Below are 111364 nucleotides of genomic sequence, written 5' to 3' on the forward strand. Positions count from 1 at the left end.
AAGGGGGCAGAAGCCAGCAGGTTGATAAGTCCAGCGACATCTTTGAGTGCCGGCACCATTTCAATGGCCGCTTTCTCACCGAACAGCCCTTCAGCCGACAAGACGTTGTTCAGTGCCATGAGCAAACCGCCGCCGACCAGAATCGGGATGAGCGGCACGAAGATATCCGCGAGCACCTTGACGGCGCGGGAGAACCAGTTGCCGGAATTAGCGGCAATGTCTTTGAGCTCTTCGGTGGAAACGGCAACGTCCTTGTGGATCATGCCGTTCAATTCCCTATAAACAACGTTGACGTCACCTGGACCAACGATGACCTGGAACATTCCACCGGCTTCAAAGATTCCCTTGAGGTCAGGGTCAGCCTCTAAGGCCTTGGTATCGACCTTCTTCGTATCCTTCAGCACCATGCGCAGGCGCGTTGCGCAGTGCGCCAAGCCGATGATGTTTTTCTTCGCCGCCAAGTGCACGCAGGGTCCGTGCAGCAACTTCCTTGTGGTCCATAGGCAAAGCTCCCTTTCCTTTTCACGAGCTAATCAACCTAGAACCATTAGATACAGCTTCCAGACAAAAAGCCAAGAGCTCGGACATATTTGAGGGAAAATTCACCAAGTTTTACTGTTTGAACGGTCACTTAGTTCTTAACCCAGCCGCTCCATCGCGCTTCGCCTTCGCCAAATACGCTTGCCGACGCCGCGATTCGCCCACCGCCAGCAAAAATTTCCACGGCGCAGCCATCGGCAATGGCCATGACCTCGCCCTCTGGGCAGGCAATCACGCGCTCGTCATCGCCCACACTCACGCGCAGCAGCCCTTCGCCTGCGCTAAAGCGCAGGTGTTCCCTACCTTCAACATCAACCAGGCTATAGCTGCCGCCACGCGAAGAGCTCAGACTCACCGTGCTGCCGAAGCCCTCCCTACCAGCAGCATCGGGAATCGTCTCCCACACCGGCCATTGATAAAGCACGCCGTCTTCCAGCCATACCCGGCGCGGCAAGGTCAGGGTGTGCACCCAGCCCTCCTCCACGGTGGGCTTGTCATCTTGAGCAGGAAGGCCCATCCAGCCGAGCAGCAGCGCTTGGCCATCGCTCATGCCAACCAGCTGCGGGGCATAGAACTCGTGTCCATAGTCCAGCTCGCTGAAACCACGCTCGACGTGGAAGGTGGTGCCGTCCAGCTTGCCCACCAGGTAGCCGCACTGGTCGGAAGACGCGTAGTGCGTTTGCCCATCCACTTTGACGGGTTCAAGCCCCTGCGGGCAAAAGACCAGGACGTCCTTAGACTCACCGGTTGCCTTATCAGTCAAGGCCACAAGGTTTGGGCACTCCCACATATATCCGCCCGGTAGGAGATCGGGGCTAAGCCCCAGCGCGGCGTCGTCAAGCGCGAAATCCAGTGCTCCCTCAAAGTCCCAGTTCTTAAGGTCCTGCGAGCGGTAGAGCACCACCGCAGCGTTCTCGTCCTCACGTTGCGCACCGATGACCATGCGCCAGCCTTGCTCATCCCGGGAAATCTGCGGATCGCGGAAGTGCCCGGTAAAGCCTTCCTCACTATCGGGAATCAGCGGGTTCGCGGCGTCGCGGTAATAAATGCCACCCTCAGGGCCAGAAGGATCGAGAACGCGCACGCGGTTCTGGGAAGGAATGCGCTTGCCATCCACCTTGAGGTTGCCCGTATAAAACAGCCACACGTCGGTGCCATCGACCACGGCACCGCCGGAGTAACAGCCGTCCTTGTCATAGGGCAGGTCAGGCGAAAGCACGTCCGGATGATGCCGCCAGGGGCCTGCCACTGAGTACTTCGCCGAGGCATGCGCCCACCCCGTTCGCTTCGGCGCGTGCGGGAAGCAGGGGTCGTGTTGGTAATAGACGTGCATGGTGTCGCCATCTAGAAAGACACCATTTGGATCGTTGAGACGGCCATACGGGGGCGCGATGTGGAAGTTCGGACGGTAGTTCATAGCACCGATACTATGGAATCCATGAGAATCCATGTGTGTGGCGAAGGACTCGTCGACCTTGTCCCCGTCAGCCCAGGTAGCTTGCAAGACCTCACGCCGGCTTTGGGCGGCGGGCCTTTCAATGTGGCCATCGCGGCGGCGCGTCTGGGCGGCGAGGTCAGCTTCCAGTCGCGCCTTTCCACCGACGGTTTCGGTAACGCGCTGGTGGAAAGGCTGGAGCAGGAAGGCGTGGACACGTCTATGGTCCAGCGCGGTCCAGAGCCCACCACTTTGGCCGTGACCAGCATCGGTGATGATGGTTCGGCGTCCTATACCTTCTACACGGAGGGCACGGCAGATAGGTTGGTTGAGCCCACGCTTTCCGACGCCGAGATTGCCTGCTTCGGCACTGTTTCCCTCGCGTTGGAGCCAGGTGCTTCGCGCTATGGCGAACTGCTCAAGCAATTCGCAGCTAAGGGCAGCATCGTGGCGCTCGATCCGAATATCCGCCCGTTCTATACCAACGATGAGCACAAGGCCTTCCTCAACGAGCTACTTGCCCACGTCACCGTGCTGAAGCTTTCTGAGGAAGAAGTGGAATTCCTGGGCAAGCAGGCCCTCAAGCAGGTTCCCGTCGTGGTGGTTACCCGCAGCAGCGAGGGCCTCACGTTGCGCGCTGGCACGACCCGGTTCGATGTGCCTTCCGCCAAGGTCGACGTCGCCGACACCATCGGCGCGGGCGATACCATCATGGGCGCGCTGCTCACAGAGATCGCCCGCCGCAACCTCACGGCCGAAGAGCTCACTCACTTGAGCGAATACGACTGGAAAAAGATTTTGGAATTCGCCGCGGCAGCCGCTGCGATTACCGTCTCTCGCAAGGGCGCACAGCCACCGCACCGCGCAGAAGTGCTTGCCATGCAAGCAGATGTTCAGAAGAAAGAGGCCTAAATGTTTTCTTCCTACCAGGGCCGTAGCGCCATACTTCACACCGTGGCGTTCATCTTCGTGGCGTTGTCTTTCATCTTCCCGGTAGTCCTGGGCACTTCTGCCCTGCTGCCCACGTGGCTATCCGGCATCGTGAGTATCCTCGTTGCGCTCGCCATTCTTGTCGACGCCGCGCACAAAGCCTTCGCCCCACCTGAACGCCCCGCACGTGGCCTGCGCGCACTTTCCGCCCTCGCTGCGTTGACCGCGCTCATCGGCTGGATCTGCTGGCTTATCATCTTCAACAACTTCGACGCCGCCGGCACCACCATGTACAAGGTAGGTACCTTCACCCTGGGCACCAGCGCCGTGCTCAACATCTTCTGCGCCGCCATGGCCTTCCTGGATTGGCGGGCTGGCCGCGTTACTCCGGTCAAGCATTAATCGGCAAAACTGCCTTTGGCTCCCCGAAAGACATCAAGAACTCCTTGTAGTAGCTCTGCGCAGCCACAAGGAGTTCTTGTTATTCAGCAGCTTCGATTTCAAAGCTGGTGCCCAGACGAAGCGGGCCGTTCGGCAAAGAGGCATCATTTTGCCAACCAACTTTGTCAGCAGCGATCGACACTGTCACATGCTTGCCCACCCACGGCTCTGCCTTTTCGCGGCTTTCCTCGTGCGTGCTGTAGTGCGATGCAAGCAAGCCGCTATCGATCCAACGGGTTTCCTTGTAATTTGCCCTGTTCCCGGTGACCTCCCCCGGAGCATCAAATTCGAGGATCCAATAGTCGCCGTTGAGCTCGCTTTCAGGGAATCCGGATTCAGGCTGCGAGCCTAGGGTCTCACGACCTTTCTTCTTTACAACCTTGCCCGTCATCTTCAAGATGCCGTCTTCAATGACCACCGCTGGTTTCTTCGATTCTTCTGACGCCTTGGATTCTTGGGAATCCGCCTCTGCTGAACTTTGTGGCGCCATCGTATTGAACATCTTCTCTGTTTCTTTAGCGGAGTCGTTTTTTCCGGAATTACTGCAGCCAGAAAGCGCTAGGGCTGCAACACAGAGTAAGGAAACATAGCGGCGCATGATTGGACCTCAAAACACATAAGGAAATAGGAGACAGCGTTTTAGCTTAACGCCCTGGGGCGGTGAGGATTGTGGAAATCGGCGAATCTGCCGCGGCGGTCTCCCACACCGTCTACGAAGCGGCGAAGGTCTCCGGTGCCAAGGGGCACCAGACCTTCTTCCGGATCACGCTGCCTTTGCTTACACCGGGTATCGCAGCAGGCTGGATTCTGGCTTTCTTCGCAGGATTCCGTGAACTCGTGATTCTTCGCTGGTGCGCCGGAACAACATCAACCTGCTCGCGTCCTGGATCATGAACCAATTCGATCAAGGCCACCGCGCCGAGGCCATGGCAATGACCCTTATGGGGGTTGGAACTTCAATTATCGTCCTCGTACTCGTCACTTCCTGGCAACAAAAGGAACGCGCATGATCACCATGACTATAAATGGCCCGAAGGAATCATCGCGCACGGGACCGAACCGCACTTCTTCGAAATCGACGGTGTGCAGGCGTGGACCTGCGGCGTGGCCACCGACCCTGACCCACGAGAGATCGAAATCCCCAGCTTCAATGGCCTGGGACTGCTTCACACCTCTGTGCACGGTGAATTCAGCCGTAAGCCTTGCCTGCCGTGCAAGCTAGAGGATCTGCAAGAAAGCGGTGCGACGTGGGTGCTTGGGCACGTGCACAAGCCCATCACGCTAAGCGCAGAACCGTTCATTGGTTGGACGGGAATGCGTGCCGGCGTGCACTACGACCCGACGACTTCCGCGGTGAGCAGGTTTTCTTAAAGACTATTTCAAAGGTTGTCTTTGCGAGCAGAGACCGCTCGGGGGTCGTTAACTCGGATGCGGCGCGAGAGTTGCTGGGATGGTCTGAATTAAAAGCTCTTTGAGGCCGGCTTTCTTTGGAAAATCCCTGCGCTCGGACCAACCTGCGATGCATTCGATGAAGATGCCGATCAGACTGCGGGCACGGGTGCGGTCGATAATGCTGGTGCCCGTCTCAGCTAGGACGCAGTCCACCCACTGGTCCGAGTGCTGCCAGATATGGCCCAGCAACGAAGGATTTTCACGCAACAGAAGGACTCGATCTGCGAGCTGTCCTCCCCACGCATCGGCATCGCTGAAGAGTTCGCGGAGCGCTGCCTCCAAGTTCTTATAATCAGTCATCTGCGCGATGTCCACCAGAACCTTTGTTGCTTCGGGGCTGATGATGACACTGGTGATAACGGCTTCTTTCGTGCCAAAGTGGCGGTAGAAGGTCATCGCTGAGACATCAGCGGCTTCGGTAATTTCAGCCACGGTGACGTCGTCATATCCACGCTCTGCAAAAAGCTCGAGCGCCGCACTTCGGATCGCGCGCCGCGTCATAAGTTTCTTTCGGTCGCGACGATTAAGCCCAAGATTGTCCGAAGACGAAGATTCTAAAGGACGTGACACCATGCCTTAACTCTATAATTTCTGCTGCCTCGTGTGCATGAATAACAACGCAAATCCCGTTAAAACACAAGCAGCGCTACACAGGACAAAGACGCTATCCATCGCATGGATATAGGAGGCGTCGCTAGCCGGCTCGCCTGCCAAGTTAATTACGAGTGAGGCGATGAAAGCAACGCCTAGGAGCGAGCCAAGCTGCCGAATTGTATTAACCAACGAGGCACCACTTCCCCGGCGCTCCGGGTGAACCTGCGCCATCGCCTCCTGCAAAGCCAAGGATTGACCCGCCCCCACACCAAAGCCGGCAAGGCTTAACCCCGCGGCCAAATATCCATATCCGCTGGATGGACTCGTCAACGCACCAACCAGCAGCCCCCCGGCGACGAGGAAAATCGAGCTAGGCAGAAGCCACCGCCCAATCTTGCTTCGCCGCACCAACAGCCCGGCTGCCAAGGCGCCAACGATGGCAGTGCCGGCCAAAGGCATAAGCATCAAGCCACCCCGGGCAGGCGAGTTGCCCAAGATATTCTGCAGGTAGTGCGGAGTGACATAAAGCAGCCCGAAAAGCACCAAGTTGATAAAGAACAGGGTCACAGTATTCACGAGGAAGCGCGGATTGTTCAAAAGCCCCAAGTCCACGAGCGCTTGATCGCTCCTTCCGCCGAAGACCAGGGCCAGTGCCAAAGCAGCCAACCCAATCAGAATTGGTAACCAAACCGCACTAAATGAGACCTTGCCGCCGACGTTAATCATGCCAACCGTGAGAACAAGGAAACCAAAGGCAGAGAGCAAGATCTGTACCCAAGGCAGCACCGGATGGGAAGGAACAGCCCTTGCCTTCGGCAGTCGGCTACAGCCGAAAAAGACAAGGGCGATGACAACGACGTCAAGCCAGAAGATGCCACGCCAGCCTAAAGCATGAATAATCCAGCCACCCAGGAGCGGACCTAAAGGAGCGCCAACACCACCGGCGGCGGTCCACAAACTATTGGCCAGTGCCATGTCGGAAGGCTCTATCACCGTGGGCAAAAGGGCCAGCGACATCGGCGTAAACACCGAGGCCGCAAGTCCCATGCCCGCACGTCCGACAATGAGCCAGATGGCCGACGGAGCAAGCGCGCACACGAGCGCTGATACAAGAAAGACCATGCTTCCTAAGAGGAGTAGACGTTTATGTCCGAGCCTGTCGCCGAAGAGCCCGCACGGCAGCAATACCGCAAGGAAGGCGACATTGTATGCGGAGACAACCCATGCGGCTTCCGCGGGGCTCGCACCTAGTGAGTTCGTCAATGCTGGCAGGGCAACCGCAACCATGGTCGTATTCATATACAACGTCATAATTCCGGCACACAGTGTTAATAGATGCGACCAATGCGTTTTAGCGATAGTCTCTACCATGCGTTACAAACTACCACTTTTAAAGAGATTGGAGACTACGCTAATGGGCCACTACAAACCAGGACAGATTCCCGTCGGCGAAGCAAAAGAACTCTTCGAACTTCTAACTCGTTGCGACAAGGACTTCACTCCCCCGCTCTCGCAGCGCGCGGCCGTTGGACAGACCGACTGGGACAGCCAGGGAGCGAATACGGGAATCAAAGACTATTACGAGTCGTTGATCGAAAAGGCCACCATCATCACGGTCACCCGCAACAACAAGTTGGCAGGGTTCTGCGCTTATTACTATCCCTATCAATGGCAGGGCCAAAGCTACCTATACGTGAGCACCGCGGTCACCGCGCCCGAATGGCGCAAGCACGGACTCACTAACGCGTATGTGCGCCATATCTGCACCGCCGCAATGCGGTTGAAATGCCCCATCCTGGCCAAGACTTGGTCTACCAACAAGCAGAGTATGACGGCACTATCCCGCTATGCCGATAGAGCAGACACGCTTTGCGACGACCGCGGTGTCGGCATCGACACTGTCTACTGGGAGACCACGCTAGATACGTTGCTATACCGGGCAGCGCGACGAACGCTTAAAAAATACGCGCATATGAAAAGCCGGCCGAGCCTTCTTCCTAAAGGAGGAAAAGCTCGGCCGGCTTAAGTGTTGAAAAGCTAGGTTTTACTTAGCCTTCTCAACGACCTCGACGAGACGGAAGTGCTTGTCCTTAGACAGCGGGCGGGTCTCGGCGATCAGAACGCGGTCGCCGACGCCGGCGGTCTCGTTCTCGTCATGTGCCTTAACCTTCTTGTTAGAGCGCATGATCTTGCCGTAAAGCGCGTGCTGCTTGCGATCCTCGAGCTCGACGACGATGGTCTTATCCATCTTGTCGGAAACTACGATACCGATGCGGGTCTTGCGAGCACCGCGCTCCTTCTTTACTTCGTTCACGTTTGCCTCACTCATGATTAAGCCTCAGCTCCCGGAACTACGGACAGGCCCAGCTCGCGCTCGCGAAGAACGGTGTAGATGCGGGCAATGTCGCGCTTAACCGTGCCGATGCGGCGGTTGTTGGTCAGCTGGCCGGTAGCCTTCTGGAAACGAAGGTTGAACAGCTCTTCCTTCGCATCCTGCAGACGCTTTTCCAGCTCAGCGTTGTCGAGCTCACGGAACTCGTGGGCGGGGGTACCGGTTGCCATTAGAACTGGTCCTCCTTCTTGATGATGCGGACCTTGCAAGGAAGCTTCTGGCCTGCGCGGCGCAGTGCCTCAATTGCGGTGGCCTCGTTCGGGTAGGACATCTCGAAGAGGACGCGGCCCGGCTTAACGTTGGCGACCCACTTCTCAACCGGGCCCTTACCGGAACCCATACGAACGCCGAGCGGCTTCTGGGTCAACGGACGGTCCGGGAAGATGTTGATCCACACCTTGCCACCACGCTTGACGTGGCGGTTGATGGCAATACGTGCGGCCTCAATCTGACGGTTGGTGATGTAAGCCGGCTCGAGAGCCTGGATTGCGTAATCACCAAAGTTGATGCGGTTACCGCCCTTGGAAACACCGGTACGGGTAGGACGGTGCTGGCGGCGGTACTTAACGCGCTTAGGAATCAGCATGGATTAGCCCTCCTGCTTCTGCTGTGCGCGCTGACGACGCTGGCCACCACGGCGCGGACGACCGTTACGGTCACCGCGGCCACGGCCCTGCGCCGGAGCGTTCAGTTCGGATTCGCGTACGCCACCGACGACGTCACCCTTGTAGATCCACACCTTGATGCCAATGCGGCCGAAGGTGGTGTGAGCCTCTGCGGTGCCGTAGTCGATCTCGGCGCGAAGAGTGTGCAGCGGAACGCGACCCTCGTGGTAGCGCTCGGTACGGGACATCTCGGCGCCGCCCAGACGACCGTTCAAGAGGATCTTAATACCCTTGACCTGCGGCTGGCGCATAGCGGACTGGATAGCCTTGCGCATTGCACGACGGAATGCAACACGGTTAACCAGCTGCTCGGCGACGGACTGAGCAACGAGGGTTGCGTTTGCGTCGACCTGCTTGACCTCGAGAATGTTGAGGGCGACCATCTTGCCGGTGAGCTTCTCGAGCTCGCGGCGGATGCGGTCTGCCTCAGCACCGCGGCGGCCGATCACGATGCCTGGGCGGGCGGTGTGAATGTCGACGCGTACGCGGTCACGGGTGCGCTCGATAACGACGTCGGCAATGCCGGCGCGGTCGAGGCCCTTCTCGAGGTACTGACGGATCTTGATGTCTTCGGCTACGTAGTTCGCGTAGTCCTTATCGGCGAACCAGTGGGTCTTCCAGTCGGAAGTGATGCCCAAACGTAGGCCGTGAGGATGGATTTTCTGGCCCATTACTTGGCCCCTTCCTTCTGGCTCTCGACCACCACGGTGATGTGGCTGGTGCGCTTACGAATCATGAATGCACGGCCCTGTGCGCGTGGCTGGAAACGACGCATGGTCGGGCCCTCGTTGGCGTATGCCTCGGAGACGACCAGGGTGCGTGGGTCCAGACCGAAGTTGTTCTCAGCGTTAGCAGCTGCAGAAGCAACAACCTTAGCGACTGGCTTAGCAGCGCCCTGCGGAGCGTACTTCAGGATTGCAAGTGCCTCGGCTACGGACTTGCCGCGAACCAGATCGATGACACGGCGTGCCTTCATCGGAGTAACGCGGACGTAGCGGGCCGTTGCGGATGCGGAGGTGATGGTTTCACTCATCGCTTATCGACGTCCCTTCTTATCGTCCTTGATGTGACCCTTGAAGGTCTTGGTTGGTGCGAACTCACCGAGCTTGTGGCCGACCATGGAGTCCTCTACGAACACCGGCACGTGCTTACGGCCGTCATGGACGGCGAAGGTGTGACCGATGAAGTCAGGCAGAATGGTCGAGCGGCGAGACCAGGTCTTGATGACCTGCTTGGTGCCAGCCTCGTTCTGAGCATCCACCTTGTTGAGGAGGTGCTCATCGACGAACGGGCCTTTCTTAAGGCTGCGTGGCATTGTTTACCTCCTCTTAGCGCTTCTTGTTCGGGCGACGACGGCGCACGATCATGTTGTTCGAGTAACGGTTCGGGTTGCGGGTGCGACCCTCCTTCTTGCCCCATGGGGACACAGGGTGGCGACCACCGGAGGTCTTACCCTCACCACCACCGTGTGGGTGGTCAACCGGGTTCATGACGACACCACGGACGGTCGGGCGAACGCCCTTCCAGCGCATACGGCCGGCCTTACCCCAACGGATGTTCATCTGGTCAGCGTTGCCGACCTCACCCACGGTTGCGCGGCAACGGATGTCGACGCGGCGGATCTCGGAGGACGGCATACGCAGGATTGCGTACTTGCCTTCCTTACCCAGCAGCTGGATGGAAGCACCAGCGGAGCGAGCAAGCTTAGCGCCTGCGCCCGGCTTGAGCTCCACAGCGTGGATGGTGGTACCGGTTGGGATGTTGCGCAGCGGCAGGTTGTTACCAACCTTGATGTCGGCGTTAGCGCCGGCCTCAACGATGGTGCCCTGCTTCAGGCCCTTAGGGGCGATGATGTAGCGCTTCTCGCCATCTGCGTAGTGCAGAAGAGCGATGTTTGCGGTGCGGTTCGGGTCGTACTCGATGTGAGCAACCTTTGCCGGGATACCGTCCTTGTCCGTACGACGGAAGTCGATCAGACGGTAACGACGTTTATGGCCACCGCCGATGTGGCGGGTGGTGATGCGGCCGTAGTTGTTACGACCACCAGTCTTGGTCAGCGGGCGCAGCAGGGACTTCTCCGGAGTGGAACGAGTGATCTCCTCGAACTCGGACACGGAGGATGCGCGGCGACCCGGAGTTGTCGGCTTGTACTTACGAATAGCCATAATTCTTCCTTTTCCTTTCGGCTCTCCGGTGGCGCTTAAGCGCCGCCGCCGAAGATGTCGATGGAGTCGCTGCCTTCGCGAAGCGTCACATAAGCGCGCTTGGTGGACTTACGCTGACCGAAACCGGTGCGGGTGCGCTTACGCTTACCTGCACGGTTGACGGTGTTCACGGAGTCAACCTTTACGCCGAAGATCTGCTCGATGGCATCTTTGATCTGGGTCTTGTTGGAGTCCGTGGAGACGTAGAACGTGTAAACGTTCTGCTCCATCAGGCCGTAGGACTTCTCGGAAACAACCGGTGCGATGACAATGTCACGCGGGTTAGCGAGCTTAGCCATTACTTCTCCTCCTTAACTTCCTCGTTCGCACCCTGAGCGCGAGCGACGAAGGTGTGCAGAGCCTCAACGGAGAACACAACGTCGTCAGAGTAAAGGACGTCGTAGGTGTTCAGCTGGCCTGCGTCCAGGATCTGGACGTTAGGCAGGTTGTTGGCGCTGCGGCGAGCGTTGATGTCCTCGCGACCAACAACGAGCAGCACGTTCTTGCGCTCGGTCAGACGCTCGATGAAAGCCTTAGCCGCCTTGGTGGACGGGGTCTGGCCCGGGACGAGCTCTTCGATTACGTGGATACGCTCGTTACGAGCGCGGTCGGACAGTGCACCGAAGAGAGCAGCCTTGATCATCTTCTTAGGGGTGCGCTGTGCGTAGTCGCGCGGAACCGGGCCGTGGGAGATGCCGCCACCTGCGTAGTGCGGTGCGCGGATCGAGCCCTGGCGTGCACGACCGGTGCCCTTCTGGCGGAAAGGCTTACGGCCACCACCGGAAACCTCGCCACGGGTCTTTGCCTTGTGGGTGCCCTGGCGCGCAGCAGCAAGCTGAGCGTTGACAACCTGGTGCATCAAAGCGATGGATGCCTCGGTGTCAAAGATCTCTGCTGGCAGCTCGACAGAGCCGTTGGTCTTACCCTCAGCGGTCTGGACGTCTAGCTTGAGGTTGCTCATGCGTGTGCACCGCCCTTCACTGCGGTCTTAACGGTGACGAGGCCACCGCGTGCACCAGGGATAGCACCCTTGATGAGCAGCAGGTTGGACTCGGCATCGATCTTCTGAATCTTCAGGTTCTGGGTGGTCACACGGTCGTGGCCCATGCGGCCAGCCATGCGGGTGCCCTTGAAGACGCGAGCCGGGGTAGCGCAGGCGCCGATGCCGCCGACGCGGCGGTGAGCAGCCTGGTTACCGTGGGCAGCGCCCTGACCTGCGAAGCCGTGGCGCTTCATGGCGCCAGCGTAGCCGTGACCCTTGGTCGTGCCGGTGACGTCAACGAAGGTGATGCCCTCGAAGATGTCAGCGGTAACTTCCTGGCCAACCTCGTAAGCAGAGGTGTCATCCATGCGGATTTCGGCAACGTGGCGACGTGGGGTTACGCCAGCCTTCTTGAAGTGACCTGCGGCAGGCTTGTTTGCCTTGCGTGGGTCGATTTCGCCAAATGCGATCTGGATGGCGTTGTAGCCATCGGTTTCTGCGGTGCGAATCTGGGTAACAACGCACGGCCCAGCTTCAACGACGGTAACCGGTACTACGCGGTTTTCCTCGTCGAAGATCTGGGTCATGCCGAGCTTCTTGCCCAGAATGCCCTTGATCTCGTTTTCACTCATTGTTAGTTCTCCACCAAATATCTATTCGTCGATCGCTTTACACTACTGAATGTTTACGTCGACGCTGGCCGGAAGGTCGATGCGCATCAAAGCGTCAACGGTCTTCGGGGTCGGGTCGAGAATGTCGATGAGGCGCTTGTGAGTGCGCATCTCGAAGTGCTCGCGAGAGTCCTTGTACTTGTGCGGAGAACGAATAACGGCGTATACGTTCTTCTCGGTTGGGAGCGGCACTGGGCCAACAACACGAGCACCCGTACGGGTAACGGTCTCGACGATCTTCTTTGCAGAAGCGTCGATAGCCTCGTGATCATAGGCCTTCAGCCGAATGCGGATTTTTTGTCCCGCCACGCTTATCCTCTTCCTCGCTACCCCACATTCACATTCCCGGCGTATCCGGGGCGTGAAGCGGTGGGAATTGCTTCTCGATTTCTCTATAACGTTGTCCGGACTCTAGGGCCTGGGCGCAACGCCAGTTGTCTGACTGCCATGACGACCAAAAGTGCGACCTGGCAATAAACCTGGTTGCAGTGCTTTCGACGGGGTACAAGACCCGTAAGTCAAAGTTCTATAGAAAGAGGACGGTTCCTCACGCATTACACGTGGAGGCACAAATCCAATTCATATACTGCCGCTGTTTATTTGCCATGCCCCTTCTCCGGTCCATTCGCTCGGGATGTCTCTACTAAACGCGGACCTAGCCCGATTGAATGACCTTCTCGGCACACACTTAAAAAGTGCCCACCTGCGAAGGTGTCATGTTCGCTTTACCAGCAACTTTGTTGAATATCGGGGGTGTTTCACCCACGATTTCCAAACGCCGTTGTGTTAAAGCAACCCTTGTATTTAAGCATGTAATCGCGCGTTTTCCAAACTTTTTTCCAAACCGTGTGCAAAGTCACGTTTTCCAAAAGATTGCACCTCAGCACCCCACAATGTCCGCATTCAGATATAGGCTCGGAAAGGTAGCTTTCTTGTTAAGGCGAAACTTCCCGCAATCAAGTCCCTATAGATAAGGAATAAGCACAATGACCGCTAATACCCCAGCGAATACTGATCAGAACGCTGCCCAGAACACCGCACAGAACGCAGCAACTTCCACCGAGCAGGCAAACACCGCCGCTGCTGCCCCGGAGGTCAACAAGAACCTGGAAACCGAGTACGGCACCACCACTATCGACGACGCCGTGGTTTCCAAGATCGCTGGCATCGCCGCCCGCGAGGTTTCCGGCGTTGCCGCACTGGGCGGTGGCGGCGCACGCATGATGGGATCCATCCGTGAGTCCTTCGGCGCATCCGAGGATGTACGCCAGGGCGTAACGGTTCAGGTCAACAACGCTGTTGCCACCATCGAAGTTGCCATCATCGCCGAGTACGGTGTTGCTATCCACGAGCTGGCTGAGGCTATCCGCCGCAACATCATGAATGCTGTCGAGCGCATGACCGGCCTGGGCGTTGAGCGCGTTGACGTTGTGGTCCACGACGTCAAACTGCCAAAGGAAGACACTGCCAGCGAGCAGGCCTCCAACAACGCTTTGGCACAGGGCCAGGAATAGGCCTTTCAAAGACTAAGGCAGTTATTTAAATGATGGAGTCCACTCCGGAGCGCTTTGAACTAGATGCCGCTGCTGCACATCGCATCGTCGACTCAGTAGCAGGCATCCAGGGCGTCGCCAAGCTGCATCCCGGTTCTTTCGGCGAAGTTGCGTTGCTTTACCCCGGCAAGCGCATCGGCGGCATAAAGCGCCCGAGTCCGCGCGACGATAGCCATATCGAGGTACACCTTGTAATCGACGTCGCGAAGCGCATTCCGGTTGCCACAATCGCGGACGCCGCCCGCACCGCGGCGCTCGAGGCCTGCCCGGGACTGCAACGCGTTGATGTCGTCGTGGCTGATGCTTTAAGCAGCGCACTGGAAGATTAAGAAGGAAAATTATGAAGAACTACTCCACGCTGGGCATTGTTGCCGGTCTGGTTTTGGCCTTTTTCATCCACCTTGGCCTGTGGCCCACGGTGTTGGCCATCCTGCTTGCCGCCATCGGTGGTGTTGTAGGTGCGCACTTCGACGGCCGTATCGACCTCACCGCCGTGTGGTATGGAATTATCGGCAAGGATAAAGGGCAGGGATAATGCCATCTGCCACGCCACAACAGCGCACTGATGGCACCTTGCGGTTTACGCACAAGGCTCTCGAACACATTGTCACTAGCGCCATCGCTTCCGTCCCCGGGACCAAAGCCATCGACGCCAAGCTCGCCGGCTTAGCTGGGCGCGCATTTCCGCGCCTGCTTATCCAGAGCGATCCTGCTTCCGAGGTGCTAGCGGTGGATGCCTCGATCGCGGTGACCTGGCCGAGTCCTGTCACGGACGTAGCGAAGTCGACCCGCAAAGCCATCGAGGAATGGGTTGCGGCCTACACCGGCTACCGCACCACCCGCGTCAACGTCACCGTTGCCGCAGCAGTACCGGGCGAGCGCGTGTCAGGCCCTGCCGTCGACGCGCGACAAACGCCACGGGCAATCACTCCGCGGTCACTTCCGGAGCGCCAGCTTAAACCGATAACCACCAACCATACGGTGCCAATACGCAATATAGATGCGCCTGCCCCGCAAACGGTGCGCTCTATCGACGCTGACAGCGCTCCGCTTCAGGTCGCGTCCGTACGCGCCCCGGAGCCAACTAGGCTTTTGCAGGTAACGGCGCCCACGCCTAACCACGTCCGCCCTGTCACCGCTCCCAATCCCGTCGCCGTACGCAGCGTGGCCGCTCCTCGGCCGCTGCAGCCGCGTCCGGTAAGTGCTCCCCGCCCGGTTGCGCTGCGCACAGTCCGCGTACCCGAGCCAGCACCTGTCCGCCAGGCCTCACTGCAAGGTACCGCGCCGGTTCGGCATGTTGTAGCGCCCCGTCCACAGCCACTGCGCGAAATCACAATCAACCCTATGTACAGAGGGGGCCAGGATGTCTAAGAAAGATGCTCTCCCGCAGGGCTTTGGCCAAAGGCCGGCGGCATCCCCTGCAGCCCGTAAATGGGCCGTTGTCCTCGGAATCGTTTGCTTGGGCGCCGCAGCTTTTCTCGGAAGGGAAACGTGGGCTGTCAGCACTAAAGCCAATTCCTGGCTGCAGCCTTTCATCGACGTGATGTCACAGGACGCGGTCGAAACCTGGATGCTGATAGGCGGCGGCATCGCTATTGCCATTGGCCTTATCTTGCTCATTGCGGTGTTCAAACCACGCAAAAAGACACATACCAGGCTCTCCTCCGACACCGCCTCGATGTGGCTGCGCTCGGTAGACATCGCGCGCGTAGCCTCAGCCGCTGCGCGCCGCGTGCCCGGCGTCAGTGCTGCCCGTAGCCGCGCAGTAATCAGCAAGAAGAAGATCGGCGTCGATATCACCGTCAACGGCGACACTGAGGACAATCTGTTGGTCAGCCGCGTGGAAGAGGCTGTATCGCAAGCCCTTTCCTCGTTGGAGCGCGCCCCACAGCTAAAAGTAAAGGCAGAAAATCTCCCGGAGGTCGATAATCATGTCTAAGGGCTTGGCAGCATTCGACCGTTTCTTGTTATTCCTCATCGCCGTAGTCCTCATTGCGCTAGGGCTTTGGCCGATCCTCATCCATTTTGAGGTTCCCTTCGCCACTTCCCTGGCACGCTGGGTTGATCACGACGCTTGGGCAGCACTGCCTAGCGCTAATTGGTGGCCGGTAGCGCTGGGTGCAGCCACCATGCTCCTAGCGGTAGCCGGCATCTGGCTCATCGTGGCGAACTTGCGCCACCGGCGCTTCAACAACGTCGCATCCGATTCTTCGAATGATGAAGGCGCCATTTCCACCAATATGCAAGCTATTGCTGGTGCCGTGGCCAAAAGCTTTGATGCTCTCGACGGAGTCGAGAAGGTTCACCGGTTGGTGGCCTATGACCGTGCGCGGCCGACCTTGCAATACAAGATAGAAGCCAGCGCGGATATGCCACTAGATGAGCTAACCAAGGCTGTCGAAACCAGCGAGAAGGACTTCCGCTCAGCTTTTCCCGACGCCAATCTAGATACCGTGTACAAGCTGCACTTTAGCCAGGTTAAGGCACTGAAGGACTAGTCAATGTAGCCATCGGCGGCATCAGGGGCGGATTCAGCGAGGAGTACCTCGGTGACCGCCCCAAATTCATGCGTAACCCCACGTGACAGCGATACTTGCAAAGGCTTCCCGGGGCTACACTGCAGAATCTGCTTCCAGGAATAGTCAGCACGTTGCAGGCAGCGCCGTGCAATTTTAAATGCATGTAAGCCGTGGTCCAAAAGGATGGTTTCCAGCTCGGTGCGGATAAGCCACGCCCGCTCCCCTACGTTGCGCCTTTTCAACCCGCTGAGCTGGCGTGAATCTTGCTTTAGGCGGGTAATTGACTCCACTACGCCATAGCGATGTTCGATGGACTCCGAGTCCTTGATAACAAGAGGTCGACCAGGCCCCACTGGCCGAACAGCCGAGTACTGCCACGCCACCGGCTGCCGCGGACCATCATCGCTGGTACGGCGAATGACCACATTTGCCTCGTCAATAGTCACGCGCTCACGCTGGGTGACGAGTAGCCACAATCCTTCCTCCACGCGGCCGTCGCCAAGCGGCAGTGTCGGTGGATGCAACCGCGCCATTTGCTCCAACGCACGAACCATATCCGCGTCGTCAGCACCCCATCCGAGGCCTTGGTTGGCCAGCATTGCAAACAGCGTGCCCAAGGGCAGCTCCGGCTGACCTTCCCACGCAGCTTTCAGAGCCTGCAGGGTGCGGTCGATGCGTGTGGGATCAAGCATGGCTCATAGCTTAACTGGCGCGGGAGCAAGACACGCAAAAAGCCACCGCCTTCCCGGAAAGGGAAAGCGGTGGCTTTAAAGGGCGTTACTTTAAACGCTCAAGCAAATGCTCTTACTTGATGATCTTGGTAACGCGGCCAGCGCCGACGGTGCGGGAGCCCTCGCGGATAGCGAAGCGCAGGCCCTCGTCCATAGCGACCGGCTGGATCAGCTCGACGGACATCTCGACGTTGTCGCCAGGCATAACCATCTCGGTGCCCTCAGGCAGCTTGATGACGCCGGTAACGTCGGTGGTGCGGAAGTAGAACTGCGGACGGTAGTTGTCCATGAACGGGGTGTGGCGGCCGCCCTCTTCCTTCTTCAGGACGTAGACGGAACCCTCGAACTGGGTGTGAGGGGTGTAAGCGCCCGGCTTGATAACAACCTGGCCACGCTCAACCTCTTCACGCTTGGTACCACGCAGAAGCAGGCCACAGTTGTCGCCAGCCTCGGTGTAGTCCATCATCTTGCGGAACATCTCGATACCGGTAACGGTGGTGGAGATGGACTTCTCCTGGATACCGATGATCTCAACGTCCTCGTTGACGTTCAGGGAGCCACGCTCAACACGGCCGGTAACAACGGTACCGCGGCCGGTGATGGTGAAGATGTCCTCGATAGGCATCAGGAACGGCTTGTCCAGCTCGCGCTCCGGATCCGGGATGGAGTCATCGCAAGCCTGCATGAGGTCGACAACAGCCTGTACCCACTTCTCGTCGCCCTCAAGAGCCTTCAGAGCGGAGATGTGAACGATCGGAGCTTCCTCGTCGTAGTCCTGCTCAGCGAGCAGCTCGCGGATCTCCATCTCGACGAGCTCGATGATTTCCTCGTCGTCAACCATGTCGCACTTGTTCAGTGCAACGAGGATGTAAGGAACGCCAACCTGGCGAGCCAGAAGAACGTGCTCGCGGGTCTGCGGCATCGGGCCATCGGTTGCAGCAACAACCAGGATAGCGCCGTCCATCTGAGCAGCACCGGTAATCATGTTCTTGATGTAGTCGGCGTGGCCCGGAGCGTCAACGTGTGCGTAGTGGCGCTTCGGGGTGGAGTACTCAACGTGGGAGATGTTGATGGTAATACCGCGCTCCTTCTCCTCAGGAGCCTTATCGATCATGTCGAATGCGAAAGCGGTGTTCTCCTCAGGGTACTGGTCAGCCAGAACCTTGGTGATCGCTGCGGTGGTGGTGGTCTTGCCGTGGTCGACGTGTCCGATGGTGCCGATGTTAACATGCGGCTTCGTACGCTCGAACTTCTCCTTTGCCACTGTTTGTCCTCCTGGACTCTATGGCGGCTGCATAGGCAGCCACGTGGTTGGTTAATGTCATTGGCACTTGGAACGAAAACTCCGAAGCGCTAATGACGCTTTCTTTACGTGCCAGTTACACGATCCTAGATTTATGCCGCAGTTTTTTCAAACCGCCTAAATAGGAGGTAACCCCGCGCATGTTGTGCGGTCGTTGACCCTCGACAAGAATCTGATAACGGATCCTGGGAGGGTAACGGCCGGCTCAACCAACACTTTTTGCAAGTGCAAGTTCAGCCAACCGCTACCCAACCAGTTGCCTCACGCGGGAGAAAAGCTGCAAGCTCTTGCCCCGCCCCGCAACTGGAATCTACTGGCAAAGACTACCAGCCGTATGCGGGGCTGAAGCGTGAGGGGGTGGCGATTGCCTTAAGGCTAGTTAGGCCTTGTTGCCGGTGCGCTCTTCGATGATCTCGGTTGCAACGGAGGAAGGAACCTCAGCGTAGGAATCGAAGACCATGGTGAAGTTTGCGCGGCCAGCGGTGGAAGAACGCAGGTCGCCGATGTAACCGAACATCTCGGACAGCGGAACCTTTGCCTTGACAACCTTTGCGCCGGAGCGGTCTTCCATAGCGAAGACCTGGCCACGACGGGAGCTGATGTCACCGTTAACGGTGCCCATGTACTCCTCAGGGGTAACAACCTCAACGGCCATGACCGGCTCAAGAAGGACTGGCTTTGCCTTAGCAACAGCTTCCTTCAGAACCTGGGAGCCAGCGAGCTTGAAGGCCATCTCGGAGGAGTCGACGTCGTGGTAAGCGCCGTCCTCGAGGGTTGCCTTGATGTTAACCAGCGGGAAGCCAGCGAGGTAGCCGTACTGCATTGCGTCCTGGATACCAGCGTCGACGGAAGGGATGTACTCCTTCGGAACGCGGCCACCGGTGACGGCGTTCTCGAACTTGTAGGTTGCGGACTCGCCCTCCTCCAGCGTCTCTGGGTCCGGGTTGTAAGGCTCGATGGTGACGATGACCTTTGCGAACTGACCAGAACCACCGGTCTGCTTCTTGTGGGTGTAGTCCAGGGACTGAACCGTCTTGCGGATGGTCTCGCGGTAAGCAACCTGTGGGTTACCGATGTTTGCCTCGACCTTGAACTCGCGCTTCATACGGTCAACCAGAACGTCGAGGTGGAGCTCGCCCATGCCGCCGATAACGGTCTGGCCGGTCTCTTCGTCGAGCTCGACGGTGAAGGTTGGGTCCTCAGCAGCGAGCTTCTGGATAGCGGTACCCAGCTTCTCCTGGTCAGCCTTGGTCTTTGGCTCGATGGAAACCTTGATAACCGGCTCCGGGAAGTCCATGGACTCGAGGATGATTGGGTTGTCCTTGTCGCACAGGGTGTCGCCCGTGGTGGTTTCCTTCAGGCCGATAACTGCGTAGATGTTACCTGCGTCAGCCTGCTCAACAGGGTTTTCCTTGTTGGCGTGCATCTGGAACAGCTTACCGATGCGCTCCTTCTTACCCTTGGTGGAGTTGAGCACCTCGGTACCTGGGAAGACCTGGCCGGAGTAAACGCGAACGAAGTTCAGCTGGCCGAAGAACGGGTGTGCAGCAATCTTGAAGGACAGTGCGGAGAACGGGGAGGAAACAGCCGGCTTGCGGGTAACCTGCTCGTCCTCGTTACCAACAGCGTGGCCAATGACCTCACCGACGTCCAGCGGGCTCGGAAGGAAGTCAACGACTGCGTCGAGCAGCGGCTGAACGCCCTTGTTGCGGTAAGCGGTACCACACAGAACCGGGTAGATCTCGGAGTTGATGGTCATCTTGCGGATTGCTGCCTTGATCTCGTCAAGGGTCAGCTCCTCGCCGCCGAAGTACTTCTCCATAAGCTCTTCGTCAGACTCAGCAACAGCCTCGAGCAGCTTCTCGCGGTACTCTTCAGCCTTCTCCTGCAGGTCAGCAGGGATCTCCTCGATGGTCGGTTCAGCACCGGTCTCGACCTTGCCGCGCCAAGTGATGGCACGCATGTTCAGCAGGTCAACAACACCGTCGAAGTCGTCCTCAGCGCCGATTGGCAGCTGCAGAACCAGTGGCTTAGCGCCGAGGCGATCGATGATGGTCTGAACGGTGAAGTAGAAGTCAGCGCCCAGCTTGTCCATCTTGTTGACGAAGCAGATACGCGGAACGTCATACTTAGCAGCCTGACGCCACACCTGCTCGGACTGTGGCTCAACGCCTTCCTTGCCGTCGAAGACAGCAACAGCGCCATCCAGGACACGCAGGGAACGCTCGACCTCAACGGTGAAGTCAACGTGCCCCGGGGTGTCGATGATGTTGATCTGGTTGTTGTCCCAGAAACAGGTAACAGCAGCGGAGGTAATGGTGATACCGCGCTCCTTCTCCTGCTCCATCCAGTCAGTGGTGGATGCGCCATCGTGCGTCTCGCCGACCTTACGGTTAATACCGGTGTAGAAGAGAATACGCTCGGTGGTGGTGGTCTTACCAGCATCGATGTGAGCCATGATGCCGATGTTGCGGACCTTGTGAAGGTCCTTAAGCACTTCTTGTGCCACGGTTTTACCCCAACTTATTTATCGTGGACGCTTCGCGCCGGTTCCCCGCTTTCAAAGCGAGGTTCCAGCACCAATCCGTCCGCATGGATAGGTCTTTATTAATTTTGCCACGTCTCGGCCGTCTTAGCAGCCGCAGGGCTACTAAAACTTCCAGCGGTGCACCTTAATACACCTTTATGTAGCCCGCCTCCCCAAGCTAGCCGTCTGCCCACAAGGAGAAGACACCAGCTTAGAAAAATGGCCCGAGCAACGATATGAAGTTATGTTTGCAGTTTCAACCGCAGAAAGCGGGTGGAACTGTTCAGCAAAACTATTACGTTGCTCGGACCATAGGCATACGCTGGAAAATTACCAGCGGTAGTGTGCGAAGGCGCGGTTTGCCTCAGCCATCTTGTGGGTATCTTCACGACGCTTCACGGAAGCACCAAGACCGTTGGATGCATCCAGGATCTCGTTAGCGAGACGCTCGATCATGGTGTTCTCACGACGCTGGCGGGTGAAAGTCACCAACCAACGCAGAGCGAGGGTGTTAGCGCGAGCCGGCTTAACCTCAACTGGCACCTGGTAGGTAGCACCACCGACACGGCGGGAGCGAACCTCGAGGTCCGGGCGGATGTTGCCCAGAGCCTTCTCCAGGGTGCCGACTGGGTCGGTACCGGTCTTCTCACGGCAAGCCTCGAGTGCACCGTAGACGATGCGCTCTGCGGTGGACTTCTTGCCATCGAGGAGGATCTTGTTCACGAGCATGGTGACCTGCTCGGAGTTGTATACCGGGTCCTTAACTACAGGACGCTTCGGAGCAGCATTCTTACGCATTGTTGATTACTGTCCCTTCTTTGCACCGTAGCGGGAACGAGCCTGCTTGCGGTCCTTAACGCCCTGGGTATCCAGTGCGCCACGGATAATCTTGTAACGAACACCCGGGAGGTCCTTAACACGACCGCCGCGGACGAGCACCATGGAGTGCTCCTGCAGGTTGTGGCCCTCGCCTGGGATGTACGCGGAAACCTCGATACCGGAGGTCAGGCGAACACGAGCGACCTTACGCAGTGCAGAGTTCGGCTTCTTCGGGGTGGTGGTGTAAACGCGGGTGCAAACGCCACGACGCTGAGGGGAGCCCTTCAGCGCTGCGGTTGCGACCTTGGAGCGCTTATCATGGCGGCCCTTACGGACCAGCTGCTGAATAGTTGGCATAAATCTAGTCTTTCTGTATGACTTCGGCTGAACTGACCGATGCTGCCCAAACACGCAGAAATAGGGGCTCTTTTCCGGGGCCCTTCCGCATGTCCAGAACATCAATCAGCCATTCAAGCCGATTAATCGATCAGACTTTTCGCCCCACATGAAGGCGAAACCTCTTCGAACAATAGCAGCGACACGCAAAACATCCAAATTCCACCTACCTGGCGATTTATCCAATCGTCGCAGGCAGGAATAACGCAAGGCTTTACGACGCCACACCCCACCCGAGCCCGCCTGTGACAAATTCCCCGGAACTTTGATCCCCACCCAAAATCGGGCATTAGGCGAGGCCTATAGGGACAACAATCACATCCACTAAATAGGCACACGCCCCGTCGGCGTTTCAACATTCGAACCACTATATATAGAAACGATAAACCCATTAGTGCGAATATCTTGTGTTTTAGTTGCTCGCCCCGGCAGAAATTACAGCTATGTTATTTTGTGTCGCCCGGCGCTACGTGGTGGCTTTTTGGCATCCCGGCTTGCCGCAAGTCCTCCCACATGACTGCAGTTGCCACCTAATTCCCCCACATGCACGCCTGGGCGTGCCATCAGAGCTGGAAAGGCAGCGAGCTTTTCGCTGTACCAGCGCTCCATTTCCATAACGAAGGGAAGAACTACATGGGTTCACGGACCATTAACGTCGCAGATTCCATCGAAGAGTACTTGAGCCGGCGCGATTGGCGCATCAACGCCAATGCCAATCAGGATTTCTCGCTAGGAGGGTTGATTCTTAACAACGCTGGCAAAGTAACCGCCAATTACTGGCTAGATGAGGTCTTTACACCAGCCGCGGGAAATGCACACCGAGCCGGTGATATTCACATCCATGATCTAGACATGCTCAGCGGCTATTGCGCTGGCTGGTCACTGCGCCGAGTTCTAGAAGAGGGATTCGGTGGCGTTCCAGGCACTATCGCTTCAGCACCACCGAAGCACTTTTCCTCCGCGTGCGGACAGATCGTCAACTTCCTGGGCACTCTGCAAAACGAGTGGGCAGGCGCGCAGGCCTTCTCCAGCTTCGATACCTACATGGCGCCTTTCGTGCGGCTGGATAGCCTCAGCTACGGCCAGGTGCTCCAGCACATGCAGGAGTTCATCTTCAACTTGAACGTGCCTTCCCGCTGGGGCACGCAGACGCCATTTACAAACCTCACTTTCGATTGGCACTGCCCTGCCGACTTACGCGACCAGGTACCGCTCATCGGTGGCGAGCCCGTCGACTTCTGTTACGGCGACTTGGAGGCGGAGATGGTCATCATCAACCGTGCCTTCATCGAGGTGATGTCCGCCGGCGACGCGGACGGTAGGCCTTTCACCTTTCCTATCCCCACCTACAACATCACCCCGGACTTCGATTGGGACAGCGAGAACGCCGAGGCGTTGTTTAGTATGACCGCGAAGTACGGGCTGCCCTACTTCCAGAACTTCCTCAACTCTGATCTAGACCCAGGCATGATTCGTTCCATGTGCTGCCGGTTGCAGCTGGACCTGCGCGAGCTATTAAAGCGCGGCAATGGCTTGTTCGGCTCGGCCGAGTTGACCGGCTCCATCGGCGTGGTCACGCTCAACTGCGCACGCCTGGGCTACCTCTACCGCGGCGACGAGGAGGCGCTATTGGCGCGCGTCGCAGAGCTGGTAGATCTCGGCGTCGACACGCTCGAGCGCCGCCGCGCCTTTGTTAACGAGTGCTTGGACAAAGGTCTTTTCCCCTATACCAAGCGTTGGCTACCCAGCTTGGATAACCACTTCTCCACCATCGGGGTCAACGGCTGCAACGAGATGATCCGCAACTTCACTTCCAATGCCTACGATCTCACCGATACGCGCGGCCACGCACAGGTTCTGCGTCTGCTCGAGCGGGTTCGCGCACTGCTTGTCGACGCCCAGGAGAAGACCGGGCACCTTTATAACCTCGAGGCTTCACCCGCCGAGGGCGCTACGTACCGCTTCGCCCGCGAAGATCTGAAGCGTTATCCAGACATACTGCATGCCGGCACCGCAGAAGAACCGTATTACACCAATTCCTCGCAACTGCCCGTCGCGCACACTCCCGATCCTTTCACCGCACTTGCAGCCCAAGAGGACCTGCAGACCCAATACACCGGCGGAACGGTGCTGCATCTCTACATGGGTTCGGCGATGTCGACCGGCAAGGCTTGTGCGACCCTGGTGCGCCGCTCGCTGGAAAAGTTCCGCCTGCCCTATGTCACCATCACGCCGACTTTCTCCATTTGTAGCTCCCACGGATACATATCCGGCGAGCATCCGCACTGCCCCGACTGCGGCTCCACCACCGAGATGTGGACGCGCGTGATGGGCTATTTCCGGCCAGTCTCTAGCTTCAACACGGGCAAGAAGGGAGAGTTCCATGAGCGCCAGTACTTCGACGAGAGGCTTGCGGCCAGCGTCTAAGACTGCACCTTCGTTGCAAGAGCCGAAGCTAAGTTCCAGAACGCAGCTGCCGATTGGCGGGCTTATCCCCTTCTCGGCTTCGGATTGGCCGGACCACCTGACCATGACGTTATTCCTCAACGGCTGCCCGCTGCGCTGCAGCTACTGCCATAACCCGCAGCTGCAGGCCTTTGGGCCGGGAAACTATAGCTGGCAGGACGCGTTTTCCTTGCTATCCAAGCGCCGTGGGCTTCTCGACGGCGTAGTCTTTTCCGGCGGCGAGCCACTTTCCGCGCCCGGGCTGCCGCAAGCGATAGCCGAAGCCCACGCGGCTGGCTTTAAGGTTGGTCTCCACACGAGCGGATACCTGCCGAGCAGGTTGGAAAAGCTCGTGGATAACCCCCTGACGCGGCCAGAATGGATAGGCATCGATGTCAAGGCCTTGCCAGATGATCTGCCACAGGTCACCGGCTGCAGCCGCGCCCAAGCGCAGCGGATGTGGGAGTCCTTTTATCTGTTGGCAGAAAACGCCCGGGCAGGGCGGCTAAAACTACAGGCCCGCACCACATTGTGGCCAGGGTCGTGCATCGAGGCCCGGATTCCCGAGCTGGAAGAACGCGTTGCGCAACAGGGACTTAAGCTGGTGCGCCAGTGGGCGCACGACGTCGACAAGCACGGCGTCTACTGCGGGGCGGAAGCTACTGCCATTCCCACGTAAATTCGGCGTCGGTGGCGCGCTCGGAGAAGTAAACCTTCTCTTGTTCCTCCCAGGTCTCGAACCACTCTGCGTAGTCCGGATCTCTCTCGATGGCTCGCTCATAGCGCTTTTCGCGCGGGCCGTCGAGGCGCACCGTAATTACGGTGCCGCGCTCCTTAGCGGCGGCGATATTTTCTGGGGTAACCGCACCGACTCCCTCCACGATGAGGTCATCGCGCGCGTCCAAACTCGCCCACTCACCGGGCGCATTGGCTTCCCAATCCCAGCGCCAGTAGCCAGGATTGGCCCCGCGCAGCACCTGTTCGGCAACCATCTGGGAGCCCTGCTCAAGGCCGTGCCAACCGGGATAGAACTCGTCCAGGTGCACCACACGCCAGCCTGCTCTATCGGCGAGGGCGGCGCAGGCCCACGTCTTGCCAGCACCCGATGGCCCATCGATGAGCACCGTCACCGGCTTGAAGGGTTTCTTGCGCGTCGCGGCAGCCTTGATGACATCCTCGATGAGGCGGTCGAGCTGACTGTCGAAGTCCATGCTTCGTGGCCCTTTCGTCTTATAGACCGAAGAATCTCCAGGAATCTGTAACTACCGACGCTACCACCGGCACTGCTGCCAAAAGTGAACCGGCTAACATGATGAGCCAATCTTTCCTGCTCACACGCGACTCGCGCGCCCACGTGCGCGCCGGCGAATACAACGGCGTGCGCCCGAAACCACGGGCCTCCATCGCCGTGGCCAGCTTGCCGCCGCGACGTAGCGCCACTACCAAAAGGCCGAAGGACATCGTAAGCAAATGCTTAACCTTGCCGCGATCCCCCAATCCCCGCGCCCTCCGGGCACGAGCCATGGAATCCCAGTCGTCTCGAAACAGCGTCGCCATACGCACACCGGCGACCGCGCCAATAACAAAACGCGAAGGCAGGCGAAGGTTCTGCGCCAGGGCGTCGCCTAAGCGTGTGGGATCAATGTCGCGCGCGAGGACAATCATTGGCAGCGCTACCGCGAGCACACGCAGCATCATCGCGACCGAAAGGCGCACCGAGTTCTCCGAAACCACGATGAGCCAAAGCCGGAAGTAAACCTCCCCGCCCTCGGCGCCATACAGCAACATCGAAACGCCAGACAGTGCGGCGAGGATAAACAGGAACCATCCGCTCCTTATGAGCTTTCCCCAACTAACCCCACACAGCGGCGCAAATACGAAGGTGATGACCAAAGAAACCGCGGCGGAGACCCAATCCACCGAGAGAAACAACGGCAAGGTCAGCGCCAGCATAAGGTAAACCCGCGTCAATGGGTTTACGCCGGACAAGATATTAGGCACGCGGCACCTCCACGCGGTGGTCACCGAGAGCCGCAATGAAGAGGGGATCGTGGGTTACCGAGGCAATGGTCACTCCCTCATCGCTTAACTCGCGCAGCATCCACACCAGTTCCGCGAAGGTCTGCGGATCCTGGCCGAACGTCGGCTCATCAAGCAACAGAACCGCCGGCGCGCTCACCAATGCTGTCGCCACCGAAAGGCGCCGTTTCTCTCCGCCCGAAAGGGTGAAGGGGTTGGCGCCAAGCAGCTGCCCCAAACGCAGGCGCTCCACTAATTCCGAGATGCGCTTTTCTGGGACCTCCTCACCCATCACTCGGGGTCCCACGCGCAGTTCATCGGCAACGCTGCGCGCAACGAATTGATGTTCTGGGTTCTGAAACACGTACCCAATGCGATGCGCGAGCTCGCGCGACTTCCACGTTGCCGGGTCTCCTTTGAGGCCGCGACGCACGTGCTCGGCGACGCCCACCTCACCCGACGTATACGGCAACAGCCCGGCCATGGTTTCCAGCCAGGTGGTCTTTCCCGCCCCGTTGGGACCTGTCACAACGGTCGAAGCTGTCGAGGGAAGCTCAAAGGTACGCGGCGGGCCAAAGTGGGTAGCCAAATCCTTTGACCACATCGCTGGCTCAAGGCTGGATACGTCTTGTGGAACGCGAGCCTGCGGCAGCGTGGGCATCGCTTGGGCGCGTGCTTCCAGCACCTCGCCCACGGAAGCGTCAAGCGCAACCTGCCCATCCTCGATGAGTAGTCCGCGTTGCAGCAAGTGACGCCATCTATCTGGCTGGTGCTCAACCACGATGAGCGTGGCGCCGGTGCGCTCCACTAGCTGGGTCACCGCACGAACCACCGAATCGGCGCCCTCTGGGTCGAGGTTCGCCGTGGGCTCATCCAACAAGATGAGCCCGGCGCCCATCGCCATGACGCCAGCCAAAGCGAGTCGTTGCTTCTGGCCGCCGGAAAGCCGAGCGGTGGGATAGTCATGTGGAAGGTCAAGACCCACCAGCTCCAAGGCTTGGTCGACGCGGCGCCAAATCTCAGAGCGTTCGAGGCCAAGGTTCTCGCAGCCGAAAGCAACGTCGTCGCCCACTCGCGAGGAAATTACTTGGGAATCAGGATCCTGCAGGACCAGCCCCACTGGCATGCCTTCACCAGGCCACTCACCATTGCCCGCGGTATCAGCTCCGAAGAGCTGGATCTCTCCTACCTGCTCACCTTCCTCGTCGCCGCCGAGCACTCCGGCAAGAGCCGCCAAGAGCGTGGACTTGCCAGAACCGGAGTCACCGCACAGCAGAATTCGTTCGCCGGGCTCGACGTGGAAAGCAACATCCCGCAGCGCCGGCTCTGCACGCCCGGCATGAGTCCAGCCAAAACCTTTAACGCGGATGCCTGTTCCAGAAACCATTCTTGAAAGTACTTCTTAAGCCTCGCGGCCTGCAGCAAAGCGGTCGAGCGCGCCAGTGGCCGCTAGCGCCTTAACCGTGAAGTAGCCCAGAACGCCGGCCAGAATCGCACCGGAGAGGCAGGTGCACACCAAGTAGATGATGTTGTATTCAACGGAACGGGCTAGGTGGCCGGCTGTGAAGAGCTCCAAAGTCCATGCACCGACGCCGGCGGCAAGGCCAGCGATGGTGGCAACAAGCAGGTTAAATGAACGGTAGGCAAAAATGGCGAAGACGATCTCCACGCCGATGCCCTGGGCAATGCCAGAGAGCAAGGTTGCCGCGCCCCACTGGGAGCCAAGAGCGGCGGAGACGCAGGCAGCGAGCAGCTCCACAAAGAGCGCCGCACCTGGCTTGCGGATGATAAGCCCACCGAGCACGCCTCCCAGCAACCAGATGCCAGAGGCCAAACCGCCCAGTCCAGGGGTAAAGGCATCGAGAGCCTCGTAGCCGGCATAGCCCGCGGTGTTCCAGAACAAGAAAATCAGGCCACACGCCACTGACAAGACCGCGGCCACGACGATGTCGACGACGCGCCAGCGGCGGTTGGGCTTTCCAGCCTTGTGCGCAGTGCGTGCCGAAGATGCAGGTGTAGTAGACATTTTCCTCCCTCGCGCCGGTATTACCCGGATCAGGTGCAACGGTTCCCCATATGTGGGGGTCTCAGCCTTCTCCCGCGCAAACTGCTGCGTTTGTTGTTCCTGAGTTTCGATCTAAGGAGGGAGAAAGCACCCGTGTTCGCTGTGTAATTAGATGACTTCGTCAATTTGGACCCACTAATGCTAGCAAAAGTAAAAGGCCCCATGCCTAAAAGCATGGAGCCTCTCAAAGCCGCAGCGTTATACCCAGAAAGCTGGGGCATCGCGCGGGGGTGGACTTAGAACGTGAAGTCCTCATCCAGCGGGACGGATGCGCCGGTGAACTCACCGAATCCATCGTCGCCGTAGATGGAATCGCCGTAAGTCGGGATCGAGTACGCAGCGTTGCGTGCGGCCTCGGTCGGCTTAACGGAGATGTTGCGGTAACGCGAGATACCGGTACCAGCAGGGATGAGCTTACCGATGATGACGTTCTCCTTCAGGCCAATGAGCTGATCGGAGCGCTTGTTAATAGCGGCGTCGGTAAGCACGCGCGTGGTCTCCTGGAAGGAGGCCGCGGACAGCCAGGACTCGGTAGCCAGCGATGCCTTGGTGATACCCATGATCTCGGAGCGCAGCTGAGCTGGCTCGCCGCCCTCGGCAACCTGTGCGGCGTTGACCTGCTTGGCCTCAGAGAGGTCAACCAGAACGCCCGGCAGGTAGTCGGTGGAGCCGGAGTCAATGACGGTACCGCGACGCAGCATCTGGCGGATGATGATCTCGATGTGCTTGTCGTGGATGGCAACACCCTGGGTACGGTAAACGGCCTGCACCTCGTCGATGAGGTGCTTCTCGACGCCGCGGCGACCGAGGACCTCGAGGACGTCGTGCGGATCAGCCGCACCACGCATCAGGCGCTCGCCGGTGGTGACGTGGTCACCGTCGCGCAGGGAACGCTCGATCATTGCGTCCGGGTTGGACTCCATCGGGCGGCGGACCTGTGCCAGGCCCTGGCGCTTCGACAGCTTCTCGTAGACGACGTTGTCGGAACCGTCATCCGGAGTGATGGTCAGGGTCCAGAAGTTGCCCTCATCGGACAGGGACACGGTGCCGTCAACGGATGCGATCGGCGCGCGGTTCTTCGGGTTACGAGCCTCGAACAGCTCCTGAACACGTGGCAGACCGCCGGTAATGTCGCCACCGACACCACCCTGGTGGAACGTACGCATGGTCAGCTGGGTACCCGGCTCACCAATGGACTGTGCAGCCACGATGCCGACCGCCTCGCCGATGTCGACGAGCTGGCCGGAGGCCATGGACTTGCCGTAGCACTTCGCACAAACGCCGGCTGGCGTCTGGCAGGTAAGGACGGAGCGAACCTTGATGTCGGCGATGCCGGCAGCCAAGATCTTCTCGGTCAGTTCCTCGGTCAGGTCAGAACCTGCTTCAGCAACGACAGTGCCATCTTCAGCCTTCACATCGGACGCGACGACGCGGCCGGATGCGGAAGTCTCCCACAGCTCGTGTGGAACCAGCTTGTCGCCAGCCCACTCGCCCAGCGGAACGCGGACGCCCTGGCGGGTGCCACAGTCTTCTTCGCGGACGATGACGTCCTGTGCCACGTCGACGAGACGACGGGTGAGGTAGCCGGAGTCCGCGGTACGCAGTGCGGTATCGGCCAGGCCCTTACGGGAACCGTGCGAGTTGTTGAAGTACTCCAAGACCGACAGACCCTCACGGAAGGAGGTCTTGATCGGACGGGTGATGTAGTCACCCTTGGAGTTCACGACCATGCCCTTCATGCCGGCCAGGGTCCAGATCTGACGCATGTTACCCGCTGCACCAGACTTAACGATCATCGGAATCGGGTTGTCATCCGGGTAGAGATCCTCGACTGCCTTACCAACGGTGTCGGTAGCGTCCTTCCAGAGCTCAACCAGGCGGTCGTAACGCTCACGCTCGGTCAGCGCACCCTGCTCCCAGTACTTGCGCTCAATGCGCTGTGCTTCCTTCTCGTAAGACTCGAGAACCTCGGTCTTGTTCGGAAGGACCAGAACGTCGTCCATGGTGATGGTCACGCCAGAACGGGTTGCCCAGTAGAAACCGGCATCCTTCATCTTGTCCAGAACCTGGGCAACGGTGATCATCGGGTACTTAGCAGCGAGATCATTAATGACGTCACCGAGCAGTACGGAGTTCTTGGCGCCGCCCTTACGGACCATGACGCCCTCGAGGTACGGGTAGTTCCACGGCAGCAAGTCGTTGAACATGATGCGGCCAAGGGTGGTCTGCGCCATCCAAGCCTGGCCCTTCTGCCAACCATCAGGGAACTGCTCAGCCTCGATCTCAGCCGGCGGACGCAGGTGGGAGATGCGGACCTTGATTGGTGCCTGCAGGCCCAGAACGCCGCGGTCGCGAGCCATGATGGCCTCGGCGTAGGAGGAGTAAACACCGGTTGCGGGGCCGTTTTCGGTCGCCTCGGTGTAGCGGCCCTCGCCGCCGATCTCGCCCTCTGCCTTGTCCATGGTCAGGTAGTAAAGACCGGTGACCATATCCAGACGCGGCATAGCCAGCGGCTTACCGGATGCCGGGGAAAGAATGTTGTTGGAAGCGAGCATGAGGACACGAGCCTCAGCCTGTGCCTCTGCGGACAGCGGCAGGTGAACTGCCATCTGGTCACCGTCGAAGTCAGCGTTGAACGCCTCGCAAGCCAGCGGGTGCAGCTGAATTGCCTTACCCTCGACCAGCTTCGGCTCGAAGGCCTGGATACCCAGACGGTGCAGCGTAGGTGCACGGTTGAGCATAACCGGGTGCTCGGAAATAGCCTCTTCCAGAACGTCCCAAACCTCAGGGCGCTGGCGCTCAACCATGCGCTTTGCAGACTTAATGTTCTGTGCGTAGTCGTTTTCGACCAAGCGCTTCATGACGAAAGGCTTGAACAGCTCGAGAGCCATCAGCTTCGGCAAACCACACTCGTGGAGCTTCAGCTGCGGGCCGACGATAATAACGGAACGGCCGGAGTAGTCAACACGCTTACCCAGCAGGTTCTGACGGAAACGGCCCTGCTTGCCCTTGAGCAAGTCAGACAGAGACTTCAGCGGACGGTTGCCAGGTCCGGTGACCGGGCGGCCGCGACGGCCGTTGTCGAAGAGCGCGTCAACAGACTCCTGCAGCATGCGCTTCTCGTTGTTAACGATGATCTCAGGAGCGCCGAGATCGATCATGCGCTTCAGGCGGTTGTTGCGGTTGATAACGCGGCGGTACAGGTCGTTCAGGTCGGAGGTGGCAAAACGGCCACCGTCGAGCTGAACCATCGGGCGCAGCTCCGGCGGGATAACCGGGATCGCGTCCAGGACCATGCCTGCCGGGTCGTTACCGGAGCGCAGGAAGGCTGCTACGACCTTCAGACGCTTCAGCGCGCGCATCTTCTTCTGGCCCTTGCCATTGTTGATGACTTCGCGCAGCTCTTCGGCCTCAGCCTCGAGATCGAAGTTACGGATAAGGGTCTGGATAGCCTCAGCACCCATGCCGCCGGTGAAGTAATCCTCGTAGCGATCAACGAGCTCTTCGTAGATGGTCTCGTCGATGATCATCTGCTTCGGAGCCAGCTTCAGGAAGGTGTTCCAGATTTCATCCAGTCGTGCGACCTCGCGCTCGCCGCGCTCACGGATGTGCTGCATCTCCTTGTCAGCAGCGTTCTGGACCTTGCGGCGTGCGTCAGCCTTTGCGCCAGCAGCCTCCAGCTCAGCCAGATCCTGCTCGAGTTTGGCAGCGCGCTCTGCGATCTCAGACTCGGTGTCTTCCTCGACGTCCTTCTTCTCCAGAAGCATCTCTGCTTCAAGGGTGGACTGGTCGTTGTGGCGAGCCTCTTCATCAACAGAGGTGATGATGTTGGCTGCGAAGTAGATGATGCGCTCCAGGTCCTTCGGAGCAAGGTCCAGAAGGTAACCCAGGCGGGAAGGAACGCCCTTGAAGTACCAGATGTGGGTTACCGGAGCAGCCAGCTCGATGTGGCCCATGCGCTCACGGCGAACCTTGGACTTGGTGACCTCGACGCCGCAGCGCTCACAGATGATGCCCTTGTAGCGAACACGCTTGTACTTACCGCAAGCGCACTCCCAGTCACGGGTTGGGCCGAAGATGCGCTCGCAGAACAGGCCGTCCTTTTCCGGCTTCAGGGTGCGGTAGTTGATGGTCTCAGGCTTTTTAACCTCGCCCTTGGACCAACGGCGAATGTCATCGGCAGTGGCCAGACCGATGCGGAGCTCGTCGAAGAGATTTACGTCAAACACGTAATGTCTCCCTTTCATCCCCACGCGAGTGTGGGGAACGTTGATGGCTTTAAAAAATTCTCAAATAGTGTGCCCTGCTGGTAGCTCGGGGGCCACCAGCCAGGACCGTAAGCTCTCACGCTTGAGCTCAAGCGTGCTATGCGATGTCGGCGTCAGCGCGCTCGTCGCGCGAAAGGTTAATACCCAGCGACGGGCTATCCATGTCGTCATCGTCAGAGCCAGACAGCTCCATCGGCGTGCCGTCGGTGGAGAGAACCTCCACGTTCAGACACAGCGACTGCAGCTCCTTGAGGAGGACCTTGAAGGACTCCGGGATACCTGGATCCGGGATGTTGTCGCCCTTCACGATTGCCTCGTAGACCTTCACACGGCCGACGACGTCGTCAGACTTGATGGTCAGCAGCTCCTGCAGGGTGTAGGCAGCGCCATAAGCCTGCATTGCCCACACCTCCATCTCGCCGAAGCGCTGGCCACCGAACTGCGCCTTACCACCCAACGGCTGCTGGGTAATCATGGAGTAAGGGCCGGTGGAACGAGCGTGAATCTTTTCGTCGACCAGGTGGTGCAGCTTGAGCATGTACATGTAGCCGACGGAAACCGGGTACTTGTACGGCTCGCCAGAACGGCCGTCGAAAAGCTGTGCCTTGCCGTGCTCGTCAACCATGACGTCACCGTCGCGGTTCGGGCGGGAGGAAGCCAGCAGGCGGCCGATCTCCTCGTTGGAAGCACCGTCGAATACCGGGGTTGCGGTCAGGGAACCAGCCGGGACGTCGTAAAGCTCTTCCGGCAGGGTCTTGAGCAGCTCAGCGTTAGCTGGGTCATCAACGTCGACCTTCCAGCCGGCGTGTGCCAGCCAGCCAAGGTGGACCTCGAGGACCTGGCCGATGTTCATACGACGCGGAACACCGTGGGTGTTCAAGATGACGTCGACAGGCGTGCCGTCAGCCATGAATGGCATGTCCTCTGGCGGCAGGATCTTGCCCACGACACCCTTGTTGCCGTGACGGCCAGCGAGCTTATCGCCATCCTGGATCTTGCGCTTCTGAGCCACGTAGACGCGGATCATTTCGTTGACGCCCGGGGCCAGGTCGTCGTCATCCTCGCGGGAGAAGCGAGCAACGCCAATGACCTTGCCGTTCTCACCGTGAGGAACCTTCATGGAGGTATCGCGAACCTCACGTGCCTTCTCACCGAAGATGGCGCGCAGCAAGCGCTCCTCCGGGGTCAGCTCGGTCTCACCCTTCGGGGTGACCTTACCGACGAGAATGTCGCCTGCGCGAACATCAGCACCAATGCGAACGATGCCTCGCTCATCCAGGTCGCGCAGAACATCGTCAGAGACGTTCGGGATCTCGCGGGTGATTTCCTCGGCACCCAGCTTGGTATCGCGAGCATCGATCTCGTGCTCCTCGATGTGGATGGAGGTCAGAACATCGTCCTCGACGATGCGCTGGTTCAGGATGATTGCATCCTCGTAGTTGTGGCCTTCCCAAGGCATGAAGGCAACCAACAGGTTGCGGCCCAGGGACATCTCGCCGTTGTGGGTACCCGGGCCGTCAGCCAGAACCTGGCCGGCCTCTACGCGCTGGCCCAGCTCGACGAGCGGGGTTTGGTTGTAGTTGGTGCCCTGGTTGGTGCGCTCAAACTTACGCAACATGTAGGTGTCACGCTGGCCCTCGTCATCCATGATGGTGATGAGATCAGCGGTGACGTTTTCTACAACGCCAGCCTTCGGGGTGATGATGAGGTCGCCGGCGTCGTATGCAGCGCGCTGCTCCATACCGGTACCAACGAAAGGTGCCTCGGAGCGCACCAGCGGCACTGCCTGGCGCTGCATGTTAGCGCCCATCAGCGCACGGTTAGCATCGTCGTGCTCCAAGAACGGAATCATGGCGGTTGCCACGGAAACCATCTGGCGTGGGGAAACGTCAACGTAGTCGACGCCGGAAGCGTCGGTAACTCCGATGTCGCCGTCCTTCAGGCGGACCTCGATACGGGTGCCGACGATGGTGCCGTCAGCTTCCTTCTCGATTTCCGCCTGCGCAATTGCGAACTTATCTTCCTCATCAGCGGTGAGGTACTCGACCTCGTCGGTGACCTTGCCGTCAACAACCTTGCGGTACGGGGTCTCGATGAAGCCGAAAGCATTGACGCGAGCGTAGGAGGCCAGGGAGCCAATCAGACCAATGTTCGGGCCCTCCGGAGTCTCAATCGGGCACATACGGCCGTAGTGAGAAGCGTGTACGTCTCGGACCTCAATGCCGGCGCGCTCGCGGGACAGACCGCCTGGGCCCAGCGCGGACAGACGGCGCTTGTGGGTCAGACCAGACAGGGAGTTGTTGTGGTCCATGAACTGGGACAGCTGCGAGGTACCGAAGAACTCGCGGATAGCAGCAGAAACCGGACGCACGTTGATAAGGGAGGTCGGAGTGATGGACTCCGCATCCTGGGTGGTCATGCGCTCACGGACGACGCGCTCCATACGGGACAGGCCAACGCGGACCTGGTTCTGGATGAGCTCGCCGACGGTACGCAGACGACGGTTACCAAAGTGGTCGATGTCGTCGGTGTGGATGGCGATGGTCTCGCCGTTCGGAGCGGTCATCTCACGCTCGCCTACGTGCAGGCGTACCAGGTACTCGAGGGTGACAGCAATGTCTTCCTCGGTCAGGGTCATCAGACCGTCGTGGTCACCGCCCAGACCCAGCTTGCGGTTGACCTTGTAACGGCCCACCTTTGCGAGGTCGTAGCGCTTTGCACGGAAGAAGGAGTTATCCAGCAGGGACTGCGCGAGCTCGCGGGTTGGCTGCTCGCCCGGACGCTGCTTGCGGTAGATCTCCAGCAAAGCCTCGTCAGTGTTTGCCACACCATCGGACTCGAGGGTAGACATCATCAGCTCGGAGAAGCCGAAGCGCTCACGGATCTGCTCCTCGGACCAACCAAGGGCCTTGAGCAGCACGGTTACCGGCTGGCGACGCTTACGGTCGATGCGGACGCCGACGGTATCGCGCTTGTCGACGTCGAATTCCAGCCATGCACCGCGGGAAGGAATCACCTTCACGGAGTGCAGCGGACGCTCGGTGGACTTATCGATGGTCTGATCGAAGTAGACGCCCGGGGAGCGAACGAGCTGGGAAACGACGACACGCTCGGTACCGTTAACGATGAACGTACCCTTGTCAGTCATCATCGGGAAGTCACCGATGAAGACGGTCTGAGACTTGATCTCCTGGGTGTCGTTGTTGATGAACTCTGCGGTCACGTACAGCGGCGCGGAGTAGTTGATGTCCTTTTCCTTGCACTCGTCGACGGTGTTTTTCACCGGCTCGAAGCGAGGCTCCGACAGGGACAGGGACATGTTGCCCGAGTAGTCCTGAATCGGAGACAGTTCCTCAAGGATGTCCTCGAGGCCGCTGGTGACGCGAGCCTCGGGACCGCGCTCAGCCTGCTCGCGCTCGCGCCACTCTGGCGAGCCGATCAGCCATGCGAAGGAATCGAGTTGTAGATCGAGGAGGCCCGGGACGGCGATAGGCTCGTTGATTTTCGCGAACGAGTATCGCTTCGGGGCTCCAGGGATATTGGCCACTGACTTGGTCTGGCGGGAGACTGCCAAGATGGGTCCTTCCAGCACCTCACGCGGATTGCCTCCCCGCCCTGGCCGACGAGGTGCAAAACCGCTGGTAAATTTAGCATTCGGTCTGCTGTAGATTGTCTGGGTTCAGAATGCACAAAATCACCTTGTCAAGTCGGTTTTGCCATCACCTACTTGAAAGGCTAAATGTGCACCGAAGATCCAGATTCCAGCGCAACGATATAGCTTATAGGAAAGTTCCCACCGTGTAAAGGCGAAATCAGCATGTTACTTGCGGCGGCGCTTCTGGAAGGCACCCAATGCCCCAGCCAAACCGATGAGAGTCAGCACCGCGCCTAGGCCCAAGACGGCCCAGCGAACCATGGTGGCAAAGGCGGGCTTTGGGAATTCCGCGGCTTGTGCGAGGAAGGCGGCACGATCCTCGTCAGAGGTCTTGCCCTCGAACATGAATTGGGTTTCGCGGCCGGCACCACTGCGGTCTCCCCAATAGTCATCGATGGCCACGTCCATTCCTACCACCATGCCGCTTACCTGATCGACGTAGAAGTCGCGTGTCGCCTTGTGGAATAGGTAACCCTGCTCGGTCGAATCATCTTCATTGTGCAAGGTGGTAGTGGTCTGCCCTGGGTACAAGGTCGCGAGGTTGGTCGGCTCAACTTCTTGATGGAAGCGATAGACGGTGCGCCCCTCGATTTCCATCTCCTCTTCGAAGACGGCATCGGCAGCCTTGCGCAGATAGGGGTCAAAGACTGGGTACGTAGTCTGCTCGGTTGCTGCTGGGAACTTTAGCCACACACCATCGACGGTGACCTGCGCGGTAGGGCTGCCCAGGGTGTGGGTAAGGGAGGCGTCGCCAAGCGCGTCACCGCTCAGGCGGTCCATGGGGTAGCTCCACACGCGCGCCATGGAAAGATCCTCCACCTTGCCGCTATCGCCGCGCATGGCCGACTCACCGATGCGGAGCGTGGCCTGCTCTTCATCTGAAGGATCTTGAATGTCCATGTTGAGCTGATAAGCCATTGGCCCCTCGTAAGGACTCGTGCCCTCCCCTGTCACTACCTGAGACTTGGCGGAATCGTCGTGCAGGGTCCAGGTGGTGTGCTGCAAATCCAAAGGCATGCGCGGTTCGAAGCTCAAGAACTTCGGCGCCGCGATACCTGCAGCCATTAGCGCAACGCCGAGGCCTAGAAGCAGGACAGAAAAGATTCGGGACTTGGGCAGCATGGTGGATTATTCTACAGGTCGCGGGCGCGGAGACTGGAATCTGCACGCGGGGCGGGGAAGGACAAACACCTCCAAAACGGGAACAACCCCGTCTCCCAGCGGGAAACGGGGTTGTAAGCCAAGTAAAATTACTTGAGCTCGACAGAAGCGCCAGCCTCTTCCAGCTTAGCCTTAGCAGCCTCAGCATCGTCCTTGGAAGCACCCTCGAGGATAGCCTTCGGTGCGCCCTCAACGAGCTCCTTAGCTTCCTTCAGGCCCAGGCCGGAGACGATCTCGCGGACAGCCTTGATGACGCCGATCTTCTTTGCGCCAGCGTCGGTCAGAACGACGTCGAACTCGTCCTTCTCTTCCTCAGCAGCGCCACCAGCAGCCGGTGCGCCTGCAGCTGCAACTGCAACCGGAGCAGCAGCCTCAACGTCGAAGACCTCTTCGAATTCCTTAACGAACTCGGAGAGCTCGATGAGGGTCATTTCCTTGAAAGCTTCAATGAGCTCGTCCTTGGTGAGCTTAGCCATGATGGCCATCCTTTCTTTTGGGCTGGCATGCAACCCAGATTGTGTTTGTGTTGATTTTTATGCGCCTTGATTGGCGACTTTAAGCCTCGGCAGACTTCTTGTCCTGCAGGGCCGCAGCGGTGCGGACCATCTTGGTAGCAGGAGCGTTGAATGCAGCCGCAGCCTTTGCCATAGAACCCTTCATAGCGCCGGCAAGCTTTGCGAGAGTGGTCTCGCGGTTGTCCAGCTCGGCGATGGCAGCAACCTGCTCTGCGGACAGAGCGTTGCCATCCATGTAGCCGCCCTTGACGACGAATGCCTTGTTGTCATCAGCGAACTTCTTGATGACCTTAGCGGCATCCACTGCCTCGCCCTTGATGAACGCAATTGCGGTCGGGCCAGTCAGCTTATCGTCAAGACCTTCGATGCCAGCCTCGTTAGCGGCGATCTTGAAGAGGGTGTTCTTGGCGACGGAGTACTCAACGTCAAAGCCCAGGTTGTTACGCAGCTCCTGGAGCTGTGCAACGGTCAGACCACGGTACTCGGTCAGCACGATGGACTCAGAGCCAGCGAGCTTCTCCTTGAGCTCCGCGAGATCTGCGGTGTTCTTTGGGTTTGCCATGTTCTACTTCGCCTCCTTTCAAAACATCTCTGTGATTTTCCGTCGAGACATCTTCAATAAAAAATGCCCCGTGCAAGAGCACAGGGCGCGCAGCATAAGAGAATGCCGCGATTAATCGCAAAGTGTCTCCTGCGTGGGCCGTCCCCTAGGATGAGGAACCTTCGATCCGGACTCCCGGATGACCGACGGTCTTCGGTGAACTTTGACTCGACCTTTCAGGCCGTTCAAACTTCGCTAGGAACTATACAAGCCACGCTAGCCAACTCCAAATCGCGGCTCTCGGGGCTTCCTTCTCCCTGTTTCACCCAACGAGAATTCTTAGTCCCTGAGCACCCCGCGCGGAACGATGACGGGGGCGTCGCTTCGCGGGTCATCCCAGATCTCGACGTCGATGCCATAGGCGGCTGCCAGCACTTCTTTCGTCAACGCCTGCTGGGGAGTTCCCTGCGCGATGACCTCGCCGTTGTTCATGACCACCATGGTGTCGGAGTACTGGCCGGCCAGCATGAGATCGTGCAGCACAACGACCACCGTTTTCCCGGCGTCGGCCTGTTTGCGCACGAGCTCCAAAACGCTCATGGCGTGGGCTGGGTCGAGGAAGGTTGTGGGTTCGTCGAGAAGCAGCACTGGCGTGTCCTGCGCCAGAGCAAGCGCCAGCCACACCCGTTGGCGTTGGCCACCCGAGAGCGCCGCGATATCACGGTCGATGAAGTCCGTAATGCCCGTCTCCACGCAGGCCTGCGCGATGATGTCGCGGTCCTTCGCAGACAGTCCCCGACCGCGGCCCAGGTGCGGGTAGCGCCCGCGCGCTACAAGCTCGCCCACCCGCAGCCCGTCCGGCGCCGTCGGCTGCTGTGGAAGAAGCGCCACGTGGGTAGCTGCTTCTTTCGGGCTCATGCCATGTACGTCTAGCTCGCCGATATGCACGCTCCCCTGCCGCGGGCGAAGAATTTTAGACAAGGTCTTCAGCAACGTGGACTTGCCGCAGCCATTAGGCCCAATGAGCGTGGTGATTTCACCCGGGTGGGCCACCAAGTCAACGCCGGACAGGATGTCGTCCCCGTCCTTATAGCCGGCATGGATACCGGTGGCCGTAATTTCTCTGTCTTTCACTAGCTTTTATCCTCTCCGCCGTGCGGCATTCCACACCAAGATGACCAGGGCACATCCTCCGATGATGGAGGAGACTGCACCCACTGGAGCGTCCATTGGCAACGCTCCAGCAATCACAGCGCACGCACTCAACAAGGCGGCGCCAGCAGCGCAAGAAACCAACGGCACAGGCGTGGGCGTCCGGGCAACAATGCGCCCCACATGCGGGGCGAGAAGCGCGATGAAACCAATGGGGCCGGCCACGGATACAGTCACCGCGCAGATTCCCGTAGCAGCGACCAGCAGGAACGCGCGTGTTCGCGTGATGTTAACTCCGAGGGAAAGGGCCGAGAGATCATCATGCGCAAGAAGTGGCAACTCCCTGGCACACCACAGACCAAGCACCACGAAAGGAGTCAACCCCATGAGAAGAGGAGCAATGACCTCCATCCGCACGAAGCCCGTGGTTCCCGCCAGCCACAGCTGCGATTGCGCCGCGCGAAGGAGCTCGGCGGCGCGCAAGAGATACGCCACCAGCGCTTGAAACAGCAGCGAGAGCGCGATTCCGACGATAACGATGCGGTTGCTCGTGCCGATTCCCCCAAGCGCTACCAGCAGGATGGCTGCTAGCACGGCACCCAGCAACGCGAGCCCGACCCGCCACCAGAACATGGAGAGCCCTTCGGCAAGCACAGGCCGGGAGAGCACCGTTCCGAGGACCACCATGACGGACGCACCACCAGTCACGCCAAGGATATCGGGAGAGGCCAGCGGATTGCGCGACATCGACTGCGTCCACGACCCCGCCAGTCCGAGCGCGGCACCCACGATGAGCGTCGCTAGCGCTACCGGTATGCGCAGGTCCCACACAACGCGAATTTCGCTGCGGCTTCCCCCGCCGTTGAGAATCTCCAGGACCTGCCCCGGGCTCAAGGCCACAGGGCCCTGCCCTAGCATGAGGACATAGGAGCTTGCGGCGACCACAACAAAGAAGCAGGTCGCTGCCCATATCCATGTCCGGCGCTGCCGCTCTTGGGAACGCAGATGCTTGACGACGTCCCCCTTCTGCAACCCCCTCATAGCTCGTGCTCCCCACGGTGTACGGCCCAGATGAGAAATGGTGCGCCCACAAAGGCCAAGACGATGGACATCTCCAGCTCGGAGGGACCCACGATGAGGCGGCCCAGAATATCCGCAACGAGTACGGAGCAGCCACCGAGTAAGGCGGCTGGCGCAACCATCGCGGTAACTTCTGGCCCCGTGAACCGGCGCAGCAGATGGGGGATGGCAAAACCAACGAAGGCAATGGGCCCCGTCGCCGCGGTAGCGCATCCTGCTAGCACAACGATACTCAAGGCAGCACCGCGCCGCGTCAGCGTGGGCGAGCCGCCTAGTGCCACCGAGGATTCCTCACCCATGGCTAAAAGGTCGAGCGGGCGCGCCACTCGTGCGGCGATGATAAGCCCGATTAGCAACCCAACACCTGCAATGGCGACATCCTCTGGGCCGCGCCCAAACGTGGAGCCGATGGTCCACCGGCGCATGCTGTCGAGAACATCCGTGGAGTACAGGCCGATCAACATGGCGCTAGAGCTCAAGGCAGCAGCAACGCCTGCGCCGACCAAGACCAGCGTCAAAGGATCCTGAAACCTGCGGGACACACCCAGCACTAATGCCGTGGCCAAGCCGGCGCCGAGGAGGGCGAGCGCTGTCCGCATCCCGGTTGAGGTGGCGATCCCTAGTGTTGTCCCGAGGGCAACAAGGAACGAGGCTCCCGCAGTAATACCAATGAAGCCCGGATCGGCCAAGGGGTTTCTAGTCCAGGACTGAGCGATAACACCCGATACCGCGATGGCAGCTCCCGCGAAGTAGGCCACGAACGTGCGGGGGATGCGTAAATCCCACACGATATTCTCGATATCTGCCTCGCCCCCGTGGAGGAGGGCAGCGAACAGATCCGGAAACGGGATAGTCCTTGACCCCACTACCAGCGAGCACAGCAAAAGGAGGAGGGTCGACACAACTAGGGCCGTGGTGAGCAGTGCGCGGCTTCTTCCCCGCGAATCCAATGCGGCTGCTTCACCGCCGTGGCGCGCACCCGCAGCACCGTGGATAGCATCAGCCTTCCTCGGTAGTGCGAGCATTTAGAGCTTCTCTTCGAACTTGTCGACGGCCCACGGGATCGTCAGCGGGTTCGGAATGCTCATCGCATTGCCGGTGTCCGTGTCCAGGTAGCGAACGCGGCCATCCTTGACCACGTCAAGGCCTTGGAACGTGGAATCCTTCTTCAACTCATCGACCGCACCGTTGTAATCCAAGACGAACAGATAGTCCACATTGTTGAGCTGCGAGTAATTTTCCGGGGCATAGTCCACGAAGAAGCTGGAACCATCACCCTGCAGTTCCTTGGGGATCTCAAAGCCGAGGTCTTCGATGAACTGGCCACGGCCGTCTTCTGCCGTGTAGAGGCCCAGCTTCCCCTCATAGGGCATGACAATGGCTGCTCGCTTGCCCTGCAGCTCCGGGTGGGAGTCCTTGAACTGCTCGAAGGCGTCCTCCGCCTGGTCAATGAGCTTCTCCCCCTCCTCTTCCTTGTCCACGGCTGAGGCGATGGTCTTGACTTGTTCCTCCCAGGGAATCTGCCAGTCTTCGAAACCTTCGGGCTTCACGGTCAGCGGGGCGATATCCTCGAGGGATTTCTTCGCTTCCTGGTCCACAGCTTGGTTCACGGCGATGATCTGTGTGGGATCCGAGGCAGTGACCTGCTCAAGTACCTCTGCCGTGAAACCGGAAGCGGTGTTATAGATCACCTCGGGCTGGGCATCTCCCAGAAGCTCCTTCGCCCATGGGCCAACGCCGGAGCCATCACCGTCGCCTTGCGCACCCCATGGTGCCACGGCAACCGGAGTGATTCCGAGTGCCAGCACGGTATCGGCATCACCCAGCCCTAGGCTGGCAACGCGCACCTCCTCAGCGCTGTCCGCACCCGTACTGTCCTCGCCACTTCCGCGCGAGCACCCTGTCAGAGCAATCGCTGCCACTGAGACAAAAGCGAGCACGCCTTTTGCGCGCCGGCTGATAGCAACCATGAAAACCTTCTCCTTCAACGGGAACGAGCACGCAAGCATTTGCACCCCTAACCTATTTGAGGCTAGCCTACCCTTTGCTTTATGATGGATTCAAATTTCTCTTTTACCTAGGAACAATTCCCTTGACGAATCACCGCTTGTTGCCCGTTACCCTCACCAGGAACACCCGCCTCAAGCCGCGGCTGCACCGTTTAACTTTTCACTCGCCGGCTTTTAGTGACTACCCCCTAGCCGGGCCTGACGAGTATTTTGGGCTCCTCATGCCCCAAGACGGGCAGAAGTTCTCCCGTCTCCCAGTCGAAGATGCCAATGTTCGTGCTGCCGTCAACGGATTGCCCGACGGCATACGCCCAGCATTGCGCTGGTACACAATTCGCAAGCTCAACCAAGAAGCGTGCACCATCGATGTCGACGTTGTGACCCATGGCGATAATGGCCCGGGCTCACGCTGGATCCTCAATGCCCACCCCGGGGATACCGCCGGAATATATACCGGGCAAGTGCGGTGGCAAGCGCCTAAGAAGTCACAACTATTGCTCGCAGATGCCTCTGCCCTTCCGGCGCTGTGGCACATCCTCGAGCACTACGAAGCCTTGTCACCGGAAACCTTGGGTGCAGTCGACGTCGTTGCCATGATCGCAGACGACGCTGAAGTTGAAGACGGCTTTGAGGAAACGTGGCGCGACAAGGTTCGCTCACTCGCCATGATCACCGCCCCGCACGAGGAACACAGCACGCGCGCTAGCCAGCTTCTTGGATCCCGATTCTCCGCGGATACAGCGCCGGATTCGGTGTGGGTGTCAGGCGAAGGAGACCTGGCCAAAGCAGTGCGCTCGATAGCCGTGCATGACTGGGGTGTACCGCGCGAAGACGTTATCTGGTCCGTGTACTGGATGAAAGGCAAGCCGCGGCCTTAATTCCTTCGCACGCATCTACGCTACATGGCAATCTCTCTGCCCGCTCACCGTGCATCCGTATGCTGGGATACCATGACCACCCTTGTTTGGTTTCGCGATGACCTGCGCCTTTGCGATAACCCCGCACTCACCTGGGCTGCTTCCCGGGGCGAGGTTGTTGCCTGCGTCCTCGACGAGCCTGCCTATCCAGGCTCGCGCCCGCTCGGAAGTGCGGCGGCGTGGTGGCGCGAGCGCTCCCTGGCACAATTGCGCACCCGTCTCGCCGAGCATGACATTCCACTGTTGCGCCTAGACGCTGATGCCCGCACGGCCATTCCCCGCCTTGCCCACCAGATTGGCCCAGATGCGGTGCTCTGGAACCGCCGCTATCACGTGCGGGATGTCGACGCAGCAGTAAAAGAGTCCCTCACCTCGTCCGGCATCGCTACTCACTCCTTTGCCGGCCACCTCCTCGTTGAGCCCACCGCCATCAGGCCTTATAAAGGCTACACTCCCTTCGCCCGCGCAGCACGCCAGCACCTTGATGACCATCCTCTCGGCGATCCCGTGCCCACCCCTGCGCTTAGTGGCCCAGGCGCGCAGGCCTTTGCCGAGCTTTCCGAGCCCTTCCCCGATGAAGCCCCGCTCCCTTGGCAACAGCGTCTCGCGGACTACTGGGACCCCGGCGAACTCGCCGCCCGGGAAACGGTGGCCGGCCTCGAGCTTGACCACTATGACCGCGACCGTGACTTCTTCGCCCGGCCGGCTACCTCCCGGCTCTCACCGCACCTGCGCTTCGGCGAAATCTCGGTCCGCGAAGTCTGGCAGGCCGCCAGCGAGCTGCCCTGTGATGCCTCCAGCTTCGGCTCCGAGCTGCTCTGGCGCGACTTCGCCTGGCATCGCCTGTACCACGTGCCAGACCTCGCAACAGAGCCTGTGCGAGACAAGTTCCGCGACTTCGATTGGTATTGGGACGGCGGCGGAATCGACACCTCCGGAAAGGACCCGCGCCCGCATCCCCTGCCGGAACTAGAAGCCTGGCGCACGGGCGAGACCGGCATTCCGCTTGTCGACGCCGGAATGCGCGAGCTCTGGCACACCGGCTACATGCATAACCGCGTGCGCATGGTGGTGGGCTCCTTTTTGACGAAGAACCTCGGCATCCACTGGCGCCACGGCGAAGAGTGGTTCTGGGACACGCTTGTCGACGCCGATCCTGCTTCCAATCCCTTCAATTGGCAATGGGTCGCTGGCTGCGGCGATGACGCCTCGCCGTTCTTCCGCATCTTCAACCCGCAGCTGCAAGCCAGCAAGTTCGATCCCGACGGCACCTACGTGCGCCAGTGGGCACCACCGCTTAGCCCACCGCCCATCGTGGACCTCAAGCAGTCGCGGCAAGCCGCCTTGGACGCATACCAGGAAATCTGCTAGGCCCGCCGCGTGTTCTAACACGGTCATGCAAGACAGACCGGCGAGACAACAGGAAAACATCGAGGGCCCCGACCTTACGGCCGGGGCCCTCGATGTCTCTCTATGCGCTTTGGATATCGCTGCGGGGTCTCAAGCCGCTGCGCCCTGCAAAGCTCAGGGTGTTCTCTCTATCTCTCATGCGCCTCTCTCAAACGCACAACATAAGTATGGGGCATAGAACTTGCGAGACAATGAATTCAACCTGCAAGTCCCCTGTGCGTTCCTGCCAATTTCCTGAAATTTAGAAAAGGGCAAGAAGGCAAAAAGAATGCCCCAACCGCGACGCGGTCGGGGCGAACCATCAGCGGCGCTTAAAGCGAACCACTAACAGAAGCAGAAATTACTCTGCGTAGTTCTTCTGAACAGAAGCGTCAACCGGGATGCCAGGACCGGAGGTCGTGGAGATGGTTACCTTCTTGACGTACTGGCCCTTAGCAGAGGACGGCTTCAGACGCAGGATCTCATCGTAGAGAGCGCCGTAGTTCTCAGCCAGCTTCTCAGCGTCGAAGGAAGCCTTGCCCAGGATTGCGTGCAGGTTGGAAGCCTTGTCAACACGGAAGGAGATCTTGCCGCCCTTGACGTCGGAGATAGCCTTCGCAACGTCAGCGGTGACGGTGCCGGTCTTCGGGTTCGGCATCAGACCACGTGGGCCGAGGACACGTGCAACGCGGCCGACCTTAGCCATCTGGTCCGGGGTAGCGATTGCAACGTCGAAGTCGATGTTGCCCTCGTTGATAGCGGAGATCAGCTCGTCGGTGCCGACGATGTCAGCGCCTGCAGCCTTAGCTGCCTCAGCCTTCTCGCCCTCTGCGAAGACGGCTACGCGAACGTCCTTACCGGTGCCGTTAGGCAGGGAAACGGTGCCGCGAACCAGCTGGTCAGCCTTGCGTGGGTCAACGCCCAGGCGGAAAACGACGTCGACAGTAGCGTCGAAGTTCTTGGAGGAGGTCTCCTTGGCGAGCTTTGCAGCCTCCAGCGGAGAGTACTGACGGGACTTGTCGACGAGCTCAGCAGCCGCCTTGTAAGCCTTAGAGTTGGTGCTCATTTAAGCAATTCCTTTTCTTGGATTGGTGTGGTCTTGGCGGGCCGTAGCTGGCCCTACCACGAGCAACCACACGAGATGGCCGCTCATTTTTTGATGAAGTTGTTTACTTGGCTGGGATGCCGTCGACGGTGATGCCCATGGAACGAGCAGTGCCGGCGATGATGCGAGCACCGTTCTCGATGTCGCGAGCGTTCAGATCCTCGAACTTGGTCTGTGCAATCTCCTTGCACTGATCCCAGGTCACGGAACCGACCTTGTCGGTGTGAGGAACGCCGGAGCCCTTCTTGATGCCAGCGGCCTTCAACAGCAGCTTCGCTGCCGGCGGGGTCTTCAGCTTGAAATCGAAGGAGCGATCCTCGTAAACGGTGATCTCAACAGGCACAACGTTGCCGCGCTGGGACTCAGTCGCAGCGTTGTAAGCCTTGCAGAACTCCATGATGTTGACGCCGTGGGCACCCAGTGCCGGACCAACCGGCGGAGCCGGGTTAGCAGCGCCAGCCTCGATCTGCAGCTTGATGAAGCCAGAAACCTTCTTCTTCGGAGCCATCGAATTACCTCTTTCCTGTGTTACCGGTGCGCTGCCACGATGAATAACAGCGCCCCGTCCGGATGCTCACCTCAAGTGGGCCACCGGGGGAGAAACGTTTAGTTGTCTGTGCACGCAAAAAGGCGCACGGCGTCTCATCTTAGAACACCGTGCGCCCTGCTACCAAATCGCATAGCCTGCCATTTTCCCAGGCTACGCGCCAAGTGGTTTTAGGAGACGCGCTCGATTTCGGTCGGGGAAAGCTCGACTGGAGTCTCGCGGCCGAAGATGGAAACCAAGCCCTGCATCTTACCGGTCTCTGGGTCAATCTCGGAGATGGTTGCAGAAACGGATGCCAGTGGGCCGGAGAGGATTGTAACTGCCTCGCCGACCTCGAAGTCGTGCGCGTAAGCCTTCGCAGCAGCCTTCTCCGGCATTGCGACGACCTGCTCGCCGTCTTGGTCGCCAGCGTTTTGCTTGGACTCCGATGCAGCCTCGTTCGGCATGAGGAACTTGGCGACGTCGCGGATCTTAACCGGGGTCGCATTGCCCTCGTTGCCCACGAAGGAGGTCACGCCAGGGGTTTCGCGAACGACGGACCAGGCGGCGTCGTTAAGCTCCATGCGGACCAGGACGTAGCCCGGCAGCAGCTTGCGCTTGACGATCTTCTTCTTGCCGTCCTTGTTTTCCAGAATCTGCTCGACTGGAACAACAACCTCGAAGATGGAATCCTCAACCTCAAGGGTCTGAGCGCGCATGTCGAGGTTGGTCTTCACCTTGTTCTCGTAGCCGGAATAGCACTGGATGATGTACCACTGGCCCGGCTGCTTCTTCAGCTCGCGGGTGAACTGACGCAGGCGACGGCGGTAGTCATCGTCCTCGGATCCCTCAGCTTCAGCGGCGCTTGCAGCCTCTGCGTCTGCAGCGTTAGATGTGCCTTCAGCGGCTTCTGCACCTTCTGCGGCAGGTGCGTCTGCGGACTCGGAATCAGCCACAGCTTCGGCTGCCTGGTCCTGTACGTTGCCGATGAGGGCCGCTTCGAGGGAGGTTTCTGGCGTTTCGACGTTGTTCTCGTCGCTCATGGTCTTTTACTCCATCCGTTCGCGCGCGAGCTTTAAAGAAGCAGGCGCTTCAAGAATTTTCTGCGCCCTAGCCTACCTACGTTGCGGCCCCTAAACGAACGCCGCCCCGTCAAGCCACTAGAGCAAAAAGTATCCCGCCGTTTCCCTCGCCTCGCGAGTGAAATCAGCGGGATAAAAGCTTGTATTAAAAGACTACTAAGGAGTCAGAATCTTCTCAACTCCCAGACCGGACAATGTGTCCACTCCCCAAACAAGGGCGGTCAGGACGATGAGGAAGGCGAAGGTAATTACGGTGTACTGAACCATTTCCTTTGTGGTTGGCCAGACGACCTTCTTCATTTCGGAAGCAACCTCGCCCGGGAAAGCGGCTACACCGCCGCCAACGGTTGCGTCATCTTTTTTGTCCTCTACGCGTACGACTCGCTTGTCGGTGTACGCCTGAGAAGAGGTGGTAGCTGCACCGGAGAGCTGACGCTTACCGGTGGGGCGTGAAGCGCCTGACTTAATCGGCTGCTGTTCATCGCTCACAGCTGGATCCTCCTTGGAAAAGTTTTGGCAGGGGCGACAGGACTCGAACCTGCAACCTACGGTTTTGGAGACCGTTGCGCTACCAATTGCGCCACGCCCCTATGCATGTAACTGTCAAAGACAGCATGCACAACCCTACCAGAACTGCGATTCACTTCTAAACCGCCAGCCCTTGGGCCGGAGTCGGTAGTAAAAAAGCGCCCGCGTTGTGGGGCACTTTCCTTTCCCGGTAGCGATGGCGAGAATTGAACTCGCGACACAGCGATTATGAGTCGCTTGCTCTACCACTGAGCTACACCGCCATAATCATGTGCACTAGATGCAGACATGATTGGAGCCCCCTGACAGAATCGAACTGTCGACCTTTTCCTTACCATGGAAACGCTCTGCCGACTGAGCTAAGGGGGCACAGCCTCGTTGAGTAACGAACTTTTTGTTCGCTGTGCTCTCGTTGAAGCCTTGAAAAGATTAACCCGATTTAGTCTAATTACACAAATCGCCAGTTCACTCTGCGTTTTTGAGCTCTTTCAAACGCACGTTTTCGCACACCTTTAGCCCAAGGGGCAGAGTGAGGCGAGCTTGAAGAACACGACCGCTAGATTCTGCCCACTACGCGAAAACGAAGAAACCCCGCGGTCGAAACCACGGGGTTTAGATTGTGCCAGGTAGAAGATTCGAACTTCTGAAGGCAATGCCGGCGGATTTACAGTCCGCTCCCTTTGGCCGCTCGGGCAACCTGGCTTGCACTCGAGGTGCGATTAGGTACTTTACTACGAAGTGCCCACCGCCATGCAAATCGGCAGGACACAAGCCCTTTTAGTGTCTACTTAGCCAACCCGGCGAACCGTGTAATCCGCCAACTGGCGCAGCGCCTCGCTAGCTGCACACTCCGGCAGCACCGAAAGCTGCTCCTCCACAACACGCAGGTAGCCGCGCACATCGTCCATGGCCTTCTCGCGGCCGCCCGAGCGACGCAGAAGGTCGATGGCGTGGTCAACAGACGCGTCGTCGGCAAGCGGGCCTGTCAAAAGCGCACGCAGTTCGTCGCCCACTGGACCTTCCTCCTCCAGGGCGTAGAGGACCGGCAGGGTAAATACACCCTCGCGAAGATCGGTGCCCGGGGTCTTACCGGATTCCTTCGGGTCGGAGAAGATGTCAATGATGTCGTCGACGATCTGGAAAATCATGCCGATTGCGCCACCAATCTGGCGCAACGCGGCGGCCTGTTCAGAGGTAGCACCGGAATGATAAGCGCCCAGGTAGCCAGCAGACGCGATGAGCACGGCCGTTTTCTCACGGATAACCGCCATGTAATGATCCACCGCATTAGCCTCGCCCGCGCCGATGGTCTCACGCATCTGGCCGGTGACCAGCTCCTCGAAAGTCTCCGCGAAGTGGCCAACCGTGTGGGTATCAAGCTGGGACATCAGGCGGGACGCATGCGCCAAGAGGGCGTCGCCAGCCAAAATTGCCACGGAGTTGGTCCAGCGGAAATTGGCGGACTCGACGCCGCGGCGGCGCTCAGCCTCATCCATCACGTCATCGTGATAAAGCGTTGCGACGTGCACCATTTCAACCACCGTGGCGGCTTTAATAACCTCAGCAGAAGCTGGGCGCTGGCCAAACTCGGAGGCGAGCAAAGCCATCATTGGGCGAAAGCGCTTTCCGCCTGCACTCGAAAGGTGGCTGACCTTCTCTTTTACGAAGTCCTGCCCACGATCAATTTCATGGTGCAGCAATTCCTCAACGGCAGCCATTCCAGCGCCAATGCGCTCGCTTAGCTGCGGGTCACCCAAGTCCACATGAGTGGCATGAGTCTGGCCGTGAGACATTAACAGCGTTCCTTTAACTCAAAAATGGCAGTGATAATCAGCTACTTACCGTAGTCCATACCACGGCCCTAAACACACTCAAGGTGGCCAACGCGTGCAATGATAGTGCCCATGTCGCAGCAGATCGATAACCCAGAACTTGTAGACGTAGCCATCATCGGCGCAGGGCCGGCAGGTTCCGCCGCCGCTATTCACGCAGTTAAGGCGGGCTACGAAACGCTGCTTATCGACGCCGCGTCTTTCCCCCGTGACAAAACCTGCGGCGACGGGCTCACCCCGCGCGCGATGCATCAGCTGAATCTATTGGGGCTGGACATTAATGCGCAATATCGCAATAAGGGCTTGAAGCTACACGGTTATGGCGGCTCAGTAACCGCGCCGTGGCCCTCCAGCTACCCGACTTCGGTGGGTACGGCTTTGCCGCGCCACGAGTTCGACAATCTCGTCTTTGCGGCCGCACAGGCTGCAGGTGCAAAGACGTGGACCGGTACGCCTGCGACCGCCCCAGTGGTGGAAAACGGGTCTCTCACCAGTTTCCGCGTTGGTGAGCGCGAAGTGCGTTCCAAGTGGGTGATCGTGGCCGACGGCGTGCGCTCGACCTTTGGCAAGCAGCTAGGACGCGCTTGGCACCAAGACGAGGTCTATGGCATCGCTGCGCGCAGTTATGCGACTTCCACGCACGCAGCGGAGCCGTGGATGCACTCGCATGTGGAGCTGAAGTCGGAGACCGGCGAGGTGCAACCGGGCTATGGCTGGATTTTTCCGCTGGGTGCGGAAATCGGTGAGGTCAACATCGGACTTGGCGCGCTTTCAACGGCGCAGCGTCCGGCCCGTATCAACACCAAGAAGCTGCTTTCTCACTACGCGCAGCAGCAGCGCGCGGACTGGGGCTTAGGCGAAATCACCCGCGTAGCCTCAGCTCTGCTGCCTATGGGCGGTGCGGTCTCAAACGTGGCCGGTGCCAACTGGATGCTCATTGGTGACGCCGCGGCTTGCGTGAACCCGCTCAATGGCGAGGGCATCGACTATGGTTTGGAGACCGCAAAGCTTGCAGTCGAGTTGTTGGGCACCAAGGACTTCACACTGGCCTGGCCAGATCTGTTGCAGACGCAGTACGGCGAGGCTTTCGTCTTGGCGCGCACGGCCGCGCGCTTACTGACTTACCCACAGTTCCTGCCTTTCGCGGGCCCAGTTGCGCTGCGCGGGCCGGTCGGCCGGATGCTGATGCCGGCGGCAGCCCGGCTCATGGGCAACTTGGTCACAGAAGAAGACCGCGACCTCATCGCTCGCGCGTGGCGCCTGGCTGGCCGCGGCGTAGCGGCGGCGCGGCGCAATACGCCGCTGTGGAACTCGCTCTAAGCCCGCGTGCCTTTCCAGATGGTCCCTTTTGCGGGGAGCCTGGCCAAAGCTCGGCAGAGGGCTCGGTGAGTGCTCAGCAGGGCCGGAGCCAGCGTTGCTGGGCCTAGCGCAACGGCTTCGTCGCCGAGTGCAGCGCCACGATGCCGAGCGTCATGTTCTTCCAGCCCGCGCCTTCCCACCCATTGCGGTTGATGGCTGCGGCAAGTTCCTCTTGGTCGGGCCAGGCGCGAATCGAGTCAGCGAGATAGACATAAGCCTCCGGGTTCGACGAAACTAGCTTCGCAATCGGCGGCAGCAGGCGGGTTAAGTATTCCTTGTAGACCGTGCCGAAGACCGGGATGATGGGCTTGGAAAACTCCGCCACTGCAATACGGCCGCCCGGCTTAGTTACGCGAGCCATCTCACGCAGCCCCAGCTCGAAATCGTGGATATTGCGCAGGCCATAAGAGATTGTTACGGCGTCGAAGGTCTCGTCTGCGAAGGGCAACTGCATGCCGTCGCCGGCAACCTTCGGCACATCGCGCTGTGCACCGGCGGCCAGCATGCCGCGGGAGAAGTCGCAGGCCACGCACCACGCGCCGGACTTGGCGAGCTCCTCAGTCGACACAGCCGTGCCCGCCGCCAAGTCGAGGACTTTCTCCCCCGGCCGCAAGTCCAAGCGTTCACGGGTGCGCTTACGCCAGGTCTTATCCTGGCCAAAGGACAGCACCGTGTTAGTGATGTCATACTTGGCACCGACGGCGTCGAACATGCGCGCAACGTCGAAGGGCTTCTTATCGAGATCTGCCTTTGACATAAGTAGCTAGTTTAGGCCACGCGTGCACCGAGGGCACGCGCCGCCCACCGCGGCAGCTCAGGGCGCTGACCCAGGATGGTCAGCGGCACGCGGCGAGTATCTTCCAAGACCTCCTCGTAGTAGCCCAGAAGCTGCTCACACAGCGCCTTCCACGTCTTGGAAGAAATCGACTCGCGGGCATTCGCACGCAACTCCTCGTGGATTTCTGGGTTCAGCAGCGCATCGACGGCGTTGGGGAGATCCTCGACGAAGGTCGCGACTTCGAGAAGCAGCCCGTTGTAGCCCTCCTGAATGAGATCCACTGGGCCTCCGGCGCGCGGCCCAATCGTGGGGACGCCGGAAGCCTGCGCCTCCTGAATGGCCTGGCAGAAGGTTTCGAATTCGCCCGCGTGAACGAAGACGTCGAGAGAGGCATAAGCTTGGGCCAATTCGTCGCCGCCGAGCGCGCCCGTGAAGTAAGCGTTGGGCAGCTGTGCCTCCAGCAGTGGACGCTCTGGGCCATCGCCAACGATGACCAGCTGAATATCGGAGCGATCATTCAGCGCAGCCAGACGGTGCACGCCCTTTTCTGCAGCAAGACGGCCAACGAAACCCACGACCTTCTTGCCGTCTGCGCCCCACTGCTTGCGCAACTGCGCGGAGCGCTTAGACGGGTGGAAACGCTCCGCATCCACACCGCGGCCCCAGTGGCGCACATTTTTGATGTTGTGATCTTCCAAATCGCGGATGGTCAACGAGGAAGGCGCGAGCGTCATCTGGCAGGCGTTGTGGATGGTGCGCAGCCACTCCCAGGTGGCATAAGCCAGCGCGGAAGCGTGGTACTTGGTAGCGAAACCGGCGACGTCAGTTTGGTAGAGCGCCACCGACGGAATGCGTTGCTGACGGGCGGAGAAGGCCCCGGCAGCACCCAGAACAAAGGGGCTGGCCAGGTGGATGATGTCGGGCTTGAACTGCCGCAGTGCCTCGTCCACGGCGGTGGTTGGTACGCCGACAGGCAGCGAATCAATCAACGGGATGCGCACGGTGGGAACCCGCACGATGGGAAAGCCTAAGTAATCCGCGATTTCCTCCTGGCCCTCGCGCGCACCGGGGGCAATGACCAGGGCCTCGTGCCCGGTTTCTGCCAGGTGCTCAAGCACACGCAGCACGGAGTTGGTCACTCCATTGACGTTGGGAAGGAAGGACTCTGCCACAATCGCAACACGCATGGGTTCAATAATCCCCTATTTGCCTAGGATTCCGGTGAAGCCTGCGGAAAATTTTGGTTAACACTTTCATTTGCTTGGCGACGCCGCTCCGCCGCCCGCGTGCTCAATCCCACCGTCCACCAAGCAGCGGCGGCAATCAGGCTGGCCACGACCATCGAGGAAAGCGCCGGGAGGATAGACAACGTCCATTCGCGGCCCTCGACCTTTACTAGGTCAGGGTCACTTTGCGAGTAGAGCACCCAAACCTGCTGGCCCTCCCCCAGCCCGGTGGGATAAAGCAGGCCGGATTGCGGGGATTGGTAGATGCCTTCGGAGTCCTGGAAATCGACGTAGGTTCTTGTGATTCCTACGTCCGTGACCGTCGCCAGCGCGCGGCCCGGATTGGACTCGATGGAGCGATCGTTTAAGAAAGCCCCCACCATCATCCCCAGCATCGCGACAATCGACGCCGCGTACAACGCAATGATGAGCTGATGCAGGCGCCGGCGATACACGACAGGCGTGTAGCGCGGGGCCACTGCCGCCTTCGGCGCCTTGGGCGGCCGCGCCGGAAATGCGCCCACCTACTGGCCGACCTTTGCAGTCAGCTCCGCCTGCAGCTGGCGGCGGGTTTCGCGGGTGGTGTGTGCTTCGACGATGGTGACTCCGGTGGAGTATTCCTTCAGCTCGGCGAGTGTATCGAGAAGCTTCTGTGGAGTATTCGCCGCGCGGTACTCGGCGCCGAAGGCTTCCGCCACCTGTTCCAGTTTCATTCCGTGCGGGGTGCCGAAGGCCTTCTCGAAGGAGGGACGGAACGGCTCTGCGCCCTGTTCCAGAAGCTCGAAGATGCCGCAGCCGTCATCATTGGCCACCACGATAGTGAGATTTTCCGGGCGGGCCTCGTCTTCTGGAACAAGAAGTGAGGTGGCGTCGTGGAGGAAGGTGACATCGCCAAGCAATGCGATAACGCGCGGGGCGCGCCATGCATCAGCTTCGCGGGATTGGGTGGCCAGCGCGATGCCCATGGCCTGTGCGATGGTGCCGTCGATGCCGGCGGCGCCGCGGGGTGAGAAGGTATCCACGCCGTCGAAAGGCAGGCCTACCAGCGAGGCATCGCGGACCGGGTTCGAGGCGCCTAGGACCAAGATGTCTTCGACGGAGAGGGTATCCCCCACCGCGGCGGCGACGTGCAGGCCGGTGAAACCAAGCTCCTTGTTCTCAAGGACCTCGCGCACCCCGGAGGAAGCCATCTCAGCGGCGCCCTCGCAGATCTTCAGCCACTCGCGGCTCGGCTCGCCGGTGGTCTTGACCGTGGTACCCAAAGTGGCTTGCTCGCCACGCGGATTGGTGAAATCGGCGCTGCGGGAAAGAACGATGAGCTCGATGTCTGGGTCGTTGATAAGCGCCATGACGCCGCGGTGCAGCGTAGGATGGCCCACCACGATGACCTGCTCGACCTTGGTGTTAACCACGTAATCGTTAGCCGAGACCTGCGCGCGGCGGAAGATATGAGCCGCCGCTGGGTGCACCGGGTGGAATGGTGCCGGCGCGGTGGGCTCGGCGATGGTCGGGACGTCCTCGAGGCCTTGGACCTCCCAGGCTTCGTCGCCGGCGATAACGAGCGTGTTCTTGCTCAAGTCAACCTCGACCTCGCCGTGGTTGACAGGTCGCGGCGTAGGTGCCTTGCGGGAGGTGTGATCAGAAGGCTTTTCCGGCAGTGACTCGTGGAGAAGTGGAACGTCAAAGGCAACGTTGATGTGCACCTGCAGGTCACTAGTAAAACGCTGCGCAACCTGCGGAATGTCTGCTTCCTCAGCCACCTGGGTGGTCGCAGCGTAGACGCCGAAAATGCCCTGCTGCTGAATGGTCTGAGAAGCGCCCGTGCCCACCAAGCGTGCGGGACGATCGGCGCTGATGACAGCCAGCGGGGTATGCGAGTGGGCTGCCTCCACCATCGCTGGTAATGCGTTAGCCACGGCGGTGCCAGACGTCATCACAACGCCAACGTGGCGGCGCTGCACGCGCGCCATGCCCAAGGCAGTAAAGGCCGCGGAGCGCTCATCCAAACGAGTGTGAACGCGGATATCATCGCGAGCCAGCAGCGCCAAAGAAAGCGGCGCGTTGCGGGAGCCTGGGCAGATAATGACGTCAGACAGGTGGCGCGACAATTGCGCAGCCACCGCCTCCGCCAGCTTCATGGAGTCAGTCATGGTGCTCCATAGTACTAGCTGGAGTTTAGGGGCTTAAGCTCCCTGGGAGTTGCCGTTACCGTTGCCATTCCCATTGCCGTTTCCGCCGCCCAGTAGGTCGTTCAGTAGACTCTCTAGGTCCTCGCCACCCTGATCCAGCTGATCCTGTACGTCTGGCGGAAGCTCGCTTGGCAGCTGGTCGATCGGGTTTTCACTCTGTGGTGCTTCCTCGGTGACCGTTTCAGTAACGGTGGTGGGCTTTTCCTCAGTAACCGTTGCGGTGGAGGTTACCGTCTCCGGCTGGGAATCCGCCTCGGAGCTGGCGTTGCGCCACATGAAAAACAGTGCGCCGGCCGCGATAACTGCCAGGGCCGCAATAGCAGCGAAGACGCTGGTCAGCCCAGAACCGCCGCTCTTACGCTTGCGTTCCGGCTCCACCTCATAGCTGGAGGGCACCGGCTCGTAGCCGGATTCATAGCCAGAGCCATAGCCGCTAGGCTGACCATATCCGCCGGGGCTTGCTTGAGGCGCCGGAGACTGTTGCGTGCCCTGGCCAGGAAATACCTGACGCGGCCGCTCCTCTGACGCGCCGAATTGACGGGTGGCATCGTTGCTGCCGAAGCCGGAGTTGGAGCCCGGGCCATACCCAGTCACGCGACCAATCTGCCGGGTTTCATCGTCAGAGTAGCCGCCGGAGTTATTTCCAAAGTTATTAGCCATGCTCCTAGAAATACCCTATTTTCCTGTAGAAACACAGGCAGAAACCCGCAAGCTGCCTTATTAACTTGCAGCTGCAGCCAGCGCGCTGCCAGTTGGACTGTCCTGCTTGGCAACCTCGCCTGGCGTGCCGGTAGCCACAATCTTTCCTCCTGCCGCACCGGCACCAGGGCCCAGCTCGATGACCGTATCTGCCTCCGCGATAACCGAGAGATTGTGCTCGACCACGACGACGGTCCGCCCGGCGTCGACAAGCTTGTGCAGCTCCGCATTCAGCAAGGCGATGTCCGCTGGGTGCAGACCAGTGGTTGGCTCATCGAGGAGGTAAACCGTGTGCCCGCGGTGGGAATTGCGCGAGCGCTGCAGCTCGGTGGCCAACTTGATGCGCTGAGCCTCACCGCCGGAAAGCTCGGGCGCGCCCTGGCCTAAGCGCAGGTAGCCCAGCCCCACGGCCTGGAGGGTCTCCAGCGCGCGCATGATTGCGGTGACCTGCGCGGAGCCTTCAGCGGCGGCGAATACCTCGTGGGCGTCGTCAACGCTTAACTCCAAGATCTGCGCAATCGTGCGCCCGTCCCACGTCACCTCGAGTGTTTCAGGGTTATAGCGTTTGCCCTGGCAATCCGGGCATAGCGTGTAAGAACCGGGAAGGAAGACCAACTCAACCTCGATCTGCCCCGCACCGCCGCAGGTAGGGCACTGCCCTTGCTTGACGTTGTAGGAAAAGCGCGAGACCGTCCACTTGCGCTGCTTGGCTTCTAGTGTGTTGGCAAAAAGCTTGCGGACGTGGTCAAAGAGGCCGGTATAGGTCGCGAGCGTCGAGCGCGGCGTGCGGCCAATGGGCTTCTGAGTGATTTGCACCAGGCGGGTGACTTCACCGAGATTTTCTGTGTTTTCGACGCTCCACTGCCGAACCGCGCCGTCGGGTTGTTCCTCGGCGTCGGTCACGGCGGTCGCCTGCTCGCGCAACAGACCTGCAAGAACCGTCGAGACCAACGTGGACTTTCCCGAACCGGAGACACCCGTGACTGCAGTGAAGGCGCCTAATGCAAAGTCCACGTCGAGCCCGCGCAGGTTGCGCGCCTTAATGCCGCGTAAGTGCAGTTGTTTCTCGCTCTTTCGTGGGGTCTCATTCAATGCCAAACGACGCCGCGCCAGCGCCTTACTGGTCGGGGTATCGGCATCATAGTCGGCGACTGGGCCGGAGTACAGTACCTGGCCGCCGCCTTCGCCGGCGTGAGGGCCGACGTCGACAAGCCAGTCAGCTTGTGCGACCAAATCCATGTCGTGCTCAACCAGCAGGACGGTGTTGCCGGCGGCGACGAAGCGGCGGCAGATGTCCATAACGGCTGTGCGCTCCTCTGGGTGCAGGCCAGCGGAGGGCTCGTCCAACACGTAGGTGACGCCGAAGAGCCCCGAGCGCAGCTGCGCGGCGAGGCGGATTCTTTGTAATTCGCCAGCCGAAAGCGTCTCCGTGGGGCGGCCTAGGCTCAGGTGCGCCAGGCCGAGTTCCAGGGCGGAGGTCAAGGCAGGAATAACCTGTTTGAGTAAGAGATCCTCGGCGCTGTTTTCTTCCGGTTTCTGCTTGGCAAGCAACTCGTGGAGCGCATCCAAGGGCAGGTCGTTGAGGGTGTCGATTGGCAGGCCCGCGTAAGTGACCTGCAGCGCGCGCGGATTCAGCCGGCGGCCCTGGCAGGTAGGGCAGGTGTGTGACTCCATGTACTGGAGCGTGCGCTTGCGCAAGCTCTCAGACTGCGTTTCCGCGAGAGTCTTGTTGAGGTAGCTGGCCACCGAGCGCCACGTGCCTTCGTAGTTGCGCTGAATCTGGTCAGCGCCGCGCAGTGGCTTGACGGTGACCACGGGGCGTTCCTCGGTGAAGAGGATCCAGTCTCGGTCTGCGCGCGGGAGCTCGCGCCACGGGGAATCCATGTCATAGCCCAAAGTCATGAGGATGTCATGGAAGTTCTTGCCTGCCCATGCACCGGGCCAGGCGGCGATGGCGCCCTCCTCGATGCTCAAGGACTGGTCCGGAACCATCGACTCCTCGGTCGCCACATGCACCACGCCCGTGCCCTGACACTCCGGACACATCCCCTCGGGCGTATTCGGCGAAAAGGAATCGGAGTACAGGCCTTCTGGGTTATCCCCGGCGCGCGAATAGAGCAGACGCACGGAATTGGAGATGGCGGAAATCGTGCCGGCGGTCGAGCGCGCGCCGCCCGCTGAGGTGGACTGCTCGAGGGCCACTGTGGGTGGAAGGCCTTCAATCTGGCTGACCTGCGGATCCACGGCGGAGCCGATGAGGCGGCGTGCAAAAGGTGCGACGGATTCGAGGTAGCGGCGCTGGCCTTCTCCGTGGATGGTGCCGAAAGCAAGGGAAGACTTACCGGAGCCTGAAACGCCAGTCACGGCGACGACTTTGCCGCGCGGAATATCGACGTCGACGTTGCGCAGGTTATGAAGGTGGGCGTCACGGACGCTAATCATGCCAGTCATGGCCGCCAGCCTACCGCGCGCAAACTCAGACCAACGGTGTACATTTTGCCAATTAGTGGCGGAGATCCTGGCGTTTTCCGGGCGCTAATTGGCAAATTGTGCGGTTTTCCACGCCGCACAAACGCCGTTGCAGATAGAGATAAACCCTAAAGGAACTGCCAACACTCACGCACGCGCGCAAACCACCAATCCCGGCGCTCGGGCGCGGCCGCCAGGCCGGACAAGCGCGCCGGATCCGGTGGGAGCGGGGTGGCGGCAAGGTGCCCATCAATCAGTTGGCGCGGCTCCGTGACGTCTTCGAGGAACAGCGAGCCCGTGGCCAACCCGGCGGCGGCAGGAGTGACGTCGACGTCTTCGTCATCAAGAATCTTCGGCAGCGCCGCGACGGTGGCCAGCCCCATGCCGATTCCCACCGAGGTATCCAAGGCCGAAGCCACCGTAATATCCATGTGGCGGGAACGCAGATGCTTGGCGACGTCGAGCACCCTGCGTACTCCGCCCAAAGGCGCCGGCTTTACCACCGCGACGTCGGCTGCCTGCAGATCAGCCACGCGGTACGGGTCCTCGACCTTGCGGATAGACTCATCTGCCGCAACGCGCACGAAAAGCCCGTTGCGCATCAGCTGGCGACGCACCTCCGCGAGTTCTTCTGCGCTCGCGCAAGGCTGTTCCATATAGTCCAACGGCATCAAAGCCTTGGCTGCCTCGACTGCCTGCTCAACGCTCCAGCCGCCGTTGGCGTCGACGCGAAGGACGGGGACGCGTCCGCGCTCGGTGATGTAGTTGCGTACGGCGGTGACGCGCGCGATGTCGTCGGCAAGCGTCTGGCCCTTCTCTGCAACCTTGATCTTGAAGGTGCGGCAGCCTGGGTAGCACTCCATCACGGCAGGAACCTCGCTGGCAGGCACGGCGGGGATGGTGCCGTTGACCTCGATGAGATCGCGGACTGGTTCCGGGAAGCCTTCATAAGCCGCCTCCAAGCCGGCTGCCAACCAATGTGCCGACTCGGCTGGGCCGTATTCCAGGAAAGGTGAGAACTCGCCCCAGCCTGCAGGACCCTCGATAAGCAATGCTTCGCGGGTTGTTATCCCACGAAACTTCACGGCAAGCGGCAATGAGACAACATGGGCGCGGGATAGGACGTCATCGATATGCATGGCTTTCATGGTAGCGCCCTCAGACCATTGACCCCCTCCCCGCTCTGCGCTATTTTTGGGAACCTATACCAATAAAGGAGGAATTATGCTGCTAGCTGAGGCATTGGCGGAGCGCGCCCAGGCGCAAGAGCGTCTCAATAGCCTGCACGAGCGGCTACTCGCCGTGGTTCGCGTGCAGGAGGGCGATACCCCGGAGGAGGATCCGCAGGAGCTGCTGCGCGAGCTCGACGGCGTGACCGGGCGCATCGATGAGCTGGTGCAGGCCATTAATGCGACAAATATCGCCACCGCCTTCGATGAGAAGATGAACTTAATGGAGGCCCTCGCTCTGCGGGACGGCCTTGTGCGCAAGCGCCGCATCTACCACGACTTGGCGCAGCGGGCGGGCACACGCTCGGATCGTTATTCCCGCAACGAGATTAAGTTTGTCTCCACCATCCCGGTGGCGGATATGCGCAAGCATGTCGACGATCTATCTAAGCAGTACCGCGAATTAGATACCCGCATCCAGCAGCTGAACTGGAATACCGAACTGAAAAACGGATAGTCATGTCGCGCGCCGCATAAAGCGCGCGATGGTAGCCCACACGCCTGCAGCGAGCAGGCCCCCACCCTGGAGGGGAAAGTCGAGGGACACCAGGCCCTCTTTAGCGCTTTTAAAAGAGGCGGGGGAGTTCGAGTCTCCCCACAGCATGGAGTACCGCGCTGGCATGGCGTACACGGGTACATTGCGGGGCGAAGCCCTCGTAGTATCGCGCATTGATTATTACCGGCCTGCTGGGCAGCGCGTGTGGGTGAGGGTTGGGAATGGGGACTATTCTTCTTTTGCCACTAAGCTGGCCGTTATGAGCGAGCAGAAAAAATACAGCACCGATAATCCCTTTCGGCCGGAATTGTGGCATTCCGTAGAGGGGTTTGAAGACCTCACGGATATCACCTACCACCGGCTCATCGGAGACAAGCGCGAGGACGGCATCGTCCGCATCGCGTTTGACCGCCCGGAGGTGCGCAATGCCTTTCGCCCGCATACCGTAGACGAGCTCTACCGCGCCCTTGACCACGCCCGCCGCACGCCGGATGTGGGCACGATTTTGCTCACCGGCAATGGCCCGAGCGAAAAGGACGGCGGCTGGGCTTTTTGTTCGGGCGGCGACCAGCGCATTCGCGGCCGCTCCGGGTACCGCTACGCCACCGAGCACGCCCACGATGATGCCACCGCGGATGAATCCACCGTGGACACCGCCCGCGAGAAGGTCGAAGGCGGCCGCCTACATATCCTCGAGGTCCAGCGCCTTATCCGCACCATGCCCAAGGTGGTCATCGCCGTAGTCAATGGCTGGGCTGCCGGCGGCGGGCATTCCCTGCACGTAGTCTGCGATATGACGGTCGCCTCCCGCCAGGAGGCGCGCTTCAAGCAGACTGACGCGGACGTGGGATCCTTCGACGCCGGTTATGGCTCGGCCTACTTGGCAAAAATGGTGGGCCAAAAGTATGCCCGCGAAATCTTCTTCCTGGGTCGCACTTACGACGCCCAGCGCATGTACGAGATGGGCGCCGTCAACGAGGTCGTCGATCACGCCGACTTGGAAGATGCCGCCATCCAGATGGGCCGCGAAATCAACGGCAAGTCCCCGACGGCCCAGCGCATGCTGAAGTTCGCCTTCAACCTGACCGATGACGGCCTCATGGGCCAGCAGGTCTTCGCCGGCGAGGCGACCCGCCTGGCATACATGACTGACGAGGCCGTCGAGGGCAAGGAGGCATTCCTCGAAAAGCGTGATCCACAGTGGGAGCAGTTCCCGTACTACTACTAGTCAGGAGTTGGCACGATGTGGATTTTCGCCATCGGCTTGGCCACACTTGCGCTGGCGGGCGTCATCGGCTCGCGCGTATGGATGCTTCGCCACATCAAAGACGCCGAAAGGCGTGGGGAGCGTCCCTTCGATCAGGAGGACACCCCGCGCAATCCGTACATGTAGGAAGGCATAGACGCTGCGGGGAATGTCGTGAGGCATCTCTGGGACCAAGGTGAGACATCATAAACTTTTGTGGACATGTCCATAGTTCATACGTAAAGTGTTGAGCATGAAACTCAGCAACTCATTCGTCATGCTCGTCGCCGCCGGCCCCGGCATGCACTCCCTGGACCAGCTTCTCTTCAGCAAGAAGACAAAAGTAGCCAACTAAGGCCACCGCTTCCCAACCTCTCACCTCATCTATTGAAGTGAGAGGATTTTTAAGTTTTAGCAGCTAAAAGAGGAGATAGGACTGCCTAAGTTCATAATATTGAACAATCTAGTTCAAGGGTGCTAGTGTTTGTTGAGTTCACTTCTCCCAATGCAAAGGAAGTTCATGATGAGCTCAAATCACAGCACCCCACGCCGGCCCCTACAGCGCATTCTCGCAGGCACCTGCGCCCTAGCACTCGGCGCCAGCCTCGCCGCTTGCAGCGCCTCGAAAGAATCCACCGACGCCGCAAAACCGAAGGACGGCGACACCGTCAAGGCCGTGGCCACGACTACCCAGATCTGCGACTACCTCACCCAGATAGCCGCCGGCGGCGTCAAGCTCCACAAGGTCGACTCCCAAGGTGCAGAGACCACCTCCGGCGAGGGCCCAGTGACCCTCGACCTCACCTGTTTGCTCGCCCCCAACGCCAGCGCCCACGAGCACGAGATGACCCCACAGCAGATGCAGGCGCTCTCCCAGGCCGACTACATGTTCGTCAACGGAGTCGACCTCGAGCACTTCCTCGACCAAGCCGTGGACTCCTCCGGCTTCCACGGCGTCATGGCCGTGACCTCGGGCGTCAAGAGCGAAGGCATGAGCGATGGCAACGGCAAGTACACCATCGACGAGGGCATCGAACACGTGAGCCCGCGCCCGTGGCCTTTCCCGGGGGAGGACGGCGAGGCCCCAGAATTCAAGTACGACCCGCACGTGTGGACCTCCCCGAAGCAGGCCAAGATTCAGGTCGACAACATCGTCAACACGTTGTCCCAGGCCTCCCCGCAGGCCAAGGACGCCTTCACCGCCGCCGGCAAGAAGTACACCGACCAGCTGGAGGACCTCGACAAGTGGGCCAGCGATTCCATGTCCGCAGTTCCTGAGCAAGACCGCGTGCTCTTCTCTTCCCACGACGCCTTCGGCTACTTCTCTAACGAGTATGGCGTGAAATTCATCGGCTCCGCACTGTCTGACTTCAACCACCAGCAGGACGCCACCTCGAGCCACATCGATGAGCAGGTAAAGAAGGTCCGCGAGTCCGGCGCCAAGGCCATCTTTGCGGAGAATTCCAACAACTCGAAGTCCATCGAGGCCATCGCCCGCGCCGCAGGCGTCAAGGCGGTTACATCCGACGACGCTTTGTACGGCGACTCGCTAGGCGTGCCTGGCAGTGAGGGCGAGACCTACATCGGATCCATCATCCACAACATCAACACCTTGGTCAGCGCCTGGGGCTCCGAGCAGCAACCGTTGCCGGAATCGCTGCAGGAATTCGACTTCGCCAAGCGCAAGTAGCTCTTTATGTCTTCCCCATTAGTCACTCTGCACAATGCCACCTGCGGCTATGGCGCCCGGGATATCCTCACCGACGTTGACCTTGAGATCCGCGCGGGCGAGGCCGTGGCGCTCCTAGGTTCCAACGGCGCGGGCAAATCTACCCTGCTCAAGGCAATCACTGGCCTGGCTGCCTTGCGCGGCATGGCCACCATCGACGCCTCGCTCGGATACGTCCCGCAGTACCAAGACTCCGACCTGAGCTTTCCCGTCACGGCTTACAAGGTCGTGGAAATGGGCCTTTTGCCCTCAGTGAGCTGGTGGCACAGGTGCACGAGCATGCGTAGCTACCGCGACTGCGTACTCAATGCCCTGCGACAAGTGGGGATGGAGCACCTCGCCGAGACGCGGTTTGGCCAGCTCTCGGGTGGGCAACGCCAGCGCGTGCTCATCGCGCGCGCGTTGGTTTCGGCCCCGGAGCTGGTGCTTCTCGACGAACCCTTCAACGGGCTTGATCAAGAAAGTCGCCGAATCCTGATTCAGATCATTGCGGATCTCAAGGAAGCAGGAATCGCCCTGCTCGTCTCCACTCACGACCCCATCTTGGCGCAGCACACCTGCGACTGGGCGGCGTTTGTGATCGACGGCAAGGTCCGCACCATGGGAACCGAGGAAGCAGTGGAAACCTATATGGAGCAAGGCGCGCGACTGTGATAGAGCAGATTCTCTTCGCCCCGTACCTGCGCAATGCTTTCCTCTTCCTGCTGTGCCTATCGATTGCGGGAGCTGCCATTAGCGTCCTCGTTAATCTCCGCCGCATGGAATTTACGGTGGAAGCCCTCGTGCACTCGGTTTTTCCGGGCATCGTGGTAGGGCTCATCGTGGGCGGCATCCCGGGCATCGTGCCGGGTGCGGCCGCGGTGGCCACGGTGACGGTGCTGGTGCTGGCTTCTCTGGGTTCTGGGCGGCGCCAGTCAGCGCGGAAGCTGGATATGGAAGCCGGAACGGCCGTGGTGCTGACCTTCATGTACGGCATCGGCGTGGTCATCAGTTTGGCCTATGGCGACAAGTCCGGGCAGCTGGAGGCACTCATGTTTGGCCGGCTTCTCGACGTCACGCAGTCCAGGCTGGCAACCTCCGTCACGCTCTGCGTGATTGCGGCACTGCTCATCCTGACAACCTGGCGCATGCAAATTCTCGTCGCTTTCGATACAACAGCGGCCCGCGCCATGGGCGTCAACGTGGCGGCTTATGAGCTCATTGCGAATATCGCGGTTGGCCTAATCGTGGTGGCGGCTAGCTCGGCAGTGGGTGTGTTGCTGGTTATCGGTTTTATTGTCATTCCAGGCCTCTCGGCGCGCTTGATCGCAGGATCCCCGCGCAGCATGTGCTTCTGGGCTGCGGGTTTGTCCACACTGGCAGTGGTGGTGGGATTTGCCATCATGCTGTCCCAAACCACGCACCAGATTTCGCCGCAGGCAATCGTCAGCTTGATGCTGGTTGCCACCGTGCCGCTAGCGGGCTTGAAGGGGGTATTTAGCTAATGGGACTGTCTCATCTTGATCCAGAGATCCTGCGGTTGCCCCTCCTTGAGGCCATCGCTGTGGGATGTTTATCTGGCTTGGTTGGAACCTTGATGGTCATGGGCAAGCGCGTCTTTTTCGCTGAGAGCCTGTCACACGGAATCTTCCCCGGCGCGGTGCTCGGTGTAGTGGTGGCCAACCTTCTGAGCTTGGATCTCTCCACGGGTTTGATGGTGGGCGCGGCACTGTTCTGCCTGCCTTTGGCATGGCTTATGCGGTGGCTGAGTACCGTCGAGGGCATTTCTTCGACTGCTGCCGCCGGCGTGACGCTCACCCTGGGGTTTTCCCTGGGCATCTTGTTGCTGCGCTGGTTCCAACCGCTACCTATCCACGTGGATAGCTTTCTCGTGGGCTCGCTGACCACTGTCAATGCGCAGGATGTCTGGTTTGTCGGCGCCCTGGTGGTGGTCAGCCTTGGCGTGCTGGTGGCATTTCGCCGGACGTTGGTCTCCTTCTACTTCGACCAGACGTTCTTCCGCGCACAAGGCGGAAAGCCCGGCCGCTATGACTTGCTTACCCTCACGCTTATCAGCGTGACCATGGTGGTGGTGATTCCCGCGGTGGGCACTATCTTGTCCCTGGCGCTGCTGGTAGCCCCGGCGGCGGCGTTGCAGCCGTGGATCAAGCGCCCGACCCAGCTCATGCTCGGTGCCGGTATCGCGGGCATTGCGCTGGCATGCGGCGGGCTCTGGCTGGCGGCCGCCCTCAGTTTGTCGGCGGGCGGCTGCATCGCGGTGCTGGCGGGTGTGTTCTATTTGCTCAGCATGGGGCTACGCGCCTTGCTCTAAACGCCCGGCGCGCCGCCTCCCGGGACGAACGAAATGCCCGGGTAACCTGATTATTCGTGACTCATATCCTCGCCCCACTCCCAGTCGATCCCCGCAATCCCGCAGCTATTTTGGATGAGCTCGAAAAGGCCATCGCTGGGCAGACCACGCTCTTGCCCCTTCCCGCAGCGGACCGCATGCGGGCGGAATTGCTGCGCAACCACATGCGCGCGGGCGAATCGATTGCTGAGGGCATTGCTTTGGTGGTGGCCACCTCGGGTTCCACGGGCACACCGAAAGGTGCGCAGCTAAGCCCACTTAACTTGGTGGCGAGTGCGGATGCCACCCATTCTTTCCTGGGTGGACCCGGCCAATGGCTACTGGCCATGCCCGCCCACCACATCGCAGGCATCCAGGTGCTCGTGCGTTCGTTGGTGGCGGGTGTGGAGCCACTGTGCCTCGACCTGTCCCAAGGCTTTAACATCGCCGAGTTCGCCCGCGCAGCAGAAGAACTCGCCCACACCGAAGACCGCATGTACACCGCGCTCACGCCGATGCAGCTGCACAAAGCACTCGATTCGCTGGACGGCATCCAGGCACTGCGCCGCTTCAACTCCATCCTGGTGGGTGGAGCAGCGCCGCATCCCCAGCTGTTGGAATCTGCGCGCAAGCTCGACATCACCGTTGTAACCACCTATGGCTCCTCGGAGACTGCGGGCGGTTGCGTCTACAACGGCACTCCCCTGCCCGGCACCGAGGTGCGCATCGGGGAGGATAACCGCATTTTCCTGGGCGGGCCGACCATTGCGCAGGGCTACCGCAATGTGGAATCGCGCGACTTCGTCGATGGCTGGTTCGCCACTTCCGACGCCGGGGCGCTCGACGCCCACGGTCAACTCACCGTCACTGGGCGTCTGGACAACATCATCAACTCGGGCGGCCTGAAGTTGCACCCAGAACAGCTGGAACAGCTCTTGTTGCAGTTACCGGGCGTCGACAGTGCATGCGTGGTGGGCATCCCTGATCCACGTCTTGGCCAGATGATCGCCGCAGCTTACACCGGCTGGGCCTCGCGCACCGACATCCTCGAAGCGCTCGATGACCTGCCTCGGTGGCAGATTCCGCGCGAGATTATCCGCATTGCTGAGATGCCGCTGACCGGCCCCGGCAAGGTGGACCGTCGTGGTGTCGCAGGGCTCTTTAAGAACTGATTAGGCTTCGTTAGCGCGCACCGTCACATCGGCGGCCGCGACTTCCGCAAGGGAGAACTCCCTGTCCCCTGCGTGCAGGTTGAGCAGGCCCGCAACGCGGGAATCGACTTCGACCTCGACGCCCAAGCCAACGCCGTGGCTGTCGAGGTAGCGCAACAGCTCGGTGTCCCCGTCGCATACCCGCTCGATGGTGACAGGGGTGTGAAGGGGGACGTCGTCAAGCGTGAGCGTGCCAAGGTCCTCGATGCTGCCCTGCGCGTCCGGGATGGGATCGCCGTGGGGATCGCGCTGAGGATGGCCCAGGTGCTGATCGAGGCGATCGATGAAGCGATCGGAGCATGCATGCTCGAGGAGATCGGCGTCCTCGTGAACCTCGTCCCAGGTGTACCCCAGCTCTTTAACCAGGAAGGTCTCGAGGAGACGATGGCGGCGGACCATACCCATGGACAGTGCCTGACCCTCTGGGGTCAGCGAAACGCCAGAGTAGCGCTCGTGTTCCACCAGCCCTTGGGCAACGAGACGCTTTACGGCTTCCGACGCCGTGGGCACCTTTTGGTTCAATCGCCCCGCCAGCTCCTTGAGCGCGATGGGCGCGCCGCTGGAGTGTTCGGAGAGGTCCCACAGGACTTTGAGGTAGTCCTGGGTACGTTCAGGGAGATCGCTTAAGTGCATGACATTCATCGTAGTAAAGGCCTTGCCCCGCGAGCGATTCACATGATAACTTTTAAGAAAGTTCAACGCATTGAACTTTTGTCACGGGTGTGGCCCACAGCCGTCCTTTCTTGGGTATGTACGACGCGCTTCCGCCATACCCGTGGCTTTTATATGTCCGCCGTGTGCGTCCCTTGTGCACAGCATGTCCGCGGTGGCGTGGCACAATAACTAACATGTCACTTTCTGCCTATCCCGCAACTGCCAAAGACTGGTTCCAAGGCGCTCGCCCGCACACATGGGCAAATGCTTTCGCCCCAGTCATCGCTGGTACGGGCGCCGCCGCGGCTGCCGACGGCGCGCACTGGGGCCGTGCCTTTCTCGCACTCATTGTGGCGTGGGCGCTCATCATCGGTGTCAATTACGCCAACGATTACTCGGATGGCATTCGCGGCACCGACGACGACCGCACCGGCCCGCAGCGCCTTACCGGCGGTGGGCTGGCGAAGCCGCAGCACGTGAAGTACGCAGCCTTTGCTTCGTTCGCAGTTGCTGCCGTGGCTGGCATTGCGTTGTCTTTGGTAGCGAACGCCGCGTGGTTCATCTTGGTAGGCGCGCTTTGCATTGCCGGCGCATGGTTTTATACCGGTGGCAAGAATCCGTACGGTTACCGTGGCCTCGGTGAGGTCGCTATCTTCATCTTCTTCGGTTTGGTGGCCGTACTGGGCACGCAGTTCACGCAGGCTGGCCGCATCAGCCTGACTGGACTGGCGCTGGCGATAGGCATTGGTGGAATGAGCTCCGCAGTCAACTTGGCCAACAACATTCGCGACATCCCCTCCGACACTGAGGCCGGCAAGATCACCTTGGCCGTGCGCTTGGGCGATAAAAAGTCGCGCAACCTATTCATGTGGCTGCTACTTCTTCCGGTCCTGCTAACCATCGTCATCGCCTTCGACTCCTGGCTGGCATTGGCTGCCTTGGCGTACTTCCCGTTCGCACTCCAAGCCGTCCGCACCGTCAACCGCGGCGCCCGCGGCCCCCAGCTCATCCCGGTGCTCGGGATCACTGGCCGCGCAATGCTGGTATGGGCGCTGGTCAGCGCGATTGCTCTTTTTCTCGTCTAAAAATTCTTACTGTCAGCCTTCCCCGTAGGGAAAACGTACGCCGAAGGGCAAGACCTCCAAGCGAAGTTAAAAGTTGCCGATTTAAAATTTTCTGAAATTTAAATCACAAACATTACTCAGAGTGATACACTTCACTCACTTCGTTTTATCTGTCCGCACAGAAAGGTCGAAAGTTGTTTATTTTCGATGAGATTCCAAAAATCGAATCTGTTGGGGGGTCTACCCCATCACGGGTAAGAGGGCGAGAGGCTGTGGCCGAGAGTAAGGTCACAATCCAACTGCCCAATGCCGTAAGTCTGGAAAAGTGTCTCCGACAGCTTGAAATTTCTGACCAAAGACTTGCAAAAATGGGCCCGAATAGACCAGGCGGCCCCTACGATTGGCAATTCGTTTTAAGCGAGTCATTCGACGACGGTAGCGCATGTGTTCACTTTGGCGTTTCTTGGTATGACTTGGAATTTTTCTTAGAAAAGAAAGACAGTTTCCGCGACAACCGGCATAACTCAATACTGCAAAATATAGGAATCGATCCTTCGAGAATGTCCGTAGACCACTGGGTGAGGACCAAATAGAGTGTTGAAAACTCCACTAGGTAATGATGGGTCGAAAGGCAAAGTCTTTAGTCTCGTCATTGCCTACTTTTTTATGTCTCTGTGCGGAGCGATGACTTCGATCGCAATCTCACTCAACTTCGCCACTCGGCCAAACGGTGAAGCACTTGTGGCCACTGTTCTAGTAACAGGGGCCTGCGCTCAGGTATTTGTGTCCCCTCTTTTGACACCATTCTTTGATCGAGCAAATCCTTTTACGGTGGCAAAGCTTGGAACAATATTTGAGTGCCTTACTCTCATTTTCTTGTGCGGCTTTCCATCAACGCTCACTCTCATCGCAGGAAATATCGTAATAGCTACGTTGAGTGGGATTACCATTCCAGCCTATTACGCAATTGCAGATTCAAGCCTAGATGCCTCGGACCAAGCCCGGGCTTTTTCCTACTTGGACACGGCTCGGCTATGTGGCAGCTTCGTAGGCCCTGTACTCGGCGGCGGATTCCTAGACATCGCCTCACTACGCACAGTATTTGCATTGGAGGCCCTAGCCGTCGGGAGCTCAATTATTGTGGTGCAGCGTTTGCAAAGACAAGATTGGCCCCTAGTTCCATCAACTTCCCCCCACACTCTCAAGGCCGAGGCCCCAAGTCCTCTGCACAGCATTGTTGAAGCTCCAAAAATACTTCTTAACAATCCACGTTCGCGTCAGGCGCTGACAAGCATCTGGGCCGCGATTATCTTCACATCGATTTTTAACGTGGCTCTCGTGTTCTTCGCCACTCAGTCCCTGAATACCAGCGGGTTTTTATATGCAATAGTCGCCCAGTGTTTTGTCGTGGGACGGATTTTAGGCGCAAGATTTTCAGCAAGACTTACGAAGGCAAACGCCCTAGCGACCTTGATCAAAAGTGGAATAGGAATGGGGATCTGCATCTCGATCCCAGGCTTTGTGCCCGCGTTATTTCTCTGTATTCCGCTTTTCGCATTGGCTGGAATGTTTAATGGACTCCAAGTGTCTGCTCTAAGAATAGTGGTCGTCAGCGCCGTCGATCCAAAGATTAAGCCCAAAGCGTTAGTAACGATGGGGACGATTAACAATTCGGCAATGCTGGTTGGATACATTGTGGGTGCACCGACGGTATCTGCCGCTGGACCGAACGCTGCATTAATCATCGCCGGCCTCGGCACAGCACTGTTTACTGCGCTTCCTTCGTTATGGAACAAGCTCACAAAGCCGTTCCTCCGAAGTAATTGAATGCCACGATGTGAAAGCTAGCGGCCTGCCAACTCCGCTTGGACCCAGGCCTTATGAGCCTTGCGCTGAGCGGAGTACTCAGCCAAGGTCTCGGTGGCTTCTACGCGCCACTTCTTAAACACGAGCATCGACAACGGCAACGCCACGAATAGGGCAAGCAGCGCTGCGAGCAGTACTGGAATGGGGAAACCTGCCAGGATGGCGATGAGCTCGATGACCACCGTGAGCAGGATGAAAAGCACCAGGCGGGCCAAGCCGTACTTCCAAAGCGCGGCGCGGGAGCGGCGGCGCAGCTCGGGATCGGGTGCCGGCGGCTCCGGATTATGTGCAGAAGAAGTATCAGTCATGGGGCTAAAGTCTACGCTTTCGATTCCGTAGGATATAACGCATGGGTCGTTTGATTTTGCTTGTCTTAGTTGTTCTTGCCGCCGTACTGGTCTGGAAGGCTTTTGGCCCTTCCAGCTGGAAGAAGCCGCAAACAACGCAGCAGCGCCCAGCCATCAAGGGCCCAGACGACGATGAAGAGTTCCTGTGGAACCTCGAGAAGGAGCGCTTCAAGGAGCGCCGCGCCCGCGAAATGCAGGCCGAGCGGGAAGCCGAGGAGCGCCGCCGTCAACAGCGCCGCGAGAGCCACCGCGACGAGCCTTCGCGCGACGAAACGGACGAGAAGTAGGGTGCATTCTCCGCCGGCACGGAATGGTTTCCCTCTAAAGGTCCCTCTCTACGGGTAGCTTTACGAGTAACGGCACCCCTGAAACGCGCTTCATGGTCCCATTGCCCCACAAAGGGACCCAAGCAATGGGACCATGAAGAAAGTGATGGAAAGCTACGCCGCTAAGCGCGCGGCTGGAAGCTCATCTCAAGGCCGAGGGCCTCCGCGACCGCGGTGACCTTCTCCCAGCGCACACCGCTGCCGCCGTGCTCGATGGTGTGCAAAGTGGAGCGAGATACGCCTGCGGCATCGGCCAGTTGCTGCTGCAGGATACCGAGCTCGCGACGGCGAGCAGCGAACTCCGCGCCGATGGCGAGCAGCTGCGGGTTATCGCCTGCTGGCTTTCCTTGCTTATTTCTTGGCTTATGCGTATCAGGCACTAGTTCAACCCCGCGTAAGAGTGCAGACCGGAAACAACCATGTTGATGAAGAACAGGTTGAAGACCATCAAGGAGGTCGCGGCAATGTTGATCCACGGCGAGAACTTACGCCAGGACGGCGTCGCACGCGCGTGGAGGTAAGCCGCATAAAGAATCCAGGTAGCGAAGGAGACGGTTTCCTTCGGGTCCCAGCCCCAGAAGCGGCCCCATGCGGATTCCGCCCAGATGGCGCCGAGGACGATACCCAGGCCCAAGGTCGGCAGTGCGATGATGCCGAGGCGGTAAGCAAGCTGATCCAGCTTCTTCGCCGAAGGCAGCGGTTTTGCCACAACTCCAGCGAAACTACGCTCAGCGCCCTTCGGCTGCCAGACACGCAACATAGTCAGCAAAGACGCGATACCGGAAACCACGCTGATGGAAGCACCGAGGGAAACCACAGTGACGTGGATTGGCAGCCAGTGCGACTGCAGCGCCGGGACAACCGGAGCGGATTCCGCATACAGCTTGGTGGAACCGTAGAACATCAGCGCCAGAATCGGAGTGAGGATCCACGGCCACATCGTGCGCCATTCCTTGCGCTGCATCGCGATGTTGGACACGATGAGCACGCCAGCGGTCACCATCAGCACGTACTCATACAGGTTGCCAAACGGGAAGCGGTGTGTGGCTAGGCCACGCAGCACGATTGCCACGACGTGGAGCACAATGCCCAGCCACAGCAGCATCTGCGTCATGCCGCCGAGCTTGTCAGCCTTTTCCTCGAGGACGCTGGGGTCTTTGACTGGAGTGGTGTCGGCGACGGCGGCGTCGGCAAGCGCAGCGTCATCCTCGCCTGGTGCGTAGGGGCTGCCGCCTGCCACTACCTTCTGCTTGGACTGCGCGCGATCTGCTGCAGCTGCGCGGCGGGCATCGATCACCGACTGCATGCGGCCGTAGTACGCCAGCGAGAGAAACAGCGCGATGGCGTAGATAACGAAGGCCGTTTGGACGGCGATGTCGGAAAAATTCGACAGATTCTGATCGATCAGCATTGAAAACCTTGCGCTTTGCTCCAAATAGTACCTGCATACGATACTCCCGCATGCAGGCGACATCAAACTTTAGTCGGATGAATTAATCATCCACCCATATCTCGTCCTCTTCTACTTCGTCCGGGTCAGGCAGTTCCAAAAGCTCGCGATAGAGCGCGTAGAACTCCTCGGACCAACCGGCGCGGTCGGTGCGGGCAAGACCCGCCATCTGGATGTCGGTTCCTCCATCCGCGGCCGGGCTAATGCGCACCCACACGCGGCGGCGCTTGATAACTAGCGAACCGACCAAGGAGACGAGCATCAAAAGGGCCGAGACCAAGACCCACTTTTGGAATGGGTCATAAGAAATCTGGTAATTCGCGTACTGGGAGGCACCGTTGAAGGTGACCTTCGTGCCATCGTCCAGCGTCACGGATTCGTTCTGCGAGAGATTCACGCGGTCAATCTTCTGCAGCTGGCCCGAGTGCACCAAGGAGGAATCCAGATCGAAGATGGACTGGGCGGTACCGGTATCGAGGCCGGCATCGCCGCGATAGATGTCAATGGCCAGCGCCGGATCGGTAAGCCCTGGGTACGCGGAGGTCAGCAGCTGACCGTTCTCCCCGGACCACTGTGCGGTCGGCGCGAAAAGGCCCTGGATGGCGAGCTGATTCTGGCGACGCTCAAAGAGATCCGGGTACATGCCAGCCGGCGGGTCGAAACGCATGACGCCAGAGGAAAGGAAGCGAACCATGTCATCGGGGCGGAACTGGATGGTCTGGGTACGCTTCTCGCCGTTTGGCCACTCCACCGTCACGGTCGGCGCGTAGCCGTGGCCCTGCAGGTAGACGCGGTTATGGGAAAGGCGCAGCGGGTGGTTGACGCTGAGCTCATAATCCTTCCAGCTAGAAGGATCGGAGTAGATGTCATCGCCTTCCGCATAAGAAACGTTCGAAGTGAACATCTCCGCCTGGCCGTTATCCAGGTAATCCGCAGTGAAGTCGTGGGCTACGAAGCAGAACGGGTGCAGGCCCGTGCCGTCGAAAAGCGAGCCAGCGCGGAAGGAGTCATAGTTCGAGGTCGAGGTATTGCAGAACTCGGTGGACTGATCCAGTTTGGTCTCCCCGTCCTGGGAACCGGACTCGGTGACCACGATGACTTGGCCCTCGTAGTTAGACAGGCGGCCGGCGGCAACGGTGACCAAGATGGCCACCAAGGCAATATGGAAAATCAGGTTGCACAGCTCGCGGGCATAGCCGCGCTCAGCGGAGAAAGACTGCTGCCCCTGGCGGTCTTCTTCCGGGCCTGATTCAGCAACGCGCCACTTCTTCAGCAGCTTGGTTACTCGAGCTTTGATTTCCTCCGGCGAATGCTCCGAATGACCTTCGGCGTGAAGCGGCATCTTTTCCAGGTACTTCGGAGCACGGGTAGGCGGGGTCTTCCAGGCTTTGTAGTGCTCCCAAGAACGCGGGATGATGCAGCCCACGAGGGAGACCATCAGCAGCATGAAGATGGCCTGGAACCAGATGGAAGAAAAGACGTCGAAAAGCTGCAGTTTGTCGTAGATTTCCGCAACCTTGCCGTGGGAGCTGATGAAGTCCTTGACGTTAGCCTCGTTGAGATCGCGCTGTGGAAGCAGCGAGCCCGGGATGGCCGCCAGAGCGAGCAGGAACAGCAATGCCAGTGCCGTGCGCATGCTGGTTAGCCAATGCCATGCCTTGCGCAGATAGCGAACGATAAGTTTCATATGCCTTCTTATCCTCCTAAATTAGGGTCGCGCCGTATTCAAACGTCCACTGGCGGATGAAGCTGATGAAGTTGCCCCACAAGCCGGTAGCCAGTGCGAGGCCCACCAGAATCATGGCGATACCACCGATGATCTGGATGGTGCGAGAGTGTTGCCGCATCCAAGAGATTGTGCGCATGGCACGGGCTGAGCCCAGCGCAACGAGCAGGAAAGGCAGCCCCAGCCCCAAGCAATAGCCGATGATAAGGAACGTTCCGCGCACTGCGGTCATGCCTTCAGTGCCAACGGAGACAGAGATAATCGCCGCGAGCGTCGGGCCTAGGCACGGCGTCCAACCAAGCGCAAAGACGCCGCCAAGCAGCGGCGCACCCAACCACGTGGTCCAGCGTCGCGGCGCCATGCGGGTATCTTTCTGCAGCACCGGCACCACGCCCATGAACACAACGCCCATGAGGATGGTGATGATGCCGCCTATCCGCATGAGCACATCAGCGTTGAGCGTCAGCGCGGAAATCGCACCGAAAACAGAGACCGTCGCCAGTACGAATACCACGGTAAAGCCCAGCACAAACAGCGCCGCGGCAAGTACTACGGCCCATTGCTTGCGCTTGCCGACGCCGATGCCATACTCCGCGTCATAACTAACCTCACCGCCAACCACACTGGCCAGGTAGGAGATATAGCCGGGAACGAGCGGGACCACGCACGGACTGGCAAAGCTGACCAAACCAGCGGCCATGGCGAGGAGAAAACCTAGGGCGAAAGGACCGCTAGTGATGACCGATTCGACGTTGAGCGCCGTATCCGTAAAATCCATGAAACCTCGCGCAATTCTAAATAAGTTGTCTAGCAGTGGAAACTACTCTTTTTCCAGCGAATCTACGACTTCGAGAACATCCTTATCGGTGATCTCGCGCAGGAATACGGCGGCTGGTCGATGCTGCTTATCGAGCACGATAGTGGTTGGTACGACAGAGGTCGGTACGCCGCCAAGAGCCGCAGCCGTCTTGAAAGGCGGATCGTAGATGGACGGATACTCCAGCCCGTTATCTTCCAAAAAGTCACGGGAAATTTCCGGGTTGAAGTCGCGGACATTAATTCCCAGAACTGTACCGGTACCGCGTTTGGTCAGCTCGGCATGGATGTTTTGTAAGTCATCCGATTCGGAGCGACAAGGAGCACACCATTGTCCCCAAGAGTTCAGTACGACGATCTGGTCAGAGAAATCATCCAGAGAAATGGTCTGGCCGTCGTGGCGCAGATTCTCTCCTGTGAAGGACTTCAACGGTTTGCGCTCTTCGGGCGCATATTTGATTACTTTTTCTCCGCCTGGAGCAAAGAATTCAAAGGTGCCGCCACTCGCCACTGCATTTTGTGCTTTATCTGCGTCTTGACTGCACGCAGTGGTAGCCGAAGCGACAACCATCAACGAGGCGACTACAGGCAAAAGTTTGTGTTTCACGGGCTCTGCCTTAAATATCCTGCGCCGGGGAGGAGTAGAAGATGTCGATGAGCTGGTCATCTTGGAAGACGAGCGAGGTCACCGAGGCAAGGTCGCACTCGCGGTCCCATGGTGCGTGGGCAAGGCGCTTGCCTAGTGCGGTGCGCTGGACCATGACGATGGGCAGCTGGTGGGAGACGATGATGGCCTCGTGGCCTTCTGCCTTATCGCGTGCGCGCTCGACTGCATTGACCATGCGGGCAGCGATCTCCTCAAAAGGCTCGCCCCAGGAAGGCTGCATCGGGTTGCGCAGCAGCGGCCAACGCTGTGGGTTCCATAGCTGGGAATTCCAGCCCTTGGTGCGCAGGCCCTCAAAACGGTTACCGGATTCGATGACGGACTTGTCGATCTCAACGTCAAGGCCGGTGACCTTGGAGATAGGCTGCGCAGTTTCCTGTGTGCGCTGCAGCGGCGAAGCCACCAGGTAGGTCACGTCGTGGCCGCGGAAGGACTCCGCAGTGCGCGCCGCCATGGAGTGGCCGCGGGAGGAAAGGTGGTAGCCCGGGATGCGTCCGTAGAGGATCTTTTCCGGGTTGTACACCTCACCGTGGCGGACCAGGTGGACGATAGTCGTCGACATAGAAGTTCCTTTCGCTCTTCTTTAAATGAGCTTTAAGCGCGCTGGGTTGCTGCGGCAGCCTTTGCTGCGGGCGCGAGCGCCTTTTCGATTACCTCAAAATCATTGTCGGTCAGCGCATCGGAGACAAACCAGGTCTCAAAAGCTGATGGCGGAACGTAGACGCCGCCTTCCAGAAGAGCGTGGAAGAACGGAGCAAAGCGCCAGGTATCAGCAGCCTTCATGTCGTCGAAGTTGCGGCCGCGTCCCTCAGCGAAGCGGATGGAGAACATCGAGGAAGCGCGCTGAATGTTGTGCGCCACGCCTTCCTTATCCAATGCTGCAGAGATAAGACCGGTTAGGCGGTCAGCGTTTGCGCCAAGGCGCGGGTACAGCTCTTCGTCGGCAAGCTCCAGGGACTTCAGACCAGAAGCCATCGCAACTGGGTTACCGGACAAAGTACCTGCCTGGTAGACCGGACCAGCCGGTGCCAGGTAAGCCATAACATCCGCGCGGCCACCGAAAGCAGCAGCTGGCAGACCACCGGAGACAACCTTGCCGAAGGTGACCAAGTCACCAGCGACGCCGTCGACGCCGAACCAGCCCTTGTGGGAGGTACGAAAACCAGTCATGACCTCATCCAAGATGAGCAGCGCGCCGTCGGCATGCGCGATTTCCTTCAACGCCGCATTGAAGCCCTCATCGGGAGCCACGGTGCCCATGTTGCCCGCGGCTGCCTCAGCAATGATGCAGGCGATCTCACCTGGGTGTGCGGCAAAAGCCTCACGGACAGCATCCAGATCGTTATAAGGCACAACGATGGTATCGGCAGCGGTTGCGCCGGTAACGCCCGGGGAATCCGGAAGGGCGAAGGTAGCAACGCCGGAGCCTGCCGACGCCAACAGCGCGTCGACGTGGCCGTGGTAGCAGCCATCAAACTTCAACACCTTTGCGCGACCGGTGAAGCCACGGGCCAAGCGCACGGCGGACATGGTTGCCTCAGTGCCGGAGTTGACCAGACGCACCTGCTCTACTGCGGTGCGCTCCACAATTCGCTCTGCCAGCAGGGTTTCCGCCTCGGTCGGCGCGCCAAAGGAAAGGCCATCGACCGCTGCCTTCTGCACAGCCTCCACGATTGCCGGGTGGGCGTTGCCGTGGATCATCGGACCATAGGAGCTAACAAGGTCAACGTACTCGTTGCCGTCGACGTCCCACAGGCGGGAAGCTTCGCCGCGCGCGATAACGCGGGCTTGGCCGCCGACCGAACCGAAGGCACGGACCGGGGAGTTCACGCCACCTGGGGTGACCTTGGATGCGCGCTCGAACCACTGGGTGGACTGGGAAACTGGCTGCTGACTCGTATTAGGCATAGCCAACATTGTAACTGCTTTGTCCCTATACAAAAGTTGGAGTGTCCGAAACGCGCCACCGCACCCAGAGCACTTCGCGCCCCACCGCAGCTACTCCGCATTCCGTTAATCCTGCACGCGCTTCAAAATGAGGTTAAGCTACTGCCGTCGCCACGTTCGCAGCGTCATGGGGGGAACAACAAAGCGCGCTGCACACCGGCTGCTCATGCAGCTAGCAGCTAAAGACCGTGGCGATGGATTTTGGGGAAAATTTTAAGGGGGAGATTTTCATCGTGCGCTCACGCATCTTCATCTGCGCAATCGGCCTTAGCGCTGTATTTTGTGCATCCTGTGCAAGCAAAGAAGTCACCATGGTTCCAGCTCAAGATATGAAACCGCTGGAAACGCAAACATCAGAAAGCACCACGCCTTGGGCCCAGGGCTCCGCGCCACAACCGGCCACACGCTTAGCGCTAGATTCCGCGCAAGCGTCATCCAGCAAACACGAACCAAAGCCGAAAGAAACACCGAAGGCGCCCGCACCTGAGCAAGCTCCGCAAGAAAGCCAACTGGCCCCGCCACCAGAAGCACCGCCGCATTCACCCGATACGGTAACTATCCACGCACCTGCGCCGGCTCCGCCACCACGGCGTCCAGCACCCGCACCAGTTCCAGGCCTGCCAAAGCTGCCGGAATTTCATATGCCACCGCCACCGCCGCCACCAGCGCCGCCGCGGATTCCCACAAAGGTTCCGATTCCGCCGGAGGTACAACAGGGAATCGATCAAATCCCGAAGCCGCCACCACTTCCACGCCCGGAGGAAATCTACATCCCGCTGCCCTAGGCCACCGTTTTCAGGCCTACGATGCCGCCGATGATCATCGCCAGCCCACACGGTGTGGGCGGTACCGACGGGATACGAACCACGGCGCTCTTCCGGTGGCACACCGAAGTTGACTGCGCGCCCGCAAACAAAAATGGCACACTGGTTTCCATGAAAATCGCATTCCTTGGAACCGGCCGAATGGGCAGCGAGCTTGCCCGCCACCTGCTCAAATCTCACGAGGTTACGGTGTGGAACCGCACCGCTGAGCGCGCGCAGCCTCTCGTCGAAGAAGGCGCCAGCTTGGCAGATACCCCTGAAGAGGCGGTGAAAAACGCCGAGGTCATCATCACTTCCTTGTTTGGTCCTGATGATATTCGCGAGCGCATCATCGAGCCCGCGCTGATCCCCGCCGGCGTTACCTGGATCGACACCACCACCGTTTCCCCGGAGGCCGCACGCGAATTTGCCGCCGCGGTGGATTCCTATGTCCACGCACCAGTCGTGGGTTCCCTGGGCCCAGCCCGAAACAGCGAGTTGGGCGTCTATGTGGGCACGCCTGACGACGACCGTCGCGAGCTCGCCATGGACATCGTCGAGCCATGGGCCGGTGAGAACAAGCTGATCGGCGTCGAGTCCGCAGCTACCGCCGCCCTAGGCAAGCTGCTGGCCAACCTCGCCCTGGCCGTAACGGCCGAGGGACTGCTAGAGGCACTGCAGCTTGGCGAATCCGAGGGCCTTGATTCCGAGGTCATCCTCGAAATGCTCGATATCACCGGCCTCGCGTTCATGAAGAACATGAAGGGCCCGTTCATCACGGGTGAGCGCAACACCACTCCGGGCGACTTCACTGTCGACGCCCTGTGCAAGGACGCCAAGCTCATAGAGGCTACTTCTTCTAAGCCGCTGCCAGCAGTGCACGCCGCCATCGAACGCTTTGAGGAACAGCAGTCCATGGGCCACGGCGACCAGGACTTCTCTTCTATCTTTGTATTCCGCAACAAGGGCTAGCACGAGCTAGCGGTTGCCGACGATTTCGCGCAGCACCCGCGCCAGCTGCGCGTTATCGCCTGTGTCCTGGCTATAAAAACGTGCAGCGATGAACCGCTCACGCAGTTCACTATCAACGGCTAGGCGCTCCACGTCCAAGGCAAACCCAGCATTATCCACAAGGAACGCGAAAAAGACGGTCTGCGTGCGGGTGTTTCCCTCGCGGAAGCTGTGCACAACGTTGAGTTCACCCCACACTTCCGCCAGCTTCGGGACGAACTCCTCAAGAGTCATATCGCACAACAGGTTATCGCGGGCAAGACCAGCAAAAATCTTGTTCGCGGCCTTGGTCAGCTCTGGACCCGCTGGGTAATAAGCATGACCGGCCTTCACCATGAACTGGTCAGTAGGAGCCGTACGCTCCTGCCCCGCCCATTCATAAACATCCTGGAAAAGGTGGCGATGGATGGCTTTGAAATGCTGATAATCAAAATTCCCCTCTAGGGGCTCATGCTGTAATTCCGAGATTCGCAGGAATACCAGTTTTTCCTCGAGTAATCGGAGCTCCTCAGCATCAGTTGCCCCCAATAGATTCTTCAGAACCGTTGTTCCTGGAATGAAGTAATCTTTCCAACCCCCGCTCATTTTCCCCTGCTTACTTAAATGCCGTCCGGCGAACTTGGGCTATTGCGTCCTCAGCAGACACCGTGCCAGCGGCTACGCGGCGGGCCAAGTCACGAACTTTCGGGTCACTAACGTCATGGCCGGCCAAACGCATTGCTGCGTCTCCCAAGGCCAACTTGTTATCCCTCGGTTTATCAATTTCGGTGTCTATGAACTCATTAGCGGGCTGTGGAGTAACCATTCTTTTTCTCCCCCAAAATAGCTGTTTGACGCTAAATTTTAGCAGCTCAAGGTACCAAAACCAAGGTCTTGAAAGCCTGCAAGCAGCAGAATTGATAGCCTTGCCGCATGCTGAACATCGATGCCACTTACGGACATACCACAGCCCTCGGCCATCTTGCCCGCGAGTTTGCCCCGGGCCGCATGTACGGCCTCAAGGGAGCTAACGGCTCAGGCAAGTCGACGCTGCTCGCCACTCTCGGTGGCGAGCTCGCGGCTCTCGAGGGCACCGTCCGTGTTGATGGGAAGGAGGTGGGAACGAGGGCGTCGGCAAGCGCGGTGCTCACCGTGGCCGACCCAATCTTCCTACCGGACCTCACCGTGGGCGAGCACATCGATCTCATCGCCCGGACCACTGGCGTTGACTTCGCTGAAATCATCGAATTGTGGGCGCTTGAGGAGCTCCTACCTCACCCCGCCACGCGTTTGTCCGCGGGCCAGCGCCAGCGCGTTTTCCTGGCCATCCAGCTCTACCAGCCCGCGCAAGTGCTGCTTATCGACGAACCCGAGCGCCACCTCGACGCCGAGTGGACGCAATTCCTCAGCAGCGAACTGCGCCACCTGGCGAAAGAAGGTCGCTGCATCATCGTGGCGTCCCACTCGCCTACCGTCACCGATGCGTGCGATGAGTTGGTGGAGCTATGATGCCTGACACCAACTCTCGTACTGGCATGACACGGGCCCTGTCGAAGTTCGGTGACGTCGTTGGAGCGATCACCATGTTTGGATGTCTCCTAGGCGTACTTTTTGGCGTATGGCAATACGCCGCCGACTATTTGCCTTTCGTCGTAATTCGCACCGACGTTGCTCCTCTACAGACAACGGGCGGCATCCTGGGATTGCTGGCGCTGATTGCGCTTCTGGAGGCGCTGTTCCCGCTGCGTGGGATGTCAGGCCCTCGGTGGGTTTACCACCTCCGCCCACAAGGACGCCTGCGGGGCATGGATTCAATTTCAGTTCTGCAGCTGCTCGGGGTCACTGCACTCGTGTTGCTGCTTTGCGTGTCCCTCGGCGCATCTCCTCTATTCGCACTGGCAGCGCCAGCATTACGCATGGCCGTGGGCTGGCGTTCCTTCACCGTTGCGTCACTGCTCGCTGCTGGCCGTTCCCGCCAGGTGAGCAGTTCAGGTGTGAACCTGCTCGACTCTGAGGTCAGCTCCGACGCCCTAGCCAGCCAAAGCATGTGGTTGAAACCGCAGATCGGTTCGTCCGCTTCTTTAGCTGGTCTTTTCGCGCGCCGTCTAGGCAGGCGTTGGTACATCGGCGTCGGCGCACTGGCAGTTGCTGGTTTGAGCCTCGGGTTCGCACCGCACCTGGGTTCGCTGGGCATTCTTGCATTTGCCACCGCTTGGTCCATGGTGGGTGCGGCCGTAAGCCGCGCAGGTTCCTTTGGGCGAATCGTGGAAGGGCCTTGGGCAGAGTGGGGTCTTCCTATGAGCGCTGCGATAGGCACAGCGATTATAGGAACGGTCTTTGTTGCCATCGTGTGGCAGCTTTCACTTGCTGCACTTGCAGTCATCGCGGTAGGCCTGGCGTGGGCCGGCTACACCAGGTCCCGCCCTGCCCGCGTGACGCAAATGAGCATGGTCGATACGGGCGGTTTCGGTGCTTCCTTTTCCCCTGAAGTGGTGGGCTACTTAAGCCGCGGTTGGAAAGGCCTCGCAGTAGTGGCAGTGGCACTTTTCTTGTAATTCCATTTCCTCACAAACTATGGACACCACGCACGCACGCTGCTAACCTTTCTTGCCATGAAGATCCGCTCTTAATTCGAAGCTCACATCAACACCTCTGACTCGAAGGCGGATCGATCCATGCCTATTTCTTTCGCTGACCTCACCATGGTGTGGCCTGACGGTAAACCCTGTTTCGCGAATCTCAATGGGACTTTTAGCGCTCAGTTCACCGGACTCGTTGGCACCAACGGCTCGGGCAAATCAACGCTGGCCAAGGTGCTGGCCGGGATACTCGAACCAACCTCGGGTACCGTCAGTGCCCCTAGCGTCGGGTACCTCGACCAAGACTTAGGCCTGAAAGTCTCCGATACTGTTGCCGACGTATTCCACGCCCGTGAAGTATTGGAGGCCATCGAGCAAATCGAAGCGGGACACTACACCGACGAGCTCGTCGAGGTCGTGGGCGAGCGTTGGGACCTCAAGGAAAAAATCAGTGCTGCGCTCGCGGCGTCGGAATTGCCCATTTCCTTGGATCGCACAATCGGTAGCCTATCGGGCGGCGAGGCCGTTACTGTCGCGCTTACTGCGCTCTTTTTCTCCGAACCTGACGTGATCATTTTGGATGAGCCTACAAACAACCTTGATGCGCAGTCCAAGGAACTTCTCCTTAGTTTGATCGCTGACTCGCCGGCCCAGGTTTTGGTCATTTCACACGACCGCGATCTACTTAATCACGCAGATTGCATCGCCGAGCTCTACCACGGCTCATTACGCATGTTTACTGGGAACTACGCCTCCTATGAGGAGGCTATTGACCACGAACAGGACACCGCGCTTGCCGACGTCCACCAGGCCAAGGCCGCCTTACGCAAAGAAGTCCGCCAGCGGTCAGCAATGCAAACGCGGCTAGCCCGGGATGAGCGTCGCGGAAAGAAGTACGCGGCTTCCAAACGCAAGCCTCCTATCGCATTGGGCCTGGACAAGAATCGCTCTCAAAACACAGCTGCCAAGCGCTCGCACGAAGCAGCCCAATCAGTGGCAAGCGCACAGCAGGAGTACAACAAAGCTCAGCTGCGGCTACGCGACGATTCTGCCGTCCATATCGAGCTTCCGAACACTCAACTGCCTAACGCAACCCAAGTTCTCCGCAGTGAGCTACTCAGCATCGTAGGCCCAGAGCGCGTCCGACTCGCAGGTCCCAACGGTTCCGGAAAGACAACGTTCCTCAACCGCGTGGCAAACGGCGACGTCGACTACGCACTAGCCTGTGGCTACTTGCGTCAGCGCATCACGCTTCCAGAACACTTGAGTATGTGGGAATTGGTAACCGCAGCCAATCCAAACGAAGATCCGCAGTTCCTCCGCAATCAGCTAGCTAAGTTGTTGTTCCAAAACGATAGCGTTCATGCCCCGCTCGGGCAGCTTTCAGGAGGCGAGCGCTTTCGTGCCGAATGTGCGAGAGTCTTGCTTTCTTCTCCAGCACCTAAATTCCTCCTTCTAGACGAACCTACGAATAACCTCGACATCCCCACTGTTGACTGGCTGGTAGATGTGCTCTCTGCCTATCGAGGTGCATTCATCTTAGTGAGCCACGACGAAGATTTTTGTTCGCGTCTTTCGATTAACCGCACTGTAGAACTCTAATCGCTTTGTATCGCTACAAGTAACACAATCTGTGCTATAGTCACTAATACAACGTTGTATTAGTTGAACCAACACAGAAAGGGGGTCGGCATGTTCCTCACCCTCAATCCAGAATCAGGTGTCCCGCTTTTTACGCAGCTTCACGACGCCATCGTTTCTGCCATCGCACATGGCGAACTACGAGACGGCGACAAGCTCGATCCAGTACGACGCGTCGCCGCAGACTTCGGCATTAATCCCGCCACCGTCAAGAAGGCTTATGACAAGCTCGTCGCCGAAGGCCTAGCCGAAACCGCTGGGCGCTCCGGCACGGTGGTTCGCCCTGGAGCCCGCACCGACGCACAAAACCAACAACTCGTTGAGGGCCTTCAGCGCGCAGCCTTGCTAGCCCGCGCACAGGGCTTCAACGATTCCGAAATCCGTTCCCACCTCGACGCAATTTTGAAGGATTTGCCATGATTTTCGCCCTCCTCATGGCGGCCATGACCCTCGCCGTCACTTGGACCATCGCCACCATCCCCGCCATCGCTTCCCTGCCGCTTGGTGTGAGCGTGCCGCAGGACAAGCGCCAAGACCCACAAGTTCAAGCCGCACTGCGTTCCTACCGCACCAAGGTCTGGATCTGCGGCATCCTCACTACTCTGCTCACCCTTGCCGCATGGAAGTGGCCTATCGTCGCCGCTTTCTCCTCGCTCATCGTGGTAGTCGGCGCCATGTTTAGCTACGTCACGGCACGTCGCCGCATCATCGATGCAAAGGCCGCTGGCAAGTGGTACGACGAGGTAGAAACAGCGATTTCCGCACGCATCACTCGCACCAGCTTTACGGAATCGCAACTCGCAGGTCTCAAGACCACTGTGCGCTTTCCATGGATTAGCGTGCTCGGCTCCTTACTCGTCACCGCTGTCGGCGCAATCGTTGTTGCGATGCGCTGGGACAACATCCCAGAAACCATCCCAACGCACTGGGGTGCCGGCTTGCAGCCCGACGCCTGGAGCGACAAGTCCGTCCCGAGCGTCTTTATAGGAACTTTTGTATCCCTCGGATTAATCGCACTCTTTGCCGTAATTTTCTGGGCAATGGCCGCCTTCCCGTCGCACTCCCGCAACGACCGCTCCATCAAAGGTCAGCTGCGCAACGATGCAATCCTGGCAGCTTCTAACGAAGGCATCGGCCTGCTGTTGCTGGCTATGTGCGTCCCCCTCACTATTGACCAAATCGCCGGTCCGCTCCCCGAATTCAGTGACTGGCTGCCCGTAGGATTCTACGGCCTGCTCCTCTGCAGCATCCTCGGAGTCATCGCGCTCTTGGTCCTCATCGCTCTCCGGGCGAGCCAGCTTGACGACGCCCTGCGTGGTGTCAGCTTCCCTGACGAGGGCAAGGAATCGCCAGATAACGACGAGCACTACAAGTGGGGAATGTTCTACTACAACCCCGACGACCCAGCAGTCCTCGTGGACAAGCGCTTCGGCGTGGGCGTTACCTTCAACTTCGCCACTTGGCAGGCGAAGGCATTCATGGCCTTCATCCTGCTAGTGACAGTTGTCCTCTGCGCCCTACCGGCACTGGCCTAATTCGCGGGAACGATGGCCTAATCCGCGAGCGCGTCGACCAAGGTCTTCGCAAGCTTCTTGGAAGATTGCGGGTTCTGACCGGTGTAGAGATTGCCATCTACCACGACGTGCGAGGGAAATGGCAGCAGGCCCTTGTCGTAGTCCAAGCCTCGCGCCACCAGCTCATCCTCCATCGGGCCATGGCCGCCGGGATAGAACACGAGGTCATAATCTTCCTCGTTCTGGTCATGGAGGTCAGCCGGGTTCTCCAGGACATCGGAGAGCTCCGCAAGGCGAGACTTCAGCTTCTTGGCCGAAAGCGGATCGGTTCCGCCGGAGATGCTCAAAGAGATTTCATCAACTACTGGCTTGACCCCGCGCGGGGTCGCCACGGTGATGTCATATCCGGCCTCAGTAAAGATGTCATAAGGAGCGATGAACTCCTCTGCCCAGAAGCCGGTGGGGGTGCTCCGTGCCGTCTTTAAGAGTCCAGACACGGGCACCACTTAGAACCATAAGTACGTGAGTCATGCCGCCGCATCGTACCGATTGTGTGCGTGTGAGAGCTTGGCTGCTCTACTACGCGAGCAGCCGCTCAACGGCACCGCGTGCATCTGCCACAACGGCTGGCACGCCCACACCGCCGGACCAGGCGCCGGTGGCCTCGATGCCGGGGACGTCGGCAAGCGCGGCGTGCGCTGCAGCGACTGTGTCCAGGTGGGTCTCGTCGTAGCGCGGGATGCCGCCGAACCAGCGTTGGGTGAAGATCTCGGAAACGCCGGCGGCGCGGCCATCGAAGCCGGTGATGTGCTGAAGATCGTCCAAGGCGTAATCAACCAGATCGTCTTCCTCCGCGCGGACGAGGGCGTCGTCGCCGAAACGGCCGAAGGAAGCACGCACCAGCGCGCCGCCGCGTTCAGCCAGGTGCGGCCACTTGCGCGAAGACAGCGTAAACGCTTTAGCGTGTACGTCCTCTTGATCCGTGCCCACCAAAATGCCGGTGTTATCCGGCAGGCGGTTGCCGTTCGGATCGGTATCGGAATCGAACTTGAAGCCGACGACCACAGAACCGGCCAGTTTGACCTTCTTCAGCGCGGCAGAAGCCGCAGGAGAAAGAGCCGGCAGAAGACGCGCGGTAGTGGGCGCCGGGGTGGCAAAAAGCACGCGGTCATAAAGGCCGGCCTCGTTCGGTGCGCCCTTGACGCGGAAGCCCTCGGACTCACGGGTCACGCCGGAGATAAAGGAATCGAGGTGAATATCGGCGCCGGACTTTTCCGCGAGCGCCTCGTAAACCTCAGCGTAGCCGCCGCGGAAAGTCTGGAAAGGCGCCCCCTTGCCCGGGGTGCGTGGGCGTGCCTGCTCCATTGCGCGGACGGCGTCGGAAAGCTTGACCGGGCCATCAGCTGCGAGCTTATCCAAGCTAGCGGCCAGCGCCGGGATCGTGGCGCGCAGGCCCAAGTCATCCGCAGTGCAGGAATAGACGCCACCCAGAAGGGCGGAGACCACGTGGTCCACCACGTCGTCACCAAACTGCTGACGGACCAGCTTGCCCACCGAAACATCGCCACCGATTTTCCACTCGAAAGGCTCTTCGTTGTCGATACGGCGCGCGGTCTCCGCAGAGACCAGCGGAGCGATGGACTCAGACGAGGACGGGATGCCCATCATGCCGCCGGAAGGCAGGGACTGCAGCTTGGAATCGACGTAGACCAGCGGGGATAGACCCGAAGGAGAAACAAAGGAATCCGCCAAGCCCAGCTTGGTGAAAAATTCCACTACCTCTTCGTTGCGGGCTAAGAAAGCCTCAGCGCCCATGTCTGTTGGGCCGTCATTAAACGGAACCGTGTAAAGCTTGCCGCCGATGCGGCCCTCAGCCTCATACACGTCCACCTTGTGCCCAGAGTCATGGGAAGCAATCTCCCACGCTGCTGTAAGGCCTGCCAAGCCAGCACCAATAATCGCGATCTTCATTAGCCCTCCTCGTGAATGATAGAGACGGCGCGGGTAACAGCCTCCGCCCCTGTGGTTGGCAAAACTCCGTGGCCAAGATTCCAGATATGCGTATCGATGTCGCCGGCTGCTTGGGCTGCCGCGACCTCGCCCTTGATGGTGCGCACCGCGCTGCGAATGGCGTCGTCGCCAGCAAAAAGCAGCGCCGGATCCAGGTTGCCCTGCAACACGCTGGCGTTAACACGGCCTGCAGCGGCATCCATGGGCACGCGGTAATCCACGCCCATGACCTCACTGCCAGCCTCCGACATCGCGCCGAGCAGCTCGCCCGTTCCCACGCCGAAGTGGATGCGCGGGATGCGGCCTTCCGCGGCCTTCAAAATCTCCGTGGAATAAGGAAGCACGAACTCGCGGTAGTCGCGCTCATTGAGGTAGCCCGCCCAGGAATCAAAAAGCTGCATCGCATCGATGCCCGCTTCCATCTGCAGTTGCAGGAAGTTGATGATGGTCGGCGTCAGGCGCTCCATCAGTGCGTGCCAGGTCTGCGGCTCCGCATGCATAAGGGCCTTTGTCTTCTCGTGGTTCTTGGAAGGACCACCCTCCACCAGGTAGCTGGCCAAGGTAAATGGGGCGCCGACGAAACCGATAAGCGCCTGGGTCTCGGTCAGCTCATCCAAGATGATGGCGATGCCATCGCGAACCTGCGGAACATCAGTGTCCAGGATGGGCAGCTTGGCGACGTCCTCTTTGGTGCGCACTGGCTGTTCCATCACTGGCCCGCGGCCAGGCACGATGTCCACGCCGACGCCAGCGGCCTTGAGCGGCACGACGATATCGCTGAACAAAATCGCGGCATCAACGTCGTGGCGGCGCACCGGCTGCAGGGTGATCTCAGCGAGCAGCTCCGGCATGAAGCACGAGTCGAGCATGTCGATGCCCTCCCGAACCTTGCGGTATTCCGGCAGGGAACGCCCTGCTTGACGCATGAACCACACGGGCGGACGGGACGGCGTGCGGCCAGCGGCGGCATCGATGAGAGGGGCGTTTCTAGTTCGTGACATGGTCTTCATTATGAATCAAAAGTTGGATTTAAATCTAGTTAGCTCTGCCTTGGACAGGCCCGCGAGCTAGAAGCGCGGATTACGCTCGCGCATAAACTGGTTCGAATCCGGGCGATAGAGCAACAACAACGCCACGGCCAGCACAACCGGGATGGCCACTAGGCCGAGCCCGCCCACGCCCAAGGCCATGGCGGCAATGTTGACAAACAAGCTAAAGGCAATCGCGATGGTGATGATCCGACGCGACCACTTGGAGCCATGCGGCAGTTGCGGCGCGCACAGCGCCATCACGAGCGCACACACGATGTTAGAAATAGCCACGAAGTTGCGGTTGCGGGACAAATAATCAGCAACCTGCTTTGAGGCAGCGACTTCTTCCGCGCCAGAGTCACCGAACATGCCAATCATGCCGGAAACCAGCATGATGATCGCCGCAATCACGAGCACCCAGTAGGCAAAGCGCAGCGACTTCGGCGCGCCGCCGGCACCCGCGGTGTCTACTTCGGACTGCTTGCTTCCAGCCTGCTTGCGGCCAGCGCGGTTGTAGTCCACCGGACCTGGGCGCGATGGGTCGCCCTTAGGCTGGCCACTTCCCTGGCCAGGGAACATGCTTGTCATCGGCGCGGCTCCTGCTCATCCTTGCCAGCCTTCGCATCCTGCTTTTGCTGTTGCTGCTTTTCCATCAGCTCTTTGCGCTCCTGTTCGCGGCGCTCGCGTTCCTTCTCGCGGCGTTCCTGCGCCAGCTCTTGCTCCAGCTTGCGCATCTGCTCCAGCTCGCCGGTGTAATCCAGCGTCTCTTCCTTAAGCGAGAAGATAAGGCCCATTACTGCTCCGACACCAACCAGGATTTGGTTGATGCCATCGCCGGCAATCAGCCAGTCCGGCGCCTCATTGCCCGCGGGCGTGGCGAGGAAGACGAGGAGCGTGCGGAAGGCAAAGAAGAGGGAGAACGCGAACCACAGGCGGCGTCCGGTTGCCGCGGCTTTGCCGCCCTTATTGAGTAAGTGCAGCATCACTGCGAGAACGACGATGATAACCAGCGAGAGCACGGAGGAAAATGCCACCGAGCCATAGCCGATTACCTCAATCAAGGAATCAGAGACCTTCTGACCAGAGTCCTGCGCGGCTTCCTCCGCCGTCTGGCGTGCCTGGGCAAAAAGCACCGAGCGATTCAGCAACGTCATCACCAGGTTCAAAATCTGGTGAATGACCTCCAAAGCCAGCGTGCCCGCCCACAGCTTCAGCATGAGGTTTACGGCCTCCGTGCGCTCCTTCGGAGCCTGCGGCGGCTTGGCATTACCTGTCTGCGGCGCCCCACGGTGCTGCGGCGCATGCTGCGGGTTTTGAGTCTCCGTTCGCTCCTTCGGAGCCTGCTGCGGCTGTGGAGGCTGCTGATTCTGAGGGGGCTGAGGGGAAGCCGGAAGTGTCACAAAATTCCTTATGTACTGTATATTCGCGAAAAATTGGCCAGTGGCCGCGGAAAGAAAGAAGCGGCTACTTCAGCAAACGAGCGGCGTCGGTGGCGAAGTAAGTAAGGATCTGATCCGCACCGGCGCGCTTGAATGCGGTCAAGGACTCCAGCATAACGGCCTCTCCATCAATCCAGCCATTTTGCGCAGCGGCCTTAATCATCGCGTACTCACCAGAAACCTGGTAAACCGCAACCGGCACGCTAGAGCGCTCAGCCGCAGCGGCCAGCACATCGAGGTATGGCAGGCCCGGCTTGACCATGACGAAGTCAGCACCTTCCTCAATGTCCAAGTCGATCTCCAAAAGGGACTCGCGGAAGTTGCGCGGATCCTGCTGGTAGGTGCGGCGATCTCCTTCTAGGGAGGAGCCCACGGCATCGCGGAACGGGCCAAAGAAGGCAGACGCGTATTTTGCGGAATAAGCCATGATGGCGACGTCTTCATGGCCGGCTTCGTCAAGCGCCTCACGGATGGCGGCAATCTGGCCATCCATCATGCCGGAAGGGCTAACCATGTGAACACCCGCGCGAGCCTGCGAGCGAGCCATGTCTTGGTACAGGCTGACGGTCTTATCGTTAAGTACGCGTCCGGATTCATCGAGCATGCCGCAGTGGCCGTGCGAAGTGAACTCATCCAGGCAAGTATCTGCCATAACGATAAGGTCATCGCCGAACTCCTGGCGCAGCTCCGCAATACCGCGGTTCAAGATGCCCTCCGGATCCCAGGCAACGGAGCCGGTGGCATCCTTGTCTTCCTCCCGCGGAACGCCAAAGAGGTCAACGCACTTAACGCCCGCATCGAGTGCTTCATGGGCAGCGCGCTTGAGGGAATCGAGCGTGTGCTGATAGACGCCCGGCATGGAAGTAATTTCCTGCGGCTTATCGATGCCGTCCATGATGAACATCGGCAGGATCAGATCCGCAGGTTGCACGGAAGTCTCCGCGACCAATTCGCGGAAAGCAGCAGACTGGCGCAGGCGGCGGGGACGGCGAACAAGGCTCATGAATATTTCTCCCTAGAGGTCTTTTTCTTTGCCTCGCCAGTCTACTCATACTTTAGTTGCAGACTAACCTTGCCCCGCTGCCAGACGGATGCGGCAGACTTAAGCAGACTTGGTCGCCTTCTTACGCGAGCGGCGCTTCTTCCGCGGTGCCGGCAGGTTGCCCGCAGCGCGCAGGGCGGCAACGTGTTCAGCCAGGGCGTCGATAAGCGCTGGCACCTCAGCAACCTCCGGGACCACGTCGACGCGCAGGCCCAGCTCTTCGGCGGCGGCCTTCGTGGAAGGGCCGATGCAGGCGATGATGGTGCGCGCGTGCGGCTTGCCGGCGATGCCGACTAGGTTGCGCACGGTAGAGCCCGAGGTAAAGGCCACGGCGTCGAAGCCGCCGGACTTGATCATGTCGCGGATCTCCGCCGAAGGAGGGGCGGCGCGCACGGTGCGATAAGCCACGACGTCATCAACGTCCCAGCCCAGCTCCTCCAGGCCGGTAACCAGGGCATCGCCCGCAATGTCCGCCCGCGGCAAAAGCACACGGCCCACAGCGTCGATGTCTTCGACATAGTTCGGGAAGACCTCGACCAAGCCCTCAGCGTTTTGCTTGCGCTTATTCGGCAGCAGCTCCGGGACCATGCCCTTGGCGCGGATGGCATCGGCGGTCTTGGTGCCAACGGCGGCCAAGTGAACGCCGGCGAAGTCGCGGGCATCCAGGCCCAGCTCCGCAATCTTGTTCCACACTGCAGAAACCGCATTCACGGAGGTAAACACGATCCATTTGTAGCGGCCTTCCACGATGCCCTTGATAGCGCGATCCATCTGCGCCGGGTTGCGAGGCGGCTCCACCGAGATAGTCGGCACAGACTGCGGGATGGCGCCATAGCCGGCCAAGCGCGCGGACATGGCAGCTGCCTGCTCCTTGGTGCGTGGCACCAGCACCCGCCAGCCATAGAGCGGACGATTCTCCCACCAGGAGTACTTGGAACGATCGTCAAAGCTGCGCCCCAAGGTCACCACGAGGTCGCCGGGCAACTCGGCGTCGAGCTTGCCCAAAGTTCCCAAGGTGGTCTCATGCGTGCGCTGCAGACGGGTGGTGCCGTGAACAGTCACGTAAGCCTCAATGTCCGCAGACATGCCGCGCTCGATGAGCTCCCGGGAGATCACCGAAAGGTCGGCGGCGGTTGCCTGCAGTACCAGCGGCTGGGTAGCGCTTGCCAGCGCATCCCAATCAGCGCCTTCAGTAATATCCGCCTCGGTATAAGTAGCGCCCAAAGCCAGACCAGCGAAGGAAGGAACGGTAGAAGGCAGGGACATGCCGGGTACTACCTGGAACTCCAGGCCTTCGGCGGCCACGGCCGAGATTTCTTCCTTGATGGACTCGCGATTGAGCGGATTACCGCTGACTAGGCGGATGACGTCAAGTCCATCGGCTTCTACCAAGCCTTCGCGCAGTTGCGCCACGATGTCTTCAGATTGCGGCGCATAAAATACCGCTGCCGTTGGCGGAGCAGGACGCGGCGGCTTGCGGCGCGCGCCAGCCTCCTTGGCCTCCGCACAGATGCGCGCGTACTCTTCTTCCGCGGCGTCGAGAAGCTCCTGCGGTACGGGAACTGCGCGCGCGACGACGTCGCGGATTCCGGAGGAAACCTCTTCATCGACGATTGCGATTGCGTTCGCCTCGAGAACCTCGCGGGCGCGGACGGTCAACAGGTCAGGATTGCCTGGGCCGGCGCCTACAAAAACGACTTTTCCCAGTTCAGACTGAGTGTCCGGCACAGCGTTGCTCATAAGGTTCTTTTCTACGTTTGGGCCTCAGGCACCACGCACGGACATGATCGTGCGCGGCGAAAACCCTGCGACCAGCGGGCGGTGTTCTTCACAGCGTATTAACGGCCAAAATCCCAGGCCAGAAGTCCTGGGATCAAATTAAGGGGGGCCGAATCATTGGAGGCCAATGATTGTGTGCTAGATACACCTTAAATTATCAAGGCCTAAACAAAAAATTAGTTACCCAGCAGCTCGGCTGCGCCACGGGAGAAAAGCTCCTCAGATACAGCGCTGCCCAGTGCCGCAGCATCGTTCAGGGAACCGGAAGCGGTGGCCAGAAGTTGGCGAGAGCCGTCAAGCGCGAATACGCCGCCACGAACGGTGAGCTTATCGCCGTCCACCTCGGAGGTAGCTGCTACCGGAGCGGTGCAGCCGGCCTCTAAGCGGGAGAGCACGGTGCGCTCGCCCAGTGCGGCCGCAGTTGCTTCCTCATCAATGAGGGTTTCGATGGCACAGGCAGCCGCAGAATCCTTGACAGCCTCGATGGCCAGCGCGCCCTGCGCCGGGGCCGGCATGAAGTCTGCAGGCGAGAAAACCTCGGTGGCACGGTCCTGATAATCGGCGCGCACCAACCCGGCATAGGCCAGCACCACGGCATCAAGCTCGCCGGAGGTTACCTTGCCCATGCGGGTATCGATGTTGCCGCGCAACGGCTGGATGTCCAGGTCCGGGCGCACCGCCTTGAGCTGGCTGATGCGCCGCGGCGCCGAGGTACCCACGCGCGCGCCCTCCGGCAGCTGCGCCAAGGTAAGTCCATCGCGCGCCACGAGCGCCTCGCGCACGTCTTGCCGTTCCGGGACGACGAGGAGGAAGCGTTCGTCCGCTGCCGTGGGCAGATCCTTGAAGGAGTGCACCGCGATATCGCATTCGCCGGCATACAGCGCCTCGCGCAGCGCCTGGGTAAATACGCCCACACCGATGCGCTCGACCGGCGCCATGTTGACGTCACCGTGAGTGGTGACGATGTGGAGCTCAGACGCAAAGCCCTTGGCCGCCAGCCAATCGCGCACGTGGCCGGACTGCGTCGTAGCGAGCTTGGAACCGCGGGTACCGATCTTGAACATATTTTTAAAAGTTTCCTCTAATTAGTGCTTTGTTCTTGGCTCTTTTTGACTTCGCTCAAGGCTGGCAGATCCTCGACGTCTACGGAGACGCCGCTGCCTTCTAACTGCAGACCGAACAGCTCCTGCAGCGCCCTTTCATGGCTGACCGATCCGGAGTTAGCAGCCAACTGCTTAGCTCGCACCGTCGGCTCGTGCAGTAGCTTGTCCACCACGCGTTTGAGGGCACGGGAGACATCATCCATCTGCTTTTCATCCAGTTCCGGGTGCTTTTGGTTCAGGCGGGCGACTTCGCATTCGACGAGGTCGGCAGCGCGGCGTCGCAAAGCGGATACTGCGGGAACGACGTCGCGCACGCGCTGTGCGGAAGCATAGGATTCAAGCTCCTCGTTGACGATGCGGCGAGCCTGCGCGTGCGGGCTCGTTCCTGCAGCGATGTCGGTGTCAGCGGCGTTGAGCGAGCGGCTCAGGCGCTCGATGTTAACCAGATCAACGTTATCGATGTCCGCCGCGGCATCATCGATGTCACGCGGCAGGGAAAGGTCGACGAGCATCAGGGCCTTGCCTTGTGCGCCGTGCTTGGCGACGTCGCTTTCAGTAATGGTGAAGTTCTGCGCGCCGGTGGCAGAAATCGCCATGTCTACCTGTCCTAAAGCCTGGGCACGCTCGCCAAAGTCAATGACCTCAGCGCGCACGCCCGCCTCATGCGCATGGGAGGCAAGGCGCTCGGCGCGCTCGCGGGTGCGGTTAGCGATGACCAGCTGGGCGCCTAATCGTCCCGCGTGGGTGGCGGCCAAAGAAGCCATGGCGCCCGCGCCCAGGATAAGCACGCGCTGGCCCTGCAGGTTCTCCTGCCCCATGCGCTGTAGCGCCTGGTCAAAGGCAAAGGAAACCATCGAGGAACCGGCCTCGTCGATGTTGGTCTCAGTGTGCACGCGCTTACCGGTGTGCAGTGCGGACTGCGCCAAAGCGTGCAGTCGTGCGCCGACCGTGCCCTGGTCCGAGGCCGATTGATAAGCCGCACGCACCTGGCCGATGATTTGTTGCTCGCCCATGACCATGGAATCAAGACCGGAGGTCACCGTCATCAGGTGCTCGGCCGCGGCATCGGCGTAGCGCACGTACAGGTAGCGGCGCAGGTCCTCCTCCGGAACCCCGGAAACCTCAGCCAGCACGTGCACCACGTCCTGGACACCGGTGTGGAAGGAATTGGTGACCGTGTAGACCTCCATTCGGTTACACGTGGAGATGATCATGGCCTCGGAAAGAGATTGTGCAGAAACCAGCTCCCCGCAAGCGGTGTTTTGCACCGCGTCATCCATGCTTAGTTTCTCCAGCAGCGCTACTGGTGCCGACTGGTGGGACATGCCCACGACGAGCACACTCATGCACAATCCTCCACTTTCAGATCAACCCTTTGATTGACATAAATCAACCAAAAGCCTAATAGTTTATCCGGCTTTTGCCGAACTAAGGCTGTGCTAATTAGGGGCTAATTAGGACTAATTAGGGCTAGCCGCAAGCTCGGCTGCGAGCTCTTCGTTGTCTACTTCCCAGCAGGAGAACTCTTCTCCGTCAATGACTACAACGGGCACACGGTCGCCGTATTCCATTGCCAATTCTTGGTCTTCATCAACGTTGCGGATATAAAAATCCGCTCCGGCGGCTTCTACTACTGGGGCAATTTGCTCCCGTACCCTAGCGCAAGAACCGCAGGTAGTACGAACCATCAACTCTACGACACGGCGCGACATATCCCTATTTGCTCCTGACTTTGGCGCTTTATAAAAAGACGCCATTGGTCGAAAGGTTTACTATGGACACGATAGTCCGCCTCCCCGTCGAAAGCTGCATGCGTACCCGTGTCCTCTGCGTCCCCCACCCCACCCGGAATGCCCGATTCTCCCCGCGACTTCCTCGCGAATTGGACCGCCAGCCGGGGAAATCTACGCAATTTTCTTGAGAACCAAGCATTAGCGCCGCTTGACGACGACGCACAAAAGACCGCTGGTGAGGCTGCTGCACGCGCTGCGGTGGATAGCATTTTCGGCCTCGACCTAGAGTCCTATCACTCGGGCGTGGATTCCGTGCAGGGTTCTTTTGAGTCCGCCGGCGCGAAGAAGATCACCCAGCCGGATCCGGATGTCCCACAAGACGCCGGGGCCGCGGCCTTCTTCGACGTGGACAACACGCTGATTCAGGGCTCTTCCCTGGTTGCTTTCGCCTTTGGGCTCTACCGCAAGCGCTACTTCAAGCTCCGGGAAATCCTGCCCATTGCGTGGAAGCAGTTGAAGTACCGCGTCTCGGGCAGTGAAAATGCCGACGATGTCGCCGCTGGCCGCGTGCAGGCCTTGGACTTTGTCAAAGGCCGCTCGGTAGAAGACATGGTGGCACTGTGCGAGGAAATCGTCGATGCTTCCCTGGCCCGCCGTGCATATCCGGGAACCAATCAGCTGGCGCAGCTGCACGTGGCCGCGGGCCAGCAGGTCTGGCTAGTAACCGCGACCCCGGTACAGCTGGCCCAGGTGCTGGCAAAGCGTTTTGGCTTCACTGGTGCGCTCGGCACCGTGCCTGAGGTAAAAGACGGCAAGTTCACCGGCCGCCTGCTGGGTGATATCCTGCACGGCCCTGGCAAGACCCATGCCGTCGCGGCACTGGCCACCATTGAAGGCCTCGACCTAGAGCGCTGCACCGCCTACTCGGACTCCGTCAACGACGTACCAATGTTGTCGATGGTTGGCACCGCCGTAGCGATTAACCCCGACTCCAAGCTACGCGACGTCGCCGAAGACAACGGCTGGCTCATCCGCGACTACCGGTCTGTGCGCAAAGCCGTGCGCGCCTACGGCCTTCCTGCCCTGGCCACCGCAGCCTTCTCTTATGGCGGCTGGCGCTGGATAAGAAAGTAGCGCCTTTGCGACAAAAAGGCCCCGGCTCCCTTTCGGGAAACCGAGGCCTAAATGTTTACTTGCCAAGCTTACGACGCTGAACGCGGGTGCGGCGCAGCATCTTGCGGTGCTTCTTCTTGGACATGCGCTTACGGCGCTTCTTGATGACAGAACCCATAGTAGGTTTCCTCACTTTCGAGATCAGTACGTACTAAACCTGCCAGCCACAGCCTGGAAATGGCCGCTAAGGTGCACTTCTCAGCAACCCCACGCTTTGCGAACAAGGCGTGGAAGACGCAGGACCGCTGGCACGAATGGTGACTATCTTACCCAGTCGGGGCCTACGTACCAAAAAAGACAGTGCCCACCACCGCAGACCAAGCTGGTCAGCAGAGGTGGACACTGTCGAAGGCGCGAGTATTTTAAGCTCCGTAAACGGAAGCCTCGAGGTACTCGTTAACCGCAGACTCGTGAACGCGGAAAGAGCGTCCAACGCGAACTGCCGGCATTTCGCCTGCGTGAACCAAACGGTAGACAGTCATCTTGGAGACTCGCATGATTTCTGCGACCTCGGCGATGGTCAAAAAGGTTCCCTTATCTTCATTAGCCATAGTTTATCTAACCCTTCAGCCCGTGACGCGCTGTAGGCTTCCCCTCCCACAGGACATTCACGCACGTGCTCGTACCAGCCTATCGTGAAACCTGTGACTAATGCGACCCAAGAGCCAAATTTTTTCCCAGGTGTCCCCCAGCTCTCGCCAAACTCCCCGCGCAACTGGTGTCACACGAGGATCGGCCGCTCTGATTTTTGGTCCACATTGGGGACACCCGTGCTGCTAGGAAGCCTTTAGCCAAGCTCCTTGGCACGCTGTGCGCATGCTTCTGCCGCGCGGTAGAACGCGCCACGCAAGCCGGACTCCTCCAACTCGCGCACTGCTGCCGCAGTCGTGCCGCCTGGGGAGGTAACGCCAGCACGCAACGCGAGCGGCTCACGGCCGGACTCGACGAGCATGGCACCGGCACCAGAAGCCGTCTGGGTGGCCAGCTTCGTCGCAACGTCACGGGTAAGACCCAGCTGCACGCCGGCGTCGACAAGCGCCTCAACAACAAGGAAGAAATAAGCCGGCGCGGAACCCGCCAACGCTGCGGCTGCATCGATGTCCTTTTCAGCAACGACTGCTACTTCACCGACGGCACCCAGAAGCTCCACAACGCCGTCGAATTGCTCCTCACTGACGTGGGTGCCCGCGGTAGCCGTGCTCATGCCCTTGCCCACCAACATCGGCGTATTCGGCATAACGCGCACAACCGGCACTCCGTCACCGGCAGCGGCCTCCAGCTTTTCTAACTGGATGCCAGCAGCCAGGGACACTGCGACAGCGCTTGTAGGAATCTCTGCTTCTGCGAAGACCTCTTCAATGGCATAAGGCTTCACGCAGCCAAAGACGAAGTCTGCATCCTTCACAGCCGCCCTGTTATCGCTCAAGGTCTTAACGCCGTAGGTCTTTTCCATATGCGCGCGACGATCCTCGCTGCGGTTAGTCACGACGATGTCCGCACCGTCATAGCCAGCGTTCACGAGGCCCGAAACGAGGGCCTCACCGATTTGTCCTCCACCAAGTACTGCAATTTTTGCCATGCCAACCACAGTGCCAGAAAGCCTGCGGCCAGGCCACCTTGTTACCCGCTCCTTTACACCTTGGGCTTAGTCTCCTCGCTGTCGATATACAAAAGCGCACCGCCTGCTTTAAGAGCTAAGCGGTGCGCTTTATAAGGTGCGATGAATTTTCGCCTACATAACGATGAGCAGCGGGCCGAAGGTCAGTACGAGACCAACGAAGGCAGCCAGCGCCATCGAGGCGCCATCACGATTGGTACGCAGCACGTGCACCAGAGCAACCATGAGAGCGGTTACAGCAACGGCCAAGATGGCAACGATGGAGCGGGAGAAGCTATCCCAGAGAATCTCGAAGCCCTTGAAGACGATTGCGCCGAGCACGATTCCTACGAGAGCAAGCAGCAAAACAGAGAACGGATTGAGCTTCTCATCATCTTCCTCGTAATCCGCATCAGACTCAGTCTCAAGCAAGTCCTTCTCCTGCGCCTTTACCGGAACGCTGTTGCCCATTTCCGCGCCAGCGCCCGCCGCAGTGGTACCAGCAGCCGCAGTGGTTGCCGCAGCAGCCTTAGGAGCCTTGCTGTCGTCCTTGGAATCAGCCTGCGCAGGCTTAGCATCTTCAGCGTCCTGCTTTGCCTCAGGCTTGTCCGTTACGCGCTTGATAACGCGGGTGTCATCGGTAGAAGGCTGGGAAGCCTTGTCCGCGGCCTGCTTTTCATCCTGCTCCTGCTTTGGGGCAGGGATGACTGGAGCGGTTTCGTCGATGGAGACATTCGAGTGCTTCGACTCGGCCGGAGTTGCCTTTACTTTTTCCAGGTTGCCGGTGAGCTCGGCAACCGAGACGCCACCGTCTTCCAAACTACGGCGGCGGCGACGGCGTGAACCGCCCTCAGAATCAGCACCAGCGCGCTCCTTCGAGTTACGGGCGAGGAGCTCCGCTACTGTCAACTGTTTTTCGTCAGCCACGTTTATTTCCTATTCCAGTCCCTTATCGGTTCGTCGCAGAATTACGCCTTCGCGGAGTGCCCAAGGGCAGATCTCCAGCTTCTCGATACCCAAGGCACGCATGCTTGCCTCAGCCACCAATGCGCCAGCGACGATTTGATGCGATCGGTTAGAACTTACCCCTTCGAGGTCTGCTCTGTCTGCTGCGGTCATGCGGGAGATGAATGAGATGAGCTGACGAAGGCCCGGTGCGGTCAGCGTACGCTTTACATAAGGGCCCGCAGAAGACGGTGCGGCACCGGTAAGTCGCGCCAGCGTACGGAAGGTTTTTGAGGTACCCACAGCAAGCCCCGCGGTACCCATTGCACGCATCTGATCGGTCACTGGTACCAATTCCGCATCAATGTAGTCGCGGAGCATATTGACCTTGGCCTTCTCAGGCGGATCGGTGTCGAACCAATTGTGGGTCAAGCGGCCCGCGCCCAGGTCCAGAGAAAATGCCAAGTCGGGATGCTCATCAGTACCGGTGGAAAGCTCCAACGAGCCACCGCCGATGTCCAAGTTGGTGATGCGACCTGCAGACCAGCCGTACCAGCGGCGCACGGCCAGGAACGTCAGACGTGCTTCTTCCTCGCCAGAGAGGATCTCCAGACGTACACCCGTCTGCTTTTCCACCTGATCAAGCACGTACTCAGAGTTCGGGGCAGAACGCACTGCCGAGGTAGCAAAAGCAATGAACTCATGACAGCCCAACTTTTGCCCCAGCTCGTTTGCTTCAGCAACCGCCGAAATCAGCTTCTTCAAGCCTTTTTCGTGGATGTTGCCGTCCTTATCCAACTGCTCCACAAGACGCAGCGGAGTCTTCCAATCGCTCATCGGAGTCGGGCGTCCACCCGTAGCGGCGTCAACCGCAACGAGGTGAACAGTGTTGCTTCCGACGTCTAATACACCTAATCGCACACTCCTAGAGTAGTAGGTCTACCGTGGTTAGGTGTGAATCGCCCGAAATCTAGCTCAAAAAATAACCCAGATTCTCACACGGTTTATCTCGGTTTTCCCAGCTCTTCCCCCGCTGCCTCCTCGATCCTTGCAGGCCGCGAGGAGGCACCCGATTTCCCACGGGAATGGTTCGAATTCACCAATCCGGCGGACCCCCACCATGTCTTTTCAATCGATCTCACGTGGGTCGAATCGCACTACACGTGTCAGTTCGGCACCGCGGCTTGCCACGGCATCGATGCCAGCCAACCCGACGTCGGATGTTGCGTCCATGGCGCGTACATGGCTGATGAAACGGATCGGGAGCAGCTTTACGACGCCGTCGAGCGCATGCCAGACAAGTACTGGCAGCTACGCCCAGCTGGGGTAGATAAATACCTTTCCGCCGAAGACCCCACCGAGCTAGAACCCTGGCTCGTATGGGACGAGCTCGACGGGGACGACGGGGAACCAGAGCCAGCACTTAAAACGCCTATCGTCGATGGCGCCTGCATCTTTGCCAACCGCGCGGGTTGGGCCACCGGCGCGGGCTGCGCACTGCATCAGTGGGCAATGGCAGAAGGCGAAGAGCTGACCGTGGTCAAGCCGGAAGTGTGCTGGCAGCTGCCGCTGCGCCGCCATGAGGAATATGAAGAGCGCCCAGACGGCCAGGAAATTCTGCGCACCACCATCGGCGAATACGATCGCCGCGGTTGGGGCGACGGCGGAGAAGACTTCGATTGGTATTGCTCCGCTGATGCGGCCTGCCATACCTCGCCGGACCCCATGTGGCTCTCTCAGAAAACCGAGCTCATTGCCCTTATGGGCGAGGAATGCTACGAAATCCTGGCTGCTCACTGCTCCGCACGAGCCGAAGCAGCCAAGGCTGGCGTTAACCTCACGCGGCACCCGGCCAGCGTGAAGGCCAACGCTTACTAAGGCGCCTATTAAAGATCGAACTTGTAGCCCAGACCGCGCACCGTCACCAGGTGCTGCGGGCGGGAAGGCTCCGCCTCGATCTTCGAGCGCAGGCGCTTGACGTGCACGTCTAGGGTCTTGGTATCGCCCACATAGTCAGCGCCCCAAATACGATCAATCAGCTGGCCGCGGGTAAGAACGCGTCCTGCATTACGCAGCAGGTACTCCAGCAGGTCGAATTCCTTCAGCGGCATCGAGACTGCCTCGCCGTCGACAGTGACGGTGTGACGCTCAACGTCCATGCGTACGCGACCGCCCTCAAGAATCTGCTCGTCGAACTCCTCCTGCGGAGCCTCAGAAGCAGAGTCTTGGCCGCGGCGCAGAACCGCGCGAATACGCGCAATCAGCTCACGGGAAGAATAAGGCTTGGTCACATAATCGTCCGCACCCAGCTCGAGGCCGACGACCTTATCAATCTCCGAGTCACGCGCCGTGACCATGATGACTGGAACCGAGGACGTCGAACGCAGCTGCTTGCACACATCGGTGCCGGACATTCCCGGCAGCATGAGATCCAGAAGAACGATGTCGACGGAGTTCTTCGCAAACTCCTCGAGGGCGGTCGGACCATCCGGTGCGAGGATGACGTCAAAGCCCTCCTTGCGCAGAAGGAACGCTAGTGGATCGGCCAGCGACTCTTCATCTTCAACGATGAGGATGTTGGTCATTGTGCTTTGTCCTTTCGACGTGCGGCTACGCGAGCGACGGCACGAGGAAGCCCAGGCGCAGCTGAGCTGACGGCACCATCTACTTCATTATCCTGATTCTCTACGTTATCCGCTGCAGTTTCGTCTTTGTAAATAGGTAGCTCGATCGTGAAGGTCGAGCCCGTGCCCGGCCGCGACCACAGCTTGATGTTGCCACCGTGGTTGGCCACAACGTGCTTAACGATAGCCAGTCCCAGACCCGTGCCACCGGTCTGGCGCGAGCGAGCTTTATCCACGCGGAAGAAGCGCTCGAAGACTCGCTTTTGGTCCTCCGGGGCGATACCGATTCCGCGGTCAGTCACGCGCACGAGCACGATATCGGTACCGACGATCTTGAGGGTCACCGACACCGGCATCTCATCCGGCGAGTAATGGATTGCATTGGAGATGAGGTTGGAAATAGCGGTGATAAGCAGCGCCTTATCGCCCTTGACCTGCACTCCCACCGGCTTGCCGCGGGTAAGTTCATTCTGATGTGAATCGGCTGCCAGCTGATTGCGGGAGATTGCTTCATCCACCAATTCATCAAGATTTAGCGGCTCCATCTCCGGCAGCGCCTCCGCACCTTGAAGCTTGGAAAGCGCGATCAGCTCGTTGACCATATCCGCCATGCGGTTGGCTTCTTTTTGTAGTTTGCCACCGAAGTATTCCACGGTTTCAACGTCAGCCGGGTCATTGAGCAGAGCCTCCGCCAGCAATGCGATGCCGCCGACAGGGGTCTTAAGCTCGTGGGAGACATTCGCCACAAAGTCGCGGCGAGCGGCTTCCATGCGCACAGACTCCGATTCGTCGGTGCCGTAGACGATGACGAAGCGGTCGTCGTTAAGCGTCAGCGGCTTAACCACCGCCAGCACCTGAGTCACTCGGTTACCGGTACGGCGCTTCGGAATGGAAAGGTCAAGCGAGCGCGTTTCCTTGTCCGCGAAGACCTCCTCCGCGACCTTCCAGATATCCGGATTAACAGTGCGATCATGGACCAAAGACATCTCATGGGCTGAAGGATTAGAAAGGATGACCTCCTTCGAGCGCGAGAGAACCGTGATGCCTGTCGGCGCGCCTTGGATAGCCAAGTGCAAAACCTGGCTCACGGTAGTGACTCTGTTGGAATCAGCATCATTAGATTTGCGGAAACGCTCGATGCGCCCGCGCACCCAAGAGATCACCGGTAGAGCGAAGGCGCAAACCACCACGCCGGCTAGAAAAGCTAAAAGTAATTCCACGTATCTATTACCAGTTAAAACAAAACAATCCCCAGGGAGTATAGACCCCCGGGGAATTGTACGCAGTACTTCAAAAGCTCTTACTTGCCGCCCTGCGCCGCAACCGCTGCGGCGCCGGCAGCAGCAGCTTCCGGATCCAGGTAGGTGCCGCCTGGGTTCTGGACGCTGCCGTCTTCCGCAATCTCGTAGACCAGCGGAATGCCCGTAGGAATATTCAGGCCAGCGATGTCTTCGTCAGAGATGTTGTCCAGGTGCTTGACCAGCGCACGCAGGGAGTTGCCGTGTGCGGCGATGAGAACGACCTCGCCCTTCTTGGCGCGTGGGAGGATCTCCTCCTCGAAGTACGGAACGAGGCGCTCGACGACGTCCTTCAGGCATTCGGTGCGCGGGACCTGCTCCAGGTCCCCGTAGCGCGGGTCGGCGCTCTGGGAGTACTCGGAGGAATCTTCCAGCTCTGGCGGCGGGGTGCCGTAGGAACGGCGCCATGCCATGAACGGCTCTTCGCCGTACTTGTCCTTAGTCTCTGCCTTGTTCAGGCCCTGCAGAGCGCCGTAGTGGCGCTCGTTGAGGCGCCAATCGCGCACGACCGGGATCCAGTGACGGTCTGCCGCGTTAAGCGCAATGTTTGCGGTGCGGATAGCACGGCGCAGCAGTGAGGTGTAGAGAACCTCCGGCAGCAGGCCCTTTTCCTTCAGCAGCTCGCCGCCGCGCTTTGCTTCTGCCTCGCCCTTTGCGGTGAGGTCCACGTCGACCCAACCGGTGAACTGGTTGGATTCGTTCCACTGGGATTGTCCGTGTCGAAGAAGAATAAGCTTTCCTTGAGTCATGCCTTCAAGCATGCCAGTTTTTAATAGTCCGCGCTGCAACTTTTAGCCCTCAGAGGTAACCGAAAATTTCCTACAATGGGCTTTTACTGCTCAAGAAATCTAAATCACAATTAAATGGAAAACACTCGCCGAAAGCAGAAGCTGCCATGCACGTCATTCAGATAGCCCCACCCCACTTGGAAACCAACGATTCCCCTTCCCTAGCGCTGCGCGTATGCCACGAGGCGGACAGCGCATTGCTTAAATACCTCGCAGGCAACGATGATTTCTGCGAGTCCATGGACAGCTTGCTCAATAGTTTGCGTCCAAGTTCCCAGCGCCTTTCCTTCCTGCTCGCCGCCTGCGAGCAGGAAGGCCAGCTGCGCGCCCAGGAGGATGAGACCGACCTCGGTGCGCGCGGGTTCCTGCGAGTAAACATGCCGCTGACGGGTGAGACCACGCTGGCCTATTTGGCCCCCATCTTCGTCGATGACTACAGCGAAGAAGTTCTCGATGCGCTCTTGGATGCGGCCGCGGAGCTCATGGCACAGCACGGCCGCACCACCATTACATTGGATGTTGACTTTGCTATAGGCGGGCTTGACGACGACCCCCGCGCCGCCGCTTTCACAGGCCACGGCTTTGTACTCGGCATCGTGGAGCAGGCTTGCCAGCTTGAACTCGCCAAAGCCGAGCCAGCGCAGCTGCCTGCAGGCCTGCGCGCCGAGTACTTCGAGGGCCACCTCCTGCCCGAGCACCTCTCGGACCACACCGACTCTTTCCTTGAGATCCTCTCAATTGCTGACCTCGACGTCCCCACCGCCGAAGGCCCCATCGAGCGCGAGTGGACCGAAGAAATGCTGCAGGAAGCCGCAAAGCACCATGCTCGCTCCAAGACGGTCACGGCCAATGCGGTTCTCATCGATGAAGAAGGCATCGCCGCCCTCTCCGTGCTGCTCCTCGATCCCTCACACCCCGAAGTAGCCAAGCAAGAGCTGACCATCACCCACCGCCGCGCCCGTGGCCGTGGCTGGGGCATGCTGGTCAAGCAGGCGCTCTGGGGCGAAGCCGCTGCCCGCTACCCACGCTTAAAGCGTGTCACCACCTACAACGCGCTGAGCAACGAGCGCATGCTCGCCATCAACGCGAAGCTGGGCATTGAGCCGAAGTTCTGGTGGACTTCCTGGACGAAGTCACTCGCGAGTTAAGAATCCGAGCTCCCGACCATGGGAGCCTTCTTCTGCCAGCAGAAACAAAGGGATGCGAGCGCTACCACAATCACGGGTATCGCTACTGTCATTCGGCCGATATTCGTGACCGTCTCCGGCCAAGCGCTAAAGGCTACAGTCCACAATGGAGTATTCGCTAGGACATCTCCGCCCAACGTAAGCGAAATGATCGCAAACACGATGCTCAGAGCAAGCGTGAACGTGCTCCCGAATCGGGCATTTAATAGCAAGCTTGCCAAAGCGATAATGGTGCCCACTGCGATGCTGAGCACGAGGCGGCGAAGCTCATCGCCAAGCGCACCGCCAGCAATGAGCCCAGCAAGCAAGCTGCATGCTGACATTACAGCGACCACGCTGATTAACCAGTAGATCAAGGTGCTTCGGCACCCTCGATATTCGAGCAACATCAACGGCCAACTATCGCGCAGTGCAGCCCATCCCAGCACGGGTGCAAGCCCCGATCCGATGGGCAAAATGCCGAACACGAACAGGCCATGGACATAAGAGGCCGGGTACAGCAAAGCGGTAAATACCAGCAGCGTTGCGCTAAGGACCATGCAGGCCACTAGCGCTGGTGCCGTAGCCGCAAAGCAAAGCGCTAAAAATGGCCGTGGCCGTTGTGCACAATCCCTTGTAACCACAGCGGGCTTCCACCCCACCCCAGGTTCGTTTGCTGTCGCTTTCGAGCGTCGGACTAGCCGTGGGTGCCAGCTATCTGGTGCCCAGAGCGCTGCTGCAATTCCCACCAGAGCAAGAAGAACGCACAAAGCTAATGCGTTCCATGGTTTCTCAGCTGCCAAAGACGCACCCGGCTCAAGTGGAACGGAGTTTCGGTGAATGCCCATAATCGGCAATACAGCTCGCACCGGCCATGCTGGCGGGCACATCCACCAATTGTCGGCTTCCACGACGGGATTTAGAGCAAAGAATAGTTGCCAGATAACAAACACTACGAGTGTCACTACCAAGTTGGTCAGGCGTGCTACTGCTGCTGCCAATCCAGCAATACCAATCGAGCCGACAAAGCACAGCACACCGACAGCGAGAATGCGTGAGCTATTCTCGCGCGAATAGACGGCCAACCAACTTCCGCCGAAATTAATTACATGAAATACAGCGATGCTGAGGAGGACAACGAGGAGGCGGGCCAACCTTTCGGCATTCAAGAATCGCGTCCTTTGCACCTTCGGAAGCCCCGCCAAACGCATATGCGTCCCGCCAAACCGAGCACGCTTCTCCCGTGCCTCCGCAGCTGCAGCAAACATTGCAACAAGTGGAGCCGCCATCCCGGTGACATACATTGATTGCCACATGAGTACGCCCGTCGCATCGGTGGCAGGAGATGCAAGGCGAGAAAGGTTATATGTCAGAAGGACCAAAGGCACGGCTATCAAAGGCAACCACACCAACGAAGTACCGCGAGCGCGCAACAGCTCGGTATGAAGCTGACGCCTAAACATTGCGTCCCCCTGCGGTGAGGCGGAAGAACTCTTCTTCCAAGTTTCCTTCCGGAGCCAAATCACGCAGAGGCCCCGAATAAACGATTTCACCTTGTGCAAGCACAGAAATGTCATCTGCGAGATGAAGTACTTCCCCAAGTTGGTGAGAACTAACTAGAACCGTGCCGCCTCGCGCAGCCCAGTCACGCAGCAGCTCACGCAGCTCACTAATTCCTTGCGGGTCAAGGCCATTTTGCGGCTCATCAAGTACGAGCACTTCGGGGTCGCCGAGAATCGCTTGTCCTAGGGCCAACCTAGCTTTCATTCCGGTGGAAAAACTCTTGGCTTTCTTGCCACCGACGTCCACCAGCCCAACCACAGCAAGAGCCCGATCGGCCTCCTCCGCGGGCAGACCAAGCAATCTTGTGTGCACAAGGAGGTTATTCCGTGCGCTGAGGTGGCCGTAGAAAGCTGGCCCATTCAAGGACGCACCGACCGTGGGCAGCTTACCGATTGTTCCCGAATCTGCAGATGAAAGTCCCAACAAAATCGACATCAGGGTGGACTTTCCCGCGCCGTTTCGCCCAAGCAAAGCATGTACTCGTCCAGGAGTTACTGAAAGCGAGACGTCGTTGAGGACTCGCTGGTTCCCGAACGACTTGGTGACACGTGACAAGCTAAGTGATGAGGACATGAAAGAAGTATGTCGCCGTAGCTTCTTTCCTGTATCCCCCAGCAGAACCAACCTTGGCCGGAAGTTCTCCTACTGCAGTAGGACTTTTTGGCCTAGCAACACCAAAGCCACACGGTCCCTAGCTTGCAGCTTCGACATGAGCGAGGAAACGTGCGTCTTTACGGTGGTCTCAGCGAGGACGAGTTCTTGGGCAATTTCCCGGTTAGTCGCGCCACTAGTGATCAGCCGCAGCACTTCCAACTCGCGTCGAGTCACCAATGCAAGCCCTTGCCTTTGCGCTGCTGATAGTTCGGCTCGTCCAGCAATCGCTGCGCGATAGCCCTCCAAAACCGTTCCGGTCACTCCGCTTGCTAGGACGGCTTCTCCTGCATGAACCGCACGAACAGCGCCTAAAAGCACCTCCGGGTCTGAATCTTTGAGAAGAAAACCATGGACTCCCGCGAGCAACGCAGAACGAACCAGCTCCTCTTCATTAAACGTCGTTAGCATGATCACCCTAAGTGACGGGTTCCTTGCCAAGAGGGCACTTGCAGCAGCTATTCCATCCATCCCTGGCATCCGAATATCAAGAATCGCAATATCGAGCGAATGCGCAGCTGCAGCCTCGACGGCTGCTTGCCCATCACCGACCGCGGCAACGACCTTAATGTCCCCTGCGGCATTAAGAATGGTTTCCAACGCACTGCGCAGCAGCGGCTGGTCATCAGCAAGAAGTACTCGAATCATTATGTTGTCCTCTGCGGAAATTGTGCTTCCACTAGGAAGTGCCGAGCGTCTCCGGAGGTACGCACCCAGCCACCCAATGCTGTAGCCCTTTCGGCGATTCCCACCAAACCTACACCGGCTCCTGATGTCTCTCCTTGTGGTCTACCCCATGACTCAACACTCAGCGCAGCAGAATCAGAAAGTTTCAGGCGAACTGTCGCCCCTGTCCCTTGGTGGCGAAGCACATTAGTCAGTGCCTCCGTGATAATCCGGACCAAAGCCAATTGGGTTAGCGCAGGAAGAGTCACCGGGGTATTCGGTAAATCTGCGCTGATATCAAGGCCTGCAGCGCGAAAACCTTCCACGACCTTGGGAATATCGGATAGTTGGCGAGATGGCTCGCGCGTTGTCGGCGCCCGTAGCGAGGACACAATTGAACGCACCTCCGCGAGCGCTCCGTCCGCTTCAGTTCGGATAGTTCGCAATGCTTCCTCCGATGTCCCCGAAGCAACAAGACCAGCATTTGCTTGAACTTTGATGAGGGTCAACGAATGAGCTAGTACGTCATGTAGTTCACGCGCGATAAGAAGCCGCTCTTCTTCCTGAGCTTCACGCTGTCGCGCCTGCCGTTCCACCTCCTTGTCACGCAAACGCACCGCAACTACATAAACGAGTAACAAAAGTAGCCAGTGGAAAAGGAAAGTAAATAGAAAATCCGTTCCGCTTCGGTATCGCTCGGTCAGGTCTGGTTGCAGCTTCCACATGAACGGCGAAGCGAAAGTGCCAGCGAACGTTGCGCCGAGAATAGCCTTTGGAATCCACCGTTCTTCACATAAACGCGCAGAAGAATAAACAGCTAAAGGAGCAGCAACCAACCACGGAGAGAATCCAGAATTCGTCGGGAGCGCCAGCATCCAGGTAATTGCCCATGCCCCTAGACAGAAAATCATCCCTACCGGAGCAATGACAGGCCGCGACCGCCAAATGAGAAAGAACGGGACAAAGGCCCACGAAACCACAGCTTGCACGATGTGGATCTCCATAGGCAGCGGCCCCGGTACCAGGGTGTACAAGAGCGCCAGTAACACGGCCAAGCCCGCAAGCAGCACATCGCCTAAGCGGAGAGTGCGCAGAAAAGTCATGCCTTTAGACATCAAGTCTTTTCTCCCGCTACTTAGTAACCAATTGCCCGGCGCGCATGGCAATCCGGGACCTCGATGTGCAGGGCTTCCTCGTAGATCCGGGCAAGAACGTTGGCGGATTCAGCCCAGCTGAACTTCGCGGCGTGGCTGACGGCGGCTTCGCCCATGCTGATGCGCAGCGGGTCGTCGTCAAGCAAGTGCTCCAAGGCATCCGCCCAAGCCTCGGGTGAGTGGCCGTCGACGAGCTCGCCGGTCTTTCCATCTGCCACTGCGATGGGTAGGCCGCCCACGCGCGCAGCGATAACGGGGGTACCGGAGGCCTGTGCCTCCAAAGCCACCAACCCGAAGGACTCGTTGTAGCTGGGCACCGCCACCAGATCGGCCGCGCGGTAAATGGAGACCAACTCCTCCGGCGGACGCGGGCTTAGAAAGCGCACGTACTTGGAAAGCCCCAGCTTATGCACCAGGTTCTGGTAGTACTCCGGCGTCGAGTTTGCACCCGATGGGCCGCCGCAGAACAGCACGCGAATATTGCGATAAGGATCGCGCTCAATGAGCTCAGCGGTTGCGCGAATGAGAACCTCCGGGCCCTTGAACTTCTGCAGACGGCCCACGAAGGCCACGACCTTGGTGTGAATCGGAATGCCCAGCTCGCGGCGCGAACGCTCTGTGTTGCGGTTGGTGCCCGGAGTAAACAGCTCAACGTCAGCGCCGGGCGAGACCACCTTGATGCGGGAAGGGTCGGCGTCGTAATGCTCGACCAAATCCTGCGCCTCCTGCTTCGTATTCACAACGAGCAGGTCAGCGTTATCGACCAACTGCTGCTCGCAGATGCGGCGCGCTTCCGATTCACGCGCATCGTCCGCGGTGCGGTGGGCATTCTTTACCGCCGCCAAAGTATGCGCCGTGTGCACCAGCGGCACGCCCCACAGATCACGCAGCAGCCAGCCCACCTGGCCGGAGAGCCAGTAGTGCGTATGAATAAGGTCATATTCCAGCCCAAAGCATTTCACGAACTGCACCAGGCCACCGGCAAAGGCGATCATCTGCGTGGGAAGGTCTTCCTTATCAAGGCCCTCGTACGGGCCGGCCACGATGTTGATAACCCGGAGGCGCTCTTCAACCTCGACGATTTCCCCCTGGCTAGGCCGGGTAGCACGGGTAAAGACATCGACCTCTACTCCCTGCTTAGCCAGCTGCCGCGCGATACTAAGAACGTAGACATTCATGCCGCCGGCATCGCCGGAACCGGGCTGCTCGATAGGGGAGGTATGCAGAGAAATCATCGCGATGCGCATAGCTACACAGTCTAGCGTTCCCTATTCGTGGCTATACTGGCCCGTGCTAAAACTTACGTAACCGAAAGGTGCTGAATTCCCCATGTCGGCAATCGACAACAAGGAGTGGCTCCAGTTCTACCCAGAGTGGACACCACACCACCTTGACTACGGAGACACCACTCTCCTCGACATTTACGACAACAATCTGGCAATCAACCCGGATAAGCCCGCGACGTACTTCTTTGGCAAGACCCAGACTTTTGCTGAGCTCGACCGCCAAGTTCGCCGCGCGGCCGCCGGCCTCCGGGCATTTGGAGTGCGCCCAGGTGACAAAGTGGCCATCGTCGCCCCGAACTGCCCGCAGTACGTTGCGGCCTTCTACGCCATCCTGAAGCTCGGCGCTATCGCCGTGCTGCATAACCCGCTCTACACTGCGCACGAGCTGGAGGGTTTGTTCAAAGATCACGGCGCCCGCATCGCGATTGCCTGGGACAAGACGGCATCTACCCTGGAGAAGCTGCGCGGCACCACGAACCTTGAGACGGTCATCTCCATCAACATGATCGATGCGATGGCAACGACT

At 59.4% G+C, this 111364-nt stretch carries 116 protein-coding genes, 4 tRNA genes, 2 pseudogenes and 1 riboswitch (2 of these 123 running past the window's edge); of the genes and pseudogenes, 37 read left to right on the forward strand and 85 right to left on the reverse strand.

Features of this window, described 5'->3' with window-relative positions:
- A pseudogene (locus HMPREF2692_RS05825) lies at positions 1-501 on the reverse strand (sucrose-specific PTS transporter subunit IIBC) (it extends 1552 nt beyond the left edge of the window).
- Between the two features lie 130 nt (positions 502-631).
- Entirely contained in the window at positions 632-1957 is a 1326-nt protein-coding gene (locus HMPREF2692_RS05830) for a glycoside hydrolase family 32 protein (protein WP_070823070.1), read from the reverse strand.
- Positions 1958-1978: 21 nt separating this feature from the next.
- Between HMPREF2692_RS05830 and HMPREF2692_RS05835 the strand changes: the two genes are divergently transcribed.
- Together HMPREF2692_RS05835 and HMPREF2692_RS05840 are read left to right on the forward strand one after the other, a co-directional pair.
- Positions 1979-2887 (forward strand): carbohydrate kinase family protein, encoded by a 909-nt coding sequence (locus tag HMPREF2692_RS05835; protein WP_061920520.1) that lies wholly within the window; start codon positions 1979-1981, stop codon positions 2885-2887.
- On the forward strand, positions 2888-3307 hold the full coding sequence (locus HMPREF2692_RS05840) for a hypothetical protein (protein ID WP_061920519.1): 420 nt from the start codon (positions 2888-2890) through the stop codon (positions 3305-3307).
- Positions 3308-3386: 79 nt separating this feature from the next.
- Here HMPREF2692_RS05840 and HMPREF2692_RS05845 read toward each other — a convergent pair whose 3' ends face one another.
- The gene (locus tag HMPREF2692_RS05845; protein WP_141741016.1) at positions 3387-3944 is read right to left on the reverse strand and encodes a hypothetical protein; all 558 of its coding nucleotides are present in this window, start codon (positions 3942-3944) and stop codon (positions 3387-3389) included.
- Positions 3945-4015: 71 nt separating this feature from the next.
- Between HMPREF2692_RS05845 and HMPREF2692_RS13345 the strand changes: the two genes are divergently transcribed.
- Positions 4016-4240, forward strand: a complete 225-nt coding sequence (locus tag HMPREF2692_RS13345; RefSeq protein WP_235590997.1) for an ABC transporter permease subunit — start codon at positions 4016-4018, stop codon at positions 4238-4240.
- Between the two features lie 54 nt (positions 4241-4294).
- Positions 4295-4717 carry a metallophosphoesterase family protein gene (locus tag HMPREF2692_RS13125; RefSeq protein WP_162492721.1) on the forward strand — a complete coding sequence of 141 codons (423 nt, stop codon included), beginning with the start codon at positions 4295-4297 and terminating at the stop codon, positions 4715-4717.
- Positions 4718-4765: 48 nt separating this feature from the next.
- Here HMPREF2692_RS13125 and HMPREF2692_RS05855 read toward each other — a convergent pair whose 3' ends face one another.
- Both HMPREF2692_RS05855 and HMPREF2692_RS05860 read right to left on the reverse strand, forming a co-directional pair.
- Positions 4766-5299 carry a TetR/AcrR family transcriptional regulator gene (locus HMPREF2692_RS05855; RefSeq protein ID WP_235590996.1) on the reverse strand — a complete coding sequence of 178 codons (534 nt, stop codon included), beginning with the start codon at positions 5297-5299 and terminating at the stop codon, positions 4766-4768.
- Positions 5300-5380: 81 nt separating this feature from the next.
- Positions 5381-6763, reverse strand: coding sequence for an MFS transporter (locus tag HMPREF2692_RS05860; protein WP_061920511.1), 1383 nt, complete (start codon positions 6761-6763; stop codon positions 5381-5383).
- Between the two features lie 43 nt (positions 6764-6806).
- Between HMPREF2692_RS05860 and HMPREF2692_RS05865 the strand changes: the two genes are divergently transcribed.
- Complete coding sequence (locus HMPREF2692_RS05865; protein ID WP_061920509.1) at positions 6807-7418, forward strand: GNAT family N-acetyltransferase; 612 nt, start codon at positions 6807-6809, stop codon at positions 7416-7418.
- 18 nt (positions 7419-7436) lie between these two features.
- Here HMPREF2692_RS05865 and rpsQ read toward each other — a convergent pair whose 3' ends face one another.
- The 11 genes from rpsQ to rpsJ are packed head-to-tail and all read right to left on the reverse strand — an operon-like array spanning position 7437 to position 12615.
- Complete coding sequence (rpsQ, locus tag HMPREF2692_RS05870) at positions 7437-7721, reverse strand: 30S ribosomal protein S17 (RefSeq protein ID WP_061920507.1); 285 nt, start codon at positions 7719-7721, stop codon at positions 7437-7439.
- Between the two features lie 2 nt (positions 7722-7723).
- Positions 7724-7954 carry a 50S ribosomal protein L29 gene (gene rpmC / locus HMPREF2692_RS05875; RefSeq protein ID WP_061920505.1) on the reverse strand — a complete coding sequence of 77 codons (231 nt, stop codon included), beginning with the start codon at positions 7952-7954 and terminating at the stop codon, positions 7724-7726.
- Positions 7954-8370: a 50S ribosomal protein L16 gene (gene rplP / locus HMPREF2692_RS05880; protein WP_061920502.1), complete on the reverse strand. Its 417-nt coding sequence runs from the start codon at positions 8368-8370 to the stop codon at positions 7954-7956. Before rplP ends, rpmC begins: the two co-directional genes overlap by 1 nt.
- A gap of 3 nt (positions 8371-8373) precedes the next feature.
- On the reverse strand, positions 8374-9120 hold the full coding sequence (gene rpsC, locus HMPREF2692_RS05885; RefSeq protein ID WP_061920500.1) for a 30S ribosomal protein S3: 747 nt from the start codon (positions 9118-9120) through the stop codon (positions 8374-8376).
- The gene (rplV, locus tag HMPREF2692_RS05890; RefSeq protein ID WP_061920498.1) at positions 9120-9482 is read right to left on the reverse strand and encodes a 50S ribosomal protein L22; all 363 of its coding nucleotides are present in this window, start codon (positions 9480-9482) and stop codon (positions 9120-9122) included. Before rplV ends, rpsC begins: the two co-directional genes overlap by 1 nt.
- Positions 9483-9485: 3 nt before the next feature.
- Positions 9486-9764, reverse strand: coding sequence for a 30S ribosomal protein S19 (gene rpsS, locus HMPREF2692_RS05895; RefSeq protein WP_005527741.1), 279 nt, complete (start codon positions 9762-9764; stop codon positions 9486-9488).
- A 13-nt stretch (positions 9765-9777) separates the two neighbouring features.
- Entirely contained in the window at positions 9778-10614 is an 837-nt protein-coding gene (rplB, locus tag HMPREF2692_RS05900) for a 50S ribosomal protein L2 (protein ID WP_061920496.1), read from the reverse strand.
- Positions 10615-10649: 35 nt separating this feature from the next.
- Complete coding sequence (rplW, locus tag HMPREF2692_RS05905) at positions 10650-10952, reverse strand: 50S ribosomal protein L23 (RefSeq protein WP_061920494.1); 303 nt, start codon at positions 10950-10952, stop codon at positions 10650-10652.
- On the reverse strand, positions 10952-11614 hold the full coding sequence (gene rplD / locus HMPREF2692_RS05910) for a 50S ribosomal protein L4 (RefSeq protein WP_061920492.1): 663 nt from the start codon (positions 11612-11614) through the stop codon (positions 10952-10954). The genes rplW and rplD overlap by 1 nt, the downstream gene beginning before the upstream one ends.
- Entirely contained in the window at positions 11611-12267 is a 657-nt protein-coding gene (gene rplC / locus HMPREF2692_RS05915) for a 50S ribosomal protein L3 (protein WP_061920490.1), read from the reverse strand. The genes rplD and rplC overlap by 4 nt, the downstream gene beginning before the upstream one ends.
- A 42-nt stretch (positions 12268-12309) precedes the next feature.
- Complete coding sequence (gene rpsJ / locus HMPREF2692_RS05920) at positions 12310-12615, reverse strand: 30S ribosomal protein S10 (RefSeq protein WP_003848085.1); 306 nt, start codon at positions 12613-12615, stop codon at positions 12310-12312.
- 677 nt (positions 12616-13292) lie between these two features.
- On the opposite strand from rpsJ, the gene HMPREF2692_RS05925 reads away from it, so the two are divergent.
- From HMPREF2692_RS05925 to HMPREF2692_RS05950, 6 genes are read left to right on the forward strand one after another with little or no spacing between them, the layout of a single operon-like run.
- On the forward strand, positions 13293-13820 hold the full coding sequence (locus HMPREF2692_RS05925) for an Asp23/Gls24 family envelope stress response protein (RefSeq protein WP_061920488.1): 528 nt from the start codon (positions 13293-13295) through the stop codon (positions 13818-13820).
- A gap of 29 nt (positions 13821-13849) precedes the next feature.
- The gene (locus tag HMPREF2692_RS05930; protein ID WP_235590995.1) at positions 13850-14188 is read left to right on the forward strand and encodes a hypothetical protein; all 339 of its coding nucleotides are present in this window, start codon (positions 13850-13852) and stop codon (positions 14186-14188) included.
- A gap of 11 nt (positions 14189-14199) precedes the next feature.
- Entirely contained in the window at positions 14200-14394 is a 195-nt protein-coding gene (locus tag HMPREF2692_RS05935; protein ID WP_061920486.1) for a DUF2273 domain-containing protein, read from the forward strand.
- Positions 14394-15230, forward strand: coding sequence for an Asp23/Gls24 family envelope stress response protein (locus tag HMPREF2692_RS05940; protein WP_070823073.1), 837 nt, complete (start codon positions 14394-14396; stop codon positions 15228-15230). The genes HMPREF2692_RS05935 and HMPREF2692_RS05940 overlap by 1 nt, the downstream gene beginning before the upstream one ends.
- Entirely contained in the window at positions 15223-15798 is a 576-nt protein-coding gene (locus tag HMPREF2692_RS05945) for a DUF6286 domain-containing protein (RefSeq protein WP_061920482.1), read from the forward strand. The genes HMPREF2692_RS05940 and HMPREF2692_RS05945 overlap by 8 nt, the downstream gene beginning before the upstream one ends.
- Positions 15791-16357: an Asp23/Gls24 family envelope stress response protein gene (locus HMPREF2692_RS05950; protein ID WP_070432547.1), complete on the forward strand. Its 567-nt coding sequence runs from the start codon at positions 15791-15793 to the stop codon at positions 16355-16357. Before HMPREF2692_RS05945 ends, HMPREF2692_RS05950 begins: the two co-directional genes overlap by 8 nt.
- Here HMPREF2692_RS05950 and HMPREF2692_RS05955 read toward each other — a convergent pair.
- The 5 genes from HMPREF2692_RS05955 to rpsL all read right to left on the reverse strand — a co-directional run bounded on the left by HMPREF2692_RS05955 (position 16354) and on the right by rpsL (position 22115).
- Complete coding sequence (locus tag HMPREF2692_RS05955) at positions 16354-17070, reverse strand: hypothetical protein (RefSeq protein ID WP_070432546.1); 717 nt, start codon at positions 17068-17070, stop codon at positions 16354-16356. The two genes, HMPREF2692_RS05950 and HMPREF2692_RS05955, sit on opposite strands and share 4 nt — an antisense overlap.
- 112 nt (positions 17071-17182) lie before the next feature.
- The gene (gene tuf / locus HMPREF2692_RS05960; RefSeq protein WP_061920476.1) at positions 17183-18373 is read right to left on the reverse strand and encodes an elongation factor Tu; all 1191 of its coding nucleotides are present in this window, start codon (positions 18371-18373) and stop codon (positions 17183-17185) included.
- A 418-nt stretch (positions 18374-18791) separates the two neighbouring features.
- On the reverse strand, positions 18792-20921 hold the full coding sequence (fusA, locus tag HMPREF2692_RS05965) for an elongation factor G (RefSeq protein WP_062042304.1): 2130 nt from the start codon (positions 20919-20921) through the stop codon (positions 18792-18794).
- A gap of 348 nt (positions 20922-21269) precedes the next feature.
- Positions 21270-21737: a 30S ribosomal protein S7 gene (gene rpsG, locus HMPREF2692_RS05970; RefSeq protein WP_042529270.1), complete on the reverse strand. Its 468-nt coding sequence runs from the start codon at positions 21735-21737 to the stop codon at positions 21270-21272.
- Positions 21738-21743: 6 nt separating this feature from the next.
- The gene (gene rpsL, locus HMPREF2692_RS05975) at positions 21744-22115 is read right to left on the reverse strand and encodes a 30S ribosomal protein S12 (RefSeq protein WP_046646811.1); all 372 of its coding nucleotides are present in this window, start codon (positions 22113-22115) and stop codon (positions 21744-21746) included.
- 672 nt (positions 22116-22787) lie between these two features.
- Here rpsL and HMPREF2692_RS05980 point away from each other — a divergent pair.
- Together HMPREF2692_RS05980 and HMPREF2692_RS05985 are read left to right on the forward strand one after the other, a co-directional pair.
- Positions 22788-24581, forward strand: coding sequence for a ribonucleoside triphosphate reductase (locus tag HMPREF2692_RS05980; RefSeq protein ID WP_070456878.1), 1794 nt, complete (start codon positions 22788-22790; stop codon positions 24579-24581).
- Complete coding sequence (locus tag HMPREF2692_RS05985; protein ID WP_210400646.1) at positions 24538-25278, forward strand: anaerobic ribonucleoside-triphosphate reductase activating protein; 741 nt, start codon at positions 24538-24540, stop codon at positions 25276-25278. The genes HMPREF2692_RS05980 and HMPREF2692_RS05985 overlap by 44 nt, the downstream gene beginning before the upstream one ends.
- Here the strand turns inward: HMPREF2692_RS05985 and HMPREF2692_RS05990 are convergent.
- The 13 genes from HMPREF2692_RS05990 to HMPREF2692_RS06050 form a co-directional block, all read right to left on the reverse strand.
- On the reverse strand, positions 25259-25810 hold the full coding sequence (locus HMPREF2692_RS05990; RefSeq protein ID WP_061920470.1) for a nucleoside/nucleotide kinase family protein: 552 nt from the start codon (positions 25808-25810) through the stop codon (positions 25259-25261). The two genes, HMPREF2692_RS05985 and HMPREF2692_RS05990, sit on opposite strands and share 20 nt — an antisense overlap.
- 19 nt (positions 25811-25829) lie before the next feature.
- The gene (locus HMPREF2692_RS05995) at positions 25830-26600 is read right to left on the reverse strand and encodes an energy-coupling factor transporter transmembrane component T family protein (RefSeq protein WP_061920468.1); all 771 of its coding nucleotides are present in this window, start codon (positions 26598-26600) and stop codon (positions 25830-25832) included.
- Positions 26593-28005 carry an ABC transporter ATP-binding protein gene (locus tag HMPREF2692_RS06000; protein WP_070823076.1) on the reverse strand — a complete coding sequence of 471 codons (1413 nt, stop codon included), beginning with the start codon at positions 28003-28005 and terminating at the stop codon, positions 26593-26595. Before HMPREF2692_RS06000 ends, HMPREF2692_RS05995 begins: the two co-directional genes overlap by 8 nt.
- 15 nt (positions 28006-28020) lie before the next feature.
- The gene (locus tag HMPREF2692_RS06005; protein WP_061920464.1) at positions 28021-28644 is read right to left on the reverse strand and encodes an ECF transporter S component; all 624 of its coding nucleotides are present in this window, start codon (positions 28642-28644) and stop codon (positions 28021-28023) included.
- Positions 28633-28730, reverse strand: a riboswitch (TPP riboswitch). Its footprint overlaps the gene before it by 12 nt.
- A 189-nt stretch (positions 28731-28919) precedes the next feature.
- Entirely contained in the window at positions 28920-32912 is a 3993-nt protein-coding gene (locus HMPREF2692_RS06010; RefSeq protein WP_061920461.1) for a DNA-directed RNA polymerase subunit beta', read from the reverse strand.
- Positions 32913-33048: 136 nt separating this feature from the next.
- Positions 33049-36543, reverse strand: coding sequence for a DNA-directed RNA polymerase subunit beta (locus tag HMPREF2692_RS06015; RefSeq protein WP_061920458.1), 3495 nt, complete (start codon positions 36541-36543; stop codon positions 33049-33051).
- A 228-nt stretch (positions 36544-36771) separates the two neighbouring features.
- A complete protein-coding gene (locus tag HMPREF2692_RS06020; RefSeq protein ID WP_061920456.1) occupies positions 36772-37728 on the reverse strand; it encodes a cell envelope lipid trafficking protein PgfA in 957 nt (318 codons plus the stop codon).
- A gap of 128 nt (positions 37729-37856) precedes the next feature.
- Positions 37857-38243: a 50S ribosomal protein L7/L12 gene (rplL, locus tag HMPREF2692_RS06025; RefSeq protein WP_061920813.1), complete on the reverse strand. Its 387-nt coding sequence runs from the start codon at positions 38241-38243 to the stop codon at positions 37857-37859.
- A 79-nt stretch (positions 38244-38322) separates the two neighbouring features.
- Positions 38323-38844, reverse strand: a complete 522-nt coding sequence (gene rplJ, locus HMPREF2692_RS06030; RefSeq protein WP_061920454.1) for a 50S ribosomal protein L10 — start codon at positions 38842-38844, stop codon at positions 38323-38325.
- A 318-nt stretch (positions 38845-39162) separates the two neighbouring features.
- Positions 39163-39957 carry an ABC transporter ATP-binding protein gene (locus tag HMPREF2692_RS06035; RefSeq protein ID WP_061920452.1) on the reverse strand — a complete coding sequence of 265 codons (795 nt, stop codon included), beginning with the start codon at positions 39955-39957 and terminating at the stop codon, positions 39163-39165.
- A 6-nt stretch (positions 39958-39963) separates the two neighbouring features.
- Entirely contained in the window at positions 39964-41016 is a 1053-nt protein-coding gene (locus HMPREF2692_RS06040; protein ID WP_061920450.1) for a FecCD family ABC transporter permease, read from the reverse strand.
- On the reverse strand, positions 41013-42080 hold the full coding sequence (locus tag HMPREF2692_RS06045) for a FecCD family ABC transporter permease (RefSeq protein WP_082778544.1): 1068 nt from the start codon (positions 42078-42080) through the stop codon (positions 41013-41015). Before HMPREF2692_RS06045 ends, HMPREF2692_RS06040 begins: the two co-directional genes overlap by 4 nt.
- On the reverse strand, positions 42081-43025 hold the full coding sequence (locus HMPREF2692_RS06050) for an ABC transporter substrate-binding protein (protein WP_061920808.1): 945 nt from the start codon (positions 43023-43025) through the stop codon (positions 42081-42083).
- A 140-nt stretch (positions 43026-43165) separates the two neighbouring features.
- On the opposite strand from HMPREF2692_RS06050, the gene HMPREF2692_RS06055 reads away from it, so the two are divergent.
- Together HMPREF2692_RS06055 and HMPREF2692_RS06060 are read left to right on the forward strand one after the other, a co-directional pair.
- Entirely contained in the window at positions 43166-43942 is a 777-nt protein-coding gene (locus HMPREF2692_RS06055) for a siderophore-interacting protein (RefSeq protein ID WP_246823433.1), read from the forward strand.
- Positions 43943-44014: 72 nt separating this feature from the next.
- Positions 44015-45352 carry a cryptochrome/photolyase family protein gene (locus HMPREF2692_RS06060; RefSeq protein ID WP_070456857.1) on the forward strand — a complete coding sequence of 446 codons (1338 nt, stop codon included), beginning with the start codon at positions 44015-44017 and terminating at the stop codon, positions 45350-45352.
- Positions 45353-45731: 379 nt separating this feature from the next.
- Here the strand turns inward: HMPREF2692_RS06060 and rplA are convergent, their stop codons facing one another.
- The 9 genes from rplA to HMPREF2692_RS06105 form a co-directional block, all read right to left on the reverse strand.
- Positions 45732-46436, reverse strand: a complete 705-nt coding sequence (rplA, locus tag HMPREF2692_RS06065; protein WP_061920443.1) for a 50S ribosomal protein L1 — start codon at positions 46434-46436, stop codon at positions 45732-45734.
- Between the two features lie 103 nt (positions 46437-46539).
- Positions 46540-46983, reverse strand: a complete 444-nt coding sequence (rplK, locus tag HMPREF2692_RS06070) for a 50S ribosomal protein L11 (RefSeq protein ID WP_061920442.1) — start codon at positions 46981-46983, stop codon at positions 46540-46542.
- A gap of 209 nt (positions 46984-47192) precedes the next feature.
- The gene (gene nusG, locus HMPREF2692_RS06075; RefSeq protein ID WP_061920441.1) at positions 47193-48044 is read right to left on the reverse strand and encodes a transcription termination/antitermination protein NusG; all 852 of its coding nucleotides are present in this window, start codon (positions 48042-48044) and stop codon (positions 47193-47195) included.
- A 195-nt stretch (positions 48045-48239) separates the two neighbouring features.
- Complete coding sequence (gene secE, locus HMPREF2692_RS06080; protein WP_061920440.1) at positions 48240-48572, reverse strand: preprotein translocase subunit SecE; 333 nt, start codon at positions 48570-48572, stop codon at positions 48240-48242.
- A gap of 25 nt (positions 48573-48597) precedes the next feature.
- Positions 48598-48673 (reverse strand) — tRNA-Trp (locus HMPREF2692_RS06085).
- Positions 48674-48802: 129 nt separating this feature from the next.
- A tRNA-Met gene (locus HMPREF2692_RS06090) sits at positions 48803-48874 on the reverse strand.
- Between the two features lie 30 nt (positions 48875-48904).
- Positions 48905-48980, reverse strand: a tRNA-Thr gene (locus HMPREF2692_RS06095).
- A 251-nt stretch (positions 48981-49231) separates the two neighbouring features.
- Positions 49232-49313: transfer RNA gene (locus HMPREF2692_RS06100), tRNA-Tyr, on the reverse strand.
- An 86-nt stretch (positions 49314-49399) separates the two neighbouring features.
- Positions 49400-50404, reverse strand: a complete 1005-nt coding sequence (locus HMPREF2692_RS06105) for a polyprenyl synthetase family protein (RefSeq protein WP_061920439.1) — start codon at positions 50402-50404, stop codon at positions 49400-49402.
- Positions 50405-50503: 99 nt separating this feature from the next.
- Between HMPREF2692_RS06105 and HMPREF2692_RS06110 the strand changes: the two genes are divergently transcribed.
- Positions 50504-51763: a geranylgeranyl reductase family protein gene (locus tag HMPREF2692_RS06110; protein WP_061920438.1), complete on the forward strand. Its 1260-nt coding sequence runs from the start codon at positions 50504-50506 to the stop codon at positions 51761-51763.
- Between the two features lie 103 nt (positions 51764-51866).
- Here HMPREF2692_RS06110 and HMPREF2692_RS06115 read toward each other — a convergent pair whose 3' ends face one another.
- The 7 genes from HMPREF2692_RS06115 to HMPREF2692_RS06145 form a co-directional block, all read right to left on the reverse strand.
- A complete protein-coding gene (locus tag HMPREF2692_RS06115) occupies positions 51867-52559 on the reverse strand; it encodes a demethylmenaquinone methyltransferase (RefSeq protein ID WP_061920436.1) in 693 nt (230 codons plus the stop codon).
- An 11-nt stretch (positions 52560-52570) separates the two neighbouring features.
- Complete coding sequence (locus HMPREF2692_RS06120; protein ID WP_061920433.1) at positions 52571-53767, reverse strand: glycosyltransferase family 4 protein; 1197 nt, start codon at positions 53765-53767, stop codon at positions 52571-52573.
- A gap of 23 nt (positions 53768-53790) precedes the next feature.
- Positions 53791-54285: a DUF3592 domain-containing protein gene (locus tag HMPREF2692_RS06125; RefSeq protein WP_371326230.1), complete on the reverse strand. Its 495-nt coding sequence runs from the start codon at positions 54283-54285 to the stop codon at positions 53791-53793.
- Positions 54286-54330: 45 nt separating this feature from the next.
- A complete protein-coding gene (gene menD, locus HMPREF2692_RS06130) occupies positions 54331-55956 on the reverse strand; it encodes a 2-succinyl-5-enolpyruvyl-6-hydroxy-3-cyclohexene-1-carboxylic-acid synthase (protein WP_061920431.1) in 1626 nt (541 codons plus the stop codon).
- A gap of 33 nt (positions 55957-55989) precedes the next feature.
- Positions 55990-56655, reverse strand: coding sequence for a hypothetical protein (locus HMPREF2692_RS06135; RefSeq protein WP_061920429.1), 666 nt, complete (start codon positions 56653-56655; stop codon positions 55990-55992).
- A 60-nt stretch (positions 56656-56715) separates the two neighbouring features.
- On the reverse strand, positions 56716-59136 hold the full coding sequence (locus HMPREF2692_RS06140; RefSeq protein WP_371326281.1) for an excinuclease ABC subunit UvrA: 2421 nt from the start codon (positions 59134-59136) through the stop codon (positions 56716-56718).
- A gap of 155 nt (positions 59137-59291) precedes the next feature.
- Positions 59292-60311, reverse strand: a complete 1020-nt coding sequence (locus tag HMPREF2692_RS06145) for an o-succinylbenzoate synthase (RefSeq protein ID WP_061920425.1) — start codon at positions 60309-60311, stop codon at positions 59292-59294.
- Positions 60312-60387: 76 nt separating this feature from the next.
- On the opposite strand from HMPREF2692_RS06145, the gene HMPREF2692_RS06150 reads away from it, so the two are divergent.
- From HMPREF2692_RS06150 to menE, 8 genes are all read left to right on the forward strand, one after another.
- Positions 60388-60849 (forward strand): DIP1984 family protein, encoded by a 462-nt coding sequence (locus tag HMPREF2692_RS06150; RefSeq protein WP_061920423.1) that lies wholly within the window; start codon positions 60388-60390, stop codon positions 60847-60849.
- A 298-nt stretch (positions 60850-61147) separates the two neighbouring features.
- On the forward strand, positions 61148-62116 hold the full coding sequence (locus tag HMPREF2692_RS06155; protein ID WP_061920804.1) for a 1,4-dihydroxy-2-naphthoyl-CoA synthase: 969 nt from the start codon (positions 61148-61150) through the stop codon (positions 62114-62116).
- A 15-nt stretch (positions 62117-62131) separates the two neighbouring features.
- Positions 62132-62281, forward strand: coding sequence for a hypothetical protein (locus HMPREF2692_RS13130; RefSeq protein WP_162839570.1), 150 nt, complete (start codon positions 62132-62134; stop codon positions 62279-62281).
- 376 nt (positions 62282-62657) lie between these two features.
- Positions 62658-63824: a metal ABC transporter substrate-binding protein gene (locus HMPREF2692_RS06160; protein ID WP_061920421.1), complete on the forward strand. Its 1167-nt coding sequence runs from the start codon at positions 62658-62660 to the stop codon at positions 63822-63824.
- A gap of 6 nt (positions 63825-63830) precedes the next feature.
- Positions 63831-64517 carry a metal ABC transporter ATP-binding protein gene (locus HMPREF2692_RS06165; protein ID WP_023020501.1) on the forward strand — a complete coding sequence of 229 codons (687 nt, stop codon included), beginning with the start codon at positions 63831-63833 and terminating at the stop codon, positions 64515-64517.
- Positions 64514-65347, forward strand: coding sequence for a metal ABC transporter permease (locus tag HMPREF2692_RS06170; protein ID WP_235590994.1), 834 nt, complete (start codon positions 64514-64516; stop codon positions 65345-65347). Before HMPREF2692_RS06165 ends, HMPREF2692_RS06170 begins: the two co-directional genes overlap by 4 nt.
- Positions 65347-66174, forward strand: coding sequence for a metal ABC transporter permease (locus tag HMPREF2692_RS06175; protein WP_049062513.1), 828 nt, complete (start codon positions 65347-65349; stop codon positions 66172-66174). Before HMPREF2692_RS06170 ends, HMPREF2692_RS06175 begins: the two co-directional genes overlap by 1 nt.
- A gap of 56 nt (positions 66175-66230) precedes the next feature.
- Positions 66231-67364 carry an o-succinylbenzoate--CoA ligase gene (gene menE / locus HMPREF2692_RS06180; RefSeq protein WP_070823079.1) on the forward strand — a complete coding sequence of 378 codons (1134 nt, stop codon included), beginning with the start codon at positions 66231-66233 and terminating at the stop codon, positions 67362-67364.
- Here menE and HMPREF2692_RS06185 read toward each other — a convergent pair whose 3' ends face one another.
- Entirely contained in the window at positions 67365-68036 is a 672-nt protein-coding gene (locus tag HMPREF2692_RS06185) for a metal-dependent transcriptional regulator (protein ID WP_070432565.1), read from the reverse strand.
- A 215-nt stretch (positions 68037-68251) separates the two neighbouring features.
- Between HMPREF2692_RS06185 and HMPREF2692_RS06190 the strand changes: the two genes are divergently transcribed.
- Positions 68252-69142, forward strand: a complete 891-nt coding sequence (locus HMPREF2692_RS06190; RefSeq protein WP_070432530.1) for a 1,4-dihydroxy-2-naphthoate polyprenyltransferase — start codon at positions 68252-68254, stop codon at positions 69140-69142.
- Positions 69143-69718: 576 nt separating this feature from the next.
- On the forward strand, positions 69719-70948 hold the full coding sequence (locus tag HMPREF2692_RS06200) for an MFS transporter (protein WP_049146071.1): 1230 nt from the start codon (positions 69719-69721) through the stop codon (positions 70946-70948).
- A 17-nt stretch (positions 70949-70965) separates the two neighbouring features.
- Here the strand turns inward: HMPREF2692_RS06200 and HMPREF2692_RS06205 are convergent, their stop codons facing one another.
- The gene (locus tag HMPREF2692_RS06205) at positions 70966-71295 is read right to left on the reverse strand and encodes a DUF4229 domain-containing protein (RefSeq protein ID WP_061920409.1); all 330 of its coding nucleotides are present in this window, start codon (positions 71293-71295) and stop codon (positions 70966-70968) included.
- Positions 71296-71336: 41 nt separating this feature from the next.
- Between HMPREF2692_RS06205 and HMPREF2692_RS06210 the strand changes: the two genes are divergently transcribed.
- The gene (locus HMPREF2692_RS06210; RefSeq protein WP_070432528.1) at positions 71337-71621 is read left to right on the forward strand and encodes a hypothetical protein; all 285 of its coding nucleotides are present in this window, start codon (positions 71337-71339) and stop codon (positions 71619-71621) included.
- 161 nt (positions 71622-71782) lie between these two features.
- Here HMPREF2692_RS06210 and HMPREF2692_RS06215 read toward each other — a convergent pair whose 3' ends face one another.
- The 8 genes from HMPREF2692_RS06215 to HMPREF2692_RS13350 form a co-directional block, all read right to left on the reverse strand.
- A complete protein-coding gene (locus HMPREF2692_RS06215) occupies positions 71783-72040 on the reverse strand; it encodes a helix-turn-helix domain-containing protein (protein ID WP_061920405.1) in 258 nt (85 codons plus the stop codon).
- The gene (gene ccsB, locus HMPREF2692_RS06220; RefSeq protein ID WP_070432527.1) at positions 72040-73071 is read right to left on the reverse strand and encodes a c-type cytochrome biogenesis protein CcsB; all 1032 of its coding nucleotides are present in this window, start codon (positions 73069-73071) and stop codon (positions 72040-72042) included. The genes HMPREF2692_RS06215 and ccsB overlap by 1 nt, the downstream gene beginning before the upstream one ends.
- An 82-nt stretch (positions 73072-73153) precedes the next feature.
- Positions 73154-74797, reverse strand: a complete 1644-nt coding sequence (locus HMPREF2692_RS06225) for a cytochrome c biogenesis protein ResB (RefSeq protein ID WP_070456816.1) — start codon at positions 74795-74797, stop codon at positions 73154-73156.
- Positions 74798-74813: 16 nt separating this feature from the next.
- Positions 74814-75614, reverse strand: a complete 801-nt coding sequence (locus HMPREF2692_RS06230) for a cytochrome c biogenesis CcdA family protein (RefSeq protein WP_061920398.1) — start codon at positions 75612-75614, stop codon at positions 74814-74816.
- Positions 75615-75656: 42 nt separating this feature from the next.
- The gene (locus HMPREF2692_RS06235) at positions 75657-76223 is read right to left on the reverse strand and encodes a TlpA disulfide reductase family protein (protein WP_061920798.1); all 567 of its coding nucleotides are present in this window, start codon (positions 76221-76223) and stop codon (positions 75657-75659) included.
- Positions 76224-76269: 46 nt separating this feature from the next.
- Entirely contained in the window at positions 76270-76878 is a 609-nt protein-coding gene (locus tag HMPREF2692_RS06240) for a histidine phosphatase family protein (RefSeq protein ID WP_061920396.1), read from the reverse strand.
- 32 nt (positions 76879-76910) lie between these two features.
- Positions 76911-78233: a glutamate-1-semialdehyde 2,1-aminomutase gene (gene hemL, locus HMPREF2692_RS06245; protein ID WP_061920394.1), complete on the reverse strand. Its 1323-nt coding sequence runs from the start codon at positions 78231-78233 to the stop codon at positions 76911-76913.
- A gap of 585 nt (positions 78234-78818) precedes the next feature.
- A complete protein-coding gene (locus HMPREF2692_RS13350; protein ID WP_268751111.1) occupies positions 78819-78950 on the reverse strand; it encodes a hypothetical protein in 132 nt (43 codons plus the stop codon).
- 248 nt (positions 78951-79198) lie between these two features.
- Between HMPREF2692_RS13350 and HMPREF2692_RS06250 the strand changes: the two genes are divergently transcribed.
- Positions 79199-80038 carry an NAD(P)-dependent oxidoreductase gene (locus tag HMPREF2692_RS06250; protein WP_061920393.1) on the forward strand — a complete coding sequence of 280 codons (840 nt, stop codon included), beginning with the start codon at positions 79199-79201 and terminating at the stop codon, positions 80036-80038.
- Positions 80039-80044: 6 nt separating this feature from the next.
- Here HMPREF2692_RS06250 and HMPREF2692_RS06255 read toward each other — a convergent pair whose 3' ends face one another.
- Positions 80045-80662, reverse strand: coding sequence for a Fic/DOC family protein (locus tag HMPREF2692_RS06255; protein ID WP_070823080.1), 618 nt, complete (start codon positions 80660-80662; stop codon positions 80045-80047).
- 10 nt (positions 80663-80672) lie between these two features.
- A complete protein-coding gene (locus HMPREF2692_RS06260; protein ID WP_049063782.1) occupies positions 80673-80882 on the reverse strand; it encodes a hypothetical protein in 210 nt (69 codons plus the stop codon).
- A gap of 107 nt (positions 80883-80989) precedes the next feature.
- Here HMPREF2692_RS06260 and HMPREF2692_RS06265 point away from each other — a divergent pair, with 107 nt between their 5' ends.
- The 5 genes from HMPREF2692_RS06265 (at position 80990) to HMPREF2692_RS06285 (ending at position 85811) form a co-directional block, all read left to right on the forward strand.
- On the forward strand, positions 80990-81565 hold the full coding sequence (locus HMPREF2692_RS06265) for an ABC transporter ATP-binding protein (RefSeq protein ID WP_061920381.1): 576 nt from the start codon (positions 80990-80992) through the stop codon (positions 81563-81565).
- On the forward strand, positions 81565-82611 hold the full coding sequence (locus HMPREF2692_RS06270; protein WP_235590993.1) for an ABC transporter permease: 1047 nt from the start codon (positions 81565-81567) through the stop codon (positions 82609-82611). Before HMPREF2692_RS06265 ends, HMPREF2692_RS06270 begins: the two co-directional genes overlap by 1 nt.
- A 120-nt stretch (positions 82612-82731) precedes the next feature.
- A complete protein-coding gene (locus HMPREF2692_RS06275) occupies positions 82732-84237 on the forward strand; it encodes an ABC-F family ATP-binding cassette domain-containing protein (protein WP_061920378.1) in 1506 nt (501 codons plus the stop codon).
- A 90-nt stretch (positions 84238-84327) separates the two neighbouring features.
- Positions 84328-84696 (forward strand): GntR family transcriptional regulator, encoded by a 369-nt coding sequence (locus tag HMPREF2692_RS06280; protein WP_061920376.1) that lies wholly within the window; start codon positions 84328-84330, stop codon positions 84694-84696.
- Positions 84693-85811, forward strand: coding sequence for a DUF5808 domain-containing protein (locus HMPREF2692_RS06285; RefSeq protein ID WP_061920374.1), 1119 nt, complete (start codon positions 84693-84695; stop codon positions 85809-85811). The genes HMPREF2692_RS06280 and HMPREF2692_RS06285 overlap by 4 nt, the downstream gene beginning before the upstream one ends.
- Positions 85812-85828: 17 nt before the next feature.
- Here HMPREF2692_RS06285 and HMPREF2692_RS06290 read toward each other — a convergent pair.
- The 10 genes and pseudogenes from HMPREF2692_RS06290 to HMPREF2692_RS06335 form a co-directional block, all read right to left on the reverse strand.
- Positions 85829-86321, reverse strand: a pseudogene (locus HMPREF2692_RS06290) (type 1 glutamine amidotransferase domain-containing protein).
- A gap of 48 nt (positions 86322-86369) precedes the next feature.
- The gene (locus tag HMPREF2692_RS06295; protein ID WP_061920370.1) at positions 86370-87761 is read right to left on the reverse strand and encodes a protoporphyrinogen oxidase; all 1392 of its coding nucleotides are present in this window, start codon (positions 87759-87761) and stop codon (positions 86370-86372) included.
- Positions 87761-88801, reverse strand: coding sequence for a uroporphyrinogen decarboxylase (hemE, locus tag HMPREF2692_RS06300; RefSeq protein WP_061920368.1), 1041 nt, complete (start codon positions 88799-88801; stop codon positions 87761-87763). Before hemE ends, HMPREF2692_RS06295 begins: the two co-directional genes overlap by 1 nt.
- Positions 88802-88867: 66 nt before the next feature.
- Positions 88868-89419 carry a hypothetical protein gene (locus tag HMPREF2692_RS06305; RefSeq protein WP_061920366.1) on the reverse strand — a complete coding sequence of 184 codons (552 nt, stop codon included), beginning with the start codon at positions 89417-89419 and terminating at the stop codon, positions 88868-88870.
- Positions 89416-90231, reverse strand: coding sequence for an MFS transporter (locus HMPREF2692_RS06310; RefSeq protein WP_235590992.1), 816 nt, complete (start codon positions 90229-90231; stop codon positions 89416-89418). The genes HMPREF2692_RS06305 and HMPREF2692_RS06310 overlap by 4 nt, the downstream gene beginning before the upstream one ends.
- A gap of 64 nt (positions 90232-90295) precedes the next feature.
- Complete coding sequence (gene hemB / locus HMPREF2692_RS06315; RefSeq protein WP_061920364.1) at positions 90296-91273, reverse strand: porphobilinogen synthase; 978 nt, start codon at positions 91271-91273, stop codon at positions 90296-90298.
- A 99-nt stretch (positions 91274-91372) separates the two neighbouring features.
- Complete coding sequence (locus HMPREF2692_RS06320) at positions 91373-93052, reverse strand: bifunctional uroporphyrinogen-III C-methyltransferase/uroporphyrinogen-III synthase (RefSeq protein WP_061920362.1); 1680 nt, start codon at positions 93050-93052, stop codon at positions 91373-91375.
- 215 nt (positions 93053-93267) lie between these two features.
- A complete protein-coding gene (gene hemC, locus HMPREF2692_RS06325; protein ID WP_061920360.1) occupies positions 93268-94155 on the reverse strand; it encodes a hydroxymethylbilane synthase in 888 nt (295 codons plus the stop codon).
- A 17-nt stretch (positions 94156-94172) separates the two neighbouring features.
- Complete coding sequence (locus HMPREF2692_RS06330; RefSeq protein ID WP_061920358.1) at positions 94173-95540, reverse strand: glutamyl-tRNA reductase; 1368 nt, start codon at positions 95538-95540, stop codon at positions 94173-94175.
- Positions 95541-95654: 114 nt separating this feature from the next.
- Positions 95655-95906 (reverse strand): glutaredoxin family protein, encoded by a 252-nt coding sequence (locus HMPREF2692_RS06335; RefSeq protein ID WP_061920356.1) that lies wholly within the window; start codon positions 95904-95906, stop codon positions 95655-95657.
- A 138-nt stretch (positions 95907-96044) separates the two neighbouring features.
- On the opposite strand from HMPREF2692_RS06335, the gene HMPREF2692_RS06340 reads away from it, so the two are divergent.
- Positions 96045-97061 (forward strand): HAD-IB family hydrolase, encoded by a 1017-nt coding sequence (locus HMPREF2692_RS06340; RefSeq protein ID WP_061920387.1) that lies wholly within the window; start codon positions 96045-96047, stop codon positions 97059-97061.
- A gap of 55 nt (positions 97062-97116) precedes the next feature.
- Here HMPREF2692_RS06340 and HMPREF2692_RS12635 read toward each other — a convergent pair whose 3' ends face one another.
- The 5 genes from HMPREF2692_RS12635 to HMPREF2692_RS06360 form a co-directional block, all read right to left on the reverse strand.
- A complete protein-coding gene (locus HMPREF2692_RS12635) occupies positions 97117-97218 on the reverse strand; it encodes a 30S ribosomal protein bS22 (RefSeq protein WP_003855542.1) in 102 nt (33 codons plus the stop codon).
- A gap of 244 nt (positions 97219-97462) precedes the next feature.
- Positions 97463-97651, reverse strand: coding sequence for a helix-turn-helix domain-containing protein (locus HMPREF2692_RS06345; RefSeq protein ID WP_005527601.1), 189 nt, complete (start codon positions 97649-97651; stop codon positions 97463-97465).
- A 236-nt stretch (positions 97652-97887) separates the two neighbouring features.
- Positions 97888-98679 carry a pyrroline-5-carboxylate reductase gene (gene proC, locus HMPREF2692_RS06350; protein ID WP_061920354.1) on the reverse strand — a complete coding sequence of 264 codons (792 nt, stop codon included), beginning with the start codon at positions 98677-98679 and terminating at the stop codon, positions 97888-97890.
- Positions 98680-98832: 153 nt separating this feature from the next.
- Entirely contained in the window at positions 98833-99624 is a 792-nt protein-coding gene (locus HMPREF2692_RS06355; RefSeq protein WP_061920352.1) for a Yip1 family protein, read from the reverse strand.
- Between the two features lie 9 nt (positions 99625-99633).
- Positions 99634-100563: a Ppx/GppA family phosphatase gene (locus HMPREF2692_RS06360; RefSeq protein ID WP_082778541.1), complete on the reverse strand. Its 930-nt coding sequence runs from the start codon at positions 100561-100563 to the stop codon at positions 99634-99636.
- Positions 100564-100596: 33 nt separating this feature from the next.
- On the opposite strand from HMPREF2692_RS06360, the gene HMPREF2692_RS06365 reads away from it, so the two are divergent.
- Positions 100597-101520, forward strand: a complete 924-nt coding sequence (locus HMPREF2692_RS06365; RefSeq protein WP_061920348.1) for a DUF3109 family protein — start codon at positions 100597-100599, stop codon at positions 101518-101520.
- An 8-nt stretch (positions 101521-101528) separates the two neighbouring features.
- Here HMPREF2692_RS06365 and HMPREF2692_RS06370 read toward each other — a convergent pair whose 3' ends face one another.
- The 3 genes from HMPREF2692_RS06370 to HMPREF2692_RS06380 all read right to left on the reverse strand — a co-directional run bounded on the left by HMPREF2692_RS06370 (position 101529) and on the right by HMPREF2692_RS06380 (position 104313).
- Positions 101529-102227, reverse strand: a complete 699-nt coding sequence (locus HMPREF2692_RS06370) for a response regulator transcription factor (protein WP_061920346.1) — start codon at positions 102225-102227, stop codon at positions 101529-101531.
- Positions 102224-103486: a sensor histidine kinase gene (locus HMPREF2692_RS06375; protein WP_070432520.1), complete on the reverse strand. Its 1263-nt coding sequence runs from the start codon at positions 103484-103486 to the stop codon at positions 102224-102226. Before HMPREF2692_RS06375 ends, HMPREF2692_RS06370 begins: the two co-directional genes overlap by 4 nt.
- Before the next feature lie 80 nt (positions 103487-103566).
- Positions 103567-104313: a phosphoglyceromutase gene (locus tag HMPREF2692_RS06380; protein ID WP_070823115.1), complete on the reverse strand. Its 747-nt coding sequence runs from the start codon at positions 104311-104313 to the stop codon at positions 103567-103569.
- A gap of 146 nt (positions 104314-104459) precedes the next feature.
- Between HMPREF2692_RS06380 and HMPREF2692_RS06385 the strand changes: the two genes are divergently transcribed.
- A complete protein-coding gene (locus HMPREF2692_RS06385; protein WP_061920342.1) occupies positions 104460-105500 on the forward strand; it encodes a hypothetical protein in 1041 nt (346 codons plus the stop codon).
- Here the strand turns inward: HMPREF2692_RS06385 and HMPREF2692_RS06390 are convergent.
- The 5 genes from HMPREF2692_RS06390 to mshA all read right to left on the reverse strand — a co-directional run bounded on the left by HMPREF2692_RS06390 (position 105497) and on the right by mshA (position 110799).
- Positions 105497-106687, reverse strand: a complete 1191-nt coding sequence (locus tag HMPREF2692_RS06390) for an ABC-2 family transporter permease (protein ID WP_141741015.1) — start codon at positions 106685-106687, stop codon at positions 105497-105499. The genes HMPREF2692_RS06385 and HMPREF2692_RS06390 overlap by 4 nt on opposite strands.
- Before the next feature lie 286 nt (positions 106688-106973).
- Positions 106974-107654 (reverse strand): ATP-binding cassette domain-containing protein, encoded by a 681-nt coding sequence (locus HMPREF2692_RS06395; RefSeq protein WP_061920338.1) that lies wholly within the window; start codon positions 107652-107654, stop codon positions 106974-106976.
- Between the two features lie 69 nt (positions 107655-107723).
- Positions 107724-108380 carry a response regulator gene (locus HMPREF2692_RS06400; protein WP_061920336.1) on the reverse strand — a complete coding sequence of 219 codons (657 nt, stop codon included), beginning with the start codon at positions 108378-108380 and terminating at the stop codon, positions 107724-107726.
- Positions 108380-109513, reverse strand: coding sequence for a sensor histidine kinase (locus HMPREF2692_RS06405; RefSeq protein WP_082778540.1), 1134 nt, complete (start codon positions 109511-109513; stop codon positions 108380-108382). The genes HMPREF2692_RS06400 and HMPREF2692_RS06405 overlap by 1 nt, the downstream gene beginning before the upstream one ends.
- Positions 109514-109533: 20 nt before the next feature.
- On the reverse strand, positions 109534-110799 hold the full coding sequence (gene mshA, locus HMPREF2692_RS06410) for a D-inositol-3-phosphate glycosyltransferase (RefSeq protein ID WP_061920335.1): 1266 nt from the start codon (positions 110797-110799) through the stop codon (positions 109534-109536).
- Between the two features lie 82 nt (positions 110800-110881).
- On the opposite strand from mshA, the gene HMPREF2692_RS06415 reads away from it, so the two are divergent.
- On the forward strand, positions 110882-111364 hold the beginning of the coding sequence (locus tag HMPREF2692_RS06415) for a long-chain-fatty-acid--CoA ligase (protein ID WP_061920333.1). It continues 1236 nt past the right edge of the window; 483 of the gene's 1719 nt are visible here — the first part of the coding sequence; it begins with the start codon at positions 110882-110884; its stop codon lies off the right edge, out of view.

It is taken from the genome of Corynebacterium sp. HMSC036D03, from assembly GCF_001836185.1.
In the GTDB taxonomy this organism is placed as follows: domain Bacteria; phylum Actinomycetota; class Actinomycetes; order Mycobacteriales; family Mycobacteriaceae; genus Corynebacterium; species Corynebacterium simulans.

Excerpts from the sequence above, each read along its gene's own strand:
- HMPREF2692_RS05830 (WP_070823070.1), bottom strand. The coding sequence starts at position 1,957 with ATGAACTACCGTCCGAACTTCCACATCGCGCCCCCGTATGGCCGTCTC.
- HMPREF2692_RS05835 (WP_061920520.1), top strand. The coding sequence starts at position 1,979 with ATGAGAATCCATGTGTGTGGCGAAGGACTCGTCGACCTTGTCCCCGTC.
- HMPREF2692_RS05840 (WP_061920519.1), top strand. The coding sequence starts at position 2,888 with ATGTTTTCTTCCTACCAGGGCCGTAGCGCCATACTTCACACCGTGGCG.
- HMPREF2692_RS05845 (WP_141741016.1), bottom strand. The coding sequence starts at position 3,944 with ATGCGCCGCTATGTTTCCTTACTCTGTGTTGCAGCCCTAGCGCTTTCT.
- HMPREF2692_RS05855 (WP_235590996.1), bottom strand. The coding sequence starts at position 5,299 with ATGACGCGGCGCGCGATCCGAAGTGCGGCGCTCGAGCTTTTTGCAGAG.
- HMPREF2692_RS05860 (WP_061920511.1), bottom strand. The coding sequence starts at position 6,763 with ATGGTAGAGACTATCGCTAAAACGCATTGGTCGCATCTATTAACACTG.
- HMPREF2692_RS05865 (WP_061920509.1), top strand. The coding sequence starts at position 6,807 with ATGGGCCACTACAAACCAGGACAGATTCCCGTCGGCGAAGCAAAAGAA.
- rpsQ (WP_061920507.1), bottom strand. The coding sequence starts at position 7,721 with ATGAGTGAGGCAAACGTGAACGAAGTAAAGAAGGAGCGCGGTGCTCGC.
- rpmC (WP_061920505.1), bottom strand. The coding sequence starts at position 7,954 with ATGGCAACCGGTACCCCCGCCCACGAGTTCCGTGAGCTCGACAACGCT.
- rplP (WP_061920502.1), bottom strand. The coding sequence starts at position 8,370 with ATGCTGATTCCTAAGCGCGTTAAGTACCGCCGCCAGCACCGTCCTACC.
- rpsC (WP_061920500.1), bottom strand. The coding sequence starts at position 9,120 with ATGGGCCAGAAAATCCATCCTCACGGCCTACGTTTGGGCATCACTTCC.
- rplV (WP_061920498.1), bottom strand. The coding sequence starts at position 9,482 with ATGAGTGAAACCATCACCTCCGCATCCGCAACGGCCCGCTACGTCCGC.
- rpsS (WP_005527741.1), bottom strand. The coding sequence starts at position 9,764 with ATGCCACGCAGCCTTAAGAAAGGCCCGTTCGTCGATGAGCACCTCCTC.
- rplB (WP_061920496.1), bottom strand. The coding sequence starts at position 10,614 with ATGGCTATTCGTAAGTACAAGCCGACAACTCCGGGTCGCCGCGCATCC.
- rplW (WP_061920494.1), bottom strand. The coding sequence starts at position 10,952 with ATGGCTAAGCTCGCTAACCCGCGTGACATTGTCATCGCACCGGTTGTT.
- rplD (WP_061920492.1), bottom strand. The coding sequence starts at position 11,614 with ATGAGCAACCTCAAGCTAGACGTCCAGACCGCTGAGGGTAAGACCAAC.
- rplC (WP_061920490.1), bottom strand. The coding sequence starts at position 12,267 with ATGAGTGAAAACGAGATCAAGGGCATTCTGGGCAAGAAGCTCGGCATG.
- HMPREF2692_RS05925 (WP_061920488.1), top strand. The coding sequence starts at position 13,293 with ATGACCGCTAATACCCCAGCGAATACTGATCAGAACGCTGCCCAGAAC.
- HMPREF2692_RS05930 (WP_235590995.1), top strand. The coding sequence starts at position 13,850 with ATGATGGAGTCCACTCCGGAGCGCTTTGAACTAGATGCCGCTGCTGCA.
- HMPREF2692_RS05935 (WP_061920486.1), top strand. The coding sequence starts at position 14,200 with ATGAAGAACTACTCCACGCTGGGCATTGTTGCCGGTCTGGTTTTGGCC.
- HMPREF2692_RS05940 (WP_070823073.1), top strand. The coding sequence starts at position 14,394 with ATGCCATCTGCCACGCCACAACAGCGCACTGATGGCACCTTGCGGTTT.
- HMPREF2692_RS05945 (WP_061920482.1), top strand. The coding sequence starts at position 15,223 with ATGTCTAAGAAAGATGCTCTCCCGCAGGGCTTTGGCCAAAGGCCGGCG.
- HMPREF2692_RS05950 (WP_070432547.1), top strand. The coding sequence starts at position 15,791 with ATGTCTAAGGGCTTGGCAGCATTCGACCGTTTCTTGTTATTCCTCATC.
- HMPREF2692_RS05955 (WP_070432546.1), bottom strand. The coding sequence starts at position 17,070 with ATGCTTGATCCCACACGCATCGACCGCACCCTGCAGGCTCTGAAAGCT.
- rpsG (WP_042529270.1), bottom strand. The coding sequence starts at position 21,737 with ATGCGTAAGAATGCTGCTCCGAAGCGTCCTGTAGTTAAGGACCCGGTA.
- rpsL (WP_046646811.1), bottom strand. The coding sequence starts at position 22,115 with ATGCCAACTATTCAGCAGCTGGTCCGTAAGGGCCGCCATGATAAGCGC.
- HMPREF2692_RS05980 (WP_070456878.1), top strand. The coding sequence starts at position 22,788 with ATGGGTTCACGGACCATTAACGTCGCAGATTCCATCGAAGAGTACTTG.
- HMPREF2692_RS05985 (WP_210400646.1), top strand. The coding sequence starts at position 24,538 with ATGAGCGCCAGTACTTCGACGAGAGGCTTGCGGCCAGCGTCTAAGACT.
- HMPREF2692_RS05990 (WP_061920470.1), bottom strand. The coding sequence starts at position 25,810 with ATGGACTTCGACAGTCAGCTCGACCGCCTCATCGAGGATGTCATCAAG.
- HMPREF2692_RS06000 (WP_070823076.1), bottom strand. The coding sequence starts at position 28,005 with ATGGTTTCTGGAACAGGCATCCGCGTTAAAGGTTTTGGCTGGACTCAT.
- HMPREF2692_RS06005 (WP_061920464.1), bottom strand. The coding sequence starts at position 28,644 with ATGTCTACTACACCTGCATCTTCGGCACGCACTGCGCACAAGGCTGGA.
- HMPREF2692_RS06020 (WP_061920456.1), bottom strand. The coding sequence starts at position 37,728 with ATGCTGCCCAAGTCCCGAATCTTTTCTGTCCTGCTTCTAGGCCTCGGC.
- rplL (WP_061920813.1), bottom strand. The coding sequence starts at position 38,243 with ATGGCTAAGCTCACCAAGGACGAGCTCATTGAAGCTTTCAAGGAAATG.
- rplJ (WP_061920454.1), bottom strand. The coding sequence starts at position 38,844 with ATGGCAAACCCAAAGAACACCGCAGATCTCGCGGAGCTCAAGGAGAAG.
- HMPREF2692_RS06040 (WP_061920450.1), bottom strand. The coding sequence starts at position 41,016 with ATGAGGGGGTTGCAGAAGGGGGACGTCGTCAAGCATCTGCGTTCCCAA.
- HMPREF2692_RS06045 (WP_082778544.1), bottom strand. The coding sequence starts at position 42,080 with ATGCTCGCACTACCGAGGAAGGCTGATGCTATCCACGGTGCTGCGGGT.
- HMPREF2692_RS06050 (WP_061920808.1), bottom strand. The coding sequence starts at position 43,025 with ATGGTTGCTATCAGCCGGCGCGCAAAAGGCGTGCTCGCTTTTGTCTCA.
- HMPREF2692_RS06060 (WP_070456857.1), top strand. The coding sequence starts at position 44,015 with ATGACCACCCTTGTTTGGTTTCGCGATGACCTGCGCCTTTGCGATAAC.
- rplA (WP_061920443.1), bottom strand. The coding sequence starts at position 46,436 with ATGAGCACCAACTCTAAGGCTTACAAGGCGGCTGCTGAGCTCGTCGAC.
- rplK (WP_061920442.1), bottom strand. The coding sequence starts at position 46,983 with ATGGCTCCGAAGAAGAAGGTTTCTGGCTTCATCAAGCTGCAGATCGAG.
- nusG (WP_061920441.1), bottom strand. The coding sequence starts at position 48,044 with ATGAGCGACGAGAACAACGTCGAAACGCCAGAAACCTCCCTCGAAGCG.
- HMPREF2692_RS06105 (WP_061920439.1), bottom strand. The coding sequence starts at position 50,404 with ATGTCTCACGGCCAGACTCATGCCACTCATGTGGACTTGGGTGACCCG.
- HMPREF2692_RS06110 (WP_061920438.1), top strand. The coding sequence starts at position 50,504 with ATGATAGTGCCCATGTCGCAGCAGATCGATAACCCAGAACTTGTAGAC.
- HMPREF2692_RS06115 (WP_061920436.1), bottom strand. The coding sequence starts at position 52,559 with ATGTCAAAGGCAGATCTCGATAAGAAGCCCTTCGACGTTGCGCGCATG.
- HMPREF2692_RS06120 (WP_061920433.1), bottom strand. The coding sequence starts at position 53,767 with ATGCGTGTTGCGATTGTGGCAGAGTCCTTCCTTCCCAACGTCAATGGA.
- menD (WP_061920431.1), bottom strand. The coding sequence starts at position 55,956 with ATGACTGACTCCATGAAGCTGGCGGAGGCGGTGGCTGCGCAATTGTCG.
- HMPREF2692_RS06135 (WP_061920429.1), bottom strand. The coding sequence starts at position 56,655 with ATGGCTAATAACTTTGGAAATAACTCCGGCGGCTACTCTGACGATGAA.
- HMPREF2692_RS06140 (WP_371326281.1), bottom strand. The coding sequence starts at position 59,136 with ATGATTAGCGTCCGTGACGCCCACCTTCATAACCTGCGCAACGTCGAC.
- HMPREF2692_RS06145 (WP_061920425.1), bottom strand. The coding sequence starts at position 60,311 with ATGAAAGCCATGCATATCGATGACGTCCTATCCCGCGCCCATGTTGTC.
- HMPREF2692_RS06150 (WP_061920423.1), top strand. The coding sequence starts at position 60,388 with ATGCTGCTAGCTGAGGCATTGGCGGAGCGCGCCCAGGCGCAAGAGCGT.
- HMPREF2692_RS06155 (WP_061920804.1), top strand. The coding sequence starts at position 61,148 with ATGAGCGAGCAGAAAAAATACAGCACCGATAATCCCTTTCGGCCGGAA.
- HMPREF2692_RS13130 (WP_162839570.1), top strand. The coding sequence starts at position 62,132 with ATGTGGATTTTCGCCATCGGCTTGGCCACACTTGCGCTGGCGGGCGTC.
- HMPREF2692_RS06160 (WP_061920421.1), top strand. The coding sequence starts at position 62,658 with ATGAGCTCAAATCACAGCACCCCACGCCGGCCCCTACAGCGCATTCTC.
- HMPREF2692_RS06165 (WP_023020501.1), top strand. The coding sequence starts at position 63,831 with ATGTCTTCCCCATTAGTCACTCTGCACAATGCCACCTGCGGCTATGGC.
- HMPREF2692_RS06175 (WP_049062513.1), top strand. The coding sequence starts at position 65,347 with ATGGGACTGTCTCATCTTGATCCAGAGATCCTGCGGTTGCCCCTCCTT.
- HMPREF2692_RS06185 (WP_070432565.1), bottom strand. The coding sequence starts at position 68,036 with ATGCACTTAAGCGATCTCCCTGAACGTACCCAGGACTACCTCAAAGTC.
- HMPREF2692_RS06190 (WP_070432530.1), top strand. The coding sequence starts at position 68,252 with ATGTCACTTTCTGCCTATCCCGCAACTGCCAAAGACTGGTTCCAAGGC.
- HMPREF2692_RS06205 (WP_061920409.1), bottom strand. The coding sequence starts at position 71,295 with ATGACTGATACTTCTTCTGCACATAATCCGGAGCCGCCGGCACCCGAT.
- HMPREF2692_RS06210 (WP_070432528.1), top strand. The coding sequence starts at position 71,337 with ATGGGTCGTTTGATTTTGCTTGTCTTAGTTGTTCTTGCCGCCGTACTG.
- ccsB (WP_070432527.1), bottom strand. The coding sequence starts at position 73,071 with ATGCTGATCGATCAGAATCTGTCGAATTTTTCCGACATCGCCGTCCAA.
- HMPREF2692_RS06225 (WP_070456816.1), bottom strand. The coding sequence starts at position 74,797 with ATGAAACTTATCGTTCGCTATCTGCGCAAGGCATGGCATTGGCTAACC.
- HMPREF2692_RS06230 (WP_061920398.1), bottom strand. The coding sequence starts at position 75,614 with ATGGATTTTACGGATACGGCGCTCAACGTCGAATCGGTCATCACTAGC.
- HMPREF2692_RS06235 (WP_061920798.1), bottom strand. The coding sequence starts at position 76,223 with ATGGTTGTCGCTTCGGCTACCACTGCGTGCAGTCAAGACGCAGATAAA.
- HMPREF2692_RS06240 (WP_061920396.1), bottom strand. The coding sequence starts at position 76,878 with ATGTCGACGACTATCGTCCACCTGGTCCGCCACGGTGAGGTGTACAAC.
- hemL (WP_061920394.1), bottom strand. The coding sequence starts at position 78,233 with ATGTTGGCTATGCCTAATACGAGTCAGCAGCCAGTTTCCCAGTCCACC.
- HMPREF2692_RS06250 (WP_061920393.1), top strand. The coding sequence starts at position 79,199 with ATGAAAATCGCATTCCTTGGAACCGGCCGAATGGGCAGCGAGCTTGCC.
- HMPREF2692_RS06255 (WP_070823080.1), bottom strand. The coding sequence starts at position 80,662 with ATGAGCGGGGGTTGGAAAGATTACTTCATTCCAGGAACAACGGTTCTG.
- HMPREF2692_RS06260 (WP_049063782.1), bottom strand. The coding sequence starts at position 80,882 with ATGGTTACTCCACAGCCCGCTAATGAGTTCATAGACACCGAAATTGAT.
- HMPREF2692_RS06265 (WP_061920381.1), top strand. The coding sequence starts at position 80,990 with ATGCTGAACATCGATGCCACTTACGGACATACCACAGCCCTCGGCCAT.
- HMPREF2692_RS06270 (WP_235590993.1), top strand. The coding sequence starts at position 81,565 with ATGCCTGACACCAACTCTCGTACTGGCATGACACGGGCCCTGTCGAAG.
- HMPREF2692_RS06275 (WP_061920378.1), top strand. The coding sequence starts at position 82,732 with ATGCCTATTTCTTTCGCTGACCTCACCATGGTGTGGCCTGACGGTAAA.
- HMPREF2692_RS06280 (WP_061920376.1), top strand. The coding sequence starts at position 84,328 with ATGTTCCTCACCCTCAATCCAGAATCAGGTGTCCCGCTTTTTACGCAG.
- HMPREF2692_RS06285 (WP_061920374.1), top strand. The coding sequence starts at position 84,693 with ATGATTTTCGCCCTCCTCATGGCGGCCATGACCCTCGCCGTCACTTGG.
- HMPREF2692_RS06295 (WP_061920370.1), bottom strand. The coding sequence starts at position 87,761 with ATGAAGATCGCGATTATTGGTGCTGGCTTGGCAGGCCTTACAGCAGCG.
- hemE (WP_061920368.1), bottom strand. The coding sequence starts at position 88,801 with ATGTCACGAACTAGAAACGCCCCTCTCATCGATGCCGCCGCTGGCCGC.
- HMPREF2692_RS06305 (WP_061920366.1), bottom strand. The coding sequence starts at position 89,419 with ATGACAAGCATGTTCCCTGGCCAGGGAAGTGGCCAGCCTAAGGGCGAC.
- hemB (WP_061920364.1), bottom strand. The coding sequence starts at position 91,273 with ATGAGCCTTGTTCGCCGTCCCCGCCGCCTGCGCCAGTCTGCTGCTTTC.
- HMPREF2692_RS06320 (WP_061920362.1), bottom strand. The coding sequence starts at position 93,052 with ATGAGCAACGCTGTGCCGGACACTCAGTCTGAACTGGGAAAAGTCGTT.
- hemC (WP_061920360.1), bottom strand. The coding sequence starts at position 94,155 with ATGTTCAAGATCGGTACCCGCGGTTCCAAGCTCGCTACGACGCAGTCC.
- HMPREF2692_RS06330 (WP_061920358.1), bottom strand. The coding sequence starts at position 95,540 with ATGAGTGTGCTCGTCGTGGGCATGTCCCACCAGTCGGCACCAGTAGCG.
- HMPREF2692_RS06335 (WP_061920356.1), bottom strand. The coding sequence starts at position 95,906 with ATGTCGCGCCGTGTCGTAGAGTTGATGGTTCGTACTACCTGCGGTTCT.
- HMPREF2692_RS06340 (WP_061920387.1), top strand. The coding sequence starts at position 96,045 with ATGCCCGATTCTCCCCGCGACTTCCTCGCGAATTGGACCGCCAGCCGG.
- HMPREF2692_RS12635 (WP_003855542.1), bottom strand. The coding sequence starts at position 97,218 with ATGGGTTCTGTCATCAAGAAGCGCCGTAAGCGCATGTCCAAGAAGAAG.
- HMPREF2692_RS06345 (WP_005527601.1), bottom strand. The coding sequence starts at position 97,651 with ATGGCTAATGAAGATAAGGGAACCTTTTTGACCATCGCCGAGGTCGCA.
- proC (WP_061920354.1), bottom strand. The coding sequence starts at position 98,679 with ATGGCAAAAATTGCAGTACTTGGTGGAGGACAAATCGGTGAGGCCCTC.
- HMPREF2692_RS06370 (WP_061920346.1), bottom strand. The coding sequence starts at position 102,227 with ATGACCAACATCCTCATCGTTGAAGATGAAGAGTCGCTGGCCGATCCA.
- HMPREF2692_RS06380 (WP_070823115.1), bottom strand. The coding sequence starts at position 104,313 with ATGACTCAAGGAAAGCTTATTCTTCTTCGACACGGACAATCCCAGTGG.
- HMPREF2692_RS06385 (WP_061920342.1), top strand. The coding sequence starts at position 104,460 with ATGCACGTCATTCAGATAGCCCCACCCCACTTGGAAACCAACGATTCC.
- HMPREF2692_RS06395 (WP_061920338.1), bottom strand. The coding sequence starts at position 107,654 with ATGTCCTCATCACTTAGCTTGTCACGTGTCACCAAGTCGTTCGGGAAC.
- HMPREF2692_RS06400 (WP_061920336.1), bottom strand. The coding sequence starts at position 108,380 with ATGATTCGAGTACTTCTTGCTGATGACCAGCCGCTGCTGCGCAGTGCG.
- HMPREF2692_RS06405 (WP_082778540.1), bottom strand. The coding sequence starts at position 109,513 with ATGTCTAAAGGCATGACTTTTCTGCGCACTCTCCGCTTAGGCGATGTG.
- mshA (WP_061920335.1), bottom strand. The coding sequence starts at position 110,799 with ATGCGCATCGCGATGATTTCTCTGCATACCTCCCCTATCGAGCAGCCC.